Origin of the sequence: Aquabacter spiritensis (genome assembly GCF_004346185.1) — a bacterium.
Lineage (GTDB): Bacteria > Pseudomonadota > Alphaproteobacteria > Rhizobiales > Xanthobacteraceae > Aquabacter > Aquabacter spiritensis.
Map to the genome: position 1 here is coordinate 1 of NZ_SMAI01000008.1, position 113,149 is coordinate 113,149.

Consider the following 113,149-nt stretch of genomic DNA (forward strand, 5'->3'; position numbering starts at 1 on the left):
TACTAATCGCTCGATTGGCTTGATCGTTCTCATCCTCGATGTCCATGGCACAGCCAGGACACGACAATCCGGGCAAAACTCCCGATCCGGGCAAGGCCCCGATCCGGAAAGCCCAAAGACCAGCTTCATTCCTCATGTCCTTCGCCGGCCTGGTGGCTATTGCGAGGAGCCTGAACCCGATCCCATCCCGAACTCGGCCGTTAAACTTCTCTGCGCCAATGGTACTTCGTCTCAAGACGCGGGAGAGTAGGTCGCTGCCAGGCCTGCAAAGGACATGACGGAATAAAACGCAAAACAATGCCCATAAACACGAGCCAACGACAAAGCCCCGGTGCGCAAAACACGCCCGGGGCTTTCTCGCGTCTGAAATTCCAAACATCCCCAAACCGCCGAAACCGCCGCCCGCTCCAGGCCGTCGCGCCGATGATCGACGCCGACGGCCTCACCCTGCCGCGGCTCAGGCGATCGGGTGCTTGGCCAATTGCGTCTGGTCGAGCCCGAACCGGTCCGCGAGCCAGTCGATCATCAATTCCTGGCCCAAGGTCGGATTGTCGTGCTGGCAATGCTCGGCGCCGGTCATGTCGGCCTCCACCAGCATCAGGGTGACGTCGACGCCGGCCGCCTTGGCATAGTCATAGCCCTGGCGCGCCGCCTCGACGCCGAGCACGTCGTGCCCGCCATGCAGGATCAGATACGGGCATTTCATATTCTCGAACACGCCGCGCATGTCGAAATCCTTGGTCTTCTCCGCGACGCCCTTCATGGACGACGTGCCGAACACCCACTTCATATGGCCGGCAAGGCCGTGATCCTCGGCCCGGTCCTTGTAGCGCTCGTAGAGGCTGAGCACGCCGCCATGCGAAATAGCGGCGGCGAGGCGCGGCTCCATCGCCCCGGCCCGTGCGGCATAATAGCCGCCCAGCGAGGAGCCGGAGACGGCGATGCGGCTCATATCGACATCGTCGCGGGTGGCGAGCCAGTCGATGCATTTTCCGACCGGCACCTCATAATCGTAGCGGTTGGGAATGCCGTGCCGGCGCAGCGTCGCCCCCTGCCCCGGCCCGTCCATCAGCAGCACGGAGATGCCGCGCTGAAGCGCGCCGCGTCCGGTCATGAACCAGAGCTCGTCCTTGTAGGAATCGAGGCCGCCGAAGGAGATCAGCACCGGCTGTTTGCCGGTGTCGTAGGGCGCGCGGAGAAAATAGCCGTACATCGGCTTGCCCTCCTCCTCGTAGGGCACCTCGACGAACGCCCCCTTCGGCACGGTATATTCGAGGAAGCGCCGCGTGGAGAGCTCCGCCTGCTCGAAGGTCGGCATGCGGCGCGGATCGTCGGGGTCGAGCCAGAATTCGGCGGAGCGATACATGTCCGCGGCGCGCAGATAGCAGTTCATGGCGGTCTGGATGTGGCCCTTGGCCTCCTCCGCTTCGCCGCGCCGGAAATTGTTGTCGGCGACGACCATCCATTCGCGGTGCCAGCTGTCATAGTCGCCGGGGATCATCCGGCTCGCGGCGAGGAAGCATTCCGAGACCGTGCCCCCGCCCTCCTGCGTCTCGCCCAAAGCGCGGCGATACTGGTAGGACGGCCAGGGAAAGTCCGGCCAATGGTGCCAGCCATACGGCTCGTAATGCGGCGCCGAATCGGTTGCGACGGCATCGATCAGCTTGGCTTCGGAATCGGCCATGGGAGGTCTCCAGGGAAATGCGGGGCGCGCGGAAGCCAGCGTCGCGCGACACCGGGCTTCCGCGGGATGGGATAAGCGGCGCGGGCGTCAGACGGTCTTCATGCCCCAGCGCTCGACGGTCTTTCGCTCCACCCAGTCGAAGAACCAATTCTCCGAGACCCATCCGATCATGGCGATGGTGATCATGCCGCAGATCATGATGTCCGGCCGGAGCTGCCAGCGGGCGTCGTCGATGAGGAAGCCGAGGCCGGTGATCGAGGAGATCATCTCCGCCCCCACGATCACGCGCCAGCCGACCCCGTAGGTGAGCCGCATGCCGGTGATGATGTAGGGCAGCGAGCCGGGGATCAGGATGCGCCGCGTATAGAGGCTGCGGGACGCCAGATAGACCCTCGCGACTTCGGTATATTGGCCCGACAGCGTCTGCACGCCGGTCATGGTGTTGAACATGATCGACCAGATGCCGGAGAAGAAGATCACGAAGACGGTCGAGGTGAAGCCGATGCCGAACCACAGGATCGCCAGCGGGATCCAGGCGATGCCGGGGATCGGATAGAGCATCCGGCAGAGCGGCAGGAAGGCGGCGCGCACGGTGGGCGACGCGCCCATCACGAGGCCCGCCGGGATGCCGACCAGAGCCGCCAGCGCGACCCCGGAAATCTGCCGCCCGACGCTCGCCGCGGTGTTCGTCAGCAGCACGCCGTTGAGGGAGAGTTCGTAGAAGGCGAGCACCACCTGCCAGGGCGAGGGGAAGGCCCATTTCGGCATCAAAGCCAGCGAATAGACCACCTGCCAGAGCAAGAGAAAGGCCGCGATGGTGCCGAGGCCGAGCAGGCGCTCGCGGCTCGGCAGCCGGAGGCGGAACGCCCGCCGGGCCGGACCGGCCTGGGCGGTCACCGCGGCCGATTTGGAGGATGCCATCATGGCCATTCTCACGCCTCCGCCATCATGTCGGCCTGTTCCAGCTCGGCCGCCCGGTTGATTTCCTCGCCGAGCACCGCGCGCACCTCGCGCTGCAGCCGGCCCATGGTCTCGCTCGTCATGTCGCGCGGCCGCGGCTCGTCGATGGTGACGATCTGCTTGATGCGGCCGGGCCGCGCGGTCATCACGACGATCCGGTCGGAGAGGTAGAGCGCCTCCTCGATGGAGTGCGTCACGAAGATCACGGTCTTCTTGTAGTCGCGCCAGATCCGCAGCAACTCGTCCTGGAGCGTCTCGCGGGTCTGGGCGTCGAGCGCGCCGAACGGCTCGTCCATCAGCAGCAGCGAGGGATTGACCGCCAGCGCGCGGGCGATCGACACGCGCTGCTTCATGCCGCCGGAGAGGTGATGGGGAAAGCGGGTCGCGAAGTCGGCGAGGCCGACGGTCTTCAGCAGCCGGTCGGCGATCTCGCGCCGTTCCTTCGCCGGACGGCCCCGCGCCTGGAGGCCGAACTCGACATTCTCCCGGACGCTCATCCAGGGGAACAAGGCGTAATCCTGGAACACCACGGCCCGCTCGGGTCCGGGACCGCTCACCACCGCGCCGTCGATGGTGAGGCGGCCGGAGGTCGCCGGGATCAACCCGGCGACGATCTTGAGCAGGGTGGATTTCCCGCATCCCGAGGGACCGAGGAGGCAGACGAAGTCGCCGTCCTCGATCTTGAGGTTGATGTCCACGAGCGCCGACACCTCGGCGCCCTGGTTGCCGTATTTCTTGTTGAGGCTCTCGATGATCACCATGCCGCGCGCCTCACTTCTTCAGCTTCTCGTAGCCGGGATAGCCGGGATAGCTCTCGGCCATGGAGAGATCGACGGCATCCTCGTATTTGATCGGCTTCTGAAGGAGTTTGTCCTCGGCCATCCAGCCGAGCAGCGCCTGGATCCAGACCTTGGGGGGCGCATCATAGGTCCACCCGCAATTGTCATAGGCCTGTTCCAGCAGCTTGCTGTCCATTTTCGGCACGTAATGCTTCAGCACTTCCATGCCGAGCTTCTTGTCGGTCTTCATGATGTGGACGGCGTCGAGATGCGCCCACACGATGCGCTTGGCGAGTTCGGGGTGCTCCTTGGCGAACTTCTTGGTCATGACGAGGCCGTTCCGGAGCATGTCGGAATCGAGCTTCTTCTTGTCCACGAGGTCGTCGGCGGCCAGAAGGAGCTTGGCGCCCTTGTCGATGGCGTTCGTGCCGTAGGGCTCGAACGGGAAGGCCGCGGCGATGTCGCCGGTCAAGAGCGCGGATGCCACTTCCGGCACCGGCACCAGGGCGAGCTGGACGTCCTTCTCCGAGAGGCCGAAGCGCGGCAGAATCTCATGGATGAGGGTGAGATACTGGACGTCGAACTTGGTGACGATGCCGATGCGCTTGCCCTTCAGGTCCGCCCAGGACTTCACGTTCGGCGAGGAAACCATCAGCGCGCAATTGGCCGAGGATGCGGCGACGATGACGTTCTCGATGCCGGCCGACAGATAGCGCAGCGCACTGGCATATTGGTTGTAGCCGACATCATAGTCGCCGATCGCCATCAGCTGGTTGGACCGCTGATAATTGCCGCCGATGAACTCGACCTTGACCCCGTATTTGTCCCAGAGCTTCAGGTATTCGGCGATGAAGGGCTGGATATGATCGTAGCCCGGCGTGCCGGCCACCAGTTTGACGGTATAGGTATCGACAGCTTGGGCCGCGGCCGATCCGACCGCCGCAATCCCCATGAAAAGACCGAGTAACGCGCCCCTGATCGTCATTTGTTGTTCCTCTGGAAGGATGGTTGACAATTGGGACGGGGGGAGATCCCCCCGCTGGGGTGGACCGGCTATTCCGCGGCGATCCCCTGCTGCTTGGGCGCCGCTTCGGTGATGTGCTTCACCTCGGCCCAGGCGCGGACCATGCTGTTGAGGGCCGAAAGTTCCATGTCGGCGATCTGCGACAGGATCTCGCCCGCCTTTTTGAGGTCTGCCTCGTACCGCAGCACCCGGAACGTGTCGGAGGACTTCTGCATCATGTCCGCCGCCGCGGCGGCATCGGCCGTCTTGAGGCCGCGTATCCCCAGTTCGCGGGTCACGCGGCGCAGATAGCCCGCCGCCCCCGCCCGGCCGAGCACGCCGTGGTTCGGGATCTGGCCGCGCAGGAACAGCGGCCGCAACTCGCCGCTCGGCGCGAGCACGTCGCCGACCTCGCCCTTGCGGATCTTCTCGGCGAAGGCCGCCATGCCCGGCGCCCCCGTCTCGAAGCGCGGGATCTGCCATTGATTGCCGAACAGCGCGTAGGGCTTGGGATAATCGCCGCAGAGGATCTTCATGTTGCGGCGGAAAGAGTGCCGGATCGACCCGGCAATGTCCCATTCGGGGTCCCTGCCCGGCTCCACCCACACCATGAGGAAGGGGCCGTAGCCGTCGTGCAGGCTCCACTCGCCGCCGAACGGGTGGTGATGTTCCCATGGCTCATAGCCGGAGGGGCCGCGCTGCTTCGCCTGGGTCCAGGCCTCGCGGAACACGCCGATGGGCGCGTCGTAGCGGGAATTCGGCATGATGTCGTTGGGCTCGAAGATGGTGACGGTGCCCGCCGCGAGATCATAGCCGGCGACCACCACATGGTGGCCGAAGCCGCTCTTGCCCATCGTCTCGTGCTGGAATTTCAGGCGGGGCGAGGTCTTCGCGCCGATCGGCAGCATCAGCGAATAATGCAGCCCCACCTGAACCGGAATGCCCCGGTCGACGAGGCCGCAGAGCTTGGCAAAGGCTTCGTCGAAGCCGTTCTCGTGATCCTCTTCCCAATGGCCTTTGAAGCCCAAGGACTGCGTCGTGTATTCCCAGATTTCGTGGAACGGCCCGGCCCCGCCATTGAAGGCGGGGGCACCCCAGACATGGGTCCAGCGGAAGGAGAAGCCGTCGCCCGACGTGCCGTCGGCGAACAGCACGTCCTGCTCGCCGAAGAGACGGTACATGCCGAGCAGGCCGGTGAAGTAGCACCGCCCCGAATTTCCGCCTTCCGGATAGCCCTTCGGGCCCATCCAGGTCATCGAATGATAGGCGTCATCGTAACCATCGACATAGGACATTGGCGTTCTCCGTAACGAGGTGCTCGGGTCCGTCCGCATCAAATCAAGGGATTGATGATGGTCTTGCGCAGCGCGCGCTCGTCGATGCCGAACACGTCCACCAGCCAGTCGGCCATCAGCTCCTGGCCGATCGTGGGATTGTCGTGCTGGCAATGGTCGGCGCCGGTCTCCTCCTCGGTGACGAAGCGCAGCGTGACGTCGACGCCCTTGGCGCCGGCATAGTCCGCGACCTTCTGGGCCGCGGCGACGCCGAGCACGTCATGCCCGCCATGGACGATGAGGTAGGGGCATTTCATCTTGTCGAGATGGCCTTCCAGGACGAAGGGCTGCGCCTTTTCCATGGCCTCCTTCATCGAGCCCGCGCCGAACACGGTCTTGATATGGTCGGCGAGGCCGTGGTCTTCCTTCGCGCCCTCCCACAATTCCGGGATCGACCAGATCGCGCCGTGGGAGATGGCGGCGGCGAGGCGGTGCTCGTAGCAGGCGGCGCGCGCGGCGTAGAAGCCGCCGAGGGAGGAGCCGCAGACCGCGATCTTCGACGGGTCGATGTCGTCGCGCGTCAGCAGATAGTCGACGCATTTGCCGATCGGGACTTCGTAATCGGGCCGGGTCGGGATGCCGTGGCGGCGCAGCGTTCCGCCTTGGCCGGGGCCGTCGATCATCAGGACCGAAATGCCGCGCTGGAGGGCGCCATGGGCCTGCATGAACCACATCTCGTCCTTGATGGAATCGAGCCCGCCCATGCAGATGAGGACCGGCTGCTTGCCGCTGTCGAACGGCGCGCGGACGAAATAGGCGAACAGCGTCTTGCCGTCCTCATAGGGGATCTGGAGCACCTCCCCGGCCGGGCTCAGATTCTGGATGAATTTGCGCGAGCATTCCTCCATATCGGTGAAGGCCTCGAGCCGGCGGGGGTCGGCATATTCCAGCCAGAACTCGGTGTGCCGGTAATAATTGGCGGCGCGCAGCCAGCAATTCATCGCGGTGCGCAGGTGCCCCTTGGCGAATTCCGCATCGCCGCGCTCCTGATTGAAGTCGGCGATCCGCTTCCATTCCGCGTGCCAGCTCTCTTTGTCGCCGGGGATCATGCGGCTGGCGGCCAGGAAGCATTCGGACACGGTGCCGCCGCCTTCCTGAGTCTCGCCCAAAGCGCGGCGGAACTGGTAGCTCATCCAGGGATATTTGGGCCAATGGTGCCAGCCATAGGGCTGGTACACGCCGTGCGCCACATCCATTTCCTGGTCGATGAGCAGTTCTTCCGCCATGCCTGTCTCCGTTGACCGAATGCCCGCCGCAGGGCTGTCCGAAGAGAAGCGTGACTCCAAGCGACCACTGTTTCAAGTGACTTGATAATAAGGAAAGTGCAGAGAAACCCAATAATTGGGCAGGCCGGCGCGGGCACGGGCAGGGATCGGGCAGCCGATCGTGCAGCCGTGCGCAGCCCCTCGTCACCGGCCAGTGCCCGGAGAATGAGCGCGCAAAAATTTTCAGCAGAGCGAGTGGAGATTAAAAAGTCGGCGGCGTGTTTACGAAGATGATCCGCGCCTCTTCGTCCCCCACATTGCGATAGCCGTGCGGGATTTCGGAGCGATAGATGAAGGAATCCCCGGCATTGATGCGGAACACCCTGTCGCCAAGCAGCAACTCTATCGCGCCCGAAAGAAGATAGCCGACCTCTTCCCCGTCATGGGTCACGACGCCCTCGCTGCCGCCGCCTGGGGCGATGATGTGCATCGTGCTCTGCAGCAGATGGCCCTTGGTGTAGGGGATCAGGCGCTCCATGCGCATGCCCTTGCCCTGGACGGGGTCGAGATTGACCACGACGCGCGCATCCTCCCGCACCACCACGGTCTGCTCGGAATCCGGCGTCTCGAACAATTGGCCGATCGTCAGGTTCAGCGCGTCGCAGATCCGCGAGAGCATGTTGAGCGACGGCCGGATCTTGTTGTTCTCGAGCTTGGACAGCAGGCTTTCCGAGCAGCTCGCCGCCTCCGCCACATCCTTCAGCCGTGCCCCGATGGTGAGGCGGGCATGCCGCAGACGGGTCCCCACCTGCATCGCCGCATCGAAAGCGCCGCTCGCGACGCCCCGGCCGTCCTGCTCCATCGAACTGTCCGCACGGTCACTCATGGCGGCTAGCTAGCACATTTTTACCCGCGCTTGTCACGGGACATCGGCGCCGGCCCGCTCGGCCCGAAGAGGCCGGTCTTGGCCGGCCTTCGCTATCCTTCGAGGAGATTGCTGCGCACCGTCTTCAAATGCTCCTCGATCGCGCGCTCGGCCGCCACGGCATCGCGCGCGCGCAAGGCCGCGACGATCCGGCGGTGGTCGCCCTGGTAGGTCGCCCGCCGCGCGGCATTGATGCTGCGCCGCTTGAGGTCGCCCCATTCCGTCCGGTCGCGCGCCTCCGTCACCTCCCGGTACAGGTCGACGATGAGCCGGTTGTGCGTCGCCTCCGCCATGACCTGATGGAGCGCGGCGTCGTACCGTTCGAAGGTCTCGAAGTCTGCGGCCGCCTCCGCCTTCCGGTTGCAGGCATCCATGGCCTCGAAGTCGGACGCCGTCGCATGGGTGACGATGAGCAGCGCGAGGCGCGGTTCCACCACCAGGCGCGCGGCCATGATTTCGGCTGGGCTCACCTCGCTCGGCCGCCCGGACGGTGCCGGCGCAGCGGTCTCGGCGACATAGGTGCCGCTGCCGACGCGGCGCGTCACCACCCCCCGCGCCTCCAAGACGGAAAGCGCGTCGCGCACCGCGCTGCGCGGAACGCCGATCCGTTCGGACAGATCCCGCTCCGTGGGCAGCTTCGCCCCCGCCGCATAGCCTCCGGCCGCGAGCGCCTGCTCCAGGAAGGCGTGAACACGCGCAGTGTGGTTCGACATGCCTGTCTCCAATCGGCAAATTGGTACACCAATTTTGGCCGTGAACAAGGCCTTTTCGACCATTCTCTGGTGGACACCCCGCCATTCCGGCATATAGTGCTGAACCAATATCAAGAAGTACGAAATTGGTGAACCAATAGGACGATTATGAAACTCGCCACCTACGACCTCGGCGGCACCGTTCGCGTCGGCCTCGTCTCGGACGACGAAACGAGCATTCAGCCCATCGCGGCCGCCGACATGCTGGACGCGATCGTCCGCTGGGACGAAATCGCCGGCGCCCTCGCGGGCGAAGACAGCGTGCCGCTGTCGCGCGTCAGGCTGCTGGCCCCGATCCCGCACCCGCGCCGCAACATCATCTGCGTGGGCAAGAATTACCGCGACCACGCCAAGGAATTCGCGCTCAGCGGGTTCGAGGCCGGCGCCGTCGCGGGCGCGGAGATCGACACCCATCCCGCCGTCTTCACCAAGCCCGCGAGCACGGTGATCGGCCCCGATGCGGAGGTCGACACCCATCCCGGCGTCACCGATTCCATCGATTACGAGGTGGAGCTCGCGCTCGTCATCGGCCGCGGCGGGAAAGGCATCAAGGCGGCCGACGCCTTTTCGCACATCTTCGGCTACACCATCGTCAACGACGTCACCGCCCGCGATCTGCAGAAGAGCCACAAGCAGTGGTTCATCGGAAAATCGCTCGATACCTTCTGCCCCATGGGTCCCTGGATCACCACGGCGGACGCGCTGGACGCGGAAAATCTCGACGTGAAGACCTGGGTGAACGGCGAATTGCGGCAGAACGCGAACACCCGCGACCTCATCTTCACCATCCCCTCGCTCATCGAGACGATCTCGGCCGGCATGACGCTGGAGCCTGGCGACATCATCGCCACCGGCACCCCCTCCGGGGTCGGAATCGGCTTCAAGCCGCCGAAATTCCTGAAGTCGGGCGATGTCGTGAAGCTGTCCATCAGCGGCATCGGCGAATTGACCAACCGCTTCGCGTAACGCGGACCGGCGCCGGAAAGCCGGCACGCAGGCACAAGAATTGGAGACGGCACGCCGGGCAGGTCAGCCCGGCGCCTCCGGACCTCGGAAAACATAAAGGGAGGAGACCCATGTTCCGCCGCGCCACGCTCAGCCTTGCGCTTCTCGCAAGCGCCTTCGTCGCCCCTGCCGCCTTCGCGCAGCAGGATTATCCCAACCGGTCGATCCGCATCGTGGTGCCCTTCGGTCCCGGCGGCCCGGCGGACACCTATGCCCGCTTCATCGGCGCGCGCCTTCAGGACGTGTTCAAGCAGTCGGTGATCATCGAGAACAAGACCGGCGCGGGTGGCGTCATCGGCACGCTGGAGGCGGCGAAGGCGCCCGCCGACGGCTACACCCTCCTGATGATGTCCAACACCCAGACCGTCAACGAATCCCTGCTGCGCAAGAAGCCCTATGAGTTGATGAAGGATTTCGTCCCGGTCTCGCCGGTGAATTATTCCGATCTCGTCATCGCCGTGAACCCGTCCGTGAAGGCGAAGACGCTCGAAGCCTTCATCGCCCTCGCCAAGGCCGAGCCGGGCAAGCTGAATTACGCCTCCTCCGGCCAGGGCACGCCCTACCATCTCGCGACCGAGCTGTTCCGGGCGATGACCGGCGTCGACATCGTGCATGTCGCCTACAAGAACAGCGGCGATGCGCGCACCGGCCTCATCAGCGGCCAGGTGGACATGATGATGGACGCCGTCACCACCATGGCGCCGCAGGTGCGGGCCGGAAAGGCGGTCGCGCTCGCGACCACCGGCAAGACCCGCAGCAGCGTGCTGCCGGACGTTCCCACGGCGGAGCAGGCGGGCGTGAAGGGCTTCGAGGCCTCCATCTGGCTCGGCATCATGGCGCCGGCCGGCACGCCCCAGCCGATCGTGGACCGGCTGAACAAGGAGATCGTCGCGTATATGAGCGAGCCCGCGGTCAAGGCGGAATGGGCCAAGCAGGGCGCCTATCCTCTGATCATGACGCCCGCGCAGTTCGGAGATTATCTGAAGACCGACATTGAGAAGTGGCGCAGCGTCGTCACGCGCTTCAACATCACGGCGGATTGAGGCCGAGCGACGAATGCCGACCTACGCCCTGGAGATCAACGGCACGCCCCGGACCGTCACGGCCGAGGCGGACATCCCCCTCCTCTCGATCCTGCGGCAGGATCTCGGACTTTCGGGTCCGCGGTTCGGCTGCGGGGCGGGTGCGTGCGGCGCCTGCCGCGTGCTGGTCGGCACGGAGTCGGTCGCGGCGTGCGACACGCCGCTCTGGGCCGTGGCGGGCAAAGCCGTCACCACGGTCGAGGGATTGGGCAGCGAAGAGGATCCGCACCCGTTGCAGCGCGCCTTCCTGAAACACCAGGCGATGCAGTGCGGCTATTGCGTTTCGGGCATCCTGATCTCCGCCGCGGCTTTGCTGCGGCGCGTCGCACGGCCGAGCGAGGCGGAAATCCGCGCGGCCCTCGACCGCAACCTCTGCCGGTGCGGGGCCCATAACCGCATGGTCCGGGCGATCCTCGCCGCCAGCGCGGAGATGGCGCCGTGACCGACGCGCCCGCCGCCCCGCCTTTGCCAAAGAGCCTCGCGGCCAATCCCCTGCTTTCCCAATGGGTGCGCATCGGGGCCGAGGGCCGCATCGACATCCTGCCCGGCAAGGTCGAGATCGGACAGGGCATCGCCACCGCCTTGCTCAAAATGGCCGCCGAGGCGCTGGAGGTGGACCCGGCCCGCATCCGCATGGTCCGCCCCGCCACTGGCGACAGCCCAGATGAGGGCGTGACGTCCGGCAGCCAGTCCATCCAGGATTGCGGCCGCGCGCTGCGCCATGTCTGCGCCGAAGTGCGCGACCTCTTCCGCGCCGAGGCCGCCCTGCGCCTCGGCGCCGATGCCGGCGCTCTCGGCCTCGAGGACGGCACCTTCGTCGGCCCCGGCAATGCCCGGCTGTCCTATTGGGAACTGGAAGACGCCGTTTCCCTCGAGCGCGCGGCGACGGCGGGGGTCCGCCCCGTCCGGCGCACCGGCCTCGACCTCGCCCGCATCGACCTCGCCGACAAGGTCTTCGGGCGCCCGCGATTCATCCATGACATGCGGCCGGAGGGAATGCTGCACGGGCGCGTCGTCCTTCCGCCGCGCACCGGCAGCAGCCCCCGCCGGGACCAGGACCTTGCCGCCCTCGCCGGCCCCGGCGTGCAACTCGTCGCGGACGGCGCCTTCATCGGCCTGCTCTCCGACGACGAGCGCAGCGTGGACCAGGCGGCCGCGCGCCTGCGCGAAAAGCTCGGATGGGAAGGCGGGACGCCCCTGCCCGACGAGGCCACGCTCGGCGACTGGCTCCGCGCGCAGCCGGTGGCTCCCGTGGTCGAGCAGCGCGGCGGCCCGGCCGAGCCGGCGGTACAAACGCTGGCGCGGTCCTTCTTGAAGCCGTTCATCGCCCACGGCTCCATGGCGCCGTCCTGCGCGCTCGCCCTCTGGTCGCCGGACGAGGCCGAAATCCTCCGCGTCTGGACGCACAGCCAGGGCATCTACAATCTGCGGGCCGACCTGTCGGTGGTCTTCGGTCTGCCGCCCGAGCGCATCCGGGTGGAGCATGTCGAGGGCGCCGGCTGTTACGGCCACAATCCGGCCGACGACGTGGCGCTCGACGCCGCGCTTCTGGCACGGGCGGCACCGGGGCGCGTCGTGCGCGCCCAGATGAGCCGGGACGAGGAACTCGGCGGCGGCCCCTTCGCGCCCGCCATGCGCGTCGATGTGGAGGCGGACCTCGACGCGAGCGGGCGCCTCTGCGGCTGGCGCCACACCATCTGGAGCAATGGCCACAGCATGCGTCCTGGGCGCAGCAAGGCCTCGACCCTGCGTGCGGCGGCCCATGTCTCGGGCGGCGCCCCCTGGCCGATCGCCATCAACATGCCGGCCTCGAACGGCGGCGGCGCCGACCGCAATTCCATGCCGCTCTACGACATTCCGGCGGCGTGCGTGACGAACAACCGGCTCACCGTCATGCCCATCCGCACCTCGGCCATGCGGGCACTCGGGGCCTTCGCCAATGTGTTCGCCATCGAATCCATGATGGACGAAGCCGCTCTGGCCGTGGGCGAGGATGCGGTCGCCTTCCGCCTGCGCCATCTGTCGGACGACCGGGCGCGCGCCGTGATCCTGGAGGCGGCACGCCTCGGCCGCTGGCGCGAGGCGCCGCGCGCGGACGGCGAAGGACAGGGCTTCGCGTTCGCCCGCTACAAGAATACGGGCGCCTATTGCGCCGTGGTGGCGGATGTCGCCTGTACGGACGAGGTGCGCGTGAACCGCCTTCTCGTCGTGGTGGATGTCGGCGAGGTGATCAGCCATGACGGCGTCGTCAACCAGGTCGAGGGCGGCGCCATCCAGGCGACGAGCTGGGCGCTGAAGGAAGCGGTGCATTTTTCCCCCGAAGGCATCCTCTCGCGGAGCTGGGAGGACTATCCCATCCTGCGGTTCAGCGAGGTCCCGGCGGTCGCGGTGCATGTTCTGGACCGCCCCGACGCACCGCCCATGGGCGCCGGAGAAGCCTCGCAGGGGCCCACGGGGGCCGCCATCGCGAATGCGGTGCATGACGCGCTCGGCATGCGGATGACACGCTTCCCGCTCACCCGCGACACCCTCATCGAAGCCATGGAGCTCGGCCAGTGAAGCCTTTGCGGATTCTCAGCGGCGGCGCCGCCGAAGCCCTGGTCGGAAGGACCGCCCCCGCTTTCACGGCGCAGAGCGGGTTCGACGTGACGGGCACCTTCGGCGCGGTCGGCGACATGGCGGCGAAGCTGCGCGGCGGCGAAGCTGCGGACATCATGATCCTGACGCGCGCGCTCATCGCCGACCTTGAGGCGGACGGGCTCCTGGTGGTGGGCAGCGCGGTCGATCTCGGCGCGGTGCCGACCTCCGTCGCCGTGCGCGCGGACGAGGCCGCGCCCGACGTCTCCAGCATGGAGGCGCTGCGCGCGGCGCTGCAGGCCGCGCCCGCTTTGTTCTGTCCGAACATCGAGACCTCGACGGCCGGACGGCATGTCGCCTGCGTCCTCGACGCGCTCGGCATCCGGCGCGAGATGGACGCGCGGCTGCGCGTCTATCCCAACGGCGCCACGGCCATGGCCGCGCTGGCCGCGAGCGGCATTCCCGGCGCCATCGGCACGACCCAGGCGACCGAAATCCTGAACACGCCCGGCATCCGCCTCGTCGCCCATCTGCCGCCGGGTGCCGACCTGCGCACGGTCTATACTGCGGCGGTGACGGCGGGCAGCCCGCACCCCGGCGAGGCCGGCGCGTTCATCGCCGCTTTGGGGGCAAGCCCGAGCCGCCCGGACCTCGGCTTCGAGGTCTGAGGGCGGCGGCATCCGCCGCGTGCGGCGCGGACCTCGCTCAGTCGGCGGCGATGCCGCGCTCGGCGATGACGCTCTGCCAGAGCTTGGAGCTGGCGACGATGGTGGCCTGCAGCTCGGCCGGGCTGCCGGTCATGGGAATGAAGCCGGCGGCCAGGAAGATGCGCTTCACCTCCGGCTGGGCGACCACGTCGCGGATGGCGGCGTTCAGCTTCTGCGTGATGTCCGGCGAAAGGCCCGCAGGACCGACGAGGCCGAACCAGTTCTCCTGCTTGAAGCCCGCGAACATGTCGGAGATCAGCGGCGTTCCCGGCGGAAGCCGGTCCGGCGTCGTAGTGGACATGCCCATCAGCTTCAGCTTCCCGGCGCGGATATAATCCAGCATGGTCGGCGTCGAGGTGGTGAGAAGCACCTGGACCTCGCCATTCATGACGCCGAGCGTGGTCACGGACGAGCCCTTATAGGGCACGGCGCTGAGCTGGATGCCCGCGGTCTGGGCGAGCAGCTCGGTGGAGAGATGGCCGGAGGACCCGGTGCCGGCATGGGCGTAAAGCAACGGCTTCTCCTGCCGCTTGGCATAGGCGACGAAGCCCTCGAGGTCGTCGACCGGAAGATCGCCGTTCACCACCAGGATCATCGGCTGGGTGGCGACGAGGGAGATCGGGGTGAAGCTGGTCATGGCGTCGTAGCCGGCCTGCTTCTGCAGCAGCGGCGCGATCACGCTCGGCCCGTCATTGCTGAACAGCAGCGTGTAGCCGTCCGGTGTAGCCTTCGCGACCTCGCGGGCGGCGATGGCCCCCGCGGCGCCCGCCCGGTTTTCGACGACGACGGGCTGGCCGAGCAACCGGGACAAAGGATCCTGCATGGCGCGCGCCATGACGTCCGTCGTGCCGCCCGGCGGATAGGGCACGAGGACCCGGATCGGCCGCTCCGGATACGGCGCCGCCTGCGCGCCGGAGAGCGCGAACGGGAGCGCGGCGGCAAAAAGCGCCAGGATGAAGCGCACCATGGAAAGCCTCCTTGGATGTGGCGCGCTTATGGGCTGCGCGCCTTGTTCGGCGTCCGGCCTCTTCCCCATCCCGCGCAGCGCTTTGCAATTCGGATGGTCGGAAGATGGAAATACGCGCCCTGCGTGCGCAGTTGGGCCTGAATTCTTGCGGCACCCGCGCGAACAGGACGTATTCGTGCGGACGATGCGTGAAACCCTAAGCAACCGCGCCGGACCCGCCTAAGACGATTTCGCTATCCACGGATAACCAGACGGCATGGCCGGCCTGCCGGCGGGACGGGCGGGAGCGGCCGTGCCGCCCGCGCGCCCGCCGATGCCCCTCCGTTATGCGCACATAACCAAATGGTCTTGGGCCTGTCGGCCGCCGATCCCTACTGTCCATGAACCAACGGCGTCGCGCCGGAGCATCGGCGGCTCAATCCGGCCCCGGAGCAAATAGAGCGCGCGCCGCGCGGCGAAGACGTCGTGGCCCGCCTATGGCCCGGAAGACGGACGTCCCGCGCCGCGCAGCTGGGAAAAATGGGAGGAGGATCAGAGTGGAGGATCGCGACATGTCCCTCGGCGCCGAAGCCCGCGACACCGGCCCGGCGGTCGGAACCGAGGCGCCGGAGCGCGCCCAAGCGACGAAGCGGGCCGCCCTCTCCGGCGTGCGGGTGGTGGACCTGACCCAGTTCGAGGCCGGGCCGGTCTGCACCGAGACCCTGGCCTGGCTGGGCGCCGAGGTGATCAAGGTGGAGGCCCCCGGCCGGGGCGAGCAGGGCCGCAAGGCGACCACCGACGCCGCCGGGCTCGATTCCAACTTCTTCCTGATCCTCAACGCCAACAAGCGCAGCATCACCTGCAACCTGAAGAGCGAAGAGGGCCGCGCGCTGTTCCGGCGGCTCATCGCCGAGGCCGACGTGCTGATCGAGAATTTCGCGCCCGGCGCCATCGAGCGGCTCGGCTTCTCCTATGACGCGGTGAAGGAGATCAATCCCGCGATCATCTATGCCCAGATCAAGGGCTTCGCGCCCGAGGGCCCGTATGCGAATTATCTCGCCTTCGACGCCGTCGCCCAGGCGGCCGGCGGCAGCCTGTCGATCACCGGAGAGGCGGACGGGCGCCCCATCAAGCCGGGCCTCAACGTCGCCGACACCGGCGCGGGCCTGCACTGCGCCATCGGGATCCTGGCCGCGCTCTACCAGCGGCGCGTCACCGGCGAGGGCCAGCGCATCGAAGTGGCGATGCAGGACGCAGTGATCAATTTCGGCCGCATCGCCTTCGCCGCCCAGGCCAATTCCGGCAAGGCCGCGCCCCGCACCGGCAACCAGAGCATCCTCGCCGGCACCTCCCCGAGCGAGGTCTATCCCTGCAAGGGCGGCGGTCCGAACGATTATTGCTACGTCTACACCACCCGCGCCGGCAACCATCATTGGGACCGGCTGCTCGCCGTGATCGGCCGCGAAGACCTGCTCACCGACGCGCGCTTCACGACCCCCAAGAACAGGCAGGCGAATTATCGCGAGGTGGACGCCATCATCGCCGAATGGACCCGGCGGCACGACAAGCGGACGGTCATGACGCTGTTCGGCGAAGCCGGCATCCCGGCGAGCGCGGTGTTCGACACCATGGAGCTGTCGCGCGATCCCCACCTGCGGGCCCGCGGCACCTTCGTCACCGTGGACCATCCCGAGCGCGGCGCCTTCACCATGCCCGGCTTCATGGTGAAAATGTCCGGCTCCCAGGTTCCCGCCACCGCCGCGCCTTTGCTCGGCGCCGACAATGCGGACGTCTATGGCGCGCTGCTCGACCTGTCGCAGGACGAGCTGGACCGCCTGAAGCAGGCGGACGTCATCTGACACCGCGTTCAACGACAGAGATGGCGCACCGTCATGGGCATTCGGGGTTATGAGCTGGTCGGCCGCGCACTCGCGCAGGCCGGGGCCGACACGGCGTTCTTCATCATGGGCGGGCCGATGAACGACGCCCTCAATTGCGCCCGCGACCACGGCGTCCGGCTGATCGACGTGCGCCACGAACAGGCGGCCGCCCTGATGGCGCAGGCCTATGCCCGCATGCGCGGCACGCCCGGGCTCTGCATCGGCGCCTCCGGGCCGGGCACCATCAATCTCACCACCGGCCTCGCCAATGCGCTGGTGGATTGCGCCCCGGTCGTGGCGCTCGGCGGCGCGAGCCCGCTGACGGAGTTCGGCACCGGCTCGTTTCAGGAGATCGACCAGCTCGCCATCATGCGGCCGGTGACCAAATGGGCCGAGCGCGTCCACGAAACCCGCCGCATCCCCGAATTGATCGCCCGCGCCTTCCGCGAAGCCATGGCCGGACGGCCGGGGCCGGTCTATCTCGACCTGCCGGGCGACGTCCTCTACGGCACGGTGGAGGAGGCGGATGTCGTGTGGCCGCGCCCCCTCGACCTCCGCCCGCCGGCCGCGAGCGCCGAGGCGATCGCATCGTGCCTTGCGCTGCTGAAGGCCGCAAAGCGGCCGGTCCTCCTGTCGGGCAGCGGCATCCTCTGGTCGGGCGCCGCCGACCGGCTCGCCCGCTTCGTGGAGGCGACCGGGATCCCGCTCTACACCACGCCCCAGGGCCGCGGCATCACCCGGGAGGATGCACCGGGCAGTTTCCCGCTCGCACGCTCCACCGCCTATCGCGAGGCGGATCTGGTGCTCGTCCTCGGCACCCGCCTCTCTTATGTCTTCAGCCAGGGCAAGGCGCCGCGCTTCTCCCCCGACGCGACGTTCGTGATGATCAACACCGATCCCGAGGCGATCGTGTCCGCGGCGCGCGTCGACCTCGGCATCGTCGGCGACGCGGGACTCGTGGTCGATCAGCTGTCGCAGGCGGTCGCCGGACAGATTTCGCCCGACCGGTTCGCCCCCTGGCGCGACCGCCTCAAGGCCATCGAGGACAAGAAGAAGCCCGCCGCGGAAGCCGAGCTTTCGACCGATGCGGTACCGATCCATCCCTTGCGCCTGTGCCGGGAGATCCGCGACATCATCGACCCGCAGACCATCCTCGTCGTCGACGGGCAGGAAATCCTGAACTATGGCCGGCAGAGCATTCCGAGCCACCTGCCCGGCCATCGGCTGAATTCCGGTCCGTTCGGCACCATGGGCGTCGGTCTTCCGTTCGGCGTCGGCGCCAAGGCGGCACGGCCGGACAAGACGGTGCTGGTGCTCCACGGCGACGGCTCCTTCGGGCTCAACGCGATGGAACTGGACACTGCGGTGCGCCACGGCCTGCCGATCCTGGTCGTCATCAGCCTCAATGGCGGCTGGACCGCCGACCCGGAGCGCACCAAGCCGGGCCGCGACCTCGGCTATACCCGCTTCGACAGGATGGCCGAGGCCCTCGGCTGCCACGGCGAGTTTGTCGAACGGCCGGAGGACATCCGCCCCGCTCTGGAACGCGGGGCGGCCGAGGTGGCGCGGGGGCGGACCGCCGTCGTGAACGTGGTCACCGACTGGCGCGCGCGCGCCGGCACCGTCAGCTTCACCGCCCACAGCACCTGAGGCCCGACATGACCATCCGCGAGGAGGGTGCCCTGTCCGGCATCCGCGTGCTGGACTTCACACATTTCATCGCCGGGCCCTATTGCACCATGCTGCTGGGCGACCTCGGGGCGCAGGTGATCAAGGTCGAATCCCCCGGCGGCGACAGCTTCCGCCAGTTCCGGCCCCATGTGGGCGGCGAAGGCGGACCCTTCCTCGGCTTCAACCGCAACAAAAAGGGCCTCTGCCTGGACCTGCGCCAGGCCGCGGCGCAGGAGGTCGCGCGCGAACTGGTCGCCAAGGCGGACGTGCTGGTGGAGAATTTCTCGACCGGCATCATGGACCGCTACGGCCTCGGTTATGACGCCGTCGCCGAAATCAACCCGCGGCTCGTCTACTGCTCCGCCACCGCCTATGGCCGCACCGGGAGCCTCGCCGCACGCGCGGGCTTCGACCCGGTGGTTCAGGCCGAGACCGGCTTCATGTCCATGAACGGCCAGCCGGAGATCGAACCGACCCGCACCGGCCCCGCCGTGATGGACGTGTCGACCGGCATGATGGCCGCGAACGCGGTGCTCGCCGCTCTCGTCGCCCGCACCCGCACCGGGCGCGGCCAATATGTCGAAGTGGCGCTGTTCGACACCGCGGTGAACATGCTGGGCTTCCACGGCATGAGCTATCTGGTGTCGGGCGTGAATCCGCTGCGCTTCGGCAATATGAGCGCGGACAGCGCGCCCATGGGCATGTTCCACGCCGCCGACGGACCCTTCTATATCGGCTGTGCCAATGACGGCCTGTTCCGCAAGCTGGCGGAAGCCCTCGCCCGGCCCGATCTCCTATGCCACCCCGATTATGCCACGGCCGGCGATCGCGTGCAGAACCGGCACGCTCTGGCGCAGCTCCTCGACGGCCTGTTCGCGGCTTCGACGCGGGAGGATTGGGTCGCCCGCCTCCAATCGGCGGGCGTCCCCGCAGGGGTGCCGAAGACCATCGCGGAGGCCATGCGCTCCCCGGAAATGGCGGCGCGCGGACTGGTCAGCCGCATCCCGCATCCCACCGCCGGCGAGATCCCCAACGTGGCCCCCCCCTTCCGGCTCGCGGGAACGCCGGTGGTCGCCCCGGTCGCCGGTCCCGTCCTGGGCCAGCACACAAGCGAGATCCTGTCCGACGTGCTCGCCTTCGACGCAGGCCGGATCGCCGCGCTCGTCGCGGCCGGCGCGGTCCGGCAGGCCGCCATCTGAAGGAGAGCGTCTTGGGTCCGCTGCACGGCATCAAAATCATCGAGTTCGGCGCCATCGGGCCGGGGCCCTTCTGCGCCATGATGCTGTCCGACATGGGCGCGGAGGTGCTGCGCCTCGACCGCATCGATCCCCCGGAGCTCGGTCTCAAGCGCGAGACCCGCTTCGCCACGCTGAACCGGGGCCGCCGCTCGGTGGCCATGGATCTGAAGGCGGACGGCGCCGCCGCCGCCGTCCTGCGCCTGGTGGCAGGCGCGGACGCCCTGATCGAGGGGTTCCGCCCGGGCGTCATGGAGCGGCTCGGCCTCGGGCCCGAGGCCTGCCTTTCGGCCAATCCGCGACTGGTCTACGGGCGCATCACGGGCTGGGGGCAAGACGGGCCGCTGGCCCAGGCGGCGGGCCACGACATCAATTATCTCGCCATCTCCGGCGCGCTCCACTGCATCGGGCGGGAAGGCCAGCTCCCCGCGCCGCCCCAGAACTTCCTCGCCGACATGGCCGGCGGCGGCATGTATCTGGCCTTCGGCGTCGTCTGCGCGCTGCTCGAGGCGCGGGCCTCCGGCAAGGGGCAGGTGGTGGACGCCGCCATGGTGGACGGCGTCGCCTCCCTCCTCACCAGCGTCCACGGCCTCTATGCCGCCGGGCTGATCGGCGACCGGCGCGGCGAGAACCATTATGACGGCGGCGCGCCCTGGTATGATTCCTACGCGGCTGCCGATGGCGCGCTGCTGGCGGTGGGCGCCATCGAAGGCCGCTTCTACGGCAATCTCCTCAAGCTCCTCGGCCTCGCGGCCGCGGACCTGCCCGATCAGCACGACCGCGCCGGCTGGCCGGTGCTGCGCGCGCGCTTCGCCGCGGCGTTCCGCACCAAGACGCGGGCGGAATGGCTGGCGGCGATGGCGGGGCAGGACGTCTGCGTGGCGCCCGTCCTCACCCTCGCCGAATCCCTGGCCAACCCGCATCTCGCGGCGCGGGGCACCTTCATCGAGGTCGACGGCGTGCGCCAGCCGGCCCCGGCGCCGCGCTTCAGCCGCACCGTCCCCGATCATCCGGCGCCGCCGCCGGAGCCCGGCGCGCACACCGATGCGGCGCTGGCGGACTGGGGCTTTTGTCCCGCCGAGATTTCACGCCTGCGCACGGCGAAGGCCATCGCGTGACCCGGGAGGACGGCCCTTGGCACTGCTCTCGCCGACACAGTCCGTGCTGCTGGTCATCGACATCCAGGAGCGGCTCGCCGCGGTGATCCCCGATGCCGAGGGCCTCGTGGCGCGCACCGGCATCCTGCTCCAGGCCGCGCGGCATCTCGGGGTGCCCGCCCTCGCCTTCGAGCAATATCCGCGCGGCCTGGGGGGCACCCTGCCCGCGGTCTCGCGCCACCTCCCGGACGGCGCGATCATGGAAAAAATGGCCTTCAGCGTCGCGGCCATCCCGGCGGTCCGCACGCGGCTCGCGACCTTGGCCCGCCGCCAGATCGTCATCGCCGGCCTGGAGGCCCATATCTGCGTGCTGCAATCCGCCTTCGGGCTGAAGGCCGCGGGATACGACGTCCATGTCGTCGCCGACGCCGTCGGTGCGCGCCGGCCCCGTGACGTCGACCTCGCCTTCGCCCGCCTGCGCATGGAGGGCATCGGCATCACCAATTGCGAGATGGCGGTCTATGAATGGATGCGCCACGCCGAAACCCCGCACTTCAAGACGATGAGCCGCCTGCTGCGGGGGTAGGAGGTTGAAAACACCTCTTCTCCACCCTGACCGTGTCTCTATCGACCATCCTCTCACTCTTCGACGATGGCCCTGGCCAAGATGATGCCTTCGGCAGGGTAGATGGCCTCGAACCTATCCAGAGGGGCGCTCCAGGCGTGAGCGGGCGGGGAAAGCCACTTCGTCAGGTCCCTGAGCGCCTGGTGATGCCGGCGGAGGTCCCAATGCAGGATGGGCTCGTGATGTGCGATGCGGTTACGCAGCAAACGGATTTGGGTTAGAGGGCGGGAGAAGTCCTTTCTGGCGAGTCCCTTGCCGTCTCGCGTCGCGATCGCGTGCAGCGTGGTACGCCACAGCTGCTCGTAGGCCGGGCTAAACATCGCGGTCCAGAAGCTGAAGCTCAGCGCAGCCACGATGCGACCGGGAGTGGGCTCCTTGCCATTGGCCTCAAGCTCGGCGATAGCGTCGGCCACCTGGGCCGCCTGGTGGGGGACTTGCATCAGGTCCGTCTGCTCGAACCACCGCTCACCGTTCGTCAGCGCCATTGCACTGTGGATTCGGTTGCGCAGGCTGATCTCCAAGGTCTGCAGCGCGATATAAAGAGCCTCGGAGACCTGGGTGTTCAGAGTGTAGAGTTCGAGCGCGCGCTCCCGATCGCCGCCCGCCCAAGTGACGTAACGGCCGAAACGCTCCAGGGAGAGCGCCGCCTCCATGTCGTCGATATGCGCCATGGATCAGGCGGCCGTTGCGGTAGGGTGGGTCTTCATTTATATACACCCATGGACACCCCGGTTTCGCCTCTGCTTCGGCATGCGGCCGGGGTAATTTATTTTCAGCCTCAGCCGCCGCGCTTTTCCGCGGGCGTTTCAACTCGGCGGCGAGCGGCTTTGGTGCGGCGGTGGACCACCATCGGCGTCCAGCCGTCCGCCGGCAGCGTCGTCGGTCCGACTGCTCACCCCAGCCAGCTCGGCAAGGGTCTCCTGCGTCCAGCCATTGGAGGTCCGCAGCAAGCGGACGATCATAGACAGGTCCTCCGTAGAAGGGCTGCGGAACTCGTGGTCGGGGGGCTCGGTCATGGTGCTCATCCTGTGTCACCGCGATCCTAGCCACTTGGCGCCCAGACGACACGACAGCCTCCCGACAACCATCCGACGGCAGTCGCAATCTTGGCGGCAGATGTCGAGATACGTTTCCAACCATTGCACAGTGTCCTAACCCGCCTTCGCCGAGGCCGTGGCGGCGAGCAGCGCGTCGCTGACCACGCGGGGGGTCAGATGCGGGGCGACGGCGCGGACGAAGTCCAGGATGATCGGCCGCAGATAGGAGTTCGTCCGGAGGGAGATGTTGACCACGCTGGAGGGGAAGATGTGGCTCGCGTCGCGCATGCGCAGATCGGCGTCGCGCTTGGGGTCGAAGGTGAGGGACGACAGGATCGCGATGCCGAGGCCGCTTTCCACATAGGCCTTGCAGACGTCCGCATCGACGGCGCTGAGCATGATCTTGGGCTCCAGCCCCGCCTGCGCGAAGGCCTGCATGACGATCCAGTGGCCGCTATAGCGCCGGTCATAGGTGACGATGGGATGGGCGGCGACCGCCGCCAGGGTGAGCGGCTCCACCTCCAGGATCGGATGGCCCGTCTTGGCGATGACCGAGCGCCGGAGCTCGGCGCACGGCAGCGAAATGAGCTGCGGGAAGACGCGGATCGGCTCCGCGCCGATGGCGAGATCCGCCTCGCCCGCCCCCACCAGCTCGCAGGCATAAGCCGGGTCGCCCTGCTTCAGGGTCAGCCGGACATTGGGATGGCGCTCCAGGAAGCGCTCGATGATCGGCGGCAGGAAGTAGCGCGCCTGGGTATGGGTGGTGGCGACGATGAGATTGCCCTTGCCGCCCGAGCCCATGTCCTCCTTCAGCCCCCGCAGCGCATTGACCTCCGCGAGCGCCCGCTGGGCGATGGCGAAGACGTGCTCGCCGCCCTCCGTCAGGCCGGTGAACCGGTTGTTCGCCCGCACGAAGATCGCGAAGCCGAGCTCCGCCTCGAGCAACTGGATCTGCCGGCTGACCCCCGGCTGCGACGTGTTCAAGGCTTCGGCGGCGGCCGACAGATGGTTCGCGTTCTTGACGATCTCGACAACGTAACGCAATTGCTTGAGGTTCATGCGGCGATCCTAGGCCGGAGCGGGCGGCGAAGAAAGCCGAACCTTTTTTGCATGTGCGAACAGAACGAGGCGATCCGAATACGCTCCGTATTACGAAGACTCGCGCCGTAACACGCATGAGCTCTGCCGTGATAGGCGCTTAATAATCGAGTTTCAGCCCCTCGGCCTCGATCACGCCCTTCCACTTCCGGATGTCCGCGTCGACGGCCGCCAGGGTCTGGGCGGGGGGTGCCCAGGCCGGCACCGCGGCCCAGATCCGCAGGTTCCGCTCGGTCGAGGCCAGTCCCAGGAACTCCTTGATGCAGCGATTGATTTCGCCGACGATCTCGGGCGGCATCCGGGCCGGGCCGAACATGCCGTAGAAGGTGTCGACGACATATTTGTCGAGCGCCGGCACCGCCCCCTTCAGAGGCGGCAGGTCGCAATACGGGTTGGGTCCAGCCGAAGTCACGGCGACCCCCTTCACCTTTCCCGCCCGCACGAATTCTATGCCGTTTGAGATGTTGTCGGCGAACATCGGCACGACACCTGTCATGAGGTCGATGACCGCCGGCGCGGACCCGCGATAGGGGATATGGGTTGCCTGGACGCCCAGAAGGTTGAACAACCAGAGCGTGGAAAGATGGGTCATCGACCCTACACCTGCAGAGGCGTAGGTAATGCGCCCGCTATTTTCCTTCGCCCAGGCGATGAAATCCGGGACGGAATTGACCGGTATGGAGTTGTTCAGCATCACGATGTTCGAGCCCGTGATGATGTTGCTGATGGGGGTCAGGTCCGCCGGCTGGTATTTCAGGTTCCGGAACAGGCTGTAGGCGACCGATTGCGGTCCCGTGCTGCCGAGCAGCAAAGTGAGCCCGTCCGGCGCCGCCCGCACCACGTCCAAACTGCCGACGATGCCGCCGGCACCGGTCTTGTTGTCGACCACCACCGTCTGCCCCCATGTCTGCTGGAGATGGGCGGCGACCAGGCGCGCGATGATGTCGGTGATGCCCCCCGCGGAGAACGGCACCACCAGGCGGACGGTACCGGACGGTTTCCAGGCGCCGGCATCGGCCCGCGCGGGGAAGGGACTGCAAATGGCGGCCGCGCCCAGTCCCGAAAGGACCGTGCGACGATCGATGAGCGTGCGTGCGTTCACAGCTGCTCCTCCCGGTTTCCGCCTGCGGCGGATTGGCGTTTCCTCGTTCCGCGCATTGGCGGTTTTTTCGTTTTATTTTTATAAACTTGGATTTTGATTGTTTTTTCAGAGCTATTTTTTGATTTTATACTTTGACTTATCTGACTGACCGTCAGGTGTAGAAGGCCGCATTTTCACGGACCGATGCGGCTTGGTCGGGCGGCACCGTCGCTTTGGTATAGATCGCCTCCATGGGGCACACGGTGCGGCAGGCGTCGCAGTCGATGCACAGCCGCGGGTCGATGAACAATTGCTCCACGGCCTCAAAAGCCTCGTCCTCCGGCGCCGGGTGGATGGCATCGACCGGGCAGACCTCGACGCAGGAGGCGTCCTTGCTGCCGATGCAGAGGGTGGTGATGACATAGGTCATGCGGCGCTCATGGCGGGTTCGCCGGCCGTCACCCCCGGCACGCCGGCACTGGTGGAATGCTCCGGCTGGAGCTCAGCCTCCGGGCGGATGGCGGCCATGGCATGGGCGACGGCGGTGGCCGCCTCGCCGAGGCCGGTGGCGATGAGCCGGATCTTGCTGGCGCTCGCGGCGATGTCGCCGCAGGCCCAGATGCCGGGCAGGCTGGTGGCCATGCGGTCATCCACCAGCACCCCGCCATCCCTCAGCGCGAAGCCCCACTCCGCCAGGGGGCCGAGCCCGGTGACGAAGCCGAGCTGGACGATGAGATCGTCGACCTCGACGCGCAGCCCCTCCCCGCCCTTGGCGGCGGGCGCAAGTGTCACCTCGCGCAATCTCTGATCTCCGTCGAGGTCCTTGACCAGATAGGGCACAGCGAGCCGGATGCGCCCCTCGGAGACGGCCGCGTCGATCAAGGCGGCCGTGTGGGGATGCGCGCGGAAGCGCTCGCGCCGGTGGACCAGAACGACGTCGCGGGCGATGTCCTTCAGTTCCAAGGCCCAGTCGCAGGCACTGTCGCCGCCGCCGACGATCATGACGCTGCGGTTCGCGAACGCCTCCTTGTGCGCCACGAAGAAGGTGAGGCCGCGGCCGGCCCATGTCTCGGCGTCGATGCCGGGCAACGGGCGCGGCGTGAAGGCGCCATGCCCCGCCGCCAGCACAACGGCGCGGGAAAGGAACACGCCGGCAGTCGTCTCAACCGCAACCACCTCTTCCGTGTGACCGGGATGATGGCGGCGCGAGATGGAAAGGGCCGTGGTGGAAAGGTGCACCGGGATCTTGAACTGATCGATCGCCTGCTCCGCCAGCCGATCCACCAGATCGCGCGCCTTGATCATCCGGTAGCCGGGAATGTCGTAGATCCATTTGTCGGGATAAAGCGCGGTGAGCTGCCCGCCGATGGTCGGGAGCGAATCCAGGATCCGGCAGGATGCGCGGCGCATGCCGGCCCAGAAGCCCGCGGAAAGCCCCACCGGGCCGGCGCCGATGATCGTGATGTCGCAGACGCGGCCCGCATCTGCGGGCGCCGCATCGGTCTCTCCCGCCATGCTCGCTCCGCGCGTCATCACACATCCACCACGACGTAGGCGTCCTCGACGCGTATGGGGTAGGTCTCGACGGTGTAGGGGCCCGGCTGGCGTGCCTCGTGCTCGATTTCCTTGACGCCGCAGCCGATCACCTCCCCGCCGGCGAGCACCGCGGCCTCGTAAGCGCGCACCCGCACCCGATCGGGGTCGAACCAGCTCCGCCCGGTGCGCAGATCGAACTCCCAGGAATGCCACGGACACCGCAGGAACTCGCCGCGCCGCGCATAATCGAACTCGCCCGGCTGACTGGACCGCACGATGCCGCCGAGTTCGCCCTGGCAGAGCGGGCCGCCCGCATGAGGGCACTGGTTACGGACGGCGAAGAATTCCCCGTCGATTCTGAACACGCCGATGGACCGCCCGGCGACGGTCACGATCATCCGGTCGCGGGTCTCGAAATCCTTCAGGGGGGCAATGACGTAGCGCGACATGGATCATTCCTCCCTCGGCGAAAGGCCATAGAAGGCGCGGGCATTCTCCACGAAGATCTTCCGGCGCAGCGGCTCGGGCAGCTTCTCCAGGACGCGGTCGGGATTGTCGTAGTCCCAATGGGGATAGTCGGTGGCGAACATCAGCATCTCGTCGCTCTCGAAATGCTCGATCACCTGAAGGATGTGCCGCGGGTCCGGCGCCTCCTCCATCGGCTGAGTGGTGAATCGCACGTGCGCCCGCACCAGGTCGGAGGGTCGGCGCGTGACATGCGGCACCTCGTCGGCGAGCCGTTTCAAGTGCTTGTCCATGCGCCACATGAGGGCGGGCAGCCAGGCGAAGCCGCCTTCCACACACACGAGCCTCAAGCCCGGAAACCGCTCGAACACCCCTTCGCAGACGAGGCTGATGAGGTGGGACTGGAAGACCTGGCACATATTGGTGTGGTCTTCGAAATAAAAGGAGGGCCAGCCCGAAGATGTGATGGGGTTTTGACTGTATCCACCGAAATGAACGGCGATGGGCAGGCCGCACGCCTCCGCCGCCTCATAGATCTTCCAATAGCGCTTGCGGCCCATCGGCTCGCGCGTGCGCGGCTTCATCAGAACCTGGATACAGCGCTTATCGTCCGCCATCCGGCGGATTTCCTCGGCGGCGAGGTCGCCGTCCTCGTAGGGCACTAGGATCGAGCCGCGCAGGCGATCGTCCGCGGCAAGCCATTCGGCGGATTGCCAGTCGTTCATGGCGCGCGCCAGCGCCGCGTCATAGGCGCTGTTGAGCTGGTCGCCGACCCGCGAGAGACAGTTGAGGATGCCGTATTCGACGGGAAGCGCCTCGAGGTGCTGGGCGCGGAAGAAGCCGAAATCGGCTCCCGCCGTGAGACCGGAGGGCGGCGCCGCATCCTTGCGCTTGCCGACGCCCGCAAGGCGCGGATACGGAGCGCCGTGGAACGCCAGCACCGGATTCGAGCGGTGGCCATACGTGCGGTGGTGGTTGTGCCAGCGCGGATCGAGATAGCCCATCAGCACGGCATCCGACTGAATGTAATTGTGGATGTCGCAATCGATGAAGGGCTGGCGTGCCTTGGTCCGCGCGGCGCGCGCGGGGCGGTCCTTGACCTCAAGCATGGAAGCGGTACGTCCTTTCGGCGTTCGCAAACAGGAGGTTCCGTACCGCGTCCGGGGAGAGGCCAGCAGGGAGCGGGCCTTCCGCGTCGTAGTGCCAGTGCGGATAATCCGAGGAGAACAGCAGCATCTGGTCGGACTGAATGTGATCGATGGTCTCGACGAGCCGACGCAGCTCGCTCGGTTCGTCGAGCGGCTGGAGGGTGATCCTCAGGTGCTCACGGATGATCTCCGACGGAAGGCGATCGACCCACGGCACCTCGCGGCGCAGGCCCTTCCAGTTCTTGTCCAGCCGCCACATGAGAGAAGGCAGCCAGGTGAAGCCGGATTCCGCGAACACCACCTTCAGGCCAGGCACCTTGGCGAACACGCCCTCTGCGACCAGGCTCACGAGCTGGCCCTGGAAGCCTTGGGCCACCGCCAGATATTCCTCCACATAATAGGTCGGCCAGCCGGCCGGAGTCGGCGGTTGGCCCGCGCCCCCGCCGCCGGCATGGATGCAGACCGGAAGCCCGTGGCGTGCGGCGGCCTCGTAGATCGGCCAGTAATAGCGCCGCCCCACCGGCATCTGCGTGCGCGCCGGGAGCAGCACCTGGACGAACCGCCCGTCGGCCGCGCGGCGCTCGATCTCCGCGACCGCCGCGTCCGGGCTCTGGGGCGCGACGACGATGGAAGCGGAGAGCCGAGGGTCCCGGCTCAGCCAGGCATCGGCGACCCAGTCGTTGACGGCGCTCGCCATGGCGGCCGCCCAATATTCGTTGTAGAGCGCCGGCACCCCGTAAAGGCAATTGAGGATGGCGCGCTTGGCGCCGGTGCGGTCGAGCACCTGCGCGATCAGCGCCTCGGGATCGGCGCCCGGCGGAAAGCCGGCTCCCCGCGCTTCGGGACGGGCGGCGATCGCGCTGTTTACGGGATAGTAATTCGGCTCCAGGCTCGGATCTCCAGCCTCCGCCATGAAGTCCTGCCAATAGTCTGAAAGGTACGGATAAAGCACCTTCACGGACGGGACGGCGTTATGGACATCGCAATCTATTGCTCCGGCAAGGCAGCCGGAGAATGCCAAGGTTTTCATTTTTTTCGCTCACCTTTGCCGGGAGCGTATCAAGGCGACTTGGCAGCGACCAACAACGAAACGAGATGAGCTCATGCCGAAACCGCATAGCCCGTGACAGCGGACCTCAGGCGGCAGACCGCCGGACATGCGGGAGATGGCGGATGTGAGTGCGGCCCCGGCGCCGCGCCTCCCTCCGGCGGATAGCAGGCGGGTCGGACCTGCGCTCTCGTGGCATCAAGCCGTGCCGTCCAGCATGCGCTTGTCCGCACCAAAGAAGGGATAAGGACCCGCATGGGCACCGACGAAGCTCAGATGGGTCACGAGCCCGCCATCGGCGAAACGGTGCAGATGAAGGCCCGGCGGCTCCATGTGGAAGGTCGGCGGCGCGGCGGGGTCGAGGTCCAGGCTGACCGCATGGGCCGGCGAGGGGCAGATGGAGGCCGGCCGACCGGCGAAGGCGGCCAGAACCGTGCGGTGGACATGGCCGCACACCAGTGCCAGCACCTGCCCATGCCGGCGCAGCACCGTCTCCAGCGCAGCCGCGTCCCGCAGATTCTGCACGTCCATATGACGGATACCGGTCGCAAACGGCGGGTGGTGGAGCGCCACGAGGCTGGGTCGGGCGGGCGCCGCGGCGAGGACCGCATCCAGCCATGCCAGCGTGCCGTCGCCCAGTTCGCCATGGGGCGCTGTGGGCACGGACGAATCCAGCATCACCAGCCGCACCGGGAAATCGTCCACCGCATAGTTCAGCTTGCCGCCCGCGGCGCGCGCGGCGATGTCGGGGAAGGCCGCGGCGAGCCCTGCCGCGCTGTCGTGATTGCCGGGAATCGGAAAGACCGGCATCGGCAAAGCGGCGGTGAGGGCCTTGAACCGCGCATATTCCTCGGGCCGGTCGAAGTCTGTGAGGTCGCCGGTCACGATCAGAACATCCGGGCGCGGGCGGAGCGCCGCGAGATGCGCCACCGCATCCTCGAGAAAGGCGGCGGTGTCCACGACGCCATAAGCAAGGCTGCCCGGTGCGCGGATATGGGTATCGGTCAGTTGGGCGATGAGCATGGTCTCAGATCGGCACGAGGCAGGAGGGATCGAGGATGAGGCCGACCACGTCGCCGACGAAAAGCGGCTCCTGCGGGCCGGCCTCGACGATGATGCGGGTGTCCCCCGCAGTGAGCACGACGCGCTGGCGCGGGCCGAGGAAGTGTACCTGGGTCACGGTAAAGCGCAGCGGCGCCTCCTCCGGCCGGCAGATGCGCGCGCTCTCCGGACGGAAGGCCAGTGCCGTCTTCGCGCTGTCGGCGCCCGCATGGGCAATCGCGCCCGCAGCGGTCTCGAAGCGGCCGTCGCGCCGGCTCCCGTCGAGCCGATTGGTGGTGCCCACGAAGCCGGCGACGAAGGCGTCCGCCGGCTGGAAATAGACCTCGCGGGGCGTCCCGATCTGGGCGATCGCCCCCTGCCGCATCACGACGATTCGGTCGCCCAGCGCCAACGCTTCCGCCTGGTCGTGGGTGACATAGATCGCGGTGATGGCGAGGCTGCGCAGCAGAGCGTCGATCTCGGTGCGCAGGTGTTCGCGCAGAGCCGCGTCGAGCGCCGTGAGCGGCTCGTCCAGCAGGATGGCGCGCGGCCGCACCGCCAAGGCGCGGGCGAGCGCCACGCGCTGGCGCTGGCCGCCGGAAAGCTGGTCGATCCGCCGTGCCGCCAGGGGCGCGATGCGCATCATCTCCAGCACCTCGGCGGCGCTGCGGAGACGCTCCGCTTTGGCGATCCCGCGCACCCTGAGGCCATAGGCGACATTCTCGACCACGCTCATGTTTGGGAACAGGGCGTAGGATTGGAACACCATGCCGACATGCCGCTTCTCGATCGGCAGACGCGTCACGTCGACGCCGTCGAACGTCACCGTGCCGCCTGCGTCCGGCGCTTCCAGCCCGGCGATGATGCGCAGGGTCGTGGTCTTGCCGCAGCCCGAGGGTCCGAGCAGGACCAGGGTTTCACCGGCTTCGATGGAGAGGTCGAGCGGCTCCAGGGCGCGCGTGCCGTCGGCGAAGGTCTTGGCGCAGCGCGCCAGCCGGATGGCGGCGCCGCGGCTGGTGGAAGAAGAGGTCATCATGGCCGGGCCTTCCGGTCGGTGGCCCTGCGGTCGCGGCCGGCGAACTGGATGGCGAGCAGCAGGGGAACGATCATGAGGAAGAAGACGAGCGTGTAGGCGCTGGCGATTTCGAGCCGCATGGAGGCATAGCTGTCGGCAAGGCCGACGGGGAGTGTCGGGGTCAGCGGCGTGTGCAGCATCCAGGTGAGGTTGAACTCGCCGATGGAGAGCGTCACCACCATCAGCGACCCGGCGAGGATGCCCGGCCGCGCGGCGGGCACGACCACCTGGATGAAGCGCTGCCAGGGCGAGGCGCCGAGGCTCGCCGCCCCTTCCTCCAGCGTGCGCACGTCGACCGCCGCCAGCACCGCCATCACCGCGCGCAGCATGAAGGGCAGGGTATAGAGGACGTGGCCGACGAGGATGAAGGCGTCGCTCGCGCGGAACGCCCGGATGCCGCCATAAGCGAGGATCAGCGCCAGCGCCAGCGCGAGGCCGGGAATGGCCACCGGCAGGGTGACGATCTCTTCCACGAGCCGCGTCAGGCGTCCGGGCTTGCGCACCAGCGCCCAGGCCGCAGGAACGCCGATGAGGAGGGTCACGGCGAGGGTGCCGAGCGCGAGTGCGATCGAGCGGAAGATGGTCGGCGCATAGAGACCCCAGACCTGTGCCACCCAGTCGAGGGTCAGGCCGGAGCGCACGCCCTGGAAATAATTGACCGTCACGCCGGCCAGGATGGAGGTGACGGCCGGCACCACCAGGAAGGCGGCGGCGATCAGCGTCACGAGAAGCTGAAAGGCGAAGACGAGCGGGTTCGTGCCCATCGCCTCAGCCCGCCGCCGCAACGCCGGATCCGGCGAAATTCCGGGTTGCCGCCAGCACGCCCCAGGTGATCAGCCCGAGCGCCAGCGACAGGGCGCAGGCGGTGGAGAAGTTCGCCGCCAAAGTGAACTCCGTGTAGATGGTCATCGCCAGGACATCGATCCGGGTCGCCAGCGTAAAGGCCGTGCCGAAGGCGCCCATGGCGGTGGCGAAGGCGATCGCGCCCGTCGCCGTCAAAGCCGGCGCGAGGCCCGGCAGGATCACGTCGCGCAGCACGGCGAAGCGCCCGGCGCCCAGCGAGCGCGCCGCCTCGCTCAAGGCGGGATCCAGCTTCTCGACCGCCGCCATCAGCGTCACCAGCACGCGCGGCAGCGAGAAATAGACATAGCCCGCAAACAGGCCGGCCATGGAATAGGCAAAGACCAGCTTGCCGAGGCCGAGGCTCTGGGTGATGCCGCCGATCAGGCCCTGCCGACCGGCGAGCAGGATGATCATGAAGCCGACCACCACGCCGGGAAAGGCCAGCGGCAGCGTCAGCATGGAGACCAGCAAAGCGCGTCCGGGAAACCGGTTGCGTGCCAAAAACAACGCCACCACCACGCCGATCGCCAGCGTCGCGAGGGTGACCCCGGCGGACAGCGTCAGCGTGGCGAGGAGGGTCGCGACATGGCGCGGATTGGTGAGGATGACGAGATATTCCGCCATCCCGTTCGGCCCCTCCCCCGCCACCGCCACCACCCGCACCAAAGGCAGCAGGAAGAAGGCGAGGACGAATGCGCCAAGCGGCAGAAGCAGGATCCAGGCGAGCCGGTCGGCGCTGTTCATGCCGGGCCTCCGGAGAGGCTGCAGCCGGCGAACCGGCTGCAGCGAGGGGGAAAGGTCACTTCACCTCGGCGAGGTAGCGATCGGAGAAGCCCTTCTGCACGCCTTCCATCTTGCCGTAATCCACCGGCTTGGCGCGGGCATAGTCGGTGGCGGGCAGGAAGCGATCGGCCACTTCCTTCGGCAGGGGCACGTCGCGCACCGGGCGCAGATAGGCCGCCGCCCACATGGCCTGCCCCTTGTCGGACAGCACATAGTCGAGGACCTTCTTGGCCGCCTCGGGATGCGGATCGTTCTTCACCATGGTCATCACATAGGGAACGACCAGCGTGCCTTCGCAGGGAATGACGAAGGCGAATTTGCCCTTTTCGCTGTATTTGGCGCGATAGGCGTTGAAATCATAGTCGAACAGGATCGGGATCTCGCCCGACACCACGCGCGCATAGGACGTCTGCTTGGGGACGATGGGCTGGTTGGCCGCGAGCTTCTTGAAGTAGTCGATGCCCGGGTTGAAATTGTCCAGCGAGCCGCCGAGCGCGGTATTGACGGCCACCGCGCCGACATAGCCGACGAAGGCGCTGGACGGGTCGAGATAGCCGACCATTCCCTTATATTCGGGCTTCAGGAGATCCGCCCAGCAGGCCGGCACCGGCGCGCCGCCCAGCGCTTCCGTGTTCACGAACAGGCCCAGCGTGCCGGAATGGATGGTGAACCAATGGCCCTGCGGGTCCTTGAGGCCGGCGGGGATCTCCGAAAAGTGCTTCGGCTCATAGGCCTGGGTGACGCCGGCATCCTTGGCCTTGATGCCGAAGGTGACGCCGAGATAGGCGACGTCCGCCACCGGGCTCGCCTTCTCGGCGATCATCTGGGCGAGCGACTGGCCGCTATTTTTGTTGTCGGGCGGCACCTCGACCCCAGTATCGGCCTTGATGGCCTTGAGCATCCGGCCCCAATCCGCCCATTCGGTCGGGCAATTGTAGCAGATGGCGTCCGCCGCGCTCGCCGCGGGCGCCGTGACGGGCAGCAGAGCGGCCGCCAGAAGCGGCGCCGCAAAGAGGCTCTTCATCGCTGAGAGTTTCATGCCGGGGTCTTTCCAGTTGGTCGAAGGAGATCACGCCGGACCAGGTCGTCCGGGCGCGGGGTGGACGCGGCTACGCGACCCGGCCCACCGGCCGGGGATGGTCGCCTGTTCAGGCGGTCAGGGTGGCCAGCGGGCCGATCCCGGTGTCTTCGGGCGCAGCGGCGATGGACTCGCCGAGACGCAGGCGGAACGGCAGGTGCTCGACGGCACGCAGCCCGGTGCACGCGATCAGCTCGAACAAACGCTGCACGGCCCTCTCGCCCATCAGGCGCGTGGGCTGGTCGATGGTGCAGAGCGAAGGTGAGACAAGCCGGCCGATGGAGATGCCGTCGAACCCGGCGACAGAGATGTCCTGCGGCACGCGCAGGCCCATATCCCGCACGGCGGCGGCGATGGAGAGGGCGAGCAAATCGTTGGAGCAGATCAGCGCGCTCGGACAAGGCTGCACGGCGAACAGGGTTTCGAGCGCCACGCGATGGGCGGCGACGTCCGCGAGATAGTCCAGTTCCAGGACCGGCGCGGCCTGAAGCCCGGCCTCGCGCATGGCGAGGGCATAGCCCCGGTAGCGCAGGCGCGACCGGTCGGAGGAGGAGAAGCGCCCGCCGACGAACAGGATGCGCGCATGTCCCTTGTCGATGAAGGCGCGCGTCAGCGTCCGCCCGGACGCTGCATTGTCTACGGTGACCGCGGCGCGACCGCTGCGCTGCGGCTCGTTATAGACGAGGACATAAGGGATGCCCGCGGTGTCCAGATGGTCGAGGGTGGGGTTGGAATCGGGATCCGCCACGGTCATCACCAGGCCGGCGACGCTCTGGGCGACGAGCGTGTCCACCAGTTCCCGCTCGCGGCCGGGATCGTAGTCGGTGGCGGTGACCAGCAAAACGTGGCCGTGCTTGCGCGCCTCCGCCTCGATGCCGGCCACCGAACTGGCGAACACCGGGTTGGTCAGGCTCGGAATGACGACGCCGAGGGTGCGCGTGCGCAAGGTCTTCAGCGACCGGCCGATCTCGCTCGGACGGAACCCCAATTCCGCCACGGCCGCCCGCACCCGCGTTTCCGCCTCGACGCTCGCCGGCCCGGTGCCGTTCATGACCCGACTGACCGTGGCGATGGAGCACCCCGCCATGCGGGCGACGGTGCGGATGGTGACGGGGCGGGGCAAGGGCGATCCTGGCTGCTGCACGCCGGTGTGTAACCGGTTTCACAGCGCTGCTACCGGACCCCCGTTACAGGGATGTGACGCCCCATTCGCTCGGCTGCCAGGGCAGAGCCTGGCGCCGTCTCGAGCCGGCGCGCGAGCAGCCGATGGCGGGGGAGGAAATTGCCCCTGACGGCATCGTAAGCCAGCCCCGCGCAGTGCGCGCACCCCAGAGCTTCTCAGAGGCAATTCACGGTCTTCTAAAGGGCGTCTTGTTGCCCTTGCTGCGGCGCCAGGCCAGCCACAGCGCCAAAGGCGCCGAAAGGATGGGGTGATAGAGGAGAAGGCCCGTGACCACCCATGACGCGCGAGATACGCCATCAGGGCCAGGAAGGTCGGGCAGGGTGAAGAAAGACAAACCGTTGAACGCCGTGAAGAACCACTGCAGAGGCAGGCCTGTGAAGAGCCAGACCACCCATTGGCCGACATACCACGGGGGAATCTTCATGTGTCCGCCTGCTCCGGCATTGGCTTCGCTTTCGCCATTTTCTTCGCCCGCTCATCGCGCCGGACTTCGGCCCCACCCCAGTCCGACGCGCGAGCCCGTACCTCGATGGTCGCGGCCCGATCGTCCGGCATCGGCGTCACACAGGGCTTCATGACCGTGGTCCCGCTGGCGCACCGGGCATGACGTCTCGATCCCGATCAGAGCACCCGGAAGGCCGGAGCGCCACTCCGGGGATCGAAGCCGATGTCGCGGCCGAAGCGTCGGCCACCCATGACCGACGTCCGGCCTGCCTCGCGCGGCTCCCAGGCACCCGCGAGGGCGGCGTGCCGATGAGGACAGCCACGGTGCTGAAGAAAACACACTGCCGGGCTCAACGCCATCCGCGATCAGGCGAAGGCGAGCGCAGCCGGGGCCGCTTCGGAACTCGGAGGCCGGGCGGTCGCCCGGCGGATGCTCGACAAGTGCGCCGGCGCGGCGCATCGGCGCGCCGGCGCATCCGGACCTTGGGCGGCCGCGATCGCCGCGACCATCTGCGCCCAGCGCGTCGAGGTCGCCGAGGGCGAGGTTCGGATCATGAGATCGAAGACCCGGCTGCTCCAGACGCTTGAATTGGAAGATGACGTAAAAGCAATGCCCCTCAGAGACTGAAATGGCGGGGAGATAAGAACTGGGGTCGAACCTTCTCTATGGCAGATTTCTATTCGGCCCTATCAGATCAGAACCTCTATCCACTGCCTCGGGAAATAATTGGGCCGCCCGCCCCATCAGGATAATCAGATGCGAAACAGCTTGCCAACATATTTCGTCGCATCGCTCTATGTCATTAACGGACTTCGAAGCTGTGTAGCCGCCTAGGCCATCCCCTAGCCTCGCGACTTGGCTTCTTGCCCCCAGTGGATCTGCGTGGACGATTGAGTTAAAATGCTGGGTAAGTAGCCTCGCCTGCATCTCGCTTTCATCAGCGGTTCCACTCTGACCATTGATCGCGGCAAGCATCTTGTGTAGCGGCGGCCTCGATTTGTGCGGCCACCCAGCCTCCCAAAGAGGCAATGCGCTTGGACTCTCGCACAGATAACTTATTACTACCGCCCGCTCCATAAGCGGCCGCAGCAGTATCTCGGCCGAAATGAGATATGCTTGTCTAATAAGCTCTCTAATGCTCAGGGCGATCGAAAATCCATGGGGTATCAATTCCGTCGCGGCTATTTGGAGAGGAGTTAGGGTTCTGTTGTGCGTCCAGGGGCCGATCTTGCTGTTTTGATCCATTGCGACCTGTATAACTTCATCGAAATGGAATACTGATCTTCTGCCTAGATATGGCTCGTCATCTGGCGTGAAGATGGCCATCTAGAAAGCCTCGCTTATGTGCGGGACCAGGCCACACAGGAGATCAATATTACATCGAGCGTAAGTCAGGGGCACCGATAAAATTCGTTGCCGACTGCTCTCGAGTAAATGGCGGAGAGAGAGGGATTCGAACCCTCGATACGGTTTCCCGTATACACGCGTTCCAGGCGTGCGCCTTCAACCACTCGGCCACCTCTCCGCAGCACACGCAGATGCGCGCGGAACTCTTGAGCCCAATCCGACCGGGGCGAAACGACCCGATCGCTGAACCAGCCTCGTCCTGTTAGAGAACGCGTTCCCGATCGACCTGCGCTGCAGTTCGGCCGGAACGCGCTCCAGAAGGCGAATGTGTCGGAAACGCCGCAAGGCACCTTCGACCACCCGCCCCTCTTCCCCGCCGCGCGGCTGCGCACGGGGTCCCGGATCCTGAAGACGATGGACGACGCCGGTTGATGCGCCGCCCCCGGGGCAAGGCGGCGGAATATAGCGGTTCGCCGGGCGCTGGCAAGCCGCCCGGCGCCACTTTTCCGCCGCCGGATCAGTCGCGCAGGAGATCGTTGATCGATGTCTTGGCGCGGGTCTGCTCATCCACCCGCTTGACGATCACGGCGCAGGCGAGCGACGGGCCGGGGCTGCCGTCGGGAAGCGGCTTGCCGGGCAGCGTGCCGGGCACCACCACGCTATAGGCCGGCACCTCGCCGATGAAGATCTCGCCGGTCTCACGGTCGACGATCTTGGTCGAGGCGGAGATGAACACGCCCATGGACAGAACCGCGCCGCGCCTCACGACGACGCCCTCCACCACTTCGGAGCGGGCGCCGATGAAGCAATCGTCCTCGATGATCACCGGTCCGGCCTGAAGCGGCTCGAGCACGCCGCCGATGCCGACGCCGCCGGAAAGGTGGACATTCTTCCCGATCTGCGCGCAGGAGCCCACCGTCGCCCAGGTATCGACCATAGTCCCCTCGCCGACATGCGCCCCGAGATTGACGAAGGACGGCATCAAGACGACGTTCGGCCCGATATAGGCGGAATGGCGCACAATCGCCCCCGGCACGGCGCGGAAGCCGGCCTTGCGGAAGTCCGCGCTGTTCCACTTTTCGAACTTGGACGGCACCTTGTCCCACCAGGCCGCGCCGCCGGGGCCGCCGGTGATGATGTTCATGTCGTTCAGACGGAAGGACAGAAGGACCGCCTTCTTCAGCCATTGATGCACGGTCCAGGTGCCGTCGGCGGCCGGCGCGGCGACCCGCGCGGTGCCGGAATCGAGCTGCTTCAGCGCCTCTTCCACCGCCTCGCGCACCTTGCCGCGGGTGGAAAAGTCGATCTCCGCCCGCTTCTCGAAGGCCGCATCGATGATTTCCTCGATCCCCGGATCGTCATGCTTGGACATGGAACTTCCTCTGTTGGCGGCGGTGCTGCGGCACTAAGGTGCCGCCCTGCGGCAATGTCAACGCGGGCGCGCTCAGCCGCGCTCCTTCACCGCCAGGAATTTCAGCTTGGGCCATTCCTCGATCGCGCGGTCGAGCACCCATTGGCTGCGGGCGAGATAGACCGGGGCCTGGTCCCGGTCGAGGGCGATCGAAAAGCGGTTCGCGTCGATGAAGCGGTCCATCTCGGCCCGCTCGCCGGCGATCCAGCGCGCCGTGACGTAGGACACCGACTCATAGCGGATCGGCACGCCATATTCCTTGTCGAGCCGCGAGGAGAGCACGTCGAGCTGAAGCGTGCCGACCACGCCGACGATTGGCGCGGGATCGGCGACCGGGCGCAGCACCTGGACCACGCCCTCCTCCGCCATGTCCTGCAGCGCCTTCTGGAGCTGCTTGGCCTTGATCGGATCGGCCAGCAGGACCCGGCGCAGAATCTCGGGCGCGAAATCGGGAATCCCCTCGAACCGGATGGTCTCGCCCTCCGAGAGCGTGTCGCCGACCCGCAGCATGCCGTGATTGGGGATGCCGATAATGTCGCCCGCCACCGCCTCGTCCACGGTCTCGCGCTCCTGGGCGAAGAAGAAAATCGGGTTGGCGATCGCCATCTGGCGCTTCTCGCGGGCATTGAAGAGCTTCATGCCGCGCTTGAAGGTGCCCGAGCACAGCCGCACGAAGGCGACGCGGTCGCGGTGGTTCGGGTCCATATTGGCCTGAACCTTGAAGACGAAGCCGGAGACGTTCGCCTCCTCGGGCTGCACGATGCGGCCATTGGCGGTGCGGGGCAGCGGGCTCGGGCCGAAACCGCCGAGCCCGGCCAGAAGCGCGGCGACCCCCGCTTCCTTGATGGCGCTGCCGAAAAAGACCGGCGAGAGATGGCCTTCGCGAAAGCTGTCGAGATCGAACGGCGGCAGGATGCCGAGCGCGAGGCTCAATCCCTCCACGCTTTCGGCGAGGATGCGCGGATCGACGCCGTCGAGGCCGATCAGGTCCTCGGGCGCCGCGAACGGCACGATGCGGGTGAGCGGGCCGCCGCGCTCCTCGGCGAACAGCGCACGCTTTCCGGGCACGTCGATCAGGCCGCGAAAGTCCGTACCCATTCCCACCGGCCAGGTGAAGGGCGTGAGGTCGAGGGCGAGGGTGGCGGAGATGTCGTCCATGAGCCCGATCGGATCCAGGCCCTCCCGGTCCACCTTGTTGATGAAGGTGAAGATCGGAATGTCGCGCAGCCGGCAGACTTCGAACAGCTTGCGGGTCTGGCTTTCGATGCCCTTGGCCGCGTCGATCACCATCACCGCCGCGTCGACCGCGGAAAGGGTGCGGTAGGTGTCCTCGGAGAAGTCCGAATGGCCCGGCGTGTCGAGCAGGTTGAAGACGATGCCGTCGCGCTCGAAGGTCATCACCGAGGAGGTGACCGAGATGCCGCGCTGCTGCTCGATCTCCATCCAGTCCGAGCGGGTGCGGCGGCGCTCGCCGCGCGCCTTTACCTGCCCGGCCTGCCGGATCGCGCCGGAGGCGAGCAGCAGCTTCTCCGTCAGCGTGGTCTTGCCCGCGTCGGGATGGGAAATGATCGCGAAAGTGCGCCGGCGGGCATGATCGGCCTCGTGCGCGGCGGGGGAGGAGACGGTCGGTTCGAGCATGGCCGCTATATAGGACCAAACCGCGCCGGGCGGAACGCCGAACGCACGCGCGGGGGCATCGGCCTAAACCCCCGGTCAGGATCTGCTCGGCGCGCGCATTCGCCGCTTCCCAGGCCGGTGCGGCGAGACACGCGGAAGCTGTCGCGCGAACAAGGCGCCACCGCCTTGGCTTGCCATTGCCCTGTCTTGCCATTGCCCTGTCTTGCCGGCACGTTAACGTCGATACCGAGATCGGTGTGACCGTCGGCGCCGGTGGCTTCCCGGGTGACGGCCACGGGCCGGAGATCGTGCCGCGAGGCGGAGCGGCCGCCGGCGCCGCCTCCGGATGAAAGCCGGACCGGGCGATCTGAGGAAAGCGGGGCGTGCGCGTGCCGGATATCGACCTCTTGACCACCGTCGACCTGCTTTATGCCGCGGCGCTGGAGCCGGACCGCTGGCCGGAGGCGCTCGATGCGATCTCGCGCTCGGTCGGTGCCATCGGCACCAGCATGGTCCCGGTCGGCCCCGAAGGCACGGTCCGCTCGATGGCGTCGGACTCCCTCCTGGAGGCCAATGCGCAATATCAGGCGGAATGGTGGCAGCGCGATACGCCGACCCGGCGCCTCGTGACCCGGGGCATCCGGCCCGGAGCGGTGGGCACCGACCGCCTCGTGATGGAGGAGGAGGAGATTCGGCGCGATCCCTTCTACCAGGACTTCCTGAGACCCCACGGCATCGCCCAATCGATGGCCACCGTCGTCGCCCTGGGGCCAGGACAATTGCTCTCCGTCGCCACCCAGCGCGGCCTCGGCAGAGGCCTCTACAGCCCGCAGGACGTCGCGGTGCTCGCCGCCCTGGCGCCGCATATCGCACGGGCTCTGACGCTCGCCACGGCCCTGGCGGACGCCCGCCGCCTGGCGGACGATTTTTCCGGCGCCCTCGAGCGGATCGCGATGGGCGTCGTGACGCTCGATGGCCGCGGCAAGGTGCGAACGATGAACCCGCTCGCCCGGCAGATGATGGGCGACGGCTTGACGGTGGTCCACGGCACGGTGCACGCAACCCTGCGCGCCGACGATGCGCGCCTTCAGGCCGCGATCAAAGCCGCGCTACCGGGCGACGATCTTCTTCCCGCACGCGGCTTTCTCGTCCACCGCGCGGAGGGGCGGCCGCCTTACCATGTCGAAGTGGCGCCTCTTCGGCCGCGGCTCGACACGCTGGAGCAGGTGGCGTTTGGAGACGGCGGGGCCATGTTGCTGATCCGCCGCCTCGATCCCACGCGCAAGAGTGTGGCGCACTATCTGGCAGCGATGGGGCTGACACCGGCCGAAATCCGCCTCGCCGAGGCGCTGGGGCAAGGCGCGCGCCTGCGCACGGCCGCCGAGTTGCTCGGCATCGCCTATGAGACCGCCCGGACGCATTTGCGATCGATCTTCAACAAGCTGGACGTGCGCCGGCAGTCCGAATTGGTGGCACTGGTCACGCGCCTGTCCGGCATGGTCTCGCCATAGCCGAGCGGCGGGCTGCAGCGAAAAATTCAGCAAACGTCGTCGATGATCCGTCGTCACGGCGGGGCTTTGCCGCCGCGGGAGAAACCGATGCGCAGATGGATCGGGGCGGGAATCACCGCCGCCGTGCTGGGAATGGCGGGCGAAGCGGCGGCGCTTCTCGCGCCGCACTATTACGAGGACGCCCGGCGCACCGCACCGGAGGTGATCGTGATCGCCGTCGCCGCGGTCGCGCCGCCGCCGGCACCGTTCGGCGATTGCGCGGTGTCCGGCGCGGTACGGCGGGTCGAGCGCGGCGGTCTCTACGGGCTCGGCCAAAGCGTGACGATCGCCGTTCCCTGCAGCAGGCCGGGCGCGCACCCGCCGATCGGGGGCACCATCTGGCGCACGCCGGACACGCTGGCGACGCCGTTCGGCCGCGCCTATCTGGACGCGGCGGGCACCCTTATTCTGTCGCAATACGAGCCGCTCGCCGCTTTGCCCGGCGATCGCGACTGACCGACGGAGACGCCGGCCGCGGCGTCAATCCCCGGTGCCCGGCTCGGCGGAGAACAGCTCTTCCTTGCCGGGCTTGCCGTCCCAGTCCTTGGCATCGTCGGGCGCGTCGCGCTTGATCGTGATGTTCGGCCACACCTTGGCGTATTCGGCATTCAGGCCGAGCCATTTTTCGAGGCCGCTCTCGGTGTCCGGCTTGATCGCCTCGGCCGGGCATTCCGGCTCGCACACGCCGCAATCGATGCATTCGTCGGGATGGATGACGAGCATGTTCTCGCCCTCGTAGAAACAGTCCACCGGGCACACGGACACGCAGTCCATGTATTTGCAGCGGATGCAGTTCTCGGTGACGACATAGGTCATGACACGTTCCTCTCGCAGCGCCGGTTAGCCCGGGCGCCCCGGCCGCGCAAGCGCGTTGTGGCGCGACGTTATTTACCTAACAAATCCGTAATATCTTCGAATGTCTCGACTGCTGATGTAGCATCCCCGCGACGCTCCGCAAAGCCGACCACGCGCAACACGCGGACCGCATGGTCGAGGCTGACCGTCACGACCTGCCCGACCTTCACGGCATAGCCGGCGCTGGTCACGCGCGTGCCGTCGACCCGCACATGGCCGGTGCGAACCAGGTCCGCCGCGGCGGACCTGGCCCGGACAACACGCGTGTGCCAGAGCCAGATGTCGAGCCGCTGGCGCTCCTGCGGGGCGATGTCCGCCACTCAGCTTCCCTTCTTCTCCGCCTCCATGCGCGCCTTCAGCGCGGCGAGGGCGGCGAACGGGCTGTCCGGATCCGCCGGCTTGTCGCGGCGACGCTCCTGGTGCTGCGGCGGGCGGTCGGGACGGGGACCGCGCGGCCCCTCGCCTTCGCGCGGACCGCGGAACTGCGGGCGATCCTGACGCTCTGGGCGGTCCTGCCGATCCGGGCGGTCGGGACGATCCTGGCGGTCGGGACGATCCTGACGCGGCGGACGGGCCTGGCGTTCGCCGGCCGGTTCCGACGACGGGGCGCCCCCGGCGCCCGGGTGCGGACGGCCGCGGCGATGCTGCGGACGGCCCTCGCGCCGGTCCGCGCCCTCGCCCCCCGGCTGCCCGTCCCGCGACGGCCTGTCGCGGCGCGGCGCACCCGGCGGACGGCCGGGACGCCACACTTCGATCAAAGCCGGCTCGGAGGCGTCCTGACCCGCATTGCCTTCCACGGCGCCGCCTTCGGGCGCCGTGGCAACGGCTTCAACATAGCTGGCCGCGTCCGGCGCGGCGGCATCGGCCTCAGCGGCCTCCGCAGCCGACGCGTCGTCGCTCGCCACGACCTCGCTCGAAACCTCGTCACCCACCGATGCGTCGCGCGCCACGTCGCTTTCAGGTTCAGCGGATGCGGAATCGTCTGCCCCCGCCTCGCTTGCGGCCGCGTCGGCATCCCGAGCGTCTGTGTCCGGAGCGTCTGTGTCCGGAGCGTCGGCATCCGGAGCGGCTTCGGCATCCGGCGCGCCGGCTTCGTCGAGTGTCGCCTCGGCGATCGCTTCGACATCCTGTGCCGCGTCGTCAGGGGCGCTCCCCTCGGCCGAAGCCGGCGCGGCGAGATCGAACAGAAGATCCGCTTCGATTGCGCCTTCGGGCGCGGGGGCGAAGTCGGGAATTGCGGCGACCGGCGCCGCAGGGGCGCTCGGCGCCTCGGGCGGCGGTGCGGCGCGGCGCTCCATGCGATAGCCGAGCGAGCGCAGGATCGAGGCGAAATCCTCGCCCGAGCAGCCGGCCAGGGACGTCATCCCGACCGTCACGGTGAACCCGCGTCCGTCCACCGCGCCCGGCGGCTTCGGCCCCGGCGATTGCGGGCGCCAGGCGAGCGCCGGGCGGATCAGATCGGCGAGCCGCTCCAGAATGTCCACCCGCACCGCCCGTTCGCCGCACACCCGGAAGCCGGCGGCGCGGTAGAGGCCCTTCTGGATCTCGACATCGACCGGGATCGAGGTGCGTCCGGACGCGGCCAGGCTCGGCAGCTCGTCGAGCCCCTTCTGGGCGAGGCCGCCATGCTTCAGGGCGTAGAGTTCGAGCGCGAGGGCGCGCGGCGCCGGCTTCATCAGAGCCGGCAGATAGAGGTGGTGGGCCCCGAACCGCACGCCATATCCGCGCAGGGTGGCGCGCGAGGGCTGATCGAGGGTCTTCATCTCCTCGGCCACCCGGGTCCGCTCCAGCACGCCGAGGCTCTCGACGATCTGGAAGGCGATTCCGCGCGCGATGCCCGCGAGGTCCTGCGCCTCGGCGAGCTTGGTCAGCGGGCCGAGCAATTTGTCGACATGCGCCTTCAGCCAGAGCGCGAGGCGCGCATCGACGAGGTCGCGGGACGGGCCGGTCAAATGCTCGTCGGCGATGATCTTGAAGCGCGGACGCAGCACCTCCTCACCGGGGATGAGCTTCGCCACCGGCTCGCCGATCCAGCGCACCGTGCCGTCGGCGGTGAGCACGAAGGCCTCGTCGGCCGCCGCCGAGAGCCGGGCCGCGCGGGCCTCGATCTCTCCGGCGAGCGCCTTTTGGGCCGCAGCGCGCAGCGCCTTCGCCTCCTCCCCGCCAGCGGTCGGGTCGGGCGCGAACTGGAAGCCCTGGAGATGGCCGATCATGTGGCCCTCCACGGTAACGTCGCCGGTCTTGCTGATCTCAGTTTCGAGCATCGTATTCTCTCGCAGGCGCCGCATGAGCAGGCTGGTCCGTCGGTCCACGAAGCGTTGTGCCAGCCGCTCGTGCAGTGCGTCGGACAGCTTGTCCTCGACCCCTCTCGTGACGCCTTGCCAGTGTCCTGGATCCTTTAGCCAATCGGGGCGGTTGGCCACATAGGTGAGTGTCCTCACCTGCGCGATCCGTCTCGACAGCGTGTCGATGTCCCCTTCCGCGCGATCGGTCAAGGCGATTTGACGCGCGAACCACGCATCGGGCAACTGCCCACCCGTCCCGACATGGTCGAAAAGCGTCCGCAGGAGCTCCGCATGGGCCCCTGGAGAGATCTTTCGATAGTCCGGAACCTGACACACGTCCCACAGCCGCGCGATCACGTCCGCCCTGTCCGCGCGCGCCGCCACCTCGGGCTCGCGGCTCATGATTTCCAGCACTTGCACGTCGTCGCCGGTCGGCGCGCGGGTCAGCCCCTCCTCCCGCGGCGGGACGGCCAGGCTGGCCTGGAGCGCCGCCAGCGAGGAAAAATCCGGCACGGCGTTGCGCCACTGCAACACCGCGGCAGTCTCGAAGACATGGCCCTCCAGCCGCTCCACCAATTCGGTCTCGAAAGGCGGGCAGCGGCCCGTCGTGCCGAAGGTGCCGTCGCGCGTGGCGCGGCCGGCGCGCCCGGCAATCTGCGCCATTTCGGATGGATTGAGGCGGCGGAACTGCCAGCCGTCGAACTTCCGGTCGGAAGCGAACGCGACATGGTCGACGTCGAGATTGAGGCCCATCCCGATGGCGTCGGTGGCGACCAGATAGTCCACCTCGCCGCTCTGATAGAGTTCGACCTGGGCGTTGCGGGTGCGCGGCGAGAGGGCCCCCATCACCACCGCCGCGCCGCCGCGCTGGCGCCGGATCAGTTCGGCGATGGCATAGACCTCCTCGGCCGAGAAGGCGACGATCGCCGAGCGCGGCGGCAGCCGGGTGATCTTTTTTTCGCCCGCAAAGGACAGGGTCGAGAGGCGCGGGCGCACCACGCTGTTGATGCCGGGCATCAGCCGCTCGAGCAGCGGGCGCATGGTGGCGGCCCCGAGCACCAGGGTCTCGTGGCGGCCGCGCCGGTTCAGCAGCCGATTGGTGAAGACGTGGCCGCGATCGAAGTCGCAGGCGAGCTGGATCTCGTCGATGGCGACGAAGGCGACGTCGAGGTCGCGCGGCATCGCCTCGACCGTCGCCACCCAGTACCGAGCCTCGGGCGGCTTGATCTTCTCCTCGCCGGTGATCAGCGCCACATGCTTGGCCCCGACCCGCTCGACGCAGCGTTGATAGACCTCGCGCGCCAGAAGGCGCAGCGGCAGGCCGATCATGCCGCTGGAATGACCGAGCATCCGCTCGATCGCGAGATGGGTCTTGCCGGTATTGGTCGGGCCGAGCACCGCGGTCACGCCGCGCGCCCGGACGGTGCGCGGCAGCACCGCGAGTTTGGTCACATCATCCATGGGCGGGGCGGGAGGTCCGGCGCGTGAGGGGCCTGTGTATCATATTGGGACCGAGGGACCACAGTGCCACCCGTAGAGGCACGGGACGCGAACGAAAGGCGCGCGAATCGCTGCTGCCCGCGAGATCCCGCTTCGTTCCCCCGCCTGCCCGACCGTCCCGGATCGGGATGCCGGACCGGCCGCGCGGGGAACAGAAGCGGCCGAAACGGGACCGAATCGCGGCGGCGTGCGCGATCCCGCTTTGTCCGCGCGGAACTCGAGCGCGGCCGGCGTGTTTCCCTTCAAAGCGTCGCATGGCGGCGCCCCGACAGCGCCTTCGGCGCCGACAGGAGACTCTCATGCGCCGTGCCGTCCTCGCAGCCGCTGCCCTGATCTTCCTCGGCGCGCTCCACGCCGGCCCTGCGAACGCGCAGACCGGGACCGACCCCACCGTCCGTCAGCCGACCGGGGCGCTGGTCCCCTCGCCCTCCGCTGTCCCACCGGCCCGCGACGATGATCGGCTCGGTCCGGATCCCGCCGCCACCGGCAGCATCGATGCCCGCGACACCCGCGGCTTGCCGCAATCCCCTCACAACCTCAACGTGTTCGGCTGCCGCGAGATCGATCCGTTGTGCCAGGAGAGCCCGGGCGTTACGCCCGACGCCGGCCGCTGACCCGCCGCCCTCGGCTTGACACAAGCGGCCTTCGGTCGCTTGGTGGCGCGATGGATCGGTTGATCAACATCGCGGCCCCGCCGCTGGATACGGAGGAGGCGCGCGCACGGCGCGAGGCGGACGCCCCTCATTCGCCGGTGGCCTCCTTCCCCGGCGAAACCCTCCGGCTCGATGCCGGACTGGTGCTTCACGATCTCCAGATCGCCTATCAGACCTATGGCGAGCCCAATGCCGCGCGGACCAATGCGATCCTCGTCTGCCACGCTTTGACCGGGGACCAGCACGTCGCGAACGTCAATCCGGTCACCGGCAAGCCGGGCTGGTGGGAGACCTTGGTCGGCCCCGGCAAGCCGATCGACACCGAGCGCTTCTATGTGATCTGCGCCAATGTGCTCGGCGGCTGTATGGGCACCACCGGCCCCTCCTCCACCAATCCGCAGACCGGCCGCCCCTACGGCCTCGACATGCCGCTCGTCACCATCCGCGACATGGTGAACGCCCAGGCCATGCTGCTCGACCATCTCGGCATCGAGCGGCTGCTCTGCGTCGCCGGCGGGTCGATGGGCGGCATGCAGGTGCTGCAATGGGTGGCGAGCTATCCCGAGCGCGTCGTCTCCGCCCTGCCGATCGCCACCGCCGCGCGCCATTCCGCGCAGAACATCGCCTTCCACGAGGTCGGCCGCCAAGCCGTGATGGCCGATCCCGACTGGCACGGCGGCCACTATCTCCAGTTCGGCGTCACCCCGCATCGCGGGCTCGCAGTGGCGCGCATGGCGGCCCACATCACCTACATGTCGGACCAGGCCCTGCACCGGAAGTTCGGTCGGCGGCTCCAGGACCGGGCGCTGCCGACCTTCGGCTTCGACGCCGACTTCCAGGTCGAGAGCTATCTGCGCCACCAGGGCGAGAGCTTCGTCCAGCGGTTCGATCCCAATTCCTACCTCTATGTCACGCGCGCCATGGATTATTTCGACCTCGCCGCGGAATATGACGGGGTGCTCGCCAACGCCTTCCGGGGCAGCAAGACGCGCTTCTGCGTGGTCTCCTTCACCAGCGACTGGCTGTTTCCGACCCAGGATTCCCGAGCCATCGTGCATGCCCTGAACGCCTCGGGCGCCCCCGTCTCGTTCGCGGAGATCGAGAGCGACAAGGGCCACGACGCCTTCCTGCTCGACGAGCCGGAACTTTCGGATATCACCCGCGGCTTCCTGGACAGCGCCGCCAAGACCGCCGGACTGCCGGTGGCCCGCGACCGATGACCGGCTTCGCCTGGACCCGCGCCCAGCCGCTCGACGAGACCGCGGTCCGCACCTCGGGCGGGCGCGTCGACCTCGTCGTGGTCGCCGAAATGGTGGCGCCCGGATCGCGCGTGCTCGATGTCGGCGCGGGCGACGGCGAACTGCTCGATCTGCTCGCGACGACGCGCGGCTGCGACGCGCGCGGCATCGAACTCTCGCGCGAGGGGGTGAATGCGGGCGTCGCGCGCGGCCTCGCCGTGATCCAGGGCGACGCCGATGTCGATCTCGCCCATTATCCCGACGACGCCTTCGACTATGTCATCCTCTCCCAGACCCTGCAGGCGACGCGGCGGCCGCGCTGGGTGCTGGAGCAGATGCTGCGCATCGGCAGCCACGCCATCGTCTCCTTCCCCAATTTCGGCCACTGGCGCTCGCGCTTCGATCTCGTCGTGCACGGCCGTATGCCGGTAACCGAGAACATGCCGATCGCCTGGTACGAGACCCCGAACATCCATTTCTGCACCATCCGCGACTTCGTCGAACTGGTCGAAGTCCTGGGAGCGCGCATGGAGCGGGCGGTGGCATTGGATTCCTCCGGCCATCGCGTGCGCTTCAACATGCCCTGGTGGGTGTGGAACCTGCTCGGCGAACAGGCCGTGTTCCTGCTGACGCGCAAATAGCCCTCCACCCCATCTCCCGCGCCGCGCAAGGCTCACGCAAGGTGAGCCGCGCAGAACCGAGATCGACTTGCTCGGATCGGATGGGTGCAGCGATGTTTGGACGGTTTGTTGAGGCGGCGCAGGCCCTGCGGGCGCTCGACCGCTCGCTTGCGACCATCGAGTTCACCCCCGACGGGGAAATCATTACGGCGAATGCAAATTTCCTCAAGGTAATCGGCTACACGCTCGACGAGATCAAGGGCAAGCACCACAGCCTGTTCGTCGACCCGACCTATGGCCGGTCGGAAGACTACAGGCACTTCTGGAAACACTTGAAGAGCGGGCAGTTCTATGCCGGCGACTTCAAGCGTGTGGCGAAGGGTGGCGCCGAGATCTGGCTCACGGCCACGTACAATCCCGTGCTGGATTCAGCAGGCCGGGTCTACAAGATCATCAAATTCGCGGCGGACATCACCGACGGCAAGCGGATCAATGCGGACCGGGAGGGCCAGATCGCCGCCATCGGGCGCTCGCAGGCCGTCATCCACTTCACCATGGACGGCATCATCACCGACGCGAACGAGAACTTTCTGCGCGCGCTCGGATACACGCTCGACGAGATCAAAGGAAAGCACCACTCCTTGTTCGTATCCGCGGATGATCGCGACAGCCAAGACTATCGCAATTTCTGGCGCGCGCTCGGGGCCGGCACGTTTCAGCAAGGCGAGTTCAAGCGCATCGGCAAGGGACGGCGCGAGGTCTGGATCCAGGCGACCTATACCCCGATCGTCGACGACGCCGGACGGCCCTTCAAGGTGGTGAAGTTCGCCACCGACGTCACCGACGCGGTCGAGCGGCGGATGCGCCGGGAAGAGATTCAGAAAGCCATCGCGCAGGATCTCGCGCGGATCTCGGAGGAAGTCCGAAACACCAATTTCCAGGCGGCCTCGGCCTCGGCCGCCACCGACCAGACGGCGAACAACGTTCAATCGGTCGCCGCCGGCGCGGAGGAACTCGCGTCCTCGGTGGAGGAGATCCGCCGCCAGGTCCACAAATCGAGCGCACTGGCCGATGCCGCACAGACGGCCGGCTCGCGCACCAACGCGATCGTCGGGCAATTGACGGAGGCGGTGCAGAAGATCGGCAATGTGGTCAATCTGATCGACAAGATCGCCGAGCAGACCAATCTGCTGGCGCTCAACGCCACCATCGAGGCCGCCCGCGCGGGCGAATCCGGCCGCGGCTTCACGGTGGTCGCCTCCGAGGTAAAGACGCTGGCGGGCCAGACCTCCAATGCCACCGGCGACATCGCGCTGCAGATCCAGAGCGTGCAGCGGGCGACCGGGGAGGCGGCGCAGGCTTTGGCGTCGGTGACCGAGACGGTCGCCGACCTCAGCGGCATCGGGGCGGTCATCGCCGCCGCGGTCGAGGAGCAGACCTCCGTGACCCGGGAGGTCGCGGCCAATATGGGCATGGCGGCCCGCGCGGTGGAAACCGTGCGGCAGAATGTGAAGGCGATCGCCGCCGCCACGAGCCAGATGGAGGAGTCCACGCGCAAGGTGCAGGAAGCCTCCTGCGCGATCGCCTAGATGTTTGATCCCGGGCTTTGATGGTGCAGTCTTTTCGCAGGAGTGGAAGGAAGCACTATGGGCCGGGTTCTTCATGGGAGCGCCCAAGGACGGGGGCGGTCCGTCGAGCGATACAGCATAGTCAAGAGAGCCTGAGGGCTCTGGCAAAGCGCTAAGGGATCAACCAAAAGACCGTGGCCGAGAGGAAGAAGCGGATCTCGGTCGCCGATCTGCCGACGGGTCCGAGGGACCCGACATCGACCGTGCTGTCGATCGAGAAAGAGGCGATCATCGTCGCTTTCCGGCGGCATACGCTCCCGGCCTCATACCGGCATTCAGGCGTGCACTTGGGAGCGTTTGCCTTTGGCGCATGGATCGAGAGTCCCTTGCGTTGTTTCGATCGGATCAGTTGAGAGCCCACTCGGAATGCGGGTCCGCGCCGACCACGTGTTTGCCATCGCCATCCGCCTTCGCCGCCACGTCGCACCCCAGACGAGATAGGCCGCTGCGCCCCGTGAATGGCTCCGTGCCAGATACCGTCTCCACCACAGGTCGACAGACCGCAACCGACCGCCAGGGCGAACTCAGGGCTGGTAAAGGCTGGGCGCAACGTCAGTCAGCCTCAAATGCATGCCACAGAGGGCTTTTAAGCAAACGGTCAGAACTTGATCGAGATGCGTCCGTCGATGGCGTTGTCCTGAGAGGACCCCGCGAGCTGGCCGGCATAGTGGAAGCCGACAGTGATGTTCGGCGTCGCCGTGAAGTCGAAGCCGACGCCGACGAGCGCCGCGTTGCGGGCGATCGGCGTGCCGGTCTCCTGGAACGCCGATCCGCCCGCCTTGAACGAGAGGGTCGAGATCGGCGTCGTGTCGCCGAAGGCATATTGCCAGCCGAGGCTGGCAGACGCCGTCACCGTTCCGCCGTTGACGGCAAAGCCCTTGGCTGCGCGCAAGCCGAGCGCCGTGAACGTGTTGTCCTGGGTCGAGGAGCCGCTCTGGAGTGCCGCCGCGCCGCCGGTCTCGCTCATCGCATCGGTCTGGAGGCTGACATGTGCGACACCGGCGAACAGTTCGAAATCGGCGTAGGGCGTCGCAATGCCGTAACCAGCCTCGGCGAAGACCTGCGTGGAGCCGGCATCGTAGGACGACGAGAGGGCCTGCGAGAAGCCTTGGAAGGCAACGGAGCGGCTCACCGACACGTCGTGCCAGGTGTAGCTCGCGCCGAGGCGCAGGCCGAGCGCACCGAACTCTGCGCCGCCATAGAGCGCGACGTCGTAATTGTCGCTCTCGCCGGACGACGACAGCGCCCCCGCTTTGAACCGCGACTGGGAGTAGCCGGCGGCTAGGCCGATGCGGGCGTTGTCGCCGATCGGGTTGTCGAGACCGGTGACGAAGCCGCCGATCGAGCGGGAGACGTCGGCGACGCCGGCGCCACCCTCACCGTCGCCCCAGCTGCCATAGGCCTGGGTCCAGACGGTCGGGAGAAGACCGGGCATGAGCGCAGCTGTCTTCGGTCCGACGGCCGGCGCCGCCGCGGTGGCGAAGGCCTGACGCAGGCGATCGGTGACGGCATCGCGAAAATAGACGGATTGAGCCTGGAGCACCGTGTCGATGGACGGATAGATCCCGCCTGACAGAGCCGAGAAGGCCGCCGGTGCCGTCGAGGCGTTGAGCGAGACGACGGCGTTCACCAACGGGCCGGTCGCCGGAATGGTGTCGAGGGCGGCGGCGACGGCCGCCTGGTTGGCGTTCCGCGCGACCGAGGCGAGCGGCACGCTGCTGCGGGTGCTGATGAGCGAGATGCCGTTCGGGCCATAGATGAGCGCGGCGTCGAGGAAGGGATAGTTCGTGCCGAACGGATCGTTGATCGACGTGAACTGGCCGCCGACGCCGCCGTTCGCCGTCAGGATGCTGAAGGTGTTGAGGCCGACGACGAAGCCAGACCCGACCGAGACTTGCACGGCACCGCCGTTGATTGCGGCCGCACCGCCGGCCTGGATGAGATCGCTCGCCCCACCGGCATTGATCTGCACCGCATAGGAGGAGCCTGGCTGGAAGACGACGTTGCCGCCGACATGGAGCGTGCCGATCGAGTTGCCCGGGGCGACCACGCTGCCATTCAGCATCACGAGGTCGCCGCCGATGGTGCCGTTGCCGGTGACGAGGCCGGAATTGAGAACGGACCCGCCGACCGTGCCGTTGTCGGCGAGCCAGCCCTGGTTAACGACCGGCCCGCCGATCGAGCCGCTGTTCTGGATCGTGCCGCCATTGATCACACTGCCGGCGAGCGAGCCGGTGAGGATCAGGGTGGCGCCGGATTGGACCGCCGTGCCGCCGGTGTAGGTGTTGGCGCCGCTCAGGGTCTCGGTGCCGCCGGAGATGATGAGGCCGCCGCCGGCACCACCCGCGTAGCCGCCGTCGGCGAGCACGCCGGAATAGGTGCCTGAGGCCGCCGTGAGCGTCAGGGTCTGGCCGCCGAGCGACACGAGGCCGCTGCCGGAGAGGGTCGTGATCGAAGCGCCGTTCGTCGTCAGGCCGGCCGTGCCGGGCACGATACCGGTGCCGGAGATGTCGAACACGCCGTTGTTCACGACGCCGGCCGACTGGGCGATGCTGCCGGGCCCGACGAGACCGAGCCAACCGCCCTGATTGATGGTGGTCGTTCCGGCAAAGGTGTTCGCCGCGCTGAGCTTCGCCTGCCCGCCCTGCGTCACCACCACGCCGCCAGCGCCGGAGATCACGCCCGCCATGCCGAACTGGCCAGCGTTGCCGGTGCTCGCGCCGACGGTAAAGGGCGCGGCGCCCGTCGCCTCCGCATCCTGGTCGGTCACGAAGAATGAGGTGATGCCGGTCTGATTGTTCGCGAGATCGTACATCACCGAGTTCCCCATGAAGAACCCGATGCCGAGGATGGTTCGGACGCTGGGACTGCCGGTGGTGAAGTTGATGATATTCGGTCCGGAGGATGCGCCGTTCACCGTTTGCAGGACGGCGCCGCTCTGCGGATTGCTGACCACCATCGACGATACGGCCGACAGAGCGGAGGCCGCAACCGACGCATTCACATAAAGATTGTAGGTATTCGTTCCCGTATCGAGCAGCGTATTCGCCGGATACTGATAGGATCCGGAATTATTGGATCCAACCACGTTGTAGTTGAACGTGATGGCGTAGAGCTCGGCGCTGTTCGCCCCGGATGTCGGGAACGGCGTGCCGTTCGCGGACCATCCGAAGACCTGGTCGAACTGGGCCCGGATCGAAGGCGTGAGGTTGAGGATGACGTGGGGGTTGCAGCCGCTGCCCTCCGACAGGCAGTTGGCGGCGATGACATATCCGGAGGTCGTCGCCTGGCCCAGGATCCCGCCGAAGACGATGCCGCCATAATTGCTCGTCGTGGCGTTGGCCGCGCCGAATGTCCCCGAGGTCCCGGCCGCGTCGCCCTGCACTTCGGCCTGCGGCGTGTAAGTCGAACCGTTGTACGTCACGGGGTAGATGACGTCGCCCATGAGGAAGCCGGGGCTCGCCGCCGTGACGGTCGCGACCGCCGGTCCGGTCAGGGTCTTGTAAAAGGAGATCTCGGGGACCGCGATGGCCGTCTCATAAAAGCCATGGGAAGGACCCGAGTCGCCGTAGGTAAAATAGAATGGCGTGCCGACCACCGTCGTATAGCTTGTTGGTGCCGACCCGGAGGTGAAGTGAAAATCCGCGTTGAAGCCGGAAGACCCAGTATCGAAGAGATAGGTCTGCGGCACGCCGTCGTTCACGCCGACATTGATAGTGAGCCGATAACTCGAATTGGTCGGGGCAGCCCCGTACGTGAGGGGAATATCGGTGGCGGAGGCCACGCCGGCCGACGCGAGGCCGCAGGCAGCCGACATCGCAATGAGGCGAAGCGCCGACCCGCGGCGTGACGGTCGCCGGCGCGAAGAAGAACGAGGCCTACCCATGTCCGTCCCTAATCGTCCCCAAAGTCGATATGATCGACTTGACCATGCGGGCCCGCCCCGCGCAACGCCAAAGGCGGACCTTGATACCGCCAACAGGCGCAGCTGCGGTCACTGCCCATCCCGCGCTGCGGGAGGCTGCATGAAAGGCACGGCCGCCTGTCAACGCCCGATCGCACGGCAGATGTAAATGGCCTCTCGGCTCAGGACTCATTGATCAGAGCCAGAAGATGATGGCTGGGGCGATGCATATGGCAGAGAAGAAGGTGTGAGCGCATCGGTCGTTGCGTGTGGCGATGCGGCGCCAGAGCGCCTGCGCGATCAGATGGGTCTTCCCACATCCAGCCGGTGCAGTGACCGTGCCGCGATCGATCGCCAGAAGGTCGACATTAGGTGTGACGCGCCTCCGATGGGTCCGGGCCGGACCGCCCGGACGGATGCTCGGGCGAGACGGCGGGTGAGCGGTCGACCGGCGAGATCGCGAATGTCCGCGCCCGGCGGAACGCGGCACGGCGATCCATCTCCGGATCAAGACCGAGATCAACGGCCCCCACCCGATCCCGCGCGATCCAAACTTTCGAGCGGAGCTGTCTCTAAGCAAGTCGAGATTTGACGACTATGGCGCGCCGGGGTCGAAACGTGTCGATGTCTATGAAAACCCAGGTACGGGGAATGTCTGCATCTATGATATAAAGACGGGACGAAGTGGTCTGCGCTGGGGACGCGCGAAGGAATTGGCGGATGCCGTCAATAGGTTTTACCCCCACGCCAAAATGGTTATTGTCATTGAGGTGAGGCCACTCCATGACTACCGCCGCTCAAGTTCAAAAAATGGTCGCGCCGCTGCTGGCGCGGAACCCGGATCTTGTCTTGGTCGGACGATGGATTTTCATGAGGCCCCTCACCCATTTCGCTCGCGGCGTGCTGATCGGGCGGACAGGGTCCGCGAATGTCTTCGACCCGTATTGGGCGATGATCCATCTCTTCGAGGCCGGATCCAGATTCCACTTCGACTTCGGCGATCTCATCGCCAATTCGCACTCGCCCCATCCCGGCTTCTGGTCGATGGAGCAGCCGGGTATCGCGGAGGCGCTGATCGAGGCCATCGAGCACCAGGCCTTGCCGAAGCTCCGCGCGGTGACCACGCTCGACGACTATCTCGCCTTCGTCTCCCGCCATATGTTCCGCCACAAACTCTTCGACTGGCCGAGCGTCAAGATCATCGTCGATGTCGCGCAGGGCGATCTCGCCGCGGCGCGGCGGCTGCGCGACGCCCATCGCCCGGAATGGGATGACGACCCCTCTCTCGCCGAGCGCATCCGCGACAAGCGTCATCGCCTCCGTGCCTTGTGCGCGCTGCTCGATGCCGACGACCGGCCCGGCCTCGCCGCCCTGCTGCACGACTGGGAGGCGATCACGGTCCGGAACTTCAGGATCGAAAAGTTCTGGACCCCTACGCCCTTTCCCCTGGAACTCCCCCCGCCCGGTTGAACCGGCTGGCGGCTGCGGACGGATCTCGGAACGCCTTCTAGGATACCTCCTGTCCGACCTCCTCAAGTCGACCCCACCGCGCAGGGCGGGAAGGACGGCGCGGCGCTGAACCGGCGGGCGCGGGCGGTCAGTCGGCGCTTTTTTCCGGCTCCGGCTTCGCGGCGGGCTGCTGCGCCTTCTCGATGCGGCGCGCCTCCGTGCGCAGCAGCCGCGCCACCTGTTCGATGCGCTCGGGCGTCAGGCGGCTCTCGATGGCGGCGACGCTCAGCGAGCCGGCGAGCGCGCCGTCGGCGCCGCGCACGGCAACGCCGACCGCCACCACGCCCGGGGCGCGGCTCACATTCACCGCATGGCCCCGGGCCCGGGCCTCCGCGACGAGGCGGGGCAGCGCCTGCGGCGGCAGGTCGGTGAAGCTGGCGAGGCGCGGTGCGTTTGCCGCCATGATGCTCTCCGCCTCCTCCTCCGGCAGCGCCGCCAGCATGGCGAGACCGCCGCAGCCGACGCCCAGCGGGATGCGCGCGCCGAGATCGATGGTGAAGGCCTTGATGGGAAAGCTGCCCGCCTTCCGCCGCACGCACAAGGCATCCCCGCCCGCGCGCACGGCGGCGAACACGGTATCGCCCGTGCGCTCGGACAGCAGGTCCACGGAGGATTCCGCGATGCTGCTGAAGGCGAGGCGCGGCTCCGCCAGCAGCCCCAGCTCATAGACATATGGTCCGAGATGGTAGCGCCGGGTGGCGGCATCCTGGCTGGCCAGCCCCTCCGCGATCAGGCCCTGCACGATGCGGTGGGCCGTGGCGTGGACGAGGCCGGTCTCCCGCGCGATGTCCACCATCCGCGCCCCGGACTGGCTCCGCTGCGCCAGCGCGCGCAGCACGCTCGCCGCGCGGCGGATGCTCTGAACCCCGGCCGTGTCGGCCCCCGCCATCACCGCTCCCTCCGATTTTATCCACTATATGGACTATTTATTTTGACTCTCTTCGTCAATGAATCTTTTTGTTGACAGTTATGTTTTGAATTATAGGTTTTCATGGATTCTATGAAGAATTGAACAGTCCATATTATGGACATTAACGAAACCATCGATGGAGGAACGCCAATGGACCGCAGAACCCTTTTGCTTGGCCCGCTCGCTTTTGCCGCCGCGCTCGCGGCCGCCCCCCTGCCGGCAGCGGCGCAGGCCTATCCCGCAAAAACCATTCATCTTGTGGTCGGCTATGCCGCCGGCGGCGCGACGGATTCCGTCGCGCGGCTGCTCGGCCAGAAACTGTCGGAGGAACTCGGCCAGCCGGTGGTGGTGGAGAACAAGCCCGGCGCCGGGGCGACCATCGCGTCCGCTTATGTCGCGAAGGCCGCGCCCGACGGCTACACGCTGTTCATGAGCACGATCGCCAATACGATCAACACCACGCTCTACAAGCGCCTCGCCTTTGATTTCGAGCGCGACTTCGCCCCGATCTCGCTGGTCGCGACCGTCCCGAACGTCCTCGTGGTCAATCCCGAGGTTCCGGCAAAGACGGTGAAGGAATTCATCGCGCTGGCGAAGAGCAAGCCGGGCGAGATCCATTTCGGCTCGTCCGGCAGCGGCTCCTCCGTGCACCTGTCCGGCGAGCTGTTCAACATGGTGGCCGGCGTCAAGCTCACCCATGTGCCCTACAAGGGCAGCGCCCCGGCGTCGGTGGACCTGATGAGCGGCCAGATCCAGGCCATGTTCGACAATCTCTCCACCGCCTTGCCCTACATCAAGGCCGGCCGGCTGCGGGCGCTCGCCGTCACCAGCGCGGAACGCTCCCCCGCCGCGCCCGACATTCCCACCATGGCCGAAGCGGGCCTGCCCGAGTGCGAAGTGCTGTCCTGGTTCGCGCTGGTCGCGCCGGCAAAGACCCCGAAGGACATCGTCGACCGCCTCAATGCGGCGACCGTGAAGGCGCTGGCGGACCCCGTCGTGAAGCAGCAGTTCGCCGCCCTGGGCGCCGACCCCGTGTCCAGCCCGCCGGGCCAGCTGGCCGCCTTCATCACCTCCGAGACCGCCAAGTGGGCCAAGGTGGTGAAGGCCTCCGGCGCGACCGTCGACTGACCCTGTTTTCCAGCACGAAGAGACCCTGTTCCATGACCCAGCATGTCGAGCTTCAGGCCGCATCCGGCCCGGAAGTCCTGTCCATCACCGGCGGCGAAGCGATCGCCCGCATGTTCATCGCTTTCGGCGGCGGCGTGTGCTTCGGCATGGGCGGCTTCCAGCTCCTGCCGTTCTACGACGCAGCGCGCCGGCTCGGCCTCCGGCACGTCCTGATCAATGACGAACGCGCCGGCATCTTCGCGGCGGACGCCTATGCCAAGGTGTCCGGCCGCGTCGGTCTCTGCGACGCCACCCTCGGGCCGGGCGCCACCAATCTGGTGACCGGCCTGATGGAAGCGCTGAATGCCGGAACGCCCATGGTGGTCCTCGCCGGCGACACCCACCGCGCCCATTCCTGGAAGAACATGACCCAGGAATGCCGGCAGGTGGATCTGCTGCGCCCGGTCTGCAAGGAGTTGATCCGTGTCGAGATGGTGAGCCGCATTCCCGAACTGGTGCGCCGCGCCTTCACCGTGGCGACCTCGGGCCGCCCCGGCCCGGTGGTCATCGACATTCCGGAAGACATCTCCCACGCGGTCTACCCGTTCCCGGTGAGCGCGTTCGAGGTGGACCCCATCTTCGCGCGCATTCCCGCTTTGCGCACGCGCCCCGACGGGGAGAGCGTCGCGAAGGCGGCGGACCTGATCGCGGCGGCGAAGGCGCCCGTCATCCTCGCCGGCGGCGGGGTGCATATTTCGGGTGCGGCGGAGACGCTGACCGCCTTTGCCCGCGCCCTCAACATCCCGGTCGCCCACACGCTGAGCGGCAAGGGCGCCATCCCCTGCGCCGATGCGCTCAATGCCGGCCTGTTCGGCCGCTATGACCGCATCGCCAACCCGCTGATCGAGGAGGCCGACCTCCTGATCGTGGTCGGTTGCAAGCTGGGCGAGATCGCCACCAAGCGCTACACCATCCCCTCCCCCGGCAAGACCTTGATCCATCTCGACTGCGTGGCGGAGGAATTCGACCGCACCGTGCCCGCCGCGGTGAAGCTGTGGGGCGATGCCAAGCTCGGCCTCGCCGATCTGGGCGCCGCACTGGCGCCGCAGGCCGGGGGCCTCGCCGCCCGCTGGGCGGACCGCCCGGCCGACATTTCCGCGCGCATGGCCGCGTGGCGGGAGAAAGTGGGCGAGCGGCTCAACTCCACCGAGACGCCCGTCGACATTGCCCGCCTGCTCACCGAGATCAACGCGATTCTGCCGGAGAACGGCTATCTCATCGCCGATGGCGGCTTCGCCGCGCATTGGGGCGGGCTGCTGTTCAATTCCCCCCGCGCCGGCCGGGCCTTCGTGCCGGACCGCGGCTCCGCCTCCATCGGCTATGGCCTGCCCGGCGCCATGGGCGCGGCGCTGGCGATGCCCGAGGCACCGGTCTTCGCCCTGACCGGCGATGGCGGCTTCAACATGATGCTGGGCGAGCTCGAGACGGCGCGGCGGCTGAAGCTCGACTTCACCGTCATCGTCATCAACAACGCCGCCTCCGGCTATGTGAAGGCGCTCCAGCATCTCATGTACGGCCAGGGCGCCTACCAGTCGTCCGATCTCAGCGAGATCGACTATGCGGCGGTGGCGAACGCCATGGGCTGCCGGGGCATCCGCGTGGAGCGGCCGGAAGACCTCGCGGGCGCGCTCGGCGCCTCGCTGGAGCGCTGCGGCGGGCCGACCGTGCTCGACGTGGTGGTGACGCGCGACCCCTCCAAGATGCTGCCGGGCGTGGACAGCCGCACCGTCCAGATCAAGCCCGGCGACCGCATCGCCTGATGCAGGCGGCCGGAGGGCGCCCGCTCTCCGGCCCCCGCCGCCGCGGCGCCGACAGCCCGCGGGCGCGACATGGCATATGCGCGCTCAGGCCGCCACGAACTCCTCGCGCATCGGCGCGAAGACATCGACCAGCACGCCCGGCTCGATGCATTCGGCGCCATGCCACAGGCCGGAGGGGACATAGAAGCTGTCCCCCGCCTTCAGCCGCGCCGTCCTGCCGTCGACGGTGACGTCGAACACGCCGCTCTCCACGGACGTGATCTGCACATGGGGATGGTCGTGAAACACGCCGCACGGCCCCGCCTGCGTGCAGATCACCCGCACCAGCATGATCTCGTCATTATAGGTCAGGATCTGCCGGTCCACGTTGGGCGTGACCGTCGCGACGGCAGTGGTGTCGGCGAAGCCGAAATACTGGCCCTTCTGGGACATTGGTCTCTCCTTCACCGCGCCAGCCAGCCGCCATCGACCGGCAGAACGATGCCGTGCACATAGCGCGCGGCGGGGGAGGCGAGGAACACCGCCGCCCCGCCGATATCCGCCGGATCGCCCCACGCGCCCGCGGGAATGCGCGCGAGGATGTCGGCCGAGCGGGTCGGGTCGGCGCGCAGCGCCGCCGTATTGTTGGTGACGAAATAGCCCGGCGCGATCGCGTTCACATTGATCCCCCGGCCCGCCCATTCGCAGGCGAGCAGCCGCGTCAGGCCGGCGAGCCCGCTCTTGCTGGCGGTGTAGGAGGGGATGCGGATGCCGCCCTGGAAGGACAGGAGCGAGGCGATGTTGATCACCTTGCCGCCGGCCCCGTCGGCGATCCAGCCGCGCGCGAACGCCTGGGTGAGGAAGAAGGCGCTCTTCAGATTGACGTCCATCACCGCGTCCCAATCGGCCTCGGTGAAGTCGATCGCATCGGCGCGGCGGATGATGCCGGCATTGTTGACCAGAATGTCCACCCGCCCCGCGCGCGTCGCCGCCGCCACGAGATCCGGGATCGCGGCGAGGGTGGCGAGGTCCGCCTGGACTTCGGTGAAGGCGACACCGGTGGGCCGCAGCAATTCGCGGGTCGCGTCCATCGGCGAGCGGCCGACCGCGACGATGTCGGCGCCCGCCTGCGCCAGCGCCAGGGCGATCGCCTGGCCGAGCCCGGTATTGGCGCCGGTCACCAACGCGCGCCGCCCGGTAAGGTCGAAGGCGCTCATCGCAACTGGTCCATCGCCACCATGTCCATGTCGGTATAGTCGATATTGTCGCCGCCCATGCCCCAGATGAAGGTATAGGCCCGCGTCCCGACGCCGGAATGGATCGACCAGGGCGGCGAGATCACCGCCTCGCCGTCGGCGACGATCAGATGGCGCGTCTCGGACGGATTGCCCATCAGATGGATCACGCGGGCATCGGGGGCGACGTCGAAATAGAGATAGACCTCCGAACGGCGGTCATGGACGTGGCAGGGCATGGTGTTCCAGATATTGCCCTCGGCGAGCTGGGTCATGCCCATGACGAGCTGGCAGGACGTGACCACGTCGGGATGGATCATCTGGGTGATCGTGCGCCTGTTGGCGGTCGCCTGATCGCCGAGCACCAGGCTCTTGGCTTCCGCCGCCCGCACCACCTTGGTCGCGTGACGGGCATGGGCCGGGGTGGAGAGCAGATAGAATTTGGCCGGGCGGGCGGGATCGTCGGAGGCGAACACGACGTCGGTCGTGCCCATCGCCACATAGAGCGCGTCGCGGGGACCGAGCGCGTGGACCGCGCCGTCGGTGGTCACCGTGCCGGGGCCGCCAATATTGAACACGCCCAGTTCCCGCCGGTCCAGGAAGTTGGCAGAGCCGATCGTCGCCCTGTCGCTCTCCAGCCGGAGCGGCGTGGCGAGCGGGGTCGCGCCGCCGATCACGAAGCGCTCGATATGCGAATAGGTGAGCTGGATCGTGCCGGGATCGAACAGGCCGTCCACCAGGAAATGCGCGCGCAGCGCATCGGTGTCGAACTGGCGCACCGCCTCGGGATGGCACACCTGGCGGACGTCGGTGATCATCATGATAGCCTCGATGGAAGGGTCAGCGGAACAAAGCCGGCAGCCAGAGGGTCACGGCCGGGATGTAGGTGACGAGCATCAGCACCGCGACCGAGGCGCCGAAGAACGGCCAGATCGTCTTCATCGCCTCGCCGATGCTGATCTTGCCGACCGCACATCCCACGAACAGCACGGAGCCGACCGGCGGGGTGTTGAGGCCGATGCCGGCATTGAGGATCAGGATCACCCCGAACTGCACCGGATCGATGCCGAACGCCTTGATCAGCGGCAGGAAGATCGGCGTGCAGATGATGATCATCGGCGCCATGTCCATGAAGGTGCCGAGCACCAGCAGGATGATGTTGATGAGCAGAAGGATGACGTATTTGTTGTCCGAGATGGACTGCATCAGTTCGATCGTCGCCTTCGGCACCTGGAGGAAGGCCATCAGCCAGCCGAAGGCGCCCGCCGTGCCGATCACCAGCAGCACCATGGCGGTGGTGCGCACGGCGCCGAGGGTCGCGTCCCAGAAGGCGGGAAAATCGAGTTCGCGATAGACCAGAACGGTCACCAGCAGCGCATAGACCACGGCGATGCAGGAGGATTCCGTCGCGGTGAAGATGCCCGAGCGCACGCCGCCGAAAATAATGCCGATCAGCAGGATGCCCGGCACCGCGGCGACCACCGCGCGCAGCACGCCGCCCCAGCCGGGAAACACCCCGGCGGGATAGCCGCGGCGGCGCGCCACGACATAGGCCGTGATCATCAAAGCGAGCGCCAGAAGCAGCCCCGGCACGATGCCGGCGGTGAACAGATCGGCGATCGAGATCGTGCCGCCGGCCGCCAGCGAATAGATGATCATATTGTGCGAGGGCGGGATCAGCAGCGCGATGATCGCCGCGCTCACCGTCACGTTCACGGCGTAGTCGCGGGCATAGCCGCGCTTGTCCATCTGGGGGATCATGATCCCGCCGATCGCCGAAGCGTCGGCGACGGCGGAGCCGGAAATGCCGCCGAACAGGGTCGAGGCGACGACGTTCACCTGGCCGAGCCCGCCGCGCAGATGCCCCAGCATGGACGCCGCCATGCCGATCAGCCGGTCGGCGATGCCGCCGCGCATCATCAGGTCACCGGCGAAGATGAAGAAGGGGATCGCCAGCATCGAGAAGGCGTTCATGCCGGAATTGATCTGCTGAAACACCACGACCGGCGGCAGGCCCATATAGAGAATGGTCGCCAGCGAGGCGAGGCCGAGGCAGAAGGCGACCGGCGTGCCGATCAGAAGCAGGAGGGTGAAGACCCCGAACAGGATGGTGATCGCCATGACCGGCCCCTATTCCACCGTGTGCTCGCCGTGCAGCGGGACGTCGGCGACGGTCTCGCTGGTCAGGTGCGCCAGAAGCTTTTCAAAGGAGAACAGAGCGATCAGCGCGCCGCCGCCGACCAGGGGGAGGTAATCCAGCCCCTGCGGCAGCGCGATGCCGGCCATGTTCGCGGACCAGGTGCCCATGGCGAGCTGCCAGCCGTAATAGGCCATGGCGCCGCCGAACAGCATCACCAGAAGATCGGTCAGCACCGCCATCGCCCGGCGCAGCGGCGGCGGGGCGACGTGGAGGCCGATCTCGAAGCCGAGATGATTGCCCTCGCGGACCCCGACCGCCGCCCCGAGCAGGATGAACCAGCTCATCAGCAGCAGCGAAAAGGGCTCGGTCCAGCTCGGCGAATCGTTCAGCAGATAGCGCCCGATCACCTGCCAGGCGACGCAGCCGGTCATCACCAGAAGCCCGAGCCCCGACACCCACAGGGCGACGATGGACAGAAGGCGCACGGCGCGGCGCAAAGGGAGCAAGGCTGGGAAGGGTCCCATGGCGTGCGGCCTCTGGAGTGAGATCTGGCTCATGGCGCGGGGCTCGTCGCACGGTCAGGGCACAGGCCGGAGAAGCGGGCGGGCAGAGCGGAGAACGGCGGCCCGGCACGAAGCCGGGCCGCCGGGCGGATCATTGGGTCGCCTTGATGCGGTCGACCAGGCTCTTCATCTTTTCGGAGGTGACGAACTTGTCGTAGACCGGCTTCATCGCGTCGATGAAGGGCTGCTTCTCCACCTCGTTGATGAGGGCGCCGCCCTTGACCACCTTGGCCTTGGCCTCGGCGTCGCGCGCCGCCCACAATTCGCGCATCTTCAGGGTGGCGGCGGCGCCGGCCTCCTTGAAGATCTTCTGATCGCCCGGCGAGAGCTTGTCCCACGCCATCTTCGACATCACGAAGACCTCGGGCGCCATCGAATGCTCGGTCAGCGAATAATATTTCGCGACTTCGTAGTGCTTGACCGATTCATAGGAGGGATAATTGTTCTCCGCCCCGTCGACGAGGCCGGTCTGCAGCGCCGAATAAAGCTCGCCGAACGGCATCGGCGTCGCATTGGCGCCGAGCGCGTTGATCATCGAGATGAACAGGTCCGATTGCTGGACCCGGATCTTCATCCCCTTCATATCGGCCAAGGTCTTGATCGGCCGCTTGGAATTGTAGATCGAGCGGGCCCCGCTGTCGAAGAAGCCGAGCACGATCAGGCCGTGCGGCTCGAACGCCTTGGCGATCTCGCCCCCGAGCGGACCGTCGACCACCTTGTACATGTGGTCCACCGAGCGGAACAGGAACGGCAGGCCCAGCACCGCCGTCTCGGGGATGAGATTGTTGAAGGGCGCCGTATTGACGCGGTTGAGATCGATCACCCCGAAGCGGGTCTGTTCGATCGTCTCCTTCTCCTGGCCGAGCTGGGCCGAGAAAAACAACTGGATCTTGTATTTTCCGTTGGTCTTCTCGTCCAGAATCTTGCCGAAATACTTCACGGCTTCGACGGTCGGGTAACCGTCGGGATGGATGTCGGCGGAGCGCAGCGTGACGCTCTGGGCCAAAGCCGGGGTCAGCGGCGCAAGCGAAAGGGCGGCGGCCAGCGCAAGGGCGCGGCGACGGGTCAGCATGAGCATTCTCCCTGAGCAGAAACGAGCCTGTTGTTTGGCCGGCGTCGTGCGCCGCGTTCTTGTTGGGATCGGTCCGCCGATCCAGAATGCCGGAACGGCAGAGAGCCGATGGCCTTCTGTCCGTACTGTATGGTAGTGTAGACTTGTAGGCAACAGGAGTGCGCAACGTGGACGCCATCAGCATCCGCTCGTCCGGAACGGCCGCGCACAAGGTCGAGGCGGAGCTGCGGCGCGCCATCGTCACCTTGGCCTTGCCGCCCGGCACCCGGCTCTCGGAACAGGAGATCGCCGAGCGCCACGGCGTGTCGCGCCAGCCGGTGCGCGAGGCGCTGATCGGGCTCGCCCGCACGCGCCTGGTCGAAATCCTGCCGCAGCGCGGCACGATCGTCGTGAAGATTTCCGTGCGCAAGATGATGGAGGCGCGCTTCGTGCGCGAGGCGGTCGAGACCGCCGTCGCGCGCCGCGCCGCGGCCGCCTTCGACCCCGCCGCACGCCACCGCCTCGACGATCTTTTGCAGCTTCAGGTGAGTGCGGCCGAGCGCGGCGAGCACGAGACGTTCCAGCGCTACGACGAGATGTTCCACATGGCGCTGGCGCAGGGCGCCGGATGCGGCCTCGCCTGGCAGGCGATCGCCGACATCAAGGCGCATATGGACCGCGCCTGCCATCTGACCTTGCCCGGCGCCATGGCGCCCCTGGTCGCGCAGCATCGCGCCATCGTCGCAGCGATCGACCGGCAGGACGGCGACGCGGCGGCCGAAGCGATGCGCGTTCATCTTTCGGAGATCCTGCGCGCGCTTCCCAAGGTCGAGGCGGAATTCCCCGATCTGTTCGAGTAGCCCGTCCGCCGCCTGCCCCCCGCCGCGCCGCATCACATCACCGCGCCGATCTGCCAGGGCACGAACTCGGCGTCGCCATAGCCGAGCAGCTCGGACTTGGTCCGCTCGCCCGAGGCGACGCGGACCAGGAGGTCGAAAATCTCTTCCCCCTTGCGCTCCAGCGGCACCCCGTCGAGCACGTCGCCGCAATTGATGTCCATGTCCTCCGTCATGCGCTGATAGACGTCGGTATTGGTGGCGAGCTTGATCGAGGGCGTCGGCTTGCAGCCGAAGGCCGAGCCGCGCCCGGTGGTGAAGCAGATGAGGTTCGCGCCGCCCGCCACCTGCCCGGTCGCCGCGACCGGGTCGTAGCCCGGCGTGTCCATGAAGACGAAGCCGGGCGCGGTGACCGGCTCGGCATATTCATAGACCGCGTTGAGCGTCGAGGAGCCGCCCTTGGCCGCCGCGCCGAGCGATTTCTCGAGAATCGTGGTGAGCCCGCCGGCTTTGTTGCCGGGCGAAGGATTGTTGTTCATCTCCCCGCCATTGCGCGCCGTATAGGCCTCCCACCAGCGGATCCGCGCCACCAGCTTCTCGCCCACCGCGCGGGTCGCGGCGCGGCGCGTGAGCAGATGCTCGGCGCCGTAGATTTCCGGCGTCTCGGACAGGATCGAGGTTCCTCCGTGGCGCACCAGGAGGTCGGAGGCCACGCCGAGCGCGGGATTGGCGGTGAGGCCGGAATAACCATCCGAGCCGCCGCATTGCAGCGCCAGGACGAGTTCGGACAGTGGCCGTTGGCTGCGCTTCAGGGCATTGGCGGCCGGCAGCATCTCGCGCAGCGCGCCGGTGATGTGCTCGACCGCGCGGCGCGTGCCGCCTTCGTCCTGGATCGTCAGCGTGCGGAAGGTGTCGGTCTCCTCGACCCCGTATTCCGCCTTGAAACGGGCGATCTGGAACATCTCGCAGCCGAGCCCGACCATCACCACGGCGGCGAAATTGGGATGGGTCGCATAGCCCCAGAGCGTGCGCGAGAGCACCTCGAACCCCTCGCCCTTCGCGGCCATGCCGCACCCCGTCCCGTGGGTGATCGGCACGATCCCGTCGACGCCGGGAAACCATTCGCCGACGCCGGCGCGCTGGAGATGCTCGGCCGCGAACCGCGCCACCGAGGCGGAACAGTTCACCGAGGTCAGGATGCCGAGATAATTGCGCGTGCCGGTGCGCCCGTTGGAGCGGCGGAAACCGGCGAACGTGCCCTGCGCTTCCGGCGGAAGCGGGACTTCGGCGCGGGCATCGGCGGCGAAGGCGTAATCGCGGTCGAAATCGTGCAGCGCGACATTGTGGACATGAATGTGCGCGCCGGGCGCGATGGCGCCGGCGGCGAAGCCGATGATCTGGCCGAATTTGAGGATCGGCGCGCCGTCGGCGATCTCGGCCAGCGCGAATTTGTGGCCGCGCGGAACGCGGGCCGGGATCACCAGGCCGTCGACGCGGCTGCCTTCGGGAAGGGTGTCGAGCGCCACGGCGACATTGTCGCGCGGCGAGAGGCGCAACGTGCGCGGCGCGGTCGCCGGATCGGGCATCGTCACCTCCCTGCGCGCCGGTCCGCCCCGTTCGGGGGCTGGATCCGGGCGACGTGCGCCGGCCGCCGTGACGACCGATCATTGACGGTTCTGATATGCTAATATATCAGTGCAGGCAAGAAGAAGATGTGGAGGACACGACGCGATGCTCGTCGGCAAGGATGCGGCGGATCCCGGGACCGGCCCCGTGCCGCGCCTCGAAAGCCTGCGCGCCGTGAGCGCGGCGACCCGCATTCATGCCGCGCTGCGGGCGCAGATCGTCGCGATGGAGATCCCGCCGGGCGCCGCTCTCCAGGAGAAGCAGATCGCCCTCGCCTGCGGCGTGTCCCGCACCCCGGTCCGCGAGGCGCTGCTGCGGCTGGCGGACGAGCGGCTGGTCGACATCTTCCCGCAGCACGGCACCTTCGTCTCGCGCATCTCGCGCGACGCGGTGCGCGACGCCATGGTGATCCGCCAGGCGCTGGAGCGGGCCGCGGTGCGCGGCGCGGCGGAGCGGGTCGACCGTCCGGCGATCGCCCGGCTGCACGCCTGCCTGGAAATCCAGAAGGCCGCGCACGAGGCCGAGCGCATCGGCGAATTCCACAATGCCGACGAGGACTTCCACCAGCAGGTGGCGGAATTGTCGGGCCATCCCAATCTGTGGCGCGTGGTGCGGGCGGAAAAGGCGCAGGTCGACCGCTGCCGCATCCTCACTTTGCCGGCCGTGCGGCGCCGCGCAAGCGTGATGGCGGAGCATCGCGCGATCGTCGATGCGCTCGCAGCGCGCGATCCCGACGCCGCCGAGCGCGCCATGGCGCGGCATCTCGACCGGGTCCTGCCCAGCGTCGATGCGCTCGCCGCGAGCCATCCCGAATTGTTCAGCGACGCCGGCGAGCCCGAGCGGCCGGGGCCGCCCGCCCCCGCGACCAAGAGACCCAAGTGACCGCGAGGAGACTCAAGTGACCGCACCCTCCGCCCTCGCCGGATCCGCGCCCGCCGCCCGCACCTCCGCCGCGCCGCTGCTCCATCCCGACCGCCTGTTTCCAGCCGAGCCGGCGGTGCGTGCCATCGCCCGCGACCTGTATTCCAGCGTCCGCGATCTGCCGATCCTCTCCCCCCACGGCCACACCGATCCGCGCTGGTACGCCGAGAACGCGCCCTTCCCCGATCCCGCTCAGCTCTTCGTCGTGCCGGACCATTACGTCTTCCGCATGCTCTACAGCCAAGGCGTCCCGCTCGAGGAGCTGGGCGTGCCGCGCCGCGACGGCGGGCCGGTGGAGCGCGACGGCCGGCAGATCTGGCGGCGCTTCGCCGCGCATTACCACCTGTTCCGGGGCACCCCGACCCGGCTGTGGCTCGACCATGCCTTCTCGACTTTGTTCGGCCTCGACGAGCGCCTGTGCGCGGGCAATGCCGACGCCACCTACGACCTCATCGCCGCCGCGCTGCGCACCGAAGCGTTCCGCCCCCGCGCGCTGTTCGAGCGGTTCAATATCGAGGCGATCGCAACCACCGAGAGCCCGCTGGACCCCTTGAAATGGCACGCGATGATCCGGGGCTCGGGCTGGGGCGGCCGGGTGATCACCGCCTATCGGCCGGATCCCGTGGTCGATCCCGAGTTCGAGGGCTTCGTCGGCAATCTCCACGCCTTCGGCGCGCTGACCGGGGAGGACACGATGTCCTGGCGCGGCTATCTCGCCGCCCACCGCAAGCGACGGTCCTTCTTCAAGAGCTTCGGTGCCACCGCGACGGACCACGGCCATCCCTCGGCGGCCACCGCCGATCTCACGCCCGCCGAGGCCGAGGCACTGTTCGAGCGGGTGAAGGTGCCCGGCGTCACGCCGGCCGACGCCGAACTGTTCCGCGCCCAGATGCTGACCGAAATGGCGCGCCTGTCGCTCGAGGACGGGCTGGTGATGCAGATCCATCCCGGCGCGGTCCGCAACCACAATGCCGCGCTGTTCGACCGCCACGGCCGCGACATGGGTGCCGATATTCCCGCCCGGACCGATTATGTCCGGGCGCTGAAGCCGCTGCTCGACCGTTTTGGCAACGAACGGGACCTCACCATCATCCTGTTCACCCTCGACGAGACCGCCTATGCCCGCGAACTGGCGCCGCTCGCCGGGCATTATCCCGCGCTGCGCCTCGGCCCGGCCTGGTGGTTCTTCGACAGCCCCGAAGGCATGCGCCGGTTCCGCGAGCTGACCACCGAGACGGCCGGCTTCGCCAATACGGTCGGCTTCAACGACGACACCCGCGCCTTCCCCTCGATCCCGGCGCGGCACGATGTGGCCCGCCGGGTCGATTGCGCCTATCTCGCCCGCTTGGTTGCCGAGCACCGGCTGGACTTGGACGAAGCCGGCGAGATTGCCCACGCCCTCGCCTATGGCCTCGCCAAGGCCGCCTATAAGCTCTGACGACGCGCCCGCCGCGCAAACCGCGCCCTGGAATTCCCCCCACCGAACCCGCCCCACCGAACCCGCCGCATCGAACCCCAGAAACGGAGGCCCCCGCAGTGAGGCTGAGCGCCGCCACCCTGTCCCGCCTGCCCCGCGACGTGCGCACCCCCGGCTATGATCCGGCGGACGCGCGGATCGGCATGGTTCATCTCGGGGTGGGCGCGTTCCACCGGGCCCACCAGGCGGTCTATGCCGACGACCTCCTGGCGCGCGGCCATCGGGACTGGGCGATCTGCGGGGCGAGCCTGCGCGCCGCCGACACCTCGGACGCGCTGGAACCGCAGGACGGCCTCTACACCTTGTGCGAACGCGCGGGGGAGGGCGACCGGCTGCGCGTCGTCGGCGCGTTGCGCCGGCTTCTGGTCGCGCCGCGCGATCCCACCGCTCTGCTGGCCGCGATGGCCGACCCGGCGGTGCGGATCGTCAGCCTCACCGTCACCGAAAAAGGCTATTGCCACGATCCGGCCTCGGGCGAGCTGGATCCCGATCACGCCGACATCCGCGCCGACCTCGCGACACCCGGCCGCCCGCGCAGCGTACCGGGCTTTTTGGTCGAGGCGCTGCGTCTGCGCCGGGCCGCCGGCACCGCGCCCTTCACGGTGCTGTGCTGCGACAATCTCCCGAGCAACGGCCGGACTGTGGCGAAGGTCACGCACGGCTTCGCCGCGCTGCGCGATCCCGACCTCGCGCGCTTCATCGCCGGAGAGGTCGCCTTCCCCTCCACAATGGTCGACCGCATCGCCCCCTCGACGACCGAGGCCGACCGGACCAGCGTCGCCATACGACTCGGCATGCGCGACGCCTGGCCGGTCATGGCCGAGCCGTTCAGCCAATGGGTGGTGGAAGACCGCTTCTCCGCCGGGCGCCCGCCCTTCGAGGAGGTCGGAGTCGAGATGGTGACGGACGTCGCGCCGTTCGAGCACATGAAGCTCCGGCTGCTCAACGGCAGCCACTCGACCCTGGCGTATCTCGGCTATCTCGCCGGCCACGAGACCATCGCCGACGCCATGGCGGACGCGCCCTTCGCGCAGCTCGTCGCCCGGCTCCAGGACGCCGAAATGACGGCGACGCTGGACGTGCCGCCGGGCACCGACATCGCCGCCTACAAGGCGGCACTGCGGGCGCGCTTCCGCAATCCGGCGCTGCAGCACCGCACCTGGCAGATCGCGATGGACGGCTCCCAGAAACTGCCGCAGCGCCTTTTGGCACCGGCCCGCGACCGCCTCGCCGCGGGTGCCCCGGTGGACTGCATCGCGCTCGGCGTGGCCGGCTGGATGCGCTACGTGACCGGCGTCGACGAGAAGGCCGCGCCGATCGACGTGCGCGACCCGCTCGCCGCGCGCCTGCGCGATCTTGCGGATGCAGCGGGCCGCGACGCGGACCAGCTTGCACCGGCCCTGCTCAGCGTGCGCGAGGTGTTCGGCGATGATCTGCCGCGCGACCCGCGCTTCACCGGGCCGGTGCGAACCTGGCTCGATCGTCTCCTGCGCGAAGGCGCCGCCGCGACGGTGGCGCGCATCGCGGCCTGACGCCGCGGCGGCTGGCGCGACGTCCCCACCCGGCGCGGCGGGGACGCAGACGTGACATCCTCCGGTCGCCCCGCTATGGGAACCAGCGGGATACCGGCGCATTCCCCCGTTGGACGCGCCGGGTCGGGGTCCACGCCGCCTTGTGTGGCAGCGGCATGCCGGCCGACGGCGCCGATCCCGCTCGACAGGATAAGGGAGACATCGATGCGCGGTCTGGGAGCGATGGTTCTGGGCCTCGGCCTGTTCGGGACGACGGCGGCATTTGCGGATGCGGCCAAGACGGGCTGGTGGATCCGCATGGACACGGCCAAGACCGTCGCCCAGTCGGTCGAGCTGAGCGGCGGGTCCTCCCGCGACACGGTCACGCCCTTCATGACCTGGAAGAAGGGGGATGCGCCCGAATTCGACCTGCCGCCGGCCTTGGTCAATCTGCCGACGCTGCGCCTGCGCGGCGCCTCCACCCCGCGCGAGGCGGACGTGCGCTTCTGCGTCTATTACGGACCGCAGGCGGTCGAGGAATTCGAGTTCGACGGGGTCGAGAGCGAAACCATGCGCCAGACCAGCCGCGACGACTGCCGGTAGCCGAAATTGCCGACCGAACGAGGCGGGCGCGTCCGGGGAGACCGGGCGCGGTCAGCCTGAACGCGCGGCCTCGACATAGGGCGCGAGGAGATCGCGGATGCCGCGCTCCTTGTCCCGCGCGGCGGTGTCGATGGCGCGCGACAGCACCGCCTCCAGATGGTGGTGCATGAGGTGCTCCAGCCGCGCGAGATCCCCGTTCAGGAGGCACGTCACGAGGTCGCGGTGCTCCTGGACGGAGCAGTCGGTCCAACGCGGCCGGCCATAAAGGCCGAGAATGAGCGCGCTGCGCCCGACGAGCTGGCGCATGTAGCGCACGAGGAGCGGCGAGCCGGTCATCTCCGCGAGCACGAGATGGAATTCCGCGGCATGGCGGATATATTCCGGCCGCCCCTCGCGATGGGCGCGCTCCTCCGCCTCGATCTGCGCTTCCAGCCGCTTGGCCTGGGCCGGGGTGAGCCGCCCGCACAGCCGGCGTATCACCATCTGCTCCACATCCTGGCGGACGCTGAAGAGGTCGCGCGCCTCGTCGAGCGACGGCTTGGCGACGGTCGCCCCCCGATTGGGCCGGATATCGACCAGTTCCTCGCCGGCGAGCAGCTCCAGCGCCCGGCGCACGACGGTCCGGCTGGCGCCGAACTGTTCGCCGATGGCATCCTCCGGAAGCTTTGTTCCCGGCTGGAGCACCTGCTCCAAGATGGCGAGGCGCAGACCCGCATAGATCGCGTCGACTCGTTCGCCCCGCTGCTTCATCTAAGGCTCCGTTCGCCTCTTCCATGGCACGAGTGTGGAGCGGGCTCAAGATCGGGCTAAATCGTATACAATTTGATCAGATCTTTCGAGACAATCTGCCCGGTCGGTACCCTCCCGCACCGCCCCTGCGCCCTCGGGTGGCGATTCGCAGGCCGGCCGCATCGCCCTGCCCAATGTTTCGGCGGGGCGGGGGGCGCGGCTGGAAATAGGTGCGCCGTGCACGCCCAAAGAGCAGCCGAAGCCGGCGCCCGCCGCGGCTGCACGGTGGCGTCGCCTTAAGTGTATACGATTTTGACTATCATTTGCGCGCAAAATGCCCAATGCTTGGGCGATACGGTCGGGCCGGACCCCGCCCAGACCCGCGCAAGAGAGAGGGAATCACCCTCCAGGCCCCGCGGGTCTGCCAATTGGGCCGGGATGGCATGCCGCTTGCGTAGAGATGTGTCTGGCTTCCGGGAGGAGGAGAGAGTCACATGGTCACGTCCATCCTAAAGTCCCGCTTCGGCCTGACGCGGCGCGCCGCCGTTCTCGGGCTCGGCGCCGCCTTCGCCTTCGGTGCGCCCAGTGCGCCGGCGCTGGCGCAGGAAACCCTCAAGGTCGGCCTGGTCGCGGCCCTGTCCGGCCAGTCCGCCAAGTCCGGCGAGGCGATCACCCGCGGCCTCGAGGTCGCGATCGACGAGATCAATGCCGCCGGCGGCGTGCTCGGCAAGAAGATCGAGCTGATCCGCCGCGACGACGAAAGCAATCCCGCCAAGGGCCTGCTCGCCGCCCGCGAGCTGGTGCAGCGCGAAAAGGTCGTCGCCTTCTTCGGCGGCATCGACACCCCGGTCTCCCTCGCCATCGTGCCGTTCGCGAACCAGGCCAAGGTGCCGTTCATCGGCGTCTGGGCGGCCGGCACGGCGATCACCCGCAACGGCGCGGCCGAGAATTACGTGTTCCGCGTCTCGGCGGTGGACGAACTGGTCGACGAGGCGATGATCGACTACGCCGTCAAGACCTACAAGACCACCAAGCCCGGCCTCATGCTGATCAACAATCCCTGGGGCGAATCCAACGAGAAGGGGCTCAAGGCCGCCGCCGCAGCCAGCAAGCTGACGATCGCGGGCGCCGAGAAGTTCGACAATAACGACGTCGACATGGTGCCCCAGCTCACCCGCCTCAAGGAGGCCGGCGCCGACACGATCTTCCTCGTCGCCAATGTCCAGCCCTCGGCCCAGGTGGTGAAGTCGCTCGACCGCATGGGCTGGGCCGTGCCGGTGGTGTCGCATTGGGGACCGGCCGGCGGCCGCTTCACCGAACTCGGCGGTCCGAGCGCGGAGAAGGTGCATCTGGTCCAGACCTATTCCTTCTCCGGCAAGCTGTCGAAGAAAGGCGAGACGGTGCTCGCGGCACTCAAGACCAAGTATCCGCAGGTCACCACGCTCGCCGACGTGACCCCCGCGGTCGGCATCGCCAATGCCTATGACGGCATGCACCTGCTGGCGCTGGCGATCGCCAAGGCCGGCTCGACCGACGGCCCGGCGGTGCGCCAGGCCTTCTACGAGATCGGCACCTATGAGGGGCTGATCAAGACCTATTCCAAGCCCTTCTCGCCATCCAACCAGGATGCTTTGGGCAAAGGCGACTACATGTTCACGCACTTCAAGGGCGCCGAAATCGTCCCGGTGAACTGACCGCCTCGGGCTCCGACGGGCGCCGCCTCTCCCGCCGCGCGCGGGGGAGGCCGGCCCGGCGCGACCTCTCGACCTCTCAAGACGACGCGACCCACAAGACCAAGAGCGCCGAGGAGGCCCCATGCTGATCGTGTCCGCCATCGTCTCGGGCCTCTCGCTCGGCGCCATGTACGGCCTGATCGCGCTCGGCTACCACGTCACCTTCGCGGTCTCGAACACGGTGAACTTCGCCCAGGGCTCCTCGGTGATGCTCGGCGCCGTGCTCTGCTACACGCTCTGGATCACTGTGGGCTGGCCGCTGCCGCTCGCGATCCTCGGGGCGCTGGCGCTGGCGGGCCTGTTCGGCCTCGCGGTCGAGCGCTTCCTGGTGCGCCCCTTCGCCGAGCGCGGCTCGAACGCCTGGCTGATGGCGACGGTCGCCGGCGGCATCGTGCTCGACAATGCGGTGATGTTCACCTTCGGCAAGGAGCCGCGCGCTCTGCCCTCGGCCCTGGCGAGCCAGCCGGTGAGCCTGTTCGGCGCGGGGATCTATCCGCTGCAATTGGTGATCCCTGTCGCCGGCATCGCCGTCGCGCTGGCGCTCCACGTCCTGCTGCGCCACACCGATGCCGGCAAGCGCCTGCTCGCGGTGGTGCAGAACCCTGCCGCCGCGCGCCTGATGGGTATCGACGTGAAACGCGCCATCGCGCTCTCCTTCGCCGCCTCGGCGGTGCTCGCCGCCATTGCCGGCATGCTGATCGCCCCGCTCTTCTCGGTGTCCTCCGACATGGGGCTGATGTTCGGCATCAAGGCGTTCGCGGTGGCGATCCTCGGCGGCATCGGCTCGGCCTCCGGCATCATGCTGGCCGGCTTCCTCTACGGCCTCGCCGAGGCGCTGATCACCAGCTTTCTCGGCTCCTCCTACACCCAGATCCTGGTCTTCTCCGCCGTCATCGCCGCGCTCGCTCTGATGCCGAACGGGCTGTTCGGCCGCGCCGCCGTGAAGAAGGTGTGAGATGGGCCGCTTCGCTCTGCCCGCTTCGATCCTCGCCGGCGCCGCGCTGGTCGCCGCCTATGCCTTCCAGGCGGAGAGCTACACGCTGTTCGTCATCGCTCTGGTGGCGCTGACCGCGATCGTCGGGGTGGGGCTCAACATCCTGCTCGGCCTCGCCGGCCAGGTCTCGCTCGGCCATGTCGGCTTCTACGCCATCGGCGCCTATGTCTCCGGCATCCTGATCCTGAAGGGCTGGGACTTTTTCGCCGCGCTGCCGCTGGCGGTGCTGGTGGCGGGGGCGATCGGCGCGCTGCTCGCACTGCCGGCGCTGCGGGTGAGCGGGCCCTATCTCGCCATGGTCACCATCGCCTTCGCCTTCATCGTCGAACACGGGCTGATCGAATGGCGCGACGTGACCGGCGGCGCCAACGGCCTGATGGGGATCCTGCCGCCGACGCTGGGTCCGATCCTGTTCGCCGAGCGCGAAATGGCGCTGCTCGCCATCCTGCTCGCGACCCTCGCCCTGCTCGGCTTCTGGGGCTTGTCGGAGAGCCGGCTCGGACGGGCGATGCGGGCGGTCCGCGACAGCGAGATCGCGGCCCAGTCGGTCGGGCTGAACCCGGTCGGCCTGAAGACCCTGGCCTTCGCTTTGTCGGCGGCTTTGGCCGGGCTCGCGGGAGCGGTGTTCGCGCCGCTCATGATGTTCATCAGCCCCGGCTCCTTCCCGTTCTCGCAATCCATCCTGTTCCTGTTCGCGGTGGTGGTCGGCGGCGCCGGCTCGGTGCTCGGACCGGTCTTCGGGGCGCTGGTCGTGGTCGGCCTGCCGGAGCTGCTCTCGGATTTCGCCGAATACCGGCTGCTGGTGTTCGGCGGCCTGCTTCTGGTGGTGCTGTGGATCGCGCCGGAGGGCATTGTCGGCCTGGCGCGGCGGCTGATGCGGCAGGACCCGCGGCCGGCGCAGGCCGGCGGGATCGATGTCGCGGCGGCGCTGCGGCCCGCCGCCCCCTCGCCGCTCGCCGTCGCCGGCCTCGGCATCGCCTTCGGCGGGGTGAAGGCGGCGTCCGACGTGGCGTTCACCGCGCAGCCGGGCGCCGTGACCTCCGTCATCGGCCCGAACGGCGCGGGCAAGACCACCGTCCTCAACATGATCGGCGGCTTCTATAAGCCGGACGCCGGCACGATCCGCCTCGCCGGCGCGGAGCTCGCCGGCGCCCCGGCCTACAAGGTGGCCCGCGCCGGCATCGCCCGCACCTACCAGACCACCCAATTGTTCGGCACGCTCTCGGTGCGGGACAATGTCCGCATCGCCGGGGCCGATCCCGCTTTGGCGGAGGCGCTGCTCGCCTTTGTCGGCTATGGCGGCCCGGTCGCCGCCCGCGCCGACGACCTGCCGCATGTCGACCGGCGGCTGGTGGAGATCGCCCGCGCTCTCGCCACCCGGCCGCGCGTGCTGCTGCTCGACGAGCCCGCCGCCGGACTCATGCGCGCCGACAAGGACGCGCTCGGCGCCCTGCTGCGGCGGATCGCGGAGACCGGCATCGCGGTGATCCTGGTCGAGCACGACATGGCCATGGTCATGGGCATTTCCGACCATGTCGTCGTGCTCGATGCCGGCCGCCCGATCGCCGCCGGGACGCCCGACGCGGTGCGCGCCGATCCCAAGGTGGTCGCGGCCTATCTCGGCGGCACGGAGACCCGCGCGCGGCGCCGCGCGGTGCCCTGGAGCGGCCCGGCCGACCCGGTGCTCGCGACCCTGCGCCTGTCCGCCGGCTACGGCGCCGCCCCGGTGCTGGAGAATGTCGAGATCGCCGTGCGTCCGGGCGAACTGGTCGCGCTGCTCGGCGCCAACGGCGCGGGCAAGTCGACCGCCATGAAAGCGGTGAGCGGCCTGCTGCGCCCGGTTTCGGGCGAGATCGTGCTGCGCGACGCGCCGGTCTCCGGCCTTCCCGCCCACCGCATCGCCCGGCTGGGCCTTGCTCTGGTGCCGGAGGGCCGCCAGGTCTTCCCCGAGCTCACGGTGCGCGACAATATCCGGCTCGGCGCCTCGGCCCGCGCGGAGCGGCCCGACGCCGCCGCCTTCGCCGCCGAGCTGGACGTCCTGCTGCGCCGCTTTCCGCGCCTCGCGGAGCGGCTTTCGAGCCGCGCCGGGCTGCTCTCCGGCGGCGAGCAGCAGATGCTGGCGCTCGCCCGCGGCCTGATGGCGAAGCCGCAGATCCTGCTTCTCGACGAGCCGTCTCTGGGGCTCGCGCCGGCCATCATCAACGAAGTGTTCGACGTGCTCGCCGAACTGCGCGCGGAGGGCGTCACCATCCTCCTCGTCGACCAGATGGCGGCGCTCGCCCTCACCGTGGCGGACCGCGCTTATGTCCTCGAATCCGGCCGCGTGGTGCAGGCCGGCAGCGCCGCGGACCTCGCCGGCGACGCCACGCTCGAAGCCGCCTATCTCGGCGCCCGTCCCGCCGCCCAATAGCGTTTCTGGAGTATCCCCATGAGCCTCGACCATATTTTCCGCAATGCCCGCATCGCCGGACGCGAAGCCGAGACGTGCGACATCGGCATCAAGGACGGCCGCTTCGCCGCCATCGAGGTAACGCTGGAAGCCGACGCCCCATCCGAGGATCTCGGCGGCCGGCTCGTCGTGCCGGGCTTCTGCGAGACCCACATCCATCTCGACAAATCCTGCCTGCTCGGCCGCTGCCAGTGCGAGAAGGGCACGCTTGACGAAGCGATCGCCGCGGTGGCGGCGGCGAAGAAGGGCTTCACCGTCGACGACGTCCGGGCGCGCGCCACTCGGACGCTGGAAAAGGCCATCGTCCAGGGCACCCAGCGCATGCGCACCCATGTCGAGGTCGATCCCCGCATCGGCCTGACCTCGCTCACCGCCCTGCTCGAACTGAAACAGGCCTATAGCTGGGCGATCGACCTGAGGCTCTGCGTGTTCCCGCAGGAAGGCCTGCTGGACGATCCCGGCTGCGAGGACGTGATGGTGGCGGCGCTGGAAAGCGGCGCGGACGTGGTGGGCGGCGCGCCTTATATGGACAAGGACAGCCACGGCCAGATCGCCCGCATCTTCGCGCTGGCCAAACGGTTCGACGTGGACATCGACTTCCATCTCGATTTCGGCCTCGATCCCTCGCATCTCGATCTGTTCGAGGTGTGCCGGCTCGCCGAGGCGACGGGATGGAGCGGGCGCGTCGCGATCGGCCATGTCACCAAGCTCTCGGCGGTGCCGGAGCCGCGTCTGCTCGAGCTGGGCCGGCGCCTCGCCGAGGCCGGGGTGGCGGTCACCGCTTTGCCCTCGACCGATCTGTTCCTGATCGGCCGCGAATTCGATCACAACGTGCCGCGCGGCGTGGCGCTCGCCCACAAGCTCAAGGAGATCGGGGTGATCACCTCGCTCTCGACCAACAATGTGCTGAACCCCTTCACTCCGTTCGGCGACTGCTCGACGGTGCGGATCGCCAATCTCTACGCCAATATCGCCCAGATCGGCGCGCCCGCCGGCATGGCGGACTGCCTGGACATGGTCAGCACCTCGTCGGCCCGGCTGATGAATCTCAAGGATTACGGCATCGAGGTCGGCAAGCCGGCGGATCTCGTCGTGCTGGAGTGCGAGAGCCGACCGCAGGCGGTCGCCGAACTCGCCCCCGTGCTCCTGGCGGTCAAGGCCGGCCGGCGCACGGTGACGCGCCCCGCCCCGACCCTGCACGCGCCGGCGTGACGGCCGAAGGTCCGGCCGCCCGGCGGCCTTCCGACGGAATGGATGAAAAAAATCCTACTGACTATATTCCTTTCATCTTCGGATCCTGCTATGGTGGCTTCACCTCGCACCAAGGAGGGGCGCGTCCGGAGCGGCCTGACGGGTGGTGCGGGGCAGCGGGTGTCCGACGGGACGGGGACAACGCACCCCGTTCAGTTAGAAAGGAGGCCGAAGGGGACTGCGCACCGATCCGGGAGTGGTTCGTCCGGTCCCGATGGGAGAACCGATCACCCACGCGGCGCAGCCGACACGCCATAAATCCCCGCGCGGGAGCGGACGGAGCGCAGGCTCCGACGTCGAAGATTACCCCTGGCATGCCTCGCCGGCGTGCCGTCCGCTCCCGCATCCCTCCCCCCGCCGGGAAACCGGCGGGGCTGGCGGCGCTGGGCGCGCCGCCGGCGCATTTCCCACCCGAAGATTGAACCCAGACGGATCGAGGCTTTAGACGGGAGCACCTGCGATTCCCGAAGACGCCCGCGGTTCCAGACAGAGAAGGCCAGCCATGCCCGTAACAGATACCCTCGACGCCTTCGTCGCCCACGGCCACATCGACCGCGACCCGACCGGAGACGGACCGCTGTCGGGCCGCAGCTTCGCGCTGAAGGACTTTTTCGACGTGGCGGGCGTGCCGACCGCCGCCGGCAGCCCGGACTGGCTCGCGAGCCACGACGTGCCGCAGGCCAATGCGCCGGTGCTCGATCTTCTGCTCGCCGCCGGGGCGCGGCTCGTCGGCAAGACCCACACCGACGAAATGGCCTGGAGCCTCAACGGCGAGAACCACCATTACGGCACCCCGATCAATCCCGCCGCGCCGGGGCGGATCCCCGGCGGCTCCTCCTCGGGCTCGGCCGCCGCGACCGCGGGCGGGCTGGTGGACTTCGCCATCGGCTCCGACACCGGCGGCTCGGTCCGGCTGCCGGCGAGCTATTGCGGCATTCTCGGCATGCGCCCGACCCATGGCCGGATCCCGATCGGCGGCGCGGTACCTTTGGCGCCGTCCTACGACACGGTCGGCTGGTTCGCCCGCGATCCGGACCTGTTCGCGGCCGTGGGCGCGGTGCTGCTCGGAGATGCGCCGGACCCGTCGGCGCCGACCCGCCTGCTGCAGGCGGATGATCTGTTCGCGGCCGCCGGTCCGGACGTCGCCGCGGCGCTGGCCCCGGCTCTGGCGAAGATCGCCGCACTCTGGGGCGACGCGGAGCCGGTCGATGTCGCCGGCGGCGAACTGCCGGCCTGGCGCAATGCATTCCGGGTGATCCAGTCGAGCGAGGCCTGGGCCGCGCACGGCGCCTGGGCCGAGCGGGTGAAGCCGGATTTCGGCCCCGGCGTGCGCGAGCGCTTCGCCGCGGCGGCGGTGCTCGATCCGGCCGAAGTGGCCGAGGCGATCGCGCTGCGTGGCCGGATCCGCGCGCGGATGGACGCGCTGATGTCCGCCGGGACACTGCTGATCCTTCCCACCGCGCCCGGCATCGCGCCGCTGCGCAACACGTCCGGCCCGGCTCTCGAGGTGTTCCGGGCGCGGGCGCTGGAGCTTCTCTGCCCCGCAGGCCATTCCGGCCTGCCGCAAATCTCCCTGCCGCTCGGCACGCTGGAGGGCTGCCCGGTCGGTCTCTCGCTCCTCGCCGCGCGCGGCGAGGATGCGCGGCTGCTCGCGGCTGCACAGGCGCTGGTCGCGACCCCCGGGTCCTGAGACGGCCGGCATCGCGCCCCCCCGCTGCGCGGCAAAGGGGCGGCACGCGCCCATCGGATGCGCATCCGATGGGCGAAATGCCCGATGCTTAAGCAAGATGGTATACGATCTAAGTATGAAATTGTATCCTACATGCACTGGCCATATAATTTTTTGTTTATTTTCAATAAAATAGGTTTTTAACCCGGAAGATGAGCCGGGACTTGGCACTGCCTTTGCAATTCGGATCCCACCGAAATCGTATGCAAACTGGGAGCAAGGCCGTGTCCGCATTCCCGTCGCTCAAAGCCGCCGGCGCCGTCGCGCTCGCGGCCGCCCTCCTCGCCGCCCCCCTCGGCGCCGCCAGCGCCGAGACTCTCCGCATCGCCGGCAATTTCGCCGCCGCCCATTCCTCCAGCAAGGCGATGGAAGGCTTCGCGGCCGACCTCAAGCAGCGCACCAACGGCGCGCTGGAGGCCGATCTCTTCCCCGGCATGCAGCTCGGCAGCGCGCGCGAAAATGTCGACGCGGTGCGCGCCGGCACCATCTTCGGCACCTGGATCGGGCCCGGCTTCCTCTCCCGCCTGGTGCCCGAGATCGAGGCCGTCAGCCTGCCCTTCGTGTTCAACGACAGCGCGACCGCCTTCCGGGTGATCGACGGACCGGTCGGCGACAAGCTGAACGAGAAGATGGCCGACAAGGGCTTCCTGGTGCTCGGCTGGATGGAACTCGGCCTGCGCAACGTCACCAATTCCAAGCGTCCGATCAGCTCGGCGGACGATCTGAAGGGCCTCAAGCTGCGCATGCAGCCGAACGAGACCCATCTCGCCACCTTCCGCGCGCTCGGCGCGAGCCCGATCTCGATGGACGTGAAGGAGCTCTATTCGGCGCTCCAGCAGGGCGTCGTGGACGGCCAGGAAAACCCCTATTCGATCATCGCCGCGAACCGCTATTTCGAGGTCCAGAAATACCTCTCGAACACCGGACACTTCTTCGACTTCATCGTCGTGGTGGTGAACAAGAAGCAGTTCGACGCCCTCTCCCCGGCCAACAAGGCCGCCCTGACCGCGGCGGTGAAGGGCGCGGTGACGGCGCAGCGCGCCGCCTCGGCCGGCGAGCAGGCCGCGGCGCTCAAGGAGCTCCAGGCCAAGGGCATGGAATATACCGTCCTCACCCCCGAGGCCCTCGCCGTGTTCCGGGAGCGCACCTCCGGCATCGTCGACGAGGTGAAGAAGCGCGCCGGTCCGGAACTGGTCGACCTGGTGCTGAAGGAGGCGAAGGCCCAATGAGCCCGGATCGGGCGACGGCGGCGGCGGGGCGCGCCCTCGCCGCGCTCGACCGCGCGGTCCAGGTCCTGGTGATCGCGGTCACCGGCGCCATGGTGGTCGTGGTCGTGGCGCAGGTCGCCCTGCGCTACGGCCTCGGCCAGTCGTTCGACTGGGCGGACGAGATTTCCCGCCTGCTGTTCGTCTGGGTGGTGTTCCTCGCGCTCCCGCTCGGCATCCCGAAGGCCGCCCATGTCGGCGTCAGCCTCCTGACCGACCGCCTGTCGGACCGGCCGCGCCGCCTCCTGTTCCGCCTCACCAGCCTGATGTGCGCCGCCCTGCTCGCCGTCGTCGCCTATCAGGGCGCGCTGCTGGCCATCGACCAGTGGGAGGAGCCGCTCTCCACGCTCGATGCCAGCGTCGCCCTGTTCCTGGTCCCGCTGGTGTTCGGATGCGCCCATGGCGTCCTGCATTTCCTGGCCCTCGCCGGCAGCGGCGCCTATGCCGCGCCCGCTCTGGTGGTCGAATGAACCGAAAGTCCGCGCCGTGAGCCTCGCCATCTTCGCAGCGTTCATCGGCCTCGCCGTGCTCGGCATGCCGCTCGCCTTCGCGCTGGGGGCGGCCGCGCTCGGCGTCCTGATGGCCGGCAATATCGATCTCAACATGCTGCCCCAGCGCATGATGCATTCGGTCAACGCCTTCCCGCTGATGGCGATTCCGTTCTTCATGATCGCCGGCGAACTGATGATCCGCGGCGGTCTGGCGGAGCGATTGATCGAACTCGCCAACGCCTTCGTCGGCCGGATCGCCGGCGGCCTCGCCCAGGTCACGATCCTGGCCGGCGCCGGCATGGCGGCGGTCTCGGGCGCGGCGGTGGCGGACGCGAGCGCCCTCGCCTCGGTCCTCACCCGCCAGCTCGCGCGGGTCTATGGCATCGGCTTCTCGGCGGCCGTGATCTCGGCGGCGGCGCTGCTCGGTCCGATCATCCCGCCTTCCAATGCCATGATCGTCTATGCCTATATGGCGGGCAGCGGGGTCTCGGTCGCGGCTTTGTTCATGGCCGGCGTGGTGCCCGGCCTGATCCTCACCGCCGGCATGATGCTGCTGACGCGCTGGATCGCGCAGAAGCGCAATTATCCGCTCGCCGGCGAGCCGGTGACGCTGAAGCGGATGGCACGCGAGCTGGTGCGCTCTTGGTCGATCCTGCTGATGCCGGTCGTTGTGATCGGCGGGATCGTCGCCGGCGCCTTCACCGCCACCGAGGGCGGCGCGATCGCGGTGGTCTATGCGCTGCTGATCGGCCTGTTCGTCACCCGCCGGCTGAAGCTCTCCGACATTCCGGCCTGTCTCCTGCACGCCGCCATCATCACCGCGGTCGTCGGCGCTTTGATCGCCTTCGCCTCGGCCGTCACCTTCCTGCTGACCATCGACCTCCTGCCGATCAAGCTGACCCGGCTGATGCGGGACATCACCAGCGATCCGCTGATGTTCAACCTTCTGGTGGCGCTGATCCTGTTCGTGGTCGGCATGTTCCTCGAAAGCAACGCCGCCTACATCATGCTGGTGCCGCTGTTCCACCCGCTCGCGGTCAGCTACGGGCTCGACCCGCTGCACTTCTCGTTCCTGTTCGTGTTCAACCTGGTTCTGGGTTCCCTGACCCCGCCGGTCGGCATCATTCTGTTCGTGGTGTGCGGGGTCGCGCGGGTCTCGATGGGCGAGATCATGCGCCATCTGTGGCCCTATATCGCCTTCGGCTACGCGCTCCTGTTCGCCCTCATGCTGTTCCCGCCTTTGGTCACCGCCCTCCCCCGGGCGCTCGGCTATTGATCCCCCTCGAAGGAGTTTCCGTGTCTGACATTGCACCCACCCCCATTCCGCAGGATCCCGACCTGATCGCCAAGATCGAGGCGATCCTCAATGAACTGCTCGACGCCACCGGCGCCAGCCGCGGCACGCTGCGCGCCGACGATCCGGCGCGCGGCTGGCAGGCCGACACGCCCTGCGCCGAGGTGCTGCGCCACGGCGCGCCGACCATGATGAACGATGCCTCGGTCAATCACCGGGCCGCCGGCACGATCCAGTGGATCATCAAGACCGGACAGATCCTGAAGCAGGAGGACCTGACCAAGGTCGAGGCCGATCCGCCGTGGCAGCTCATGCAGGTGTTCAAGGCGAAGTCGCAGATGGTCGGCCCGGTTTATAAGGGCGACTGGGTCTATGGCTGGGTCTCCGCCCACGACGTCACCGGTCCGCGCCCCTGGACCGAAAAGGACGACGCCGCGATGAAAGCGGCGATCGCGAAGGTCACCGCTTTGGTGTTCTGACCGGCGCCGAGGTCCGGACCGGCGCGGGGCCGGGCCGGATCAGGCGAAGGGCTGGAGCGCCTGCCACCACGGACTGGCGCCCGGAAAGTCCCACCGCGTGCGCAATTCGCGGATGAAGCGGTCGACGAATGCGCTCGACCGGAACCTCTCGCCATAGGTCGCGCTGAGATCCGCGTGCCAGATGATGTTCCGCGCGCAGCCGCAGGTGCGCGGATCGTGCCAGCGCCCGTCGGCATCGACGACCCGGAGGTCGCAGCCGCAGATCGCCGCCTCGCGCAGCACGTTGCTGTAATGGTCGTAGGAATAGAGCGTCCGGGTGCGGCGCAGTTGATCGCCGAGCGCCGCCATGTCCGGCGTCAGATCCTCGAGCCGCGGCAGGTCCCGGCCGTCGGGCAGCGGGAAGCGCGCCGCCAGGGCCGCGCCCTTATAGGTGAAGCTGAGATCCTGCGTCTTCGGCACCGTGGGATCGGGATAGATATGGTCGGGATCCACCAGCCCCAGCCACAGCACGCGGTCGGTCCCGAGCGGCAGTCCCGCGGCCGCCGAGGCTTCCGGCAAACGCTGGGGATCGTAGACGAACACCATCTCGGTTTCGGGATAGACGGTGTCCCCGCCCAGAAGCCCGGGCGTGTTCAGCACCCATCGGACCACGCGCCCGGCGCCGCACGGATTGCCGGAAACGATCTCCGGATAGACGACGATCGCGTCCGCCGCGTCGCCCTCGTGGATCGGGCAATTCCAGTCCGGCATCGGGACCACCGGCCGCGCCAGCACGGCGCTGGGATAGCCGCGCACATTGAGGTGGTGGCAGAGCCGATAGAGCGCGCGCACCCCCGAACTGCGATGGGTGTAGTCCGGCGCCCAGATCAGGAAGGTCTTGGGCGTCTGGCGCAGCCGCTCCGCCCGGGTCACGGCTTCGGGTCCCGATAGGCGGGAAAATAGCCGCGCGTCGCCGCTGTGCCGGCGAGCGCGGCATAGGCGGCCGGATCGTTGACGATGCGAATGAGGTGGACCGGGACGCGGGCATTGGTCCAGCGGGATTTGAACACGTCGAGACCTGCCGCGGCGCCGTCCGGCAATCCGCCGAGGAACAGCCGCAGCCCCTCCGCGCGGGCCATCGCTTGAAGCCCGTGCATCAGGAGGTAGGACGCGTTCCAGGTCAGCCCGTCCTGCGACGGCACGGTATGGAGAATTTGCAGCATGCCGCCGAACACCACGCCGCACGCCATGGCGCCCACACGCTCTCCCGCCCGAACGCGCACGAACACGCTGTCCGTCAGGTCGGCCAGGACCGCGAAATGATCCGCGCCCATGTCGAAGAAGCCCCCGACCAATCCGCGGCGCGCGGCAAGGCCCGCATAGAGGCCGGCGATCGCCATCCGCGCCTCGCGGTCGACGACCCGCTCGAAACAGGCGCGCCGCGCGCAGGCCTCCAACCGGCGATGCGCGCGTGGACTGAGGGGCGGCGTGGGAAGGGCCGGATCATAGACGAAATGGTGCTTGAGCAGAACGTGATCGACGCCCGCAGGTGGCACATAGCCCGGCTGGGCAACGACGGGAATGGCGACCAGATCATCGAAATGCGACCGCAGCGCATCGACATCCCCATCCTCCAGCCAGAGATACGGCCAGGGGGAGATGCCGTCATGCCGGCCCGTGGTGCCGATCGGCCGACGCAGCAGGACCAGGGGCCGCACCGGATGCGCCTGCGCAGCGCCGACATGGCGCAAGGACCGCGCATAATCGAGCCGGTTGAACGGGCACGTCGCTCCAGCGGGCGAGTCCACTGGGCGTGTCACGGATATCATGCGGGCGGAACGATGGGTTCGGTTGACGCTGGGAACCGGCCTGGCGCCCGCCGACAGCCTTGTCGCCACGCAGAGAAAAAGGCAAGTCCCGCCGGGGACCCGCGCGGCCTCTTCTATAGCCGATCCGGCCCGTGAACGCCGTGCCAGCCGGATCCGTAGCCGACGCCCTGAAGCACCGGGCGCGGCAGAGGAATGGCCGCGGTGACGGGCTTGACAGCCGGCGGCATGAGGGCCTCGATGAAGCTCTCGGCCCACTGGTCGATGTCCTGACGGAGAAGCACCGCCATCATGCGCTCGTGGCGTTCGCGCCGCTCGTCGAGAGGCATGTCGAGCGCCCGCTTCAGCGCCGCCGCCATGCCTTCGGTCTCGTGCGGGTTGACCATCAGCGCGCCCCCCGACAATTCGGCGGCCGCGCCGGCGAACTGCGAGAGAACCAGGACACCGGGATTTTCCGGGTCCTGCGCTGCCGCGAATTCCTTGGCGACGAGGTTCATCCCGTCGCGCAGCGGGGTCACCATGGCGACGTCCGCGGCCCGGTAGAAGCCGGCGAGAGCCGAGCGCGAATAGGTCTTGTTGACATAGCGCAGCGGCGTCCAGGAGACGTCGCCAAAGGTGCCGTTGATCTGCCCCGCTTTGTGCGAGAGGAAGCGGTCCATCTCGATATATTCCGGCACCTCGATCCGGCTCTTCGGCGTGATCTGGGCGAAGGTGACGCGGTCCTGCCATTCCGGCGAGGTTCGCAGCAGCGCCTCATAGGCCTCCAGCCGGTGCGGTATGCCCTTGGAATAATCCAGCCGGTCGACGCCGATGATCAGCTTGCGGCCGGCAAGGCTGCGGCGAAAGCCGCGGACATAATTGGTGCGCCCGGCATGGCGGGCGCGGCGTGCGAACGCCTCCGTCTCGATGCCGACGGGGAACGCGCCGATCCGCACCTGCCGGCCGGCAATGTCGAAAATATTGGGGTCGGCCCCCGCCTGGCCGCCGCGGGTCGAGAGATACCGGCCGAAATTGTCGCGGTCGCTCTCCGTCTGAAACCCGACGAGGTCGTAATGGGCCAGCGATCCCAGGATCTCGCCATGCCGCGGCAGCGCCGCGATCAGTTCCGGCGGCGGCATGGGAATGTGCAGAAAGAAGCCGATCCGGTTCGCATGGCCGCGCTCGCGCAGATATTTGGCGAGCGGCATCATGTGATAATCATGCACCCAGATCACGTCGTCGGGCTGGATGATTTTGGAGACGTGCTCCGCGAACAGCCGGTTGACCCGGACATAGCCGGAGAGATCGGCGCGCTGGAACTCGGCGAGATCGACCCGGTAATGCAGGATCGGCCACAGCACGCGGTTGGCGAAGCCGTTGTAATATTCCTGAAAATCGGCCTCCTTGAGGTCGATGACGGCATATTTGATACGGTTGCGGTTGGTGACCACGGGACGATCGGAAGGCTCTTCGGTGATGCGGCCGCTCCAGCCGAACCAGACCCCCGAGCGATCCTTCAAGGCGGCATTGACGGCGACAGCCAGCCCCCCCGCGGCCGCCTTGCCTCCCGCTTGGGGAACGGCAACTCGGTTCGAAACGACGATCAGGCGCGACACGGTCAGACCCTCCGTTCTGCAGAGCGGGCGAGGCGCTTGACCAGCGCGCGCACGTCCTGTGCATGGGGCAAGGTGACGTCGGCACCCGGAAGTCGGCGTCCGACGGAAATGGCGATGCCGTGCATTTCGCGCACGGCGGCGAAACCGGCTTCGTCCGTGACGTCGTCGCCCAGGAAAACCGGGATGCGGCCGGCGAAGGGCGGCGCGTCCATGAAGGCGCGAACCGCCGCCCCCTTGTCGTAGCCACGCCGCTTGACCTCGAACACCATGCGTCCCGGCAGGACCGTGAGGCCGCGCGGATCGCGCGCCACGATGCGGGCGATCTCCTCTTCGAGACGCGGGCCCAAGGCCGGATCGTTGCGGTAATGCAGCGCGACACTGGCGCCCTTGTCCTCGACCAGAACGCCGGAATGCGCGTCGCCCACGCCTGAAAGGTCGGCGCGGACCGCAGGATCGAGCGGCGCCCCCGGCTGCTCCAGAGCCGCGCCCGGAACACGACGCATCTGGGCGCCGTGGATGCCGGAGAGCGCGAGGCTCATCGGCGCGAACAGCCGGTCGAGCACGTCGGCCGCGCGCCCGCTCACGAGGGCGATCGCCCCATTCGCCACCTCGGAGAGAGCGGTCAGGTCGCGGATCAGCGAGGCCGGCACCTCCACCGCATCGGGGTGCGGCGCGATATCGATCAATGTGCCGTCCACGTCGAAGAAAAAGGCATTGGTCGACGGATCGAGCAGGGCTTCGACCTCGTGGATCGGCGTGTCCAGAAGCGCCGTTGCGCCTGCGCCGGTCGCGGCGCCGAATTCTCGCAAAGCAGGCGGAACGGGGTGCGTCATTTCGGCCTTCGACCTCCATCGTGCGGCCCGACGGGATCAAGAAGCGGGCCGTGAGACTTTAAGATGTACCCGATGAACGTCACGGCGCGGCTCGCGGTTCCACCAGACAAAGACCAAAAAAAAGCCACGATGGAAAATCGCGCGAAAAATGCGCAGACGGCGATCACGCGCGCCGCCGGAACCCAAGGCCAACCCGGGGCGTTGCAGGACACAGGCCTAGGAGACAGAACATGTTCGGACACCGATCGCGCAGCTCGAGTGGGGAGATCGCACACCGGCTCGAAGCGCTCCGCACGGACATTTCATTGCTTGGTGAGGCGCTCGCCGGCGCGGCCGAGGAAAGCACCCGCGGCCCGCGCGCCCGGGCGGGACATTATGCGCAGGATGCCGTCGCGCAGCTCGCGCACCGGGCCGAGGATGTCGGACACCATGTCGGCCACCATGCCGGCACTCTGGCGGCCTCCGGCTTGGAGGCGGCGCGGAAGGGACGCGACGTCGCATGGCGCGAGCTTGACGCTGCCTCCCAGCGCACGCAGGAAGTGGTCGCACGCCACCCCGGCACGGTGGTCCTCGCGGCGATCGGGGTAGGATTATTGGTCGGATGTGTGCTTAGCTTGGCGGCGCAGGAGCCCCGCCGGAGCGGTGGAGCCTCGCTGGGCGGTGCCCTCCGCCGACCGCTGGCGAAGGTGTTTCGTTAATCGGTGGAAGCGTTCGGCGCTGCCGGAACAGGATCAAATGGAGAGCGAAAAATGAAGGCGGCAATCATCGTTGTGGCGGCGGGCCTGGTGCTGGGCGGATGCAGCCAGTATTCGGAATCCGACCGCGCGGTCGGCGGCGGCCTGCTGGGTGCCGGCGCGGGTGCGCTGATCGGCGGCGCGGCGACCGGCACCGCCGGTGGCGCGGTGGTTGGCGGCGTGCTCGGCGGAGCGACCGGCGCCATTGTGGGCGCGGCCACCACGCCCAAGGCCTGCTGGGCCCGCGATGCCTATGGCAATTCCTTCCGCGTCGCCTGCCCCTGAGGCGGGCCGTACGGCCGGCCTGATAAGGCCGCCCGCGGCGGGGGATACCAAGCGATGACGGGCGCCCTTCGCGGGCGCCCTTTTCGTTTGAGCGGAGGATCGGGAACCGGCGGGCGGGGGACGGAGTTCAGGATGCGTCGGTCATTGTCATCGACGCCTCCAGATTGACTATCGGCGGATCTCCTCGCGGTGATCCGCCCTTTTTTTTGCACGTAAGGCCCACCATCCGGACCTGAACCTCAGGCGGGGGCCTTCTCGACCTTGGCGGTCTGTGGCACCGGCGGGTCCTGACAGGCGGGCTCTGCGGGAACCAGAGGCGGGGCCGGGGCGCGGGTCGAGACGAAGACCTCCACGTCCATGCCGAGAAACGCCGTGGGCGACCCCGAAAAGGTGCCGACGACGGGAGAGGCCTGGCGTGGATCGCGCACCACCGCCACGCGCACCAGATGGTCCGTGCCGACGAGCGCATTGGTGGGGTCGAAGGCGATCCAGCCGGCCCCCGGCAGATACACTTCCGCCCAAGCGTGCGTCGCGCCCGCCCCGCGGAAGTCGCCGGCCGCGTCGCGGGCGACGTCGAGATGCGGCGTATAGAGATAGCCCGTCACGAAGCGGCCCGGAAAGCCCAGCTCCCGCACCGCCTCGATGAAGAGCTGCGCGAAGTCGCGGCATGTGCCGCTCTTCAGCGCCAGGGTCCGCGCCGGCGTCTGGGTGCCCAGCTCGAAGCGGGCATTGTAGGAAAACGCGTCCTTGATCGCCGAATTGATGCGATGGAGGAGTTCGAGCGTGCCCATCGTTTCGCCCGGCGCGATGAAATTGGCGACCCAGGCCTTCACCTCGCCCTCGTCCTGCTGATGCCGAGTAAACATCTGCGAGGCCTCGAACCGGTCCTCGCTGGAATAAACGAAGGGATAGGTGGCGGCCGCCGGGTCGAGGAGGGCCTGAAGGTCCGGCGTCGCATAACTGTCGAGATCGAGCACGCTCTCGATCAGCAGTTCGCTGGCGGGCGCGTGAAAATCCACCAAGGCGATGGAATTTCCGAAAACGTCGTAGATGTAGCGGACCACGCCGGACGGCGACAAGGTCAGGCGCGCCTCGTGGAGCCGCAATTCGTGGCTGTCGCGCGGCCGGAGCATCAGGCGATGCTGGCCGAAGCTCACCGGCTCGGAATAGCGATAAAGCGTCTTATGTTCGACGGTCAGCCGACGCATGGAGGTCCCCGTTCGCCGTCACGATAGGACCCGGACACCGCAAAAGCCATGCTTGCGGCGGCGCTGTCCCCCGCCAAAGCGGGGTGCGCCCCATCGGACGCGCCCCGCTGCGGGCAGCCTGCCGCCTATCGAACCGTGGGGCCGCGGCCGCGCATCAGGCCGATGACGGCGGAGATGAGGAACAAGGCGATGGCGACGAAGAAGATGATCTTCGCGATCTCGATCGCTGTCCCGGCGATTCCGCCAAAGCCGAGGACGGCGGCGATCAAGGCCACGACGAGAAATGTAACAGCCCAACCCAGCATCTGCGTAACTCCTGGTTCGACCGGCCGTAAGGCGGCCGGTCATAAGATCTTGCGGACTGCGCCGCAGGCACGAGAGGCGGGAGCTCTCTCCGGCTCGCGGTTCGCTTTCAGAACTTGGCGGTGACGGCTTCGGTTCCGCGCCGTTCGCGGACGGCCTAACGGGGCGCGGCGATGTCCAGCGGGTGCCATTCCCACACGAGGCGCAGGAACGGGCCGGTGCGGCACGTCACCAGCCATTGCTGCTCCAGTCCCCGCCGGCCCCAGCGCAGCGCCGGCAGACGATCGCGCGACACCACGACGGCGGGCCTGTTTCGGTCGCGGTCGGCGGGGCCCGACGCAGGCCTGGTCGAGGCTGTCCTCTGGTATCCCACGGTCCTCTATCTCCTCGTCGGTGCGCAATGGTATCGACGAAAGTGGAACCTCTCCCGTGGCACACCAGTTCCTCCTTCGACGAGCGGTAATGGCGCCTTGTGCGCATCCGCTTTTTTTTTCGCGGGAGACCCGGAAGTCGCGGAACCAATCCCGAGGTGCGACGTTCACGGTCGACTATGTTTCGCTGGATGGGGAGGACATCGCCCATGCCGACAACTCGAGAGGCCGACGAGGCCAAACGACGCGAAGACTGGAACCAGTTGTCATCGCCGCACGGCTATGATCAACCCGAGTTCGGTCCTGCGCTTGCACCGCGCGACTATAAGCGTCCCCGCCCCGGCGCGGACGACGAACGGCGCCGGTTGCGCGATGCCGACGCCGCCATGCAAGGCGGCGCAGCGCGTCCAAACGAAGTCCAAAATAATGAGAAATGGGACGATGAAGACGATGAGGGCTCCACGTCCGCATCCCGCCTCTACCGCGAATGAGGGTGATCTTGTTCGTTCCCCAACCGCATTGTACCGTTGGTCTCCGCCTTTGGGCGACCGTCCGGTGCGATGCGATCGGGATGTGACCGGGTCCTCCCCTTCGCCAGCTAATGAAGACATCTCATGCGACAGCAGCGGTCAGACCGGCTCATGACGCAAGACCAGAAAGAGGGAAGCGCGATGCGGGCCCCTCATCGCCGGGATATTTCTGCGCGGCAGGATCTTCTCGGTAAGGAATTGCGCCAATTGTTCGACGATTATGCCCACGAGGACATGCCGGACGAGCTGATGAAGCTCGCCCAGCAGCTTCAGGGGGCGTTCGAAACGCGGCCCGAGGACGCGGCCGGCGACGGCGACGGACCCGACGCGTCGAAATCCAAGCCCCCCGGCCTTTGAGGCCGACGCCCGATGAGCCCGCCTCCCCGGCGGGCTTTTTCATTACATGAGGCGTTCTGTTGCCCGGTGCCGAGGTCGTGAAGGGAAGACTTTGCCCTTCGGCCAGAGCTGGCGCCCGCGCCTGACGGGCCTGTCCACCCGTCGCAATCCCGGACAAGGCACCCGGACCGGCGCAGCGCGCCCGTCCAGAGCATGCGCCGATCCGCTTGCATCGCAAGCTTATCGGATCAGGCTCTAACCGACGCGCCGGACGCGCCTGCGGCTCCGCGCAAGCACCCGACAAGCGTAAGCTGCCGCAGCCCCGCCGAAGCGGGGCCGCACGGCAGCCGAATTGAACAGATCGAACAGGAAGAGAAAACGATCCGCAGCCGGATCAGCTGCGCGCGGCAGACAAAGCGAGCGCATCGCCTTCCACCACATCGGCCGTCTCGTTGGCGCCCATGAGCACCAGCAGCTTGGCCCGAGCGCGGTTGACGCGGCTCTTGATGGTCCCGAGCGCGCAGCCGCACACTTCGGCCGCCTCCTCGTAGGACAGACCCGCCGCACCGACCAGGACCAGCGCCTCACGCTGGTCGGAAGGCAGAAGTTCGAGCGCTTCCTTCAGACTGCGCAGCGTCACCGACCATTCCTGACCGGGACCCATATTGGAGTCTTGCTGGGAGAGCGTGGAAATGCCGTCGCTCTCGCGACGCCGCTTGCGGATCTCGGTATAATAGGTGTTGCGCAAAATGGTGAAGAGCCAAGCCCGCAGATTGGTGCCCGGATCGAACTTGTCGATGTTCGACAAGGCCTTCAGCAGCGTTTCCTGGACCAGGTCGTCGGCTTCGGTGCGATTGCGCGTCAGCGAGCGGCCGAAGGCGCGCAAAGCGGGCATAAGTTCCAGCACCTGAGCCCGCAGATCCGCAGCGTCTTTGGCGGACGTCGTCCGAGGCAGCTCCATTGGACCCCTGCTATCCATTCGTTCCCGATGAAACACGCCCAAGCCCCCTTCGCGCACTGTGCGGACGGCTATCTGCGCCGCACGACCACCATTGCGGCAACGCAGGCTGAGAAGTGCAGACCCTTCCTGAGGAACATAACGGCCGGCGGCGCGGAAGGTTCCAGCTCCGTGCGACAAAAGCCGCTGAACTGTCGCCCGCGCCGCCGAACGCCTCAGGTCCGGCCGGAGCCGGAATGCGACGCCTGTCCGCCCTTCTGCCCCGCCTGAGATGCGAGCGACCGATCGCGGGAGAACGAGCGATCTTCGTCCGCCACGCTCTGCCCGCCCTTCCGGCCCGCGGACGAGGCCAACGCGCGATCCTGCGAGAAGCTCCTCTTTTCCGGCGGCACGCTCTCTCCGCCCTTGCGGGCGATCGCCCGCTGCTTTTCGGCATCCATCGCCGCAAAGCCGCGGTTTGACGTGCCTTTCGCCTTTCCTTGTACCATCCCATTGCTCCTCGGAGTGCAACGAGCCTGCGCGACTCTCGGGAGCAGAACGGATTTTCTCCGCCGAGGTTCCGCCGAAACGTCGCTCAGCCCCGCTTCACCCGCGGCGGGAAGCGAACTTCCACCTGCGAACCCGACGGTGTGACGGTGGTCGTGATGGTGCCTCCGAGCTGGCGGGCGAAGCCGTGCGCGAGCGGTGCGCGGGTCTCGCCGAGCTCCTCGGAGAGGGTGGCCGAAATATCGATCCGCAGCACCAGCATGCCGGTCTCTTCCATGCCGCGGATCGCCATGTGCGTCGGGCTTCCGGCTTCGCCATCGGCGAGGATCAGAACGACTTCCGTCAGGAGCAAGGCCAGCGGCACCGCGAGGTCGGTGGGCAGCGCCAGATCCTCGGCGTCGACCACGATCAGCACATTACGGTCGACCGCAACTTCGAGCAGCGCGGCCAGCTCGCGCAGCAGCTCGCGCGAGCGCACCTCCGAGCCCTCATTGGCCTCGTAGAGGATGCGGTGGACGACCGCGAGCGTGTTCACCCGCATGCGCAGATGATCGAAGCGCCGCCGGTCCTCCTCGCCCCGCACGCCCGAGCCGTAGAGACTGAGAAGGCTGACGACCACCTGGAGGCTGTTCTTGATCCTGTGGTGAATCTCGCGCACCAAAGCGGTCTTCTCCGCCAGGCCCTCGCGCAGCTTGCCGTCGCGCTCGCGGATCGCCGAAGCCATGTCCTCGATGGCATTGCCGAGCACGCGGAATTCGCTCGGCGCCAGATCCATGCGCGAGGGCCTGAATCCGTAATGGCCCTGCGCGTAGACCGCCGTGACGCGCCGCAGATACAGCAGCCATTGAAGCACCATGCGGTCGGTGGCGAGCCAGATGGCGACGATCGTGAAGGCCAGCATGAAGATCGGCAGAATGAAGGAGACGGCGACGTGGAACGCGGTCCATTGGAACAGCTGATCGGTCGGCTGGGCGAACGCGACCAGCAGCTCGTGCCGGTCGAGGCGCGCCACGGCGAAGCTCCAGGAGCGGCCCGCATCATCACGGGTCTCGCCCAGTTGTCCGACATAATTGGCGAGGTTTTGGCTAGCGAACAGGCGCGCGCTGATCGCCGGGGCGTTGGACACCAGTTGCGCGCCCCCCGCGGTCAGAACCGCGGCCACACCATCGGTGAGCGGCGCCTCGCGCTTCAGAAGATTGTCCAGCCATCCGGCATCGATGGCGACCGAGAGCGCACCTTCGAACGCGCCGGACGTGCCGAACAGCGGCAAGGTGCCGGCAATGACCTCGCCGCGCGTGATCGGGCTGACGATCCGCCCGCTCAGAACGAACGCCTTCGCCTTGCTGGCGGCGAGCCACCATGGACGCTGCGACACGTCGGTGCCCACCGGAGACAGCGCCGAGCAGAGGACGATGCCGTCCGCGCTCAGCAGGGCGATATTTGAGGCGAAGGGCAAGCTGAGGGTCGCGCCATAGAGCGTCGCCACGCACTCATCGCCGCCGTTCCGCACGTCCTGAACATTCTTCAGCGCCTGGAGCACGTTTTCGGCGGAGGCGATGACGTTCTGCTGGCTGCCGGCGCCGGCGATCGCCCCCTGAAGCAGCCTGTGCTGGGCTTCCTCCGTCGCGCGCCGCAATTGGAGCACGCCCTGAAGCATGCTCGCCGATGCGATCGGCGTGATGGCGATGAGAATCACCACGATCAGGCCGCGTCGGACGCTATCCAGAAGGTGACGGGGATGCCCGGCCGCGGATGCGAATATGGCATCTCGTTCGCGATGACGCGCCCGAGCCGCCTCGCCTCTCACCCACCCCATGCCGAACCCCGCCTCCTACTCCGCCTCACCGATCTGCCATCGGCGGAGATCGTCCGCCAGCCGCCAGCCATTGCCGGCCGCGAAGGATTGACGAAATACCACATCCCATCCTGTATTGCTGACGGCTGCAGGGCTATAATGCGCAAGGCTGGGATCCGGTTCCTGAACATGGAACTTTTCGTGGCGCCCCGCGTTACAGCCGACTTTGTCCGAGGTGAGAGTGGCATGCCACAGCAACAGCTCCTTAAGCAGCTTCCCCTTCTGAGGCGCTATGCGCGAGCCCTTCTCGGGGGCCAAAAGGCCGGCGATCAGCTGGTTCAGGAAACCCTCCAGGCGATCCTGGATCGCAAGGTGACCATAGCGGCCGGATTGTCCCCGCGGGTGGCGATCTACAAGGCGTTCCATGAAGTGTGGACCCTCCGGCCGGCGCAGCACGGCACGGCCGTGAGCCGCGCCGACCAGCGCCTTCAGCAGCTCGGTGCCGTGTCGCGGGTCGCCCTTCTCCTCACCGCGATGGAGGGCTTCTCCTTCGCCGAGGCGGGTTCGATCCTTTCGATCCCGCTCGACGAGGTCGAGGCGCAGGTGGTGGCGGCGCAGGCGGAGATCGACGCCCAGCTCGCCACCCGCGTTCTGATCATCGAGGACGAGTGGGTGATCGCGCTCGATCTCAAGACCCTGGTCACCGAACTCGGCCACGAAGTGGTCGGCGTCGCGCCGACCCATTCCAAGGCGATCGAACTCGCGCAGCAAGGGAATTTCGGCCTGGTCCTGGCCGACATCCAGCTCGCCGACGGCTCGTCGGGCATCGATGCGGTGACCGACATCCTCCAGAGCTTCAACGTGCCGGTGATCTTCATCACGGCCTTCCCGGACCGGCTGCTCACCGGCGAGCGGCCCGAGCCGACCTATCTCATCACCAAGCCCTTCCTGAGCGAGAACGTGAAGGCGACCATCGCCCAGGCCCTGTTCTTTCACGACGCGCGCAGCGGCGCCGAACCAACCGCGCGCATCGCCTGATCCCGGCGGAGCCGGGAAAAGGGGGGAACCGCGCCGGTCGAGGGGCGTTTCCCTCCGGCAGTCGAACGGAACCGCGGCACATGGCGCGGGCCTTTCGGCTGCAGGGTCACGGCGGCCGCGCAGCCTCGCGGCGATCGAAGCAGTCTATCTGGAGGGTGCACATGGCGGATACGCCGAACTTGAATCTGGGCGCGACGCCGGGCAGTGCCTCGGCCGACGAGCCACACATCGCAGAGCTCAAAGCCGATCTCGCCGCCGTCAAGGCGGATCTGGCGCAGCTCATGGACACCCTCTCCCGCACCGCGCGGCATGGTGTCAACGGCGCCACCGGCGAGGCGGAAGCCGCGATCGGCGAGGTCTCGGACTGGGCCGAATCCCAATATGAAAGCCTGCGCGAGAACATTCGCGCCCAGCCGCTGACCGCGTGCGCGATCGCGGCCGGAATTGGAGCCCTGCTCGGCCAGATTCTCCTGCGCCGCTGAACCTTGGAGGGGCGTCCGTGGTCCAACGCGCCGTGCTGCTGTTCGTCGCCGTGGTGTTTTTATGCACCGGTACGGCATTTCTCGGAGTGGGGCTGTATCACGCTTTGCTTCTCAGCCTTGCGCCATGGGCCGCGGGCCTGATCACGGGCGGGATCGGTCTCGCTCTGGCGGGCCTCCTCGCGGCCATTGCGACGCGGCGCCGCCGTGTGGTCGCGGCTGCGCCCCTCACGGGGTCCGCCTTCGGCTTCGCGACATCCTCGGTGTCGCGAGCGGTGGAGAACCACCCCCTCGCCGCCATCGCCGCCGCGGCGGCGGTGGGTCTCATCCAGTCGATGATCCTGGGACGCCGCCGCTAAAGAATGATCCGATCAGGTCGATTCAACCTGATCGGATCAGGCGCTTCAGCCGGCATTGCGCGCCGGCCGTACCACCCCCGCTGCATCGGCGCGCGTCGCCCGCCTCACCGGCTCCGGCTCCATCGTGTGATGGCTGCGGGGACGCAGCGCCCCGAGATCGCGGTCGCCGGCACATAGCGTGGCCCCCGCACATCTCGCGCCCTCCCCACCGGAATGACGCAGCCTTCCGCGCCGGCTCGCACCGCGATGCCGGGCAGCTCTGGCGACGGTTCGAGCCCTGCGGCCGGGACGCGAAAATAAAACGATGGAGAGCGGAACCCGCCTCACGCACGCGGGTTCATTCACCGAGCGGCGGGCGTGTCGGAGGTGCCCACCCCCCTTCCCCCTCCCCGGCTTCCGGTGCGACCGCCGCTCACACCTTCCCGAAATCGAAGCCGAGAGTGGCCAGCGCCTTGCGGAGCGCCGCGCTGTCATAGGGCTTGGCGACCAGGGCGACACGCTCGTCGGCGGCAAACATGGCCTGAAGCTCCCCCGTGCCATAGCCCGACGCGACCAGGATGGGCAGATCCGCTCGGATCGCCCGCAGCCGCCGCAGCAACTCGTCCCCTCGCAAATCGGGCAGCCCGACATCGACGACGGCCGCGGCGAGCGCGTGCGCATCCGTCTGCGCGACCGCAAGAGCGGCAGCGGCGGTGCCGACGAGATTCACCACGAAGCCGTCATCCTCGAGAATCTGGCGCGCCACCATGGCCACGAACGGCTCGTCTTCCACCAGGAGAACCGTCCCGCGGGGTTCCGGCTGTTCCAACACGTCCCTGACCTTTCCTGCGAGTTCGGCCTGATTGAACGGTTTCGTCAGCAGCTTGACCCCCCGTTCCAGACGGCCGTGATGGACGATGGCGTTGGGGGCATAGGCCGTGGTGAACAGGACCTTCAGCCCCGGAACCTGCGCCATCGCCCGTTCGGCGAGGTCCCGACCGTTGAGGCCCCCGAGATTGACGTCCGTGAACAGCAGATGCGGACGAAGGCCGCCCGAGAGGATGGCGATCGCCTCTTCCGCCGAACCGGCTTCCGCCACATCGTATCCGAGCTCCGAAAGCACGGATACACTGTAGTTTCGCACCGACGCTTCATCCTCGACGACCAGGATTGTCGTCTTTGCGGAGCAGCGCGGCAAGGCGGCAAGGCCGCGGCTTGGTGACACCGGGGCATGCGCGCCGCGAAGGCGGGGCAGGTAGATCTTGACCGTCGTCCCCTCGCCGATTTCGCTGTAGATCTTCACATGGCCGCCGGATTGTTTGACGAAGCCGTAGACTTGGCTCAGCCCAAGGCCGGTCCCCTCGCTCGGTCCCTTGGTGGTGAAGAACGGTTCGAACGCCCGCTCCAGCACCTCCGGAGGCATGCCCGATCCGGTATCGCTCACGCACACCACCACATATTGCCCGGCATCCACCTCCTCGTGGGCCGCGGCATAGGCCTCGTCGAGATAGGCATTGGCGGTCTCGATGGTGAGCTTTCCGCCGTTCGGCATGGCATCGCGCGCGTTGACCGCCAGATTGAGCATGGCGCTTTCGAGCTGATTGGGATCGATCTCGGCCCGCCAGAGGCCGCCCGCCAGCACCGTCTCCACCAGGACGCGCTCGCCCAGCGTCCGGCGCAGCATCTCCGACACCACCGTGACGAGGCGGTTGACGTCCGTGGGCTTGGGATCGAGCGGCTGGCGGCGCGAGAAGGCGAGCAGGCGCTGGGTAAGGGTCGCCGCGCGCAGGGCACCCTGGCGCGAATAGTCGAGGAAGGTGCGGATCTCCGTCTCGGTCGGCGCGACGCGCCGCTCGGCGGCTTCCAGATTGCCGATGATGACGGTCAGAAGATTGTTGAAATCGTGCGCGACGCCGCCGGTCAATTGGCCGACCGCCTCCATCTTCTGCGCCTGGCGCAGTTGATCCTCGGCCTTGATCCGCTCTTCGATCTCCGCCTTGAGGCGAGCATTGGCGGCGATCAGCTCGGCCGTCCGCTGATCGATGAGGCGCTCCAGCTCTTCACGCGATTTCGCCAGCGCTTCGCGGGCATCCACGATCTCGGTGATGTCAGTGCAGGTGCCGAACCAGCGCTCCACCGCGCCGCCGGCGGCGCGCACCGGCAGCGCGCGGCACAGGAACCATTTGAAGCTGCCGTCCGCGCCCCGCAGCCGATATTCGCGCCCGAACGGCTGCGCCGCCGACAGTGCGGCGCGCCAGTTCGCAAGGGCGTCCTCGCGGTCGTCGGGATGGAGGAAGGCGTCCCATTCGGGATGGCCGGCGCCGAACGTGCCACCGGTATAGGCCGCCCAGCGGTCGTTGTAATAGTCGCCCTTGCCGCCGGCATCCGTAGTCCAGACCATCTGCGGCAGCGCTTCCGCGAGGTTGCGGAAGCGCTTGACGCTTTCCGCCAGCGCGCGTTCCGCAACCTTGCGCTCGGTGATCTCGACCACCGCGATGCCGACGAGGCTCACCGCTCCCGCCGCGTCGCGGACAGGAAAGAATCCGGTCAACCAATGCCGCACGACCCCCGGACTGGCCGGAACCGCGCCTTCGATTTCCACGGCGGAAATCACCCGGCCCGATGCGAAGACCTGGTCGACATAGCGGTTCACATCCTCGGCATAATCCGGTGCGATGTCGCGCACGGTGCGTCCGACATGGGCCTCCGCCGTCATGACGTTGAGGTCGGCGACGCGCCCGTTGACCCGAACGAATCGGTGCGACCGGTCGAAGAAGGCGAACCCGACCGGCGCGTGGTCGAGCAATGCCGTCAGCGTGGCGAGCGTCTCCGCCTGAACCTGGGCAGTGGCTCCGAGGCTGTCTTGCGTGCGTGTCAGTTCCCGCAGCACATGGCGCAGCGCCGCCGCGATGAAGCACAGAATGAGCCCGTTCAATCCGAACAATCCGAGCGACACCAGGGCCGTCGACCCGGCTGGGAAATCGAGCCAGATCTCGATGGGCAGCATCGCCGCATTGGCCGCGAAGGCGAGGCAGAGGCCGAATAGCCCGACCCAAAGCCCCCCGAGCAGAGTGACCAAAAGGAGCCCCGGCATCTGAAGCGCGAACGGCGCGACCTCCAGCGGCGACAGACCGAGACCCAGCCGCAGGCCCGCCAGGACCCCAACCACGATGATCGCGATCGCGAGACGCCAGGCCAAGGATCTGGGGCGGGTCAGAAATTGAACAGCGAGCGCCACGCCCGAACCTCGAGGATGTGGTCAATGGACCCACGCACCGGCAGGCGAGGGCACCATGCCTGCCCCTGTTCCGCCAGACAACCCTCTGACAGAACACGCGAAGACGGCGGACGGAGAGTTCCCTCTCCATCCGCCGTCTCGTTCACCGCAACGCGCTACCCACCTGTCAGGCGCAAGACGCCTGCGCAGTCAGCGCATCGACCGGGTCACCGCGTGGTGGCGGGCGGCGTCGTGGTGGTGGCGCGCGGCGCCCCCATGGTGCCGCTCGCCGAGCCGCCGGTGGTGGTGTTCTGGTCGGTATATTCCTTGAACGCCGGCGCATTCTGCAGCTCGTCCTTGGACTTGCGCAGGATCAGCGTGTCGCCGTCCGCATTGCGCACCAGTTCCAGGGTGTTGAACGGCACGGCGACATCCTTTTCGCCGATGCCGAGGAAGCCGCCGACGCCGATCACGGCGCCCACGACATTGCCGGAGCGATCGAGCAGAACGTCGTTCACTTCCCCGAGATCCTCTTCCCCGGACCCCTGCACCTTGGTGCCGATCAGGGTGCTGGCGAGCCACTGTTCACGCTGCTGGGAATCGATGAACGCACCGCCGGCGGTCGACATGGTGCCGGACCTGGCACCCATGTTGGCGCCGGTGTTGGCACCCATGTTGGCACCCGTATTCGCACCCGTGTTGGCGCCGCCCTGGGTGTTCATGTCACGCGTATTGCCGCCCGGAGCGGTCGCGGCGGGCGGGGTGGCATTCGGGGCGGAGGAGGGGGCGGTCGACTGCGCGAAGGCCGGCGCAGCGAACAGCGTCGTCACGGCAGCGATGGCCAGAAACTTGTTGTGCATAATGAAACTCCTTTGGCTATTCTCGGCGCTCATTTCTGCGCGCTTATCAGCGCGGCTTTACAGTGACGACAACGCTCCGATCTGCACTTCGTTCCGACGTTTCTTGGGGTCCGCAGACTGCGCCGGAAATAAAGAATGGGAGCTTTGACGTTACAATAAATCGAACGCCGATCATCTTGGGCTTCGCCGAACGCAATACAGCGAAAACGCTCAAGGGAGGCGGTGCAGAGCGCACGCCTTCGTGTATAAACCCCACCTGGCGGCGGGGGTTCCCCGATTTACGTAAGGAAGGCGTCACGCCGCACGGGTGGGCGGCATGCAAGGAGATGCGCATGACATTCGCTTCCGCGGCCCTGATCGCGATGGTGTGGCTTCTGGCCGGCCCCGCCGAGGCGCAGACCCGCTACGTACCAGGCCCTCAGCCGATGCCCTCCCCAGGGGTTCCCGGGCAAAATCTGTCGCCGCCCGCGCCGCGCCAGAACCTGGCGCCGCCGCCGAACCGCACGCCGCGGCCGGGAGAAGGCGATTCCACGACGCGGATCCAGACAGACCGGTCCTCGCGAATGCCGGCGCCGCCTCCGCCGGTGCCGGGGCAGTGACCGCAACAGAAATGTCACACCGTCGCAAGAACTTGCAGACGCCGGTGGGAAGACCGGCACATGGCGTCTGTCACGGGCGCGGTTTTTGTGGCACCACAGCATGAGCCACGGGATAGGGGACGGAATGTTCCGCGCGCTCTCAGACTTCATCACCGAGATCACCGGCGGGCATCGCGATGCCAATGCCTTCGAGCCGAACGATTACCGGCTCGCCGCGGCCGTGCTCCTGGTGCACGTCATGGCGATCGATGGCGCGGTGACGGACGTCGAGCGCGACATCGTGGGCCGCATCCTGGCCGACCGCTTCTCCCTGTCCGCCGCCGATACGTCGGCTTTGGTGGAGCTCGCCATCGCCCGGGACGCCGAGGCGGTCGACCTTTACGCCTTCACGAGCGTCCTCAATCGTGCGCTCGACGACGAAGGCCGGCGGCGCGTGGTCGAAATGATGTTCGAAGTCGCCTATGCTGATGGCGGCCTGACCGAATTCGAGGACAATCTGGTTTGGCGCGCGGCCGAACTGCTGAACATCGGCGCGCGCGAGCGCGTGCAGATTCGCCGCGAGGTGCGTGAGGAGGCAGAAGGGGACCTTGGACCGCGAGACGATTGACGAGATCAGGGACGACATCGAACCGGGTTCGCCGGCTGCGGCCGGCCGCATTCTGGTGATCATGCACCAGGCGCATTCCGTCCCCGGTCGTATCGGCCAGCGCCTTGAGGCGCGCGGCTTCGAGCTCGACCCGTGCCGTCCCGCGATCGGCGATCCCCTCCCCAAATCCCTGTCCGGCCATGACGGTGTCATCGTGTTCGGCGGCCCGATGAGCGCCAACGATCCCTCCCCCTTCATCCGCGAGGAAATCGAGTTCGTCGGGCGCGTGATGGCGCAGGACAAGCCGCTCCTCGGCGTGTGCCTCGGCGCCCAGCTGATGGCCACGCAACTGGGCGCGCGCGTATCCCAACACGCGGAGGGCCTGTGCGAGATGGGCTATTATCCGGTGCGTCCGACACCGCTCGGGCAGAGCCTTCTGCCCTGGCCGAGCCACGTCTATCATTGGCATTCGGAGGGCTTCGACCTCCCCGCCGGCGCTGAGCTTCTCGCTGAGGGCGATGTGTTTCCGAACCAGGCGTTCCGCTACGGGCGCCATGCCTACGCCCTCCAATTCCACCCCGAAGTGACGCAGGAAATGATGTGCCGCTGGACCGTGCGGGGGGCCGAGCGGCTGAAGCGGCCCGGCGCGCAGCCGGCCGAAGCCCACTTTTCCGGCTGGAGCCAGTACGATCCGGCGGTTTGCCACTGGCTCGACCGGTTTCTCGACGCCTGGGTCGGCCTGACGGTCGCCGATACAAAGGGCTGACCACCGCATCTTCGCTGCTGCCCCGGCGCATGGCCGCACCCCCGCGGCATGTCGTCTAAGCTCTGCCGAGGGCTTGGTCCTGGATCCCTCCCGGCACAAACTGGCGCCAAGCTGGCCCTCGAGACAGGACGCAACGGCCCGATGGGGAAAGATGGGGAAAAGCTGCCGGCCGAGCGCCGAGGCCGACAGCGCGGCATCGGCCGCGTTCTGGTCATCGCCGTGCTCGGTGCGGGCATTTCGGCGGCCATCGTCCTTGCCGTGGGCTTCGCCAGCTTCCGCGAATTCGCCTCCGCCAATCGGCTGCGCGAGGACCTGATCTACTCCTCGGCCATCCGCGACCATCTCCAGCGCATCTTCGAAGACCTCCTCAGCGCGGAAAGCGGCACGCTCGGCTATGTGGTGACGGGGCGGAGAGAATTTCTCGACCCGCTGGAGCGCGCCGACGGCACGCTTGCCGGCGACATCGTCGCGCTGACCCAGCTCGCCGCCGCGCGCCCCGCGCACAAGGTGTCGCTGGCCGAATTCGCCCGCTTCACCGAGGAGGAGATGCGCCTGCTGCGCGAGATGGTGGCGACCCGCGACGCCAGAGGCGCGCTGGCGGCCGCGAACGTCATGGAGGCACGGCGCGGCAAGTCGCTGATGGACCGGATCCGTCTGGTGGTGACCGATATCTCCAATGCCGAAATCGCCGCCTCCGAACAGCGGACCTACGAGGTCCGCCTCGCCAGCCAGCGCACGAAGCAGACGCTGCTCCTGCTTCTGTCCGCCGCCATCGCGGTGGTGGCCGGCTCAAGCCTCGTGATGATCGCCCACCTTCTGGGACGTCGCCGCGCCGAGATCGAGCTCGCCGAAACCCTCGCCCGGCACCGGGCGATCCTCGCGAGTGCCATGGACGCCATCGTCACCGTGAACGAGCGGGGGCTGATCGAGACCGCGAACCCCGCCACCACCCGCATGTTCGGCTGGTCGCGCGAGGAACTCGCCGGCGCGCCGATCGGCCAATTGTTCACCCTCGATGGCGAGGACGCGGATCGCCGCCTGTTGCGGCAGCTCGAGACCTACGCCCTCGACGGCGGCCATGCCCGGGAATTGACGGGCCGGCGCAAGGACGGCTCGGCGGTGCCGGTCGATGTGGCGGTCGGCGAGATGCAGGCGCGCGACGGCACCCAATTGGTCGCGATGCTGCACGACATCACCGAGCGCAAGCGCGCCGAAGTGATCAAGAACGAGTTCGTCTCGACGGTGAGCCACGAACTGCGCACGCCGCTGACCTCGATCGCCGGGTCGCTGGGCCTTCTGGACGGCGGGGCCGCGGGCGCGCTGCCGGCGGGGGCCAAGCGTCTCGTCGCCATCGCGCATCAGAACAGCCGCCGGCTCGTGCGTCTCATCAACGACATTCTGGACATCGAGAAGATGCAGTCCGCATCGGTCGCCTTCGCGCACGACCCGGTCTCGCTGGAGGAGGTGGCGCGGCTCGCCATCGAGCAGAACGCGGCCTTCGCCGACCAGCACGGCGTCAGACTCGTGCTGCAGGCGGTGAGCTGCGACTCCACCGTGGTCGGCGATCACGACAGGCTGATCCAGGTCCTGACCAACCTGATCTCCAACGCGGTGAAATTCTCCCCTGCGGAGGGCACCGTGTCGCTGCGCGTGGGACGGCGGACGGGGATGGTGCGGGTCTCCGTGGAGGATCACGGCACCGGCATTCCGCTCGCCTTCCGCGCCAGCATGTTCACCCGCTTCGCCCAGGCCGACAACAGCGACACGCGCCAGCGCGGCGGGACCGGACTCGGCCTCGCCATCGTCAAGGAGATCGTCGACCGCCATGGCGGCCGAATCTCGTTCGAGACCGAGGAAGGCGTCGGAACCACCTTCCATGTCGACCTCCCCGCCCGCCTCGACGACGCTGCGCCGCCGGACCGCTTGCGCGATGCGCCGGTGCTCGTGGTGGACAGCGACCCGGCGCAGGCGACCGGGCTTCTCGACCTTTTCGCCGCCCGCGGCATCGCCGCCGAGGGCGCGGCGACCGCGGCCGAATGCGAGGGGCGTGCCGCGCTGCATCCTCTCCGAGCAATCGTGATCTCGCCTCTGCTCCACGACCGCGACGGCCTGTCCTTGATCCGCGCCCTGCGGCGGGCGGAACGCACGCGCACGACGCCGTTGATCCTGGTCGACGGCGGGGGCCGGGCGCGAGACGGCGGCATCGCCGCGCTCGCCGTCGCGGACTGGCTCGATCAGCCGCCCGAACCGGCGCGTCTGGTGGCTCTGCTTGCCCGCTTCGCGCCGCGCGCCCGCCGTCCCGCCGTGCTGCACATCGCGGTCGCTGGCGAGACGAGGCGCGCCTTCGCGCGGGCCGCCAAGGGGATTGCGGACGTCATCCCCGCGACCAGCCTGGACGAGGCGCGGGCGGCGCTCGCCTTGCGCCCCTGCAGCCTGCTCGTGGTCGACATCGACGATCCCGGCCTCGCACGGGAGGAACTGATCCGCATCCTGGAACAGCCGGAGGGGCTGCTGCCGCCTTTCGTCGGCTGCTCCCGCGCCGACGGCGATCCGGCCGTCGCGCGCCGTCTCGCCGAACTGATTTCCGCGGCCGGCCGCCCTCTTCCGCCGCTGGCCGCTCCCTCGCACGGAGACCCGGCATGACCTTGCGTGTCCTCTATGTCGACGACGATGCGGACATACGTGAGATCGTCGCCCTGTCGCTCAGCCTCGACCCGGATTTCGCCGTCGAGACCGCCGTCTCGGGAGCCGACGCATTGGTGCGCGCCCGCCGCGGCGGGATCGATTTGATCCTGCTCGACGTGATGATGCCGGTGATGGACGGCCGCACCACCTTCGCGGAATTGCGCGCGCTCGGCCTCGATCCGCCGATCCCTGTGGCGTTCGTCACGGCCCGGACCCAGGCGCATGAAATCGCTTTGTTCAAAGGCCTTGGTGCGATCGGCGTGATCGCCAAGCCCTTCGATCCCATGACCCTGGCACGGGATGTGAAGGCCTTGTGCGCCTCCTAGGATCCACCCCGTTCATCTGCCACGCTGCGGCGCCCGCGTGGCGGTGCAGCGCAAAAAATGCGTGTCATCGGCGGCCGGTAGCTCTATTGTCTAGCTCGGGGTGGCCCTTCGGATCCTGTCCGCGATCGCTGACGGCAGCATTCGGCTGACGCGCCGATCGCACCGCCAGCTCGCTCAATCCGACACATCGTTCGATTTCCAAAGGAAAACCAAGGACGACGCATACGCCAATTCTCAAGAGGGGGAGAGTGCATGGACACAGCCGCTTTGTCCAAGTCCGTTCGGGGCATCGGATATTCCTTGCGGAGTTCGGATCCGAACTTGGGCGATCTTCCCGCGATGCTCGACGAGGCAGAGACGCTGGGCGTCGATTTCGTCGAGCTTCCGATCTTCGCCTGGACGCTGATCGCCAACGGCCGGGTCATACCCGAGCGCCTCGAGCGCCTCGTCCGCCTCACCCGCGACCGCCCTTTCGGCTATACCGTGCACGGCCCCTTGGCGGTGAACCTCATGGAAGTGCCGGCGCGGCTTCCTCCTCATGTGGCGCTGCTCGATGCGGCGATCACCGTCGCCGGCGCGGTGCAGGCGGTCCATCTGGTGCTGCACAGCGGGTGCGTGCGCGACCATGACGATACGTTCGCCGTCGCCTATGCGCGCCAGCGTCAGGCCCTGCAGCGGGCCGGCGACACAGCGGGCGAAGCCGGCGTCACGTTGTGCGTCGAGAACATTTTCCGCTTCGAGCCGATGCGCGAGACCGCCACGCCCTCGCGCCTCGCAGAGGAGATCGACGCGATCGCCCATCCTCATGTGCGCGCCACGCTCGACGTCAGCCACGCTTATCTGCGCTGCGCCGACGCCAAGATCGACCCGGTCAGGGAGATCCAGGCGCTGGCCCGGTTCGCCCGCCACGTCCATGTCCACGACAGCTTCGGGCGGCCGCAGGAGGCCTGGAGCATGAACGAGGCGGAGCGCCTGGGTCTCGGCGAGGGGGACCTGCATCTGCCGGTCGGCTGGGGCAGCATCGCCTGGGAGGAACTGGCCCGGAGCTGCCGCATCGAGCCCGGCGCGATCCTCAATCTCGAACTCAATGCCCGCTATTGGAGCGAACTTAAGGACCAGGTCGCGCTGCTGCGCGGACTTTCGGGCCGTGTGACGACGCGGGATCTGCCGCGGGTCGCCTGAGGCGCGGCGGCGCGGCGCCGATGCCGCGTCTTCCCTTCAGCTTGAAGCCGCTCTAGCTTAGCCCCCTATATCCCTGGAATCAGGGAGAAAGCCGGGGGGACAGCCGTGTCGTACGCTTTGGAACCGAGCACGCAGATGCTCGTGCGCCGCTACAGTATCTTCGTCGCGATCCTGGTGTTGTGCGTCTTGTCCTTGGTGCTGTCCTTCGTCGGCAGCGGGGCGTGGCTGTTCCTGTTCTGCATCCTGTTCCCGCTCGCCTGGATCGGCGTGTTCGACGTGATCCAGAAGCAGCATTCTCTGCTGCGCAACTATCCCGTCGTCGCCTCGGTGCGCTGGGTGTTCGAGGCGGCGCGGCCCTATCTGCGCCAATATATCGTCGAGAGCGACCTCGAAGGGACGCCGTTCAACCGGCAGGAGCGCAGCCTGGTCTATGCCCGCGCCAAGCGCGAGGAAGACCGCCAGCCGTTCGGCACCGAACTGCGCACCAATGCGCCGGATTATGAATGGATGACGCATTCGCTGGCGCCCATGCCGGTCTCGGAAGAGCCGTTCCGGGTGCGTGTCGGCCAGGATTGCGCCAAGCCCTACGACGCGGCGGTGCTCAACGTCTCGGCCATGAGCTTCGGCTCGCTCGGCCGCAACGCCATCGAGGCGCTCAATCTGGGTGCCCGCAAAGGCGGCTTCTATCACGACACCGGGGAAGGCGGCCTATCGCCCTATCACCGCATCCATGGCGGGGACATCGTGTGGCAGGTCGCCTCCGGCTATTTCGGCTGCCGCAACCGCGACGGCACCTTCTCGCCGGAGCGGTTCGCCGAGAAGGCGGCCGACCCCCAGGTCAAGATGATCGAGGTGAAGCTCAGCCAGGGCGCCAAGCCGGGCCATGGCGGCGTTCTGCCCGCCGCCAAGGTGACGAAGGAGATTTCCGAGATCCGCGGCATCCCGATGGGCGAGGACTGCATCTCCCCCGCGCGCCATCCCGCATTCGCGACCCCGGCTCAGATGATGGACTTCGTCGCCCGCCTGCGCGAGCTGTCGGGCGGCAAGCCGGTCGGCCTGAAAATGTGCGTCGGCCATCCGAGCGAGGTGTTCGCGATCGTCAAGGGCATGCTGCACACCGGCATTCATCCGGACTTCATCGTCGTGGACGGCGCGGAAGGCGGGACCGGTGCCGCCCCGGAAGAACTGACCGACCATATGGGCATGCCGCTGCGCGAAGGCCTCGTCCTGATGCGCAATGCTTTGGTGGGATCGGGGATGCGCAGCCGGGTGCGCCTCGCCGCCAGCGGCAAGGTGACGTCGGGCTTCAGCATGGCGGCCAACATGGCGATCGGCGCCGATTGGTGCAATGCCGCCCGCGCCTTCATGTTCTCGCTTGGCTGCGTGATGTCGATGCGCTGCCATACCGGCCAGTGCCCGACCGGGATCACCACCAACGATCCCCACCTCCAGCGCGGCCTTGTGGTCGAGGACAAGGCCGAGCGGGTCGCGAACTTCCAGCGCCAGACGGTGATCGCCCTCGCCGAACTGGTCGCTGCGGCGGGCCTGGAACATCCGAGCGATCTCGCCCCGCACCATGTCTGGCATCGGATGACCCCGGTCGAGGCGCGCCCCCTCGACCAGGTCTATCCGTTCCTGCCGGTGGGGGCGCTGCTCGACGCGCCGGACGAGACGCCCTATGCCGCGGAATGGGCCGCAGCCGACCCCGACAGCTTCCTGCCGCGCGCGGCGGTGGGCCCGCGCCGCGCGGCGTAGCGCGCTCCGCCCCTGAGACGCCCCTCAGCGGGGCGTCTGCTCGTCGACCGCCGGGATGAGCGAGGTATCGTCCTCGCGCTCCCGGGCGCCGGGATGCTCCTCGATCATCGGCCCCGGCGCGCGCGCCGCGGCATCGAGGGCGGCCCGGCGGCGGCTCGGCGTCGGCGCCTCGGCGGCCGCCGCGTCGTTCGACAGGACGCGCACGGGCGGGGCATTGCCCTTCTTGTCGGTGCCGAAATAGAGCGTCGTGTGCGGAAACGGGATCTCGATCCCGCGGGCATCGAACGCCCCCTTGATGCGCCGGTAGAACTCGCGCTTCACGTTCCACTGGCCGAGCGGCCGGGTCTTGAAGCGGCCGCGCAGCCACACCCCCGAATCCTCCAGCGCCTCGACCCCCACCACCTCGAACGGCTCGACGATCGTCGCGGCCAGCGGCCCCTTCGTCGCCATGTCGGCGGCGACCTCCGCCATGAGCGCGAGCGCGTCGTCGATATTCTCGCGATAGGCCACCCGCACGTCGACCACGGCGAAGGCGAAATGCTTCGACATGTTCTTGATGGTCTGCACCTCGCTGAACGGGATCGAATGCACGTTGCCGTCGAAGTCGCGCAGATGCACGGTGCGGATCGAGATCTTCTCGACCAGCCCGCCATGGGAGCCAAGCTCGACCACGTCGCCGACCGAGACCGTATCCTCCAGCAGGATGAAGATGCCGGTGATGACATCCTTCACCAGGGTCTGGGCGCCGAACCCGATGGCGAGGCCGAGCACGCCGGCACCGGCGAGCAGCGGCGCGATATTGACCCCGAGCTCCGACAGCACGATGAGGCCGGCGATCGTCAGCAGGACGATGCGCAGCGCATTCTGCATGAAGGGCAGCAAGGTTTTCAGCCGGGTCGAATCCGGTCGCCGCCGGGCGGTCCGCTCGGCGAACGCGCTGGCGATCTCCCAGACGAACACCCCGATCAGCACCACGATCGAGATCGACACCACGCGCCCCAGGACCCCCTGCCCGCGCTCCGAGGCGAACCATTCGAACGGGGCGCCGCCCCACACCTCGACGATGACCAATGCGGCGACCAGGACCAGCACCGCCTGGCAGACGCGGCGCAGGGCCGGGAGATAGCGGTTCGCGCGTTCCTCCAGCAGCGGGTGCTCCACGACGGTCTCCGGACCGAGCCGGAAGATCGCGGCGAACACCCGGTCGAGCCCGTGCAGCACCAGGCGGAGAACCCCGATGGTGACGATCGAGAGCAGCGTGGCGCGGGCGAGATAGGCAAAGCCGCCCGGCATGTCGAGGACCCAGACCAGATAAGCGGCGACGATGTAGCCCAGCGCCAGAATGTGCCAGAAGTCCGCCGCGTGGCGCCGGAAGCGGGAGAAATTTCCCGGCGCCCCGTCCCGCCCGCGCAAAGCGTGGGCGACCGGCCGGCGCACCTGGAACACGAACACGATCGCCATGCCCGCCAGGAGCAGCGCGAGGAGGTCGCCGAGAAACAGATAGGCGGCCTGGGAGAGGCCGATGATCCAGAAGGTCCGCAGCAGGAAATAGCCGTAGATGCCGGTATTTGTGAAGCGCTTCAGCCACAGGAAGCTGTAGGCCGCGCTCTCGTCGGTGAGCGGCAGCAGGCGCAGGCCGGGCGTGCTCGGCGCGAGCAGCGCCCGGCCGCCGGCGATGACGATGCGGGCCAGCACGTTGGCATTGATGACCGTCACCACGGCGAGGCGCACCACGAAGCCCATATCGACGAGCGCCAGCGCCAGCACGCCGAACGCGGCGGCCGCGAAGGCCGCGATCGGCAGCACGTCCAGCAGAATGCGCACGATCACGAGCAGGAGACGGAGCGGCCAGAACCGGACCACCCGCCGCTCCACCGCCTCGCGCGGGCGGCGCAGAAGGAATTTGACGAGCCACTCCGCGGCCAGCGCCCCCAGCAGGACCGCCGCGACGGTGAAGACGGTGCGGGCGATTCGTTCGAGCGTCAGCGGGTCCGAAAGGCTGGCGGTCGCATATTCGATCTGCTCCGGCAGCCGCTCGATCTCGCCGACCATCGCCAGCACGCCCGCTGAAAGCGCACCGAGCGACTGCGTCACGTCCGCAAGCCAATCGTTGCGGGCCTCCGGTGCGGGCTCCCCGCCGGGCGCGACCCGCAGCAGGCTCCGCAGGTCGTCCATCAAGCGGGTGCGCGCGCCCTCGTCCGCGAGCGTGCCGAGCAGCCGCTCGACGCTGCGCCGCTCCGGTTCGGCGAGGGCCGCGGGCGGCGGCGCGGAGGGTGGAGGCGCGACGGGCGTCGCCGTCTGGGGCGGAGCGGACGGCACGGACGGCGTGGGAGCGCCTTCGCTCGGGGCTGCGGGAACGGGAGCCGTCGCGGCGGGATCGGTCTGGGCAGAAACGGTGAGCGGGGCGAGCGACCCGCCGAGCGCGACGAGGACCGCGAGGAGGAAGGAGAGGGCGAAGACGGGGACGCGGGGTGAACGCATGAAGCCGTTCCGTGTCTCGGCGCACATGGCGCCCGTTTGGCACAGCGGCACGGCCGGAACGTGCCGGACGCCCGCGCGGCGAGATCGGATCGGCCCGGAAACCTCGGATCCGTCCCGGACGATGCGCGAGAGCGGCGCCCTGCGTTCGGGGGACCTCTCGCGACGACGGCCCGCGCCCGCTCCCCGCTCTCGGCGGAGGGATCGGCGAAGCGCGGCCGTTGTTGCAACGTCCCGCCGACGCGTCAGGTTCCACCCCCGCCCCCTCCACCGGCTCTCCGCCCTTGCGTCGACCCCACCGCATTCCCATATCCGACTGCGAACGGGGCGCCTCATCGGGCCCCGCTCGGCAGGCCGGATAGGACTGCCGAAATCCCGCAAAGTCGCTTGATGAGGACTTTGGCTCATGTCGCGTATCTCTTCGCTGTCGAACCCGTTTCTTCTGGGTTTCGACGAGGTCGAGCGGGCGCTCGACCGTGTGACGAAAGCCGCCGAAGGCTATCCGCCCTATAATGTGGAGCGGATCGATCCCGAGGATGGGGAACCGTTACGCCTGCGCATCACGCTGGCGGTCGCGGGCTTCACCGAACAACAGCTGGACATCACGCTCGAGGAGAGGGAACTGACGATCCGCGGTCGCCAGACCGAGGAGCCCGGCAATCGCATCTTCCTTCACCGGGGGATCGCCGCCCGGCAGTTCCAGCGCACGTTCGTCCTCGCCGAAGGCATGAATGTGCTCGGCGCCGAACTGAAGAATGGGCTCTTGTCCATCGATCTCGCGCGGCCGGAGCCGACCCGGCAGGCCCGGCGCATCGACATCGTATCTCGTCCCTGACGGGATCCTTTGCCTTGGCGCTGAGTTTGCGGACAGAGAGGACGCAGATCATGATTGAAAAGATCGAAAACGACACCCAGAAGCCCACCATCTCTCCGGAGGCCCTCGCCGGGCTCGGCGGCGGCCAGATCGCCTATGTGCGAACCATCCGGTCCGAGGACGTCCAGCGGCTGTTCCCGCAGGCGCCGCAGATCGCGCCGGGCCTGACGCTGTTCACGCTGCACGCGGCGGACGGCACGCCCATCATGCTGACCGACAGCCGGGATGCCGCTTTGGCGAATGCGAGCGAGCATGCTCTGGTGACCGTCAGCGTCCACTGACGCGCCGCGACCCGCCGGGCCCCTCGCCCGGCGGCCCCGCCTTCACCGTGCGCCGCCTTCACCCCGCGCGAGCGTCGAGCGGCGCTGGATGAGATCGTGGTTGGCGAACAGCGCCGCGACCCAATCCACGAAAACCCGCAGCCGGGTCGAGAGGTGGCGGTTGGGCGGATAGACCACGAACAGCGGGAAGGTCTCGGTCTCCCACGCCGACAGCACGGGCACCAGCGCGCCGGAGGCGATGTGGGTCTGGACCATGAAGGTCGGCGCCTGGAGAAGGCCGAGGCCTGACAGCGCCGCCTCAATATACGCATTGCCCTCATTCACGGCGAGGCTGTACCGGCCTTCCACCTCGACCGTTTCGCCATCCTTGGCGAATTCCAGCGGCATAAGGCGGCCTGTGCGGGCGCTGAAATAGCGCACTGCCGGAAAACTCACCTCGAGATCGCGGGGATGCTCGGGCACGCCGTAGCGGGCGATGTAGGACGGGGCGGCGCATGTGATCATCTGGATTTCCGCCACGCGCCGGGCGACCAGAGACGGATCGATCAGTTCCCCGCCGCGCACGACGCAATCGACATTTTCTCCCACCATGTCCACGGCGCGGTCGGTCACGCCGAGATCGATGCGGATGTCGGGATAAAGGGCGAAGAAATCCGGCAGCGCGGGGATGAGGACCAGGATGGCCAGCGCCGTGCTGATGTCGACGCGCAGCCGGCCGCGGGGGCTCGCCTGCGACCGCGCCATGGAATTGTCCAGCTCATCCAGATCGTTCAGCAGCGCCAGCGCGCGCTCGTAATAGGCCGCGCCG

At 67.8% G+C, this 113,149-nt stretch carries 103 protein-coding genes, 1 tRNA gene, 1 rRNA gene and 2 pseudogenes (1 of these 107 cut by a window edge); 50 read left to right on the plus strand and 57 right to left on the minus strand.

Features of this window, described 5'->3' with window-relative positions; all coding sequences use genetic code 11:
- Positions 1 to 148 precede the first annotated feature (148 nt).
- Positions 149 to 263, plus strand: a 5S ribosomal RNA gene (rrf, locus tag EDC64_RS13190).
- A 194-nt stretch (positions 264 to 457) separates the two neighbouring features.
- Here the strand turns inward: rrf and EDC64_RS13195 are convergent.
- The 8 genes from EDC64_RS13195 to EDC64_RS13225 all read right to left on the minus strand — a co-directional run bounded on the left by EDC64_RS13195 (position 458) and on the right by EDC64_RS13225 (position 8,603).
- Positions 458 to 1,684, minus strand: a complete 1,227-nt coding sequence (locus EDC64_RS13195; protein ID WP_132032066.1) for an alpha/beta hydrolase family protein — start codon at positions 1,682 to 1,684, stop codon at positions 458 to 460.
- Positions 1,685 to 1,771: 87 nt separating this feature from the next.
- Positions 1,772 to 2,614, minus strand: coding sequence for an ABC transporter permease (locus tag EDC64_RS13200; protein WP_132032068.1), 843 nt, complete (start codon positions 2,612 to 2,614; stop codon positions 1,772 to 1,774).
- Between the two features lie 2 nt (positions 2,615 to 2,616).
- A complete protein-coding gene (locus EDC64_RS13205; protein WP_132032070.1) occupies positions 2,617 to 3,405 on the minus strand; it encodes an ABC transporter ATP-binding protein in 789 nt (262 codons plus the stop codon).
- Between the two features lie 10 nt (positions 3,406 to 3,415).
- Positions 3,416 to 4,408: an ABC transporter substrate-binding protein gene (locus EDC64_RS23555; protein ID WP_165933756.1), complete on the minus strand. Its 993-nt coding sequence runs from the start codon at positions 4,406 to 4,408 to the stop codon at positions 3,416 to 3,418.
- A 68-nt stretch (positions 4,409 to 4,476) separates the two neighbouring features.
- A complete protein-coding gene (locus tag EDC64_RS23560) occupies positions 4,477 to 5,721 on the minus strand; it encodes a BtrH N-terminal domain-containing protein (RefSeq protein WP_165933757.1) in 1,245 nt (414 codons plus the stop codon).
- Positions 5,722 to 5,759: 38 nt separating this feature from the next.
- Entirely contained in the window at positions 5,760 to 6,986 is a 1,227-nt protein-coding gene (locus EDC64_RS13215) for an alpha/beta hydrolase family protein (RefSeq protein WP_132032072.1), read from the minus strand.
- Between the two features lie 241 nt (positions 6,987 to 7,227).
- Complete coding sequence (locus EDC64_RS13220; protein ID WP_245504688.1) at positions 7,228 to 7,851, minus strand: cupin domain-containing protein; 624 nt, start codon at positions 7,849 to 7,851, stop codon at positions 7,228 to 7,230.
- A gap of 92 nt (positions 7,852 to 7,943) precedes the next feature.
- Complete coding sequence (locus tag EDC64_RS13225; protein WP_132032074.1) at positions 7,944 to 8,603, minus strand: FadR/GntR family transcriptional regulator; 660 nt, start codon at positions 8,601 to 8,603, stop codon at positions 7,944 to 7,946.
- A 147-nt stretch (positions 8,604 to 8,750) separates the two neighbouring features.
- Here EDC64_RS13225 and EDC64_RS13230 point away from each other — a divergent pair, with 147 nt between their 5' ends.
- The 5 genes from EDC64_RS13230 to EDC64_RS13250 all read left to right on the plus strand — a co-directional run bounded on the left by EDC64_RS13230 (position 8,751) and on the right by EDC64_RS13250 (position 13,974).
- The gene (locus tag EDC64_RS13230; RefSeq protein WP_132032076.1) at positions 8,751 to 9,608 is read left to right on the plus strand and encodes a fumarylacetoacetate hydrolase family protein; all 858 of its coding nucleotides are present in this window, start codon (positions 8,751 to 8,753) and stop codon (positions 9,606 to 9,608) included.
- A gap of 110 nt (positions 9,609 to 9,718) precedes the next feature.
- On the plus strand, positions 9,719 to 10,690 hold the full coding sequence (locus EDC64_RS13235) for a Bug family tripartite tricarboxylate transporter substrate binding protein (protein ID WP_132032078.1): 972 nt from the start codon (positions 9,719 to 9,721) through the stop codon (positions 10,688 to 10,690).
- A gap of 13 nt (positions 10,691 to 10,703) precedes the next feature.
- The gene (locus EDC64_RS13240; RefSeq protein WP_132032080.1) at positions 10,704 to 11,171 is read left to right on the plus strand and encodes a (2Fe-2S)-binding protein; all 468 of its coding nucleotides are present in this window, start codon (positions 10,704 to 10,706) and stop codon (positions 11,169 to 11,171) included.
- Positions 11,168 to 13,288 (plus strand): molybdopterin cofactor-binding domain-containing protein, encoded by a 2,121-nt coding sequence (locus tag EDC64_RS13245; protein ID WP_245504689.1) that lies wholly within the window; start codon positions 11,168 to 11,170, stop codon positions 13,286 to 13,288. Before EDC64_RS13240 ends, EDC64_RS13245 begins: the two co-directional genes overlap by 4 nt.
- A complete protein-coding gene (locus EDC64_RS13250) occupies positions 13,285 to 13,974 on the plus strand; it encodes a substrate-binding domain-containing protein (RefSeq protein ID WP_132032082.1) in 690 nt (229 codons plus the stop codon). The genes EDC64_RS13245 and EDC64_RS13250 overlap by 4 nt, the downstream gene beginning before the upstream one ends.
- A gap of 37 nt (positions 13,975 to 14,011) precedes the next feature.
- Here the strand turns inward: EDC64_RS13250 and EDC64_RS13255 are convergent, their stop codons facing one another.
- Complete coding sequence (locus EDC64_RS13255; protein WP_165933758.1) at positions 14,012 to 14,980, minus strand: Bug family tripartite tricarboxylate transporter substrate binding protein; 969 nt, start codon at positions 14,978 to 14,980, stop codon at positions 14,012 to 14,014.
- A gap of 551 nt (positions 14,981 to 15,531) precedes the next feature.
- On the opposite strand from EDC64_RS13255, the gene EDC64_RS13260 reads away from it, so the two are divergent.
- The 5 genes from EDC64_RS13260 to EDC64_RS13280 are packed head-to-tail and all read left to right on the plus strand — an operon-like array spanning position 15,532 to position 21,428.
- The gene (locus EDC64_RS13260; RefSeq protein ID WP_165933759.1) at positions 15,532 to 16,818 is read left to right on the plus strand and encodes a CaiB/BaiF CoA transferase family protein; all 1,287 of its coding nucleotides are present in this window, start codon (positions 15,532 to 15,534) and stop codon (positions 16,816 to 16,818) included.
- A gap of 33 nt (positions 16,819 to 16,851) precedes the next feature.
- Entirely contained in the window at positions 16,852 to 18,489 is a 1,638-nt protein-coding gene (locus tag EDC64_RS13265; RefSeq protein ID WP_132032088.1) for a thiamine pyrophosphate-binding protein, read from the plus strand.
- A gap of 8 nt (positions 18,490 to 18,497) precedes the next feature.
- Positions 18,498 to 19,709 (plus strand): CaiB/BaiF CoA transferase family protein, encoded by a 1,212-nt coding sequence (locus tag EDC64_RS13270; protein WP_132032090.1) that lies wholly within the window; start codon positions 18,498 to 18,500, stop codon positions 19,707 to 19,709.
- An 11-nt stretch (positions 19,710 to 19,720) separates the two neighbouring features.
- Positions 19,721 to 20,863 (plus strand): CaiB/BaiF CoA transferase family protein, encoded by a 1,143-nt coding sequence (locus EDC64_RS13275; RefSeq protein ID WP_132032092.1) that lies wholly within the window; start codon positions 19,721 to 19,723, stop codon positions 20,861 to 20,863.
- Positions 20,864 to 20,879: 16 nt separating this feature from the next.
- A complete protein-coding gene (locus tag EDC64_RS13280; RefSeq protein WP_132032094.1) occupies positions 20,880 to 21,428 on the plus strand; it encodes an isochorismatase family protein in 549 nt (182 codons plus the stop codon).
- Between the two features lie 53 nt (positions 21,429 to 21,481).
- Here EDC64_RS13280 and EDC64_RS13285 read toward each other — a convergent pair whose 3' ends face one another.
- The 19 genes from EDC64_RS13285 to EDC64_RS13375 all read right to left on the minus strand — a co-directional run bounded on the left by EDC64_RS13285 (position 21,482) and on the right by EDC64_RS13375 (position 39,724).
- Positions 21,482 to 22,138: an Abi family protein gene (locus tag EDC64_RS13285; RefSeq protein WP_132032096.1), complete on the minus strand. Its 657-nt coding sequence runs from the start codon at positions 22,136 to 22,138 to the stop codon at positions 21,482 to 21,484.
- A 480-nt stretch (positions 22,139 to 22,618) separates the two neighbouring features.
- Positions 22,619 to 23,563 (minus strand): LysR substrate-binding domain-containing protein, encoded by a 945-nt coding sequence (locus EDC64_RS13290; protein WP_132032098.1) that lies wholly within the window; start codon positions 23,561 to 23,563, stop codon positions 22,619 to 22,621.
- A gap of 139 nt (positions 23,564 to 23,702) precedes the next feature.
- On the minus strand, positions 23,703 to 24,704 hold the full coding sequence (locus EDC64_RS13295; protein ID WP_165933761.1) for a Bug family tripartite tricarboxylate transporter substrate binding protein: 1,002 nt from the start codon (positions 24,702 to 24,704) through the stop codon (positions 23,703 to 23,705).
- Between the two features lie 151 nt (positions 24,705 to 24,855).
- Positions 24,856 to 25,113, minus strand: a complete 258-nt coding sequence (locus EDC64_RS13300) for a 4Fe-4S dicluster domain-containing protein (RefSeq protein WP_132032102.1) — start codon at positions 25,111 to 25,113, stop codon at positions 24,856 to 24,858.
- Complete coding sequence (locus EDC64_RS13305) at positions 25,110 to 26,198, minus strand: NAD(P)/FAD-dependent oxidoreductase (protein WP_165933762.1); 1,089 nt, start codon at positions 26,196 to 26,198, stop codon at positions 25,110 to 25,112. The genes EDC64_RS13300 and EDC64_RS13305 overlap by 4 nt, the downstream gene beginning before the upstream one ends.
- Positions 26,199 to 26,215: 17 nt before the next feature.
- The gene (locus EDC64_RS13310; RefSeq protein WP_132032105.1) at positions 26,216 to 26,668 is read right to left on the minus strand and encodes a Rieske (2Fe-2S) protein; all 453 of its coding nucleotides are present in this window, start codon (positions 26,666 to 26,668) and stop codon (positions 26,216 to 26,218) included.
- Between the two features lie 3 nt (positions 26,669 to 26,671).
- A complete protein-coding gene (locus tag EDC64_RS13315; RefSeq protein WP_132032107.1) occupies positions 26,672 to 27,793 on the minus strand; it encodes an amidohydrolase family protein in 1,122 nt (373 codons plus the stop codon).
- Positions 27,786 to 28,862 (minus strand): amidohydrolase family protein, encoded by a 1,077-nt coding sequence (locus EDC64_RS13320; protein WP_132032109.1) that lies wholly within the window; start codon positions 28,860 to 28,862, stop codon positions 27,786 to 27,788. Before EDC64_RS13320 ends, EDC64_RS13315 begins: the two co-directional genes overlap by 8 nt.
- A gap of 216 nt (positions 28,863 to 29,078) precedes the next feature.
- Complete coding sequence (locus tag EDC64_RS13325; protein ID WP_132032111.1) at positions 29,079 to 29,903, minus strand: phosphodiesterase; 825 nt, start codon at positions 29,901 to 29,903, stop codon at positions 29,079 to 29,081.
- A 4-nt stretch (positions 29,904 to 29,907) separates the two neighbouring features.
- Entirely contained in the window at positions 29,908 to 30,957 is a 1,050-nt protein-coding gene (locus EDC64_RS13330; protein WP_245504690.1) for an ABC transporter ATP-binding protein, read from the minus strand.
- Positions 30,954 to 31,760, minus strand: a complete 807-nt coding sequence (locus tag EDC64_RS13335) for an ABC transporter permease (RefSeq protein WP_132032113.1) — start codon at positions 31,758 to 31,760, stop codon at positions 30,954 to 30,956. Before EDC64_RS13335 ends, EDC64_RS13330 begins: the two co-directional genes overlap by 4 nt.
- A gap of 4 nt (positions 31,761 to 31,764) precedes the next feature.
- Positions 31,765 to 32,583, minus strand: coding sequence for an ABC transporter permease (locus tag EDC64_RS13340; protein WP_132032115.1), 819 nt, complete (start codon positions 32,581 to 32,583; stop codon positions 31,765 to 31,767).
- 55 nt (positions 32,584 to 32,638) lie between these two features.
- Complete coding sequence (locus EDC64_RS13345; RefSeq protein ID WP_207916062.1) at positions 32,639 to 33,661, minus strand: ABC transporter substrate-binding protein; 1,023 nt, start codon at positions 33,659 to 33,661, stop codon at positions 32,639 to 32,641.
- A gap of 109 nt (positions 33,662 to 33,770) precedes the next feature.
- Complete coding sequence (locus EDC64_RS13350; protein WP_132032117.1) at positions 33,771 to 34,823, minus strand: LacI family DNA-binding transcriptional regulator; 1,053 nt, start codon at positions 34,821 to 34,823, stop codon at positions 33,771 to 33,773.
- A 226-nt stretch (positions 34,824 to 35,049) separates the two neighbouring features.
- Positions 35,050 to 35,307, minus strand: a complete 258-nt coding sequence (locus EDC64_RS13355) for a hypothetical protein (protein WP_132032119.1) — start codon at positions 35,305 to 35,307, stop codon at positions 35,050 to 35,052.
- A 684-nt stretch (positions 35,308 to 35,991) separates the two neighbouring features.
- Positions 35,992 to 36,654 (minus strand): hypothetical protein, encoded by a 663-nt coding sequence (locus EDC64_RS13360; protein ID WP_132032121.1) that lies wholly within the window; start codon positions 36,652 to 36,654, stop codon positions 35,992 to 35,994.
- Positions 36,655 to 36,763: 109 nt separating this feature from the next.
- A tRNA-Ser gene (locus EDC64_RS13365) sits at positions 36,764 to 36,853 on the minus strand.
- 339 nt (positions 36,854 to 37,192) lie between these two features.
- Positions 37,193 to 38,047: a 2,3,4,5-tetrahydropyridine-2,6-dicarboxylate N-succinyltransferase gene (dapD, locus tag EDC64_RS13370; RefSeq protein WP_132032123.1), complete on the minus strand. Its 855-nt coding sequence runs from the start codon at positions 38,045 to 38,047 to the stop codon at positions 37,193 to 37,195.
- 72 nt (positions 38,048 to 38,119) lie between these two features.
- Entirely contained in the window at positions 38,120 to 39,724 is a 1,605-nt protein-coding gene (locus EDC64_RS13375; RefSeq protein WP_132032125.1) for a peptide chain release factor 3, read from the minus strand.
- Between the two features lie 362 nt (positions 39,725 to 40,086).
- On the opposite strand from EDC64_RS13375, the gene EDC64_RS13380 reads away from it, so the two are divergent.
- Both EDC64_RS13380 and EDC64_RS13385 read left to right on the plus strand, forming a co-directional pair.
- Complete coding sequence (locus EDC64_RS13380; protein WP_132032127.1) at positions 40,087 to 41,214, plus strand: helix-turn-helix transcriptional regulator; 1,128 nt, start codon at positions 40,087 to 40,089, stop codon at positions 41,212 to 41,214.
- 87 nt (positions 41,215 to 41,301) lie between these two features.
- Positions 41,302 to 41,709, plus strand: a complete 408-nt coding sequence (locus EDC64_RS13385; RefSeq protein WP_132032129.1) for a hypothetical protein — start codon at positions 41,302 to 41,304, stop codon at positions 41,707 to 41,709.
- A 24-nt stretch (positions 41,710 to 41,733) separates the two neighbouring features.
- On the opposite strand, the gene fdxA is transcribed toward EDC64_RS13385, so the two are convergent.
- The 3 genes from fdxA to EDC64_RS13400 all read right to left on the minus strand — a co-directional run bounded on the left by fdxA (position 41,734) and on the right by EDC64_RS13400 (position 45,854).
- On the minus strand, positions 41,734 to 42,069 hold the full coding sequence (gene fdxA / locus EDC64_RS13390) for a ferredoxin FdxA (protein WP_132032131.1): 336 nt from the start codon (positions 42,067 to 42,069) through the stop codon (positions 41,734 to 41,736).
- 68 nt (positions 42,070 to 42,137) lie between these two features.
- Positions 42,138 to 42,428 (minus strand): RNA-binding S4 domain-containing protein, encoded by a 291-nt coding sequence (locus tag EDC64_RS13395; protein ID WP_245504691.1) that lies wholly within the window; start codon positions 42,426 to 42,428, stop codon positions 42,138 to 42,140.
- Positions 42,429 to 45,854, minus strand: a complete 3,426-nt coding sequence (locus tag EDC64_RS13400) for a helicase-related protein (RefSeq protein WP_132032133.1) — start codon at positions 45,852 to 45,854, stop codon at positions 42,429 to 42,431. It lies immediately after the preceding gene.
- 338 nt (positions 45,855 to 46,192) lie between these two features.
- On the opposite strand from EDC64_RS13400, the gene EDC64_RS13405 reads away from it, so the two are divergent.
- The 5 genes and pseudogenes from EDC64_RS13405 to EDC64_RS23705 all read left to right on the plus strand — a co-directional run.
- A complete protein-coding gene (locus EDC64_RS13405; protein WP_132032135.1) occupies positions 46,193 to 46,507 on the plus strand; it encodes a hypothetical protein in 315 nt (104 codons plus the stop codon).
- Positions 46,508 to 46,557: 50 nt separating this feature from the next.
- Complete coding sequence (gene metX, locus EDC64_RS13410) at positions 46,558 to 47,766, plus strand: homoserine O-acetyltransferase MetX (protein WP_132032137.1); 1,209 nt, start codon at positions 46,558 to 46,560, stop codon at positions 47,764 to 47,766.
- Positions 47,763 to 48,425 (plus strand): methionine biosynthesis protein MetW, encoded by a 663-nt coding sequence (gene metW / locus EDC64_RS13415; protein WP_132032139.1) that lies wholly within the window; start codon positions 47,763 to 47,765, stop codon positions 48,423 to 48,425. Before metX ends, metW begins: the two co-directional genes overlap by 4 nt.
- Before the next feature lie 92 nt (positions 48,426 to 48,517).
- Entirely contained in the window at positions 48,518 to 49,993 is a 1,476-nt protein-coding gene (locus tag EDC64_RS13420; RefSeq protein WP_132032141.1) for a PAS domain-containing methyl-accepting chemotaxis protein, read from the plus strand.
- Between the two features lie 57 nt (positions 49,994 to 50,050).
- A pseudogene (locus EDC64_RS23705) lies at positions 50,051 to 50,289 on the plus strand (IS481 family transposase); the annotation flags it as partial.
- Positions 50,290 to 50,630: 341 nt separating this feature from the next.
- Here EDC64_RS23705 and EDC64_RS13430 read toward each other — a convergent pair.
- On the minus strand, positions 50,631 to 53,849 hold the full coding sequence (locus EDC64_RS13430) for an autotransporter outer membrane beta-barrel domain-containing protein (RefSeq protein WP_165933763.1): 3,219 nt from the start codon (positions 53,847 to 53,849) through the stop codon (positions 50,631 to 50,633).
- A 283-nt stretch (positions 53,850 to 54,132) separates the two neighbouring features.
- Positions 54,133 to 54,249: pseudogene (locus EDC64_RS23710) on the minus strand (IS5/IS1182 family transposase); the annotation flags it as partial.
- A 557-nt stretch (positions 54,250 to 54,806) separates the two neighbouring features.
- Between EDC64_RS23710 and EDC64_RS13440 the strand changes: the two are divergent.
- Positions 54,807 to 55,406 carry a hypothetical protein gene (locus EDC64_RS13440; protein ID WP_132032145.1) on the plus strand — a complete coding sequence of 200 codons (600 nt, stop codon included), beginning with the start codon at positions 54,807 to 54,809 and terminating at the stop codon, positions 55,404 to 55,406.
- A 127-nt stretch (positions 55,407 to 55,533) separates the two neighbouring features.
- On the opposite strand, the gene EDC64_RS13445 is transcribed toward EDC64_RS13440, so the two are convergent.
- Positions 55,534 to 56,334, minus strand: coding sequence for an IclR family transcriptional regulator (locus EDC64_RS13445; protein ID WP_132032147.1), 801 nt, complete (start codon positions 56,332 to 56,334; stop codon positions 55,534 to 55,536).
- Positions 56,335 to 56,505: 171 nt separating this feature from the next.
- Between EDC64_RS13445 and EDC64_RS13450 the strand changes: the two genes are divergently transcribed.
- A complete protein-coding gene (locus EDC64_RS13450; protein WP_132032149.1) occupies positions 56,506 to 57,483 on the plus strand; it encodes a tripartite tricarboxylate transporter substrate binding protein in 978 nt (325 codons plus the stop codon).
- Positions 57,484 to 57,515: 32 nt separating this feature from the next.
- On the plus strand, positions 57,516 to 59,282 hold the full coding sequence (locus tag EDC64_RS13455) for a thiamine pyrophosphate-binding protein (protein WP_132032151.1): 1,767 nt from the start codon (positions 57,516 to 57,518) through the stop codon (positions 59,280 to 59,282).
- Between the two features lie 84 nt (positions 59,283 to 59,366).
- On the opposite strand, the gene EDC64_RS13460 is transcribed toward EDC64_RS13455, so the two are convergent.
- From EDC64_RS13460 to EDC64_RS13485, 6 genes are all read right to left on the minus strand, one after another.
- Positions 59,367 to 59,714 (minus strand): cupin domain-containing protein, encoded by a 348-nt coding sequence (locus EDC64_RS13460; protein WP_132032153.1) that lies wholly within the window; start codon positions 59,712 to 59,714, stop codon positions 59,367 to 59,369.
- Between the two features lie 11 nt (positions 59,715 to 59,725).
- Positions 59,726 to 60,478: a 2-dehydro-3-deoxy-D-gluconate 5-dehydrogenase KduD gene (kduD, locus tag EDC64_RS13465; RefSeq protein WP_132032155.1), complete on the minus strand. Its 753-nt coding sequence runs from the start codon at positions 60,476 to 60,478 to the stop codon at positions 59,726 to 59,728.
- Positions 60,475 to 61,314, minus strand: coding sequence for a 5-dehydro-4-deoxy-D-glucuronate isomerase (gene kduI / locus EDC64_RS13470; RefSeq protein ID WP_132032410.1), 840 nt, complete (start codon positions 61,312 to 61,314; stop codon positions 60,475 to 60,477). Before kduI ends, kduD begins: the two co-directional genes overlap by 4 nt.
- Before the next feature lie 22 nt (positions 61,315 to 61,336).
- Complete coding sequence (locus EDC64_RS13475) at positions 61,337 to 62,617, minus strand: TRAP transporter large permease (protein WP_132032157.1); 1,281 nt, start codon at positions 62,615 to 62,617, stop codon at positions 61,337 to 61,339.
- Positions 62,618 to 62,626: 9 nt separating this feature from the next.
- Complete coding sequence (locus tag EDC64_RS13480; RefSeq protein ID WP_245504692.1) at positions 62,627 to 63,193, minus strand: TRAP transporter small permease; 567 nt, start codon at positions 63,191 to 63,193, stop codon at positions 62,627 to 62,629.
- 97 nt (positions 63,194 to 63,290) lie between these two features.
- The gene (locus tag EDC64_RS13485) at positions 63,291 to 64,271 is read right to left on the minus strand and encodes a TRAP transporter substrate-binding protein (RefSeq protein ID WP_132032159.1); all 981 of its coding nucleotides are present in this window, start codon (positions 64,269 to 64,271) and stop codon (positions 63,291 to 63,293) included.
- 158 nt (positions 64,272 to 64,429) lie between these two features.
- Here EDC64_RS13485 and EDC64_RS13490 point away from each other — a divergent pair, with 158 nt between their 5' ends.
- On the plus strand, positions 64,430 to 65,110 hold the full coding sequence (locus EDC64_RS13490; protein ID WP_165933764.1) for a GntR family transcriptional regulator: 681 nt from the start codon (positions 64,430 to 64,432) through the stop codon (positions 65,108 to 65,110).
- Between the two features lie 32 nt (positions 65,111 to 65,142).
- On the opposite strand, the gene EDC64_RS13495 is transcribed toward EDC64_RS13490, so the two are convergent.
- Positions 65,143 to 66,672 (minus strand): UxaA family hydrolase, encoded by a 1,530-nt coding sequence (locus tag EDC64_RS13495; protein WP_132032163.1) that lies wholly within the window; start codon positions 66,670 to 66,672, stop codon positions 65,143 to 65,145.
- Positions 66,673 to 66,817: 145 nt separating this feature from the next.
- Between EDC64_RS13495 and EDC64_RS13500 the strand changes: the two genes are divergently transcribed.
- The 4 genes from EDC64_RS13500 (at position 66,818) to EDC64_RS13515 (ending at position 71,224) form a co-directional block, all read left to right on the plus strand.
- A complete protein-coding gene (locus EDC64_RS13500; protein ID WP_245504693.1) occupies positions 66,818 to 67,594 on the plus strand; it encodes a GntR family transcriptional regulator in 777 nt (258 codons plus the stop codon).
- Between the two features lie 16 nt (positions 67,595 to 67,610).
- A complete protein-coding gene (gene uxaC / locus EDC64_RS13505) occupies positions 67,611 to 69,071 on the plus strand; it encodes a glucuronate isomerase (protein WP_420808959.1) in 1,461 nt (486 codons plus the stop codon).
- Positions 69,072 to 69,169: 98 nt separating this feature from the next.
- Positions 69,170 to 70,642, plus strand: a complete 1,473-nt coding sequence (locus EDC64_RS13510) for a mannitol dehydrogenase family protein (RefSeq protein WP_245504694.1) — start codon at positions 69,170 to 69,172, stop codon at positions 70,640 to 70,642.
- 204 nt (positions 70,643 to 70,846) lie between these two features.
- Positions 70,847 to 71,224 carry a hypothetical protein gene (locus tag EDC64_RS13515; protein WP_132032167.1) on the plus strand — a complete coding sequence of 126 codons (378 nt, stop codon included), beginning with the start codon at positions 70,847 to 70,849 and terminating at the stop codon, positions 71,222 to 71,224.
- Positions 71,225 to 71,275: 51 nt separating this feature from the next.
- Here EDC64_RS13515 and EDC64_RS13520 read toward each other — a convergent pair whose 3' ends face one another.
- Positions 71,276 to 71,974 (minus strand): GntR family transcriptional regulator, encoded by a 699-nt coding sequence (locus EDC64_RS13520; RefSeq protein ID WP_132032169.1) that lies wholly within the window; start codon positions 71,972 to 71,974, stop codon positions 71,276 to 71,278.
- A gap of 473 nt (positions 71,975 to 72,447) precedes the next feature.
- Here EDC64_RS13520 and EDC64_RS13525 point away from each other — a divergent pair, with 473 nt between their 5' ends.
- The 9 genes from EDC64_RS13525 (at position 72,448) to EDC64_RS13565 (ending at position 83,638) form a co-directional block, all read left to right on the plus strand.
- Positions 72,448 to 73,647 carry an ABC transporter substrate-binding protein gene (locus EDC64_RS13525; protein ID WP_132032171.1) on the plus strand — a complete coding sequence of 400 codons (1,200 nt, stop codon included), beginning with the start codon at positions 72,448 to 72,450 and terminating at the stop codon, positions 73,645 to 73,647.
- A gap of 121 nt (positions 73,648 to 73,768) precedes the next feature.
- The gene (locus EDC64_RS13530; RefSeq protein WP_420808960.1) at positions 73,769 to 74,641 is read left to right on the plus strand and encodes a branched-chain amino acid ABC transporter permease; all 873 of its coding nucleotides are present in this window, start codon (positions 73,769 to 73,771) and stop codon (positions 74,639 to 74,641) included.
- Position 74,642: 1 nt separating this feature from the next.
- A complete protein-coding gene (locus tag EDC64_RS13535; RefSeq protein ID WP_132032173.1) occupies positions 74,643 to 77,090 on the plus strand; it encodes a branched-chain amino acid ABC transporter ATP-binding protein/permease in 2,448 nt (815 codons plus the stop codon).
- 18 nt (positions 77,091 to 77,108) lie between these two features.
- Complete coding sequence (locus tag EDC64_RS13540; RefSeq protein WP_132032175.1) at positions 77,109 to 78,341, plus strand: amidohydrolase family protein; 1,233 nt, start codon at positions 77,109 to 77,111, stop codon at positions 78,339 to 78,341.
- 541 nt (positions 78,342 to 78,882) lie between these two features.
- Entirely contained in the window at positions 78,883 to 80,070 is a 1,188-nt protein-coding gene (locus EDC64_RS13545; protein ID WP_132032177.1) for an amidase, read from the plus strand.
- 263 nt (positions 80,071 to 80,333) lie between these two features.
- Entirely contained in the window at positions 80,334 to 81,338 is a 1,005-nt protein-coding gene (locus EDC64_RS13550; protein ID WP_245504695.1) for a TRAP transporter substrate-binding protein, read from the plus strand.
- Positions 81,335 to 81,844: a TRAP transporter small permease gene (locus tag EDC64_RS13555; protein ID WP_132032181.1), complete on the plus strand. Its 510-nt coding sequence runs from the start codon at positions 81,335 to 81,337 to the stop codon at positions 81,842 to 81,844. The genes EDC64_RS13550 and EDC64_RS13555 overlap by 4 nt, the downstream gene beginning before the upstream one ends.
- A gap of 16 nt (positions 81,845 to 81,860) precedes the next feature.
- Positions 81,861 to 83,141: a TRAP transporter large permease gene (locus EDC64_RS13560; protein ID WP_132032183.1), complete on the plus strand. Its 1,281-nt coding sequence runs from the start codon at positions 81,861 to 81,863 to the stop codon at positions 83,139 to 83,141.
- Positions 83,142 to 83,161: 20 nt separating this feature from the next.
- Complete coding sequence (locus tag EDC64_RS13565; RefSeq protein ID WP_132032185.1) at positions 83,162 to 83,638, plus strand: GAF domain-containing protein; 477 nt, start codon at positions 83,162 to 83,164, stop codon at positions 83,636 to 83,638.
- 39 nt (positions 83,639 to 83,677) lie between these two features.
- Here EDC64_RS13565 and EDC64_RS13570 read toward each other — a convergent pair whose 3' ends face one another.
- From EDC64_RS13570 to EDC64_RS23570, 5 genes are all read right to left on the minus strand, one after another.
- Entirely contained in the window at positions 83,678 to 84,550 is an 873-nt protein-coding gene (locus EDC64_RS13570; protein ID WP_132032187.1) for a hypothetical protein, read from the minus strand.
- A complete protein-coding gene (locus EDC64_RS13575; protein WP_132032189.1) occupies positions 84,547 to 85,425 on the minus strand; it encodes a hypothetical protein in 879 nt (292 codons plus the stop codon). Before EDC64_RS13575 ends, EDC64_RS13570 begins: the two co-directional genes overlap by 4 nt.
- 134 nt (positions 85,426 to 85,559) lie before the next feature.
- Positions 85,560 to 87,038: an alpha,alpha-trehalose-phosphate synthase (UDP-forming) gene (gene otsA / locus EDC64_RS13580; protein ID WP_132032191.1), complete on the minus strand. Its 1,479-nt coding sequence runs from the start codon at positions 87,036 to 87,038 to the stop codon at positions 85,560 to 85,562.
- Positions 87,039 to 87,040: 2 nt separating this feature from the next.
- Positions 87,041 to 87,871, minus strand: coding sequence for a trehalose-phosphatase (otsB, locus tag EDC64_RS13585; protein ID WP_132032193.1), 831 nt, complete (start codon positions 87,869 to 87,871; stop codon positions 87,041 to 87,043).
- 302 nt (positions 87,872 to 88,173) lie between these two features.
- Positions 88,174 to 88,314, minus strand: coding sequence for a hypothetical protein (locus EDC64_RS23570; protein WP_165933765.1), 141 nt, complete (start codon positions 88,312 to 88,314; stop codon positions 88,174 to 88,176).
- 306 nt (positions 88,315 to 88,620) lie between these two features.
- On the opposite strand from EDC64_RS23570, the gene EDC64_RS13590 reads away from it, so the two are divergent.
- Complete coding sequence (locus EDC64_RS13590; protein WP_132032195.1) at positions 88,621 to 88,890, plus strand: bacteriocin; 270 nt, start codon at positions 88,621 to 88,623, stop codon at positions 88,888 to 88,890.
- Between the two features lie 239 nt (positions 88,891 to 89,129).
- Here the strand turns inward: EDC64_RS13590 and EDC64_RS13595 are convergent, their stop codons facing one another.
- The 3 genes from EDC64_RS13595 to EDC64_RS23575 form a co-directional block, all read right to left on the minus strand.
- Positions 89,130 to 90,098 carry a transglutaminase family protein gene (locus EDC64_RS13595; RefSeq protein ID WP_132032197.1) on the minus strand — a complete coding sequence of 323 codons (969 nt, stop codon included), beginning with the start codon at positions 90,096 to 90,098 and terminating at the stop codon, positions 89,130 to 89,132.
- A gap of 125 nt (positions 90,099 to 90,223) precedes the next feature.
- Complete coding sequence (locus tag EDC64_RS13600) at positions 90,224 to 90,403, minus strand: DUF1328 domain-containing protein (protein ID WP_132032199.1); 180 nt, start codon at positions 90,401 to 90,403, stop codon at positions 90,224 to 90,226.
- A 155-nt stretch (positions 90,404 to 90,558) separates the two neighbouring features.
- Positions 90,559 to 90,699 (minus strand): hypothetical protein, encoded by a 141-nt coding sequence (locus EDC64_RS23575; RefSeq protein ID WP_165933766.1) that lies wholly within the window; start codon positions 90,697 to 90,699, stop codon positions 90,559 to 90,561.
- A 282-nt stretch (positions 90,700 to 90,981) separates the two neighbouring features.
- Here EDC64_RS23575 and EDC64_RS13605 point away from each other — a divergent pair, with 282 nt between their 5' ends.
- Positions 90,982 to 91,263: a hypothetical protein gene (locus EDC64_RS13605; protein ID WP_132032201.1), complete on the plus strand. Its 282-nt coding sequence runs from the start codon at positions 90,982 to 90,984 to the stop codon at positions 91,261 to 91,263.
- A 180-nt stretch (positions 91,264 to 91,443) separates the two neighbouring features.
- Positions 91,444 to 91,659, plus strand: coding sequence for a NepR family anti-sigma factor (locus EDC64_RS13610; RefSeq protein WP_132032203.1), 216 nt, complete (start codon positions 91,444 to 91,446; stop codon positions 91,657 to 91,659).
- Between the two features lie 373 nt (positions 91,660 to 92,032).
- Here EDC64_RS13610 and EDC64_RS13615 read toward each other — a convergent pair whose 3' ends face one another.
- The 3 genes from EDC64_RS13615 to EDC64_RS13625 form a co-directional block, all read right to left on the minus strand.
- A complete protein-coding gene (locus EDC64_RS13615; RefSeq protein ID WP_132032205.1) occupies positions 92,033 to 92,599 on the minus strand; it encodes a sigma-70 family RNA polymerase sigma factor in 567 nt (188 codons plus the stop codon).
- Positions 92,600 to 92,811: 212 nt separating this feature from the next.
- The gene (locus EDC64_RS13620) at positions 92,812 to 93,084 is read right to left on the minus strand and encodes a con-10 family general stress protein (RefSeq protein ID WP_132032207.1); all 273 of its coding nucleotides are present in this window, start codon (positions 93,082 to 93,084) and stop codon (positions 92,812 to 92,814) included.
- Between the two features lie 86 nt (positions 93,085 to 93,170).
- Positions 93,171 to 94,781: a sensor histidine kinase gene (locus tag EDC64_RS13625; protein ID WP_165933767.1), complete on the minus strand. Its 1,611-nt coding sequence runs from the start codon at positions 94,779 to 94,781 to the stop codon at positions 93,171 to 93,173.
- Between the two features lie 342 nt (positions 94,782 to 95,123).
- Here EDC64_RS13625 and EDC64_RS13630 point away from each other — a divergent pair, with 342 nt between their 5' ends.
- From EDC64_RS13630 to EDC64_RS13640, 3 genes are all read left to right on the plus strand, one after another.
- Complete coding sequence (locus tag EDC64_RS13630; protein WP_132032212.1) at positions 95,124 to 95,915, plus strand: response regulator; 792 nt, start codon at positions 95,124 to 95,126, stop codon at positions 95,913 to 95,915.
- 161 nt (positions 95,916 to 96,076) lie between these two features.
- On the plus strand, positions 96,077 to 96,397 hold the full coding sequence (locus EDC64_RS13635) for a hypothetical protein (protein ID WP_132032214.1): 321 nt from the start codon (positions 96,077 to 96,079) through the stop codon (positions 96,395 to 96,397).
- A gap of 17 nt (positions 96,398 to 96,414) precedes the next feature.
- The gene (locus tag EDC64_RS13640; RefSeq protein ID WP_132032216.1) at positions 96,415 to 96,753 is read left to right on the plus strand and encodes a hypothetical protein; all 339 of its coding nucleotides are present in this window, start codon (positions 96,415 to 96,417) and stop codon (positions 96,751 to 96,753) included.
- 412 nt (positions 96,754 to 97,165) lie between these two features.
- Here EDC64_RS13640 and EDC64_RS13645 read toward each other — a convergent pair whose 3' ends face one another.
- A complete protein-coding gene (locus tag EDC64_RS13645) occupies positions 97,166 to 99,970 on the minus strand; it encodes a response regulator (protein WP_132032218.1) in 2,805 nt (934 codons plus the stop codon).
- Between the two features lie 206 nt (positions 99,971 to 100,176).
- The gene (locus EDC64_RS13650; protein ID WP_207916066.1) at positions 100,177 to 100,809 is read right to left on the minus strand and encodes a PRC-barrel domain-containing protein; all 633 of its coding nucleotides are present in this window, start codon (positions 100,807 to 100,809) and stop codon (positions 100,177 to 100,179) included.
- Positions 100,810 to 101,141: 332 nt separating this feature from the next.
- On the opposite strand from EDC64_RS13650, the gene EDC64_RS13655 reads away from it, so the two are divergent.
- The 7 genes from EDC64_RS13655 to EDC64_RS13685 all read left to right on the plus strand — a co-directional run bounded on the left by EDC64_RS13655 (position 101,142) and on the right by EDC64_RS13685 (position 108,708).
- Positions 101,142 to 101,408, plus strand: a complete 267-nt coding sequence (locus tag EDC64_RS13655; RefSeq protein WP_132032222.1) for a hypothetical protein — start codon at positions 101,142 to 101,144, stop codon at positions 101,406 to 101,408.
- A 124-nt stretch (positions 101,409 to 101,532) separates the two neighbouring features.
- Positions 101,533 to 102,015: a tellurite resistance TerB family protein gene (locus EDC64_RS13660; protein WP_132032224.1), complete on the plus strand. Its 483-nt coding sequence runs from the start codon at positions 101,533 to 101,535 to the stop codon at positions 102,013 to 102,015.
- Positions 101,996 to 102,760 (plus strand): glutamine amidotransferase, encoded by a 765-nt coding sequence (locus EDC64_RS13665; protein ID WP_338023407.1) that lies wholly within the window; start codon positions 101,996 to 101,998, stop codon positions 102,758 to 102,760. The genes EDC64_RS13660 and EDC64_RS13665 overlap by 20 nt, the downstream gene beginning before the upstream one ends.
- A 141-nt stretch (positions 102,761 to 102,901) precedes the next feature.
- Positions 102,902 to 105,403: an ATP-binding protein gene (locus EDC64_RS13670; protein ID WP_165933768.1), complete on the plus strand. Its 2,502-nt coding sequence runs from the start codon at positions 102,902 to 102,904 to the stop codon at positions 105,401 to 105,403.
- Complete coding sequence (locus EDC64_RS13675) at positions 105,400 to 105,771, plus strand: response regulator (RefSeq protein ID WP_132032422.1); 372 nt, start codon at positions 105,400 to 105,402, stop codon at positions 105,769 to 105,771. The genes EDC64_RS13670 and EDC64_RS13675 overlap by 4 nt, the downstream gene beginning before the upstream one ends.
- Before the next feature lie 321 nt (positions 105,772 to 106,092).
- Complete coding sequence (locus EDC64_RS13680) at positions 106,093 to 106,953, plus strand: sugar phosphate isomerase/epimerase family protein (RefSeq protein WP_245504696.1); 861 nt, start codon at positions 106,093 to 106,095, stop codon at positions 106,951 to 106,953.
- Between the two features lie 135 nt (positions 106,954 to 107,088).
- A complete protein-coding gene (locus tag EDC64_RS13685; protein ID WP_132032424.1) occupies positions 107,089 to 108,708 on the plus strand; it encodes an FMN-binding glutamate synthase family protein in 1,620 nt (539 codons plus the stop codon).
- A 24-nt stretch (positions 108,709 to 108,732) separates the two neighbouring features.
- On the opposite strand, the gene EDC64_RS13690 is transcribed toward EDC64_RS13685, so the two are convergent.
- The gene (locus tag EDC64_RS13690) at positions 108,733 to 111,189 is read right to left on the minus strand and encodes a mechanosensitive ion channel family protein (protein ID WP_132032230.1); all 2,457 of its coding nucleotides are present in this window, start codon (positions 111,187 to 111,189) and stop codon (positions 108,733 to 108,735) included.
- Between the two features lie 403 nt (positions 111,190 to 111,592).
- On the opposite strand from EDC64_RS13690, the gene EDC64_RS13695 reads away from it, so the two are divergent.
- Together EDC64_RS13695 and EDC64_RS13700 are read left to right on the plus strand one after the other, a co-directional pair.
- Positions 111,593 to 112,021 (plus strand): Hsp20 family protein, encoded by a 429-nt coding sequence (locus EDC64_RS13695; protein ID WP_132032232.1) that lies wholly within the window; start codon positions 111,593 to 111,595, stop codon positions 112,019 to 112,021.
- A 50-nt stretch (positions 112,022 to 112,071) separates the two neighbouring features.
- Complete coding sequence (locus EDC64_RS13700) at positions 112,072 to 112,341, plus strand: BQ00720 family protein (RefSeq protein ID WP_132032234.1); 270 nt, start codon at positions 112,072 to 112,074, stop codon at positions 112,339 to 112,341.
- 42 nt (positions 112,342 to 112,383) lie between these two features.
- Here the strand turns inward: EDC64_RS13700 and EDC64_RS13705 are convergent, their stop codons facing one another.
- Positions 112,384 to 113,149, minus strand: partial view of a LysR family transcriptional regulator gene (locus EDC64_RS13705; RefSeq protein WP_132032236.1) — the 3' portion only. It continues 182 nt past the right edge of the window; the window shows 766 of its 948 coding nt (coding positions 183-948); the start codon falls outside the window, past its right edge — the gene reads right to left on this strand; its stop codon occupies positions 112,384 to 112,386.

Excerpts from the sequence above, each read along its gene's own strand:
- EDC64_RS13260 (WP_165933759.1), top strand. The coding sequence starts at position 15,532 with ATGTCCCTCGGCGCCGAAGCCCGCGACACCGGCCCGGCGGTCGGAACC.
- fdxA (WP_132032131.1), bottom strand. The coding sequence starts at position 42,069 with ATGACCTATGTCGTCACCGAGAACTGCATCCGCTGCAAATACATGGAC.
- EDC64_RS13695 (WP_132032232.1), top strand. The coding sequence starts at position 111,593 with ATGTCGCGTATCTCTTCGCTGTCGAACCCGTTTCTTCTGGGTTTCGAC.
- EDC64_RS13200 (WP_132032068.1), bottom strand. The coding sequence starts at position 2,614 with ATGGCCATGATGGCATCCTCCAAATCGGCCGCGGTGACCGCCCAGGCC.
- EDC64_RS13405 (WP_132032135.1), top strand. The coding sequence starts at position 46,193 with ATGCGCCGTGCCGTCCTCGCAGCCGCTGCCCTGATCTTCCTCGGCGCG.
- EDC64_RS13500 (WP_245504693.1), top strand. The coding sequence starts at position 66,818 with ATGCTCGTCGGCAAGGATGCGGCGGATCCCGGGACCGGCCCCGTGCCG.
- EDC64_RS13325 (WP_132032111.1), bottom strand. The coding sequence starts at position 29,903 with ATGCTCATCGCCCAACTGACCGATACCCATATCCGCGCACCGGGCAGC.
- EDC64_RS13310 (WP_132032105.1), bottom strand. The coding sequence starts at position 26,668 with ATGTCGCGCTACGTCATTGCCCCCCTGAAGGATTTCGAGACCCGCGAC.
- EDC64_RS13265 (WP_132032088.1), top strand. The coding sequence starts at position 16,852 with ATGGGCATTCGGGGTTATGAGCTGGTCGGCCGCGCACTCGCGCAGGCC.
- EDC64_RS13400 (WP_132032133.1), bottom strand. The coding sequence starts at position 45,854 with ATGGATGATGTGACCAAACTCGCGGTGCTGCCGCGCACCGTCCGGGCG.
- EDC64_RS23560 (WP_165933757.1), bottom strand. The coding sequence starts at position 5,721 with ATGTCCTATGTCGATGGTTACGATGACGCCTATCATTCGATGACCTGG.
- EDC64_RS13445 (WP_132032147.1), bottom strand. The coding sequence starts at position 56,334 with ATGGCGGGGGCCGACACGGCCGGGGTTCAGAGCATCCGCCGCGCGGCG.
- EDC64_RS13650 (WP_207916066.1), bottom strand. The coding sequence starts at position 100,809 with ATGCACAACAAGTTTCTGGCCATCGCTGCCGTGACGACGCTGTTCGCT.
- EDC64_RS13335 (WP_132032113.1), bottom strand. The coding sequence starts at position 31,760 with ATGGGCACGAACCCGCTCGTCTTCGCCTTTCAGCTTCTCGTGACGCTG.
- EDC64_RS13240 (WP_132032080.1), top strand. The coding sequence starts at position 10,704 with ATGCCGACCTACGCCCTGGAGATCAACGGCACGCCCCGGACCGTCACG.
- EDC64_RS13290 (WP_132032098.1), bottom strand. The coding sequence starts at position 23,563 with ATGAACCTCAAGCAATTGCGTTACGTTGTCGAGATCGTCAAGAACGCG.
- EDC64_RS13355 (WP_132032119.1), bottom strand. The coding sequence starts at position 35,307 with ATGAAGATTCCCCCGTGGTATGTCGGCCAATGGGTGGTCTGGCTCTTC.
- EDC64_RS13440 (WP_132032145.1), top strand. The coding sequence starts at position 54,807 with ATGAGGCCCCTCACCCATTTCGCTCGCGGCGTGCTGATCGGGCGGACA.
- EDC64_RS13450 (WP_132032149.1), top strand. The coding sequence starts at position 56,506 with ATGGACCGCAGAACCCTTTTGCTTGGCCCGCTCGCTTTTGCCGCCGCG.
- EDC64_RS13600 (WP_132032199.1), bottom strand. The coding sequence starts at position 90,403 with ATGCTGGGTTGGGCTGTTACATTTCTCGTCGTGGCCTTGATCGCCGCC.
- EDC64_RS13685 (WP_132032424.1), top strand. The coding sequence starts at position 107,089 with ATGCTCGTGCGCCGCTACAGTATCTTCGTCGCGATCCTGGTGTTGTGC.
- EDC64_RS13690 (WP_132032230.1), bottom strand. The coding sequence starts at position 111,189 with ATGCGTTCACCCCGCGTCCCCGTCTTCGCCCTCTCCTTCCTCCTCGCG.
- EDC64_RS13675 (WP_132032422.1), top strand. The coding sequence starts at position 105,400 with ATGACCTTGCGTGTCCTCTATGTCGACGACGATGCGGACATACGTGAG.
- dapD (WP_132032123.1), bottom strand. The coding sequence starts at position 38,047 with ATGTCCAAGCATGACGATCCGGGGATCGAGGAAATCATCGATGCGGCC.
- EDC64_RS13320 (WP_132032109.1), bottom strand. The coding sequence starts at position 28,862 with ATGAAAACCTTGGCATTCTCCGGCTGCCTTGCCGGAGCAATAGATTGC.
- EDC64_RS13385 (WP_132032129.1), top strand. The coding sequence starts at position 41,302 with ATGCGCAGATGGATCGGGGCGGGAATCACCGCCGCCGTGCTGGGAATG.
- kduI (WP_132032410.1), bottom strand. The coding sequence starts at position 61,314 with ATGATCACCGACGTCCGCCAGGTGTGCCATCCCGAGGCGGTGCGCCAG.
- EDC64_RS13420 (WP_132032141.1), top strand. The coding sequence starts at position 48,518 with ATGTTTGGACGGTTTGTTGAGGCGGCGCAGGCCCTGCGGGCGCTCGAC.
- EDC64_RS13430 (WP_165933763.1), bottom strand. The coding sequence starts at position 53,849 with ATGTCGGCTGCCTGCGGCCTCGCGTCGGCCGGCGTGGCCTCCGCCACC.
- EDC64_RS13205 (WP_132032070.1), bottom strand. The coding sequence starts at position 3,405 with ATGGTGATCATCGAGAGCCTCAACAAGAAATACGGCAACCAGGGCGCC.
- EDC64_RS13535 (WP_132032173.1), top strand. The coding sequence starts at position 74,643 with ATGGGCCGCTTCGCTCTGCCCGCTTCGATCCTCGCCGGCGCCGCGCTG.
- EDC64_RS13700 (WP_132032234.1), top strand. The coding sequence starts at position 112,072 with ATGATTGAAAAGATCGAAAACGACACCCAGAAGCCCACCATCTCTCCG.
- EDC64_RS13660 (WP_132032224.1), top strand. The coding sequence starts at position 101,533 with ATGTTCCGCGCGCTCTCAGACTTCATCACCGAGATCACCGGCGGGCAT.
- EDC64_RS13300 (WP_132032102.1), bottom strand. The coding sequence starts at position 25,113 with ATGACCTATGTCATCACCACCCTCTGCATCGGCAGCAAGGACGCCTCC.
- EDC64_RS13620 (WP_132032207.1), bottom strand. The coding sequence starts at position 93,084 with ATGGTACAAGGAAAGGCGAAAGGCACGTCAAACCGCGGCTTTGCGGCG.
- EDC64_RS13595 (WP_132032197.1), bottom strand. The coding sequence starts at position 90,098 with ATGCGTCGGCTGACCGTCGAACATAAGACGCTTTATCGCTATTCCGAG.
- EDC64_RS13235 (WP_132032078.1), top strand. The coding sequence starts at position 9,719 with ATGTTCCGCCGCGCCACGCTCAGCCTTGCGCTTCTCGCAAGCGCCTTC.
- EDC64_RS13475 (WP_132032157.1), bottom strand. The coding sequence starts at position 62,617 with ATGGCGATCACCATCCTGTTCGGGGTCTTCACCCTCCTGCTTCTGATC.
- EDC64_RS13635 (WP_132032214.1), top strand. The coding sequence starts at position 96,077 with ATGGCGGATACGCCGAACTTGAATCTGGGCGCGACGCCGGGCAGTGCC.
- EDC64_RS13270 (WP_132032090.1), top strand. The coding sequence starts at position 18,498 with ATGACCATCCGCGAGGAGGGTGCCCTGTCCGGCATCCGCGTGCTGGAC.
- EDC64_RS13545 (WP_132032177.1), top strand. The coding sequence starts at position 78,883 with ATGCCCGTAACAGATACCCTCGACGCCTTCGTCGCCCACGGCCACATC.
- EDC64_RS13340 (WP_132032115.1), bottom strand. The coding sequence starts at position 32,583 with ATGAACAGCGCCGACCGGCTCGCCTGGATCCTGCTTCTGCCGCTTGGC.
- EDC64_RS23570 (WP_165933765.1), bottom strand. The coding sequence starts at position 88,314 with ATGGTGGCCGACATGGTGTCCGACATCCTCGGCCCGGTGCGCGAGCTG.
- EDC64_RS13540 (WP_132032175.1), top strand. The coding sequence starts at position 77,109 with ATGAGCCTCGACCATATTTTCCGCAATGCCCGCATCGCCGGACGCGAA.
- EDC64_RS13670 (WP_165933768.1), top strand. The coding sequence starts at position 102,902 with ATGGGGAAAGATGGGGAAAAGCTGCCGGCCGAGCGCCGAGGCCGACAG.
- EDC64_RS13220 (WP_245504688.1), bottom strand. The coding sequence starts at position 7,851 with ATGAGTGACCGTGCGGACAGTTCGATGGAGCAGGACGGCCGGGGCGTC.
- EDC64_RS13530 (WP_420808960.1), top strand. The coding sequence starts at position 73,769 with ATGCTGATCGTGTCCGCCATCGTCTCGGGCCTCTCGCTCGGCGCCATG.
- EDC64_RS13345 (WP_207916062.1), bottom strand. The coding sequence starts at position 33,661 with ATGAAACTCTCAGCGATGAAGAGCCTCTTTGCGGCGCCGCTTCTGGCG.
- EDC64_RS13460 (WP_132032153.1), bottom strand. The coding sequence starts at position 59,714 with ATGTCCCAGAAGGGCCAGTATTTCGGCTTCGCCGACACCACTGCCGTC.
- EDC64_RS13630 (WP_132032212.1), top strand. The coding sequence starts at position 95,124 with ATGCCACAGCAACAGCTCCTTAAGCAGCTTCCCCTTCTGAGGCGCTAT.
- EDC64_RS13305 (WP_165933762.1), bottom strand. The coding sequence starts at position 26,198 with ATGGCGGGAGAGACCGATGCGGCGCCCGCAGATGCGGGCCGCGTCTGC.
- EDC64_RS13520 (WP_132032169.1), bottom strand. The coding sequence starts at position 71,974 with ATGAAGCAGCGGGGCGAACGAGTCGACGCGATCTATGCGGGTCTGCGC.
- metX (WP_132032137.1), top strand. The coding sequence starts at position 46,558 with ATGGATCGGTTGATCAACATCGCGGCCCCGCCGCTGGATACGGAGGAG.
- EDC64_RS13525 (WP_132032171.1), top strand. The coding sequence starts at position 72,448 with ATGGTCACGTCCATCCTAAAGTCCCGCTTCGGCCTGACGCGGCGCGCC.
- EDC64_RS13655 (WP_132032222.1), top strand. The coding sequence starts at position 101,142 with ATGACATTCGCTTCCGCGGCCCTGATCGCGATGGTGTGGCTTCTGGCC.
- EDC64_RS13255 (WP_165933758.1), bottom strand. The coding sequence starts at position 14,980 with ATGGTGCGCTTCATCCTGGCGCTTTTTGCCGCCGCGCTCCCGTTCGCG.
- EDC64_RS13605 (WP_132032201.1), top strand. The coding sequence starts at position 90,982 with ATGCCGACAACTCGAGAGGCCGACGAGGCCAAACGACGCGAAGACTGG.
- EDC64_RS13285 (WP_132032096.1), bottom strand. The coding sequence starts at position 22,138 with ATGGCGCATATCGACGACATGGAGGCGGCGCTCTCCCTGGAGCGTTTC.
- EDC64_RS13555 (WP_132032181.1), top strand. The coding sequence starts at position 81,335 with ATGAGCCCGGATCGGGCGACGGCGGCGGCGGGGCGCGCCCTCGCCGCG.
- EDC64_RS13330 (WP_245504690.1), bottom strand. The coding sequence starts at position 30,957 with ATGATGACCTCTTCTTCCACCAGCCGCGGCGCCGCCATCCGGCTGGCG.
- EDC64_RS13455 (WP_132032151.1), top strand. The coding sequence starts at position 57,516 with ATGACCCAGCATGTCGAGCTTCAGGCCGCATCCGGCCCGGAAGTCCTG.
- EDC64_RS13480 (WP_245504692.1), bottom strand. The coding sequence starts at position 63,193 with ATGAGCCAGATCTCACTCCAGAGGCCGCACGCCATGGGACCCTTCCCA.
- kduD (WP_132032155.1), bottom strand. The coding sequence starts at position 60,478 with ATGAGCGCCTTCGACCTTACCGGGCGGCGCGCGTTGGTGACCGGCGCC.
- otsB (WP_132032193.1), bottom strand. The coding sequence starts at position 87,871 with ATGACGCACCCCGTTCCGCCTGCTTTGCGAGAATTCGGCGCCGCGACC.
- EDC64_RS13375 (WP_132032125.1), bottom strand. The coding sequence starts at position 39,724 with ATGCTCGAACCGACCGTCTCCTCCCCCGCCGCGCACGAGGCCGATCAT.
- EDC64_RS13315 (WP_132032107.1), bottom strand. The coding sequence starts at position 27,793 with ATGCTTGAGGTCAAGGACCGCCCCGCGCGCGCCGCGCGGACCAAGGCA.
- EDC64_RS13485 (WP_132032159.1), bottom strand. The coding sequence starts at position 64,271 with ATGCTGACCCGTCGCCGCGCCCTTGCGCTGGCCGCCGCCCTTTCGCTT.
- EDC64_RS13610 (WP_132032203.1), top strand. The coding sequence starts at position 91,444 with ATGCGGGCCCCTCATCGCCGGGATATTTCTGCGCGGCAGGATCTTCTC.
- EDC64_RS13215 (WP_132032072.1), bottom strand. The coding sequence starts at position 6,986 with ATGGCGGAAGAACTGCTCATCGACCAGGAAATGGATGTGGCGCACGGC.
- EDC64_RS13495 (WP_132032163.1), bottom strand. The coding sequence starts at position 66,672 with ATGCCCGATCCGGCGACCGCGCCGCGCACGTTGCGCCTCTCGCCGCGC.
- EDC64_RS13360 (WP_132032121.1), bottom strand. The coding sequence starts at position 36,654 with ATGGCCATCTTCACGCCAGATGACGAGCCATATCTAGGCAGAAGATCA.
- EDC64_RS13615 (WP_132032205.1), bottom strand. The coding sequence starts at position 92,599 with ATGGAGCTGCCTCGGACGACGTCCGCCAAAGACGCTGCGGATCTGCGG.
- metW (WP_132032139.1), top strand. The coding sequence starts at position 47,763 with ATGACCGGCTTCGCCTGGACCCGCGCCCAGCCGCTCGACGAGACCGCG.
- EDC64_RS13230 (WP_132032076.1), top strand. The coding sequence starts at position 8,751 with ATGAAACTCGCCACCTACGACCTCGGCGGCACCGTTCGCGTCGGCCTC.
- EDC64_RS13225 (WP_132032074.1), bottom strand. The coding sequence starts at position 8,603 with ATGTCGAACCACACTGCGCGTGTTCACGCCTTCCTGGAGCAGGCGCTC.
- EDC64_RS13515 (WP_132032167.1), top strand. The coding sequence starts at position 70,847 with ATGCGCGGTCTGGGAGCGATGGTTCTGGGCCTCGGCCTGTTCGGGACG.
- EDC64_RS13590 (WP_132032195.1), top strand. The coding sequence starts at position 88,621 with ATGAAGGCGGCAATCATCGTTGTGGCGGCGGGCCTGGTGCTGGGCGGA.
- EDC64_RS23555 (WP_165933756.1), bottom strand. The coding sequence starts at position 4,408 with ATGACGATCAGGGGCGCGTTACTCGGTCTTTTCATGGGGATTGCGGCG.
- EDC64_RS13195 (WP_132032066.1), bottom strand. The coding sequence starts at position 1,684 with ATGGCCGATTCCGAAGCCAAGCTGATCGATGCCGTCGCAACCGATTCG.